106 protein-coding genes, 1 tRNA gene, 2 pseudogenes and 1 riboswitch (2 of these 110 cut by a window edge) are annotated in these 115,343 nt (G+C 53.1%); of the genes and pseudogenes, 56 read left to right on the top strand and 53 right to left on the bottom strand.

Annotated elements, in window-relative coordinates:
- Together hutU and hutH are read left to right on the top strand one after the other, a co-directional pair.
- Positions 1–1,516, top strand: partial view of a urocanate hydratase gene (gene hutU, locus HV041_RS13300; protein ID WP_032942756.1) — the 3' portion only. It extends 170 nt beyond the left edge of the window; the window shows 1,516 of its 1,686 coding nt (coding positions 171–1,686); its start codon lies beyond the left edge, outside the window; it ends in the stop codon at positions 1,514–1,516.
- A gap of 1 nt (position 1,517) precedes the next feature.
- Positions 1,518–3,038 (top strand): histidine ammonia-lyase, encoded by a 1,521-nt coding sequence (hutH, locus tag HV041_RS13295; protein ID WP_121584384.1) that lies wholly within the window; start codon positions 1,518–1,520, stop codon positions 3,036–3,038.
- Between the two features lie 89 nt (positions 3,039–3,127).
- Here hutH and HV041_RS13290 read toward each other — a convergent pair whose 3' ends face one another.
- Together HV041_RS13290 and bioA are read right to left on the bottom strand one after the other, a co-directional pair.
- On the bottom strand, positions 3,128–3,604 hold the full coding sequence (locus HV041_RS13290; RefSeq protein WP_121584385.1) for a kinase inhibitor: 477 nt from the start codon (positions 3,602–3,604) through the stop codon (positions 3,128–3,130).
- A gap of 57 nt (positions 3,605–3,661) precedes the next feature.
- Entirely contained in the window at positions 3,662–4,951 is a 1,290-nt protein-coding gene (gene bioA / locus HV041_RS13285) for an adenosylmethionine--8-amino-7-oxononanoate transaminase (RefSeq protein WP_121584386.1), read from the bottom strand.
- A gap of 76 nt (positions 4,952–5,027) precedes the next feature.
- Here bioA and bioB point away from each other — a divergent pair, with 76 nt between their 5' ends.
- The 4 genes from bioB to bioD are packed head-to-tail and all read left to right on the top strand — an operon-like array spanning position 5,028 to position 8,652.
- A complete protein-coding gene (bioB, locus tag HV041_RS13280; RefSeq protein WP_182294229.1) occupies positions 5,028–6,068 on the top strand; it encodes a biotin synthase BioB in 1,041 nt (346 codons plus the stop codon).
- Positions 6,065–7,222, top strand: a complete 1,158-nt coding sequence (bioF, locus tag HV041_RS13275) for an 8-amino-7-oxononanoate synthase (RefSeq protein ID WP_121584388.1) — start codon at positions 6,065–6,067, stop codon at positions 7,220–7,222. The genes bioB and bioF overlap by 4 nt, the downstream gene beginning before the upstream one ends.
- Positions 7,206–7,991 (top strand): malonyl-ACP O-methyltransferase BioC, encoded by a 786-nt coding sequence (gene bioC, locus HV041_RS13270; RefSeq protein WP_101741871.1) that lies wholly within the window; start codon positions 7,206–7,208, stop codon positions 7,989–7,991. Before bioF ends, bioC begins: the two co-directional genes overlap by 17 nt.
- Complete coding sequence (gene bioD / locus HV041_RS13265) at positions 7,954–8,652, top strand: dethiobiotin synthase (protein ID WP_061067566.1); 699 nt, start codon at positions 7,954–7,956, stop codon at positions 8,650–8,652. Before bioC ends, bioD begins: the two co-directional genes overlap by 38 nt.
- On the opposite strand, the gene HV041_RS13260 is transcribed toward bioD, so the two are convergent.
- Complete coding sequence (locus HV041_RS13260; RefSeq protein WP_061067567.1) at positions 8,618–9,340, bottom strand: ATP-binding cassette domain-containing protein; 723 nt, start codon at positions 9,338–9,340, stop codon at positions 8,618–8,620. The genes bioD and HV041_RS13260 overlap by 35 nt on opposite strands.
- Positions 9,341–10,108: 768 nt before the next feature.
- Here HV041_RS13260 and uvrB point away from each other — a divergent pair.
- Positions 10,109–12,130 (top strand): excinuclease ABC subunit UvrB, encoded by a 2,022-nt coding sequence (gene uvrB / locus HV041_RS13255; RefSeq protein WP_121584389.1) that lies wholly within the window; start codon positions 10,109–10,111, stop codon positions 12,128–12,130.
- Positions 12,131–12,224: 94 nt separating this feature from the next.
- Here uvrB and yvcK read toward each other — a convergent pair whose 3' ends face one another.
- Entirely contained in the window at positions 12,225–13,133 is a 909-nt protein-coding gene (gene yvcK, locus HV041_RS13250; protein WP_061067569.1) for a uridine diphosphate-N-acetylglucosamine-binding protein YvcK, read from the bottom strand.
- Positions 13,134–13,422: 289 nt separating this feature from the next.
- Positions 13,423–13,568: riboswitch (molybdenum cofactor riboswitch) on the top strand.
- On the opposite strand from yvcK, the gene moaA reads away from it, so the two are divergent.
- The 6 genes from moaA (at position 13,556) to HV041_RS13220 (ending at position 17,003) form a co-directional block, all read left to right on the top strand.
- Positions 13,556–14,545, top strand: a complete 990-nt coding sequence (moaA, locus tag HV041_RS13245; protein ID WP_061067570.1) for a GTP 3',8-cyclase MoaA — start codon at positions 13,556–13,558, stop codon at positions 14,543–14,545. It overlaps the preceding riboswitch by 13 nt.
- Before the next feature lie 19 nt (positions 14,546–14,564).
- On the top strand, positions 14,565–15,077 hold the full coding sequence (gene moaB, locus HV041_RS13240) for a molybdenum cofactor biosynthesis protein B (RefSeq protein WP_048212213.1): 513 nt from the start codon (positions 14,565–14,567) through the stop codon (positions 15,075–15,077).
- A 2-nt stretch (positions 15,078–15,079) separates the two neighbouring features.
- Positions 15,080–15,565: a cyclic pyranopterin monophosphate synthase MoaC gene (gene moaC / locus HV041_RS13235; protein WP_003035188.1), complete on the top strand. Its 486-nt coding sequence runs from the start codon at positions 15,080–15,082 to the stop codon at positions 15,563–15,565.
- Positions 15,558–15,803 carry a molybdopterin synthase sulfur carrier subunit gene (gene moaD, locus HV041_RS13230; RefSeq protein ID WP_115643676.1) on the top strand — a complete coding sequence of 82 codons (246 nt, stop codon included), beginning with the start codon at positions 15,558–15,560 and terminating at the stop codon, positions 15,801–15,803. Before moaC ends, moaD begins: the two co-directional genes overlap by 8 nt.
- A gap of 1 nt (position 15,804) precedes the next feature.
- Positions 15,805–16,257 carry a molybdopterin synthase catalytic subunit MoaE gene (moaE, locus tag HV041_RS13225; RefSeq protein ID WP_121584390.1) on the top strand — a complete coding sequence of 151 codons (453 nt, stop codon included), beginning with the start codon at positions 15,805–15,807 and terminating at the stop codon, positions 16,255–16,257.
- A 41-nt stretch (positions 16,258–16,298) separates the two neighbouring features.
- Positions 16,299–17,003, top strand: a complete 705-nt coding sequence (locus tag HV041_RS13220) for a Bax inhibitor-1/YccA family protein (RefSeq protein ID WP_040230421.1) — start codon at positions 16,299–16,301, stop codon at positions 17,001–17,003.
- A 156-nt stretch (positions 17,004–17,159) separates the two neighbouring features.
- Here HV041_RS13220 and clsB read toward each other — a convergent pair whose 3' ends face one another.
- Together clsB and HV041_RS13210 are read right to left on the bottom strand one after the other, a co-directional pair.
- Positions 17,160–18,401, bottom strand: a complete 1,242-nt coding sequence (clsB, locus tag HV041_RS13215) for a cardiolipin synthase ClsB (protein ID WP_121584391.1) — start codon at positions 18,399–18,401, stop codon at positions 17,160–17,162.
- A complete protein-coding gene (locus HV041_RS13210; RefSeq protein ID WP_121584392.1) occupies positions 18,398–19,159 on the bottom strand; it encodes an endonuclease/exonuclease/phosphatase family protein in 762 nt (253 codons plus the stop codon). The genes clsB and HV041_RS13210 overlap by 4 nt, the downstream gene beginning before the upstream one ends.
- Before the next feature lie 189 nt (positions 19,160–19,348).
- Here HV041_RS13210 and HV041_RS13205 point away from each other — a divergent pair, with 189 nt between their 5' ends.
- On the top strand, positions 19,349–19,759 hold the full coding sequence (locus tag HV041_RS13205) for a YbhQ family protein (RefSeq protein ID WP_048212208.1): 411 nt from the start codon (positions 19,349–19,351) through the stop codon (positions 19,757–19,759).
- Here the strand turns inward: HV041_RS13205 and HV041_RS13200 are convergent.
- Genes HV041_RS13200 through cecR form a run of 5 tightly spaced genes read right to left on the bottom strand, consistent with a single transcriptional unit; the run spans position 19,721 to position 25,362 of the window.
- Positions 19,721–20,827 (bottom strand): ABC transporter permease, encoded by a 1,107-nt coding sequence (locus HV041_RS13200; protein WP_121584393.1) that lies wholly within the window; start codon positions 20,825–20,827, stop codon positions 19,721–19,723. The two genes, HV041_RS13205 and HV041_RS13200, sit on opposite strands and share 39 nt — an antisense overlap.
- A 10-nt stretch (positions 20,828–20,837) precedes the next feature.
- Positions 20,838–21,971, bottom strand: coding sequence for an ABC transporter permease (locus HV041_RS13195; RefSeq protein ID WP_182294228.1), 1,134 nt, complete (start codon positions 21,969–21,971; stop codon positions 20,838–20,840).
- A complete protein-coding gene (locus tag HV041_RS13190) occupies positions 21,964–23,700 on the bottom strand; it encodes an ATP-binding cassette domain-containing protein (protein ID WP_121584395.1) in 1,737 nt (578 codons plus the stop codon). The genes HV041_RS13195 and HV041_RS13190 overlap by 8 nt, the downstream gene beginning before the upstream one ends.
- Complete coding sequence (gene hlyD, locus HV041_RS13185; protein ID WP_165712254.1) at positions 23,693–24,688, bottom strand: secretion protein HlyD; 996 nt, start codon at positions 24,686–24,688, stop codon at positions 23,693–23,695. Before hlyD ends, HV041_RS13190 begins: the two co-directional genes overlap by 8 nt.
- Positions 24,685–25,362 carry a transcriptional regulator CecR gene (gene cecR / locus HV041_RS13180; protein WP_003035216.1) on the bottom strand — a complete coding sequence of 226 codons (678 nt, stop codon included), beginning with the start codon at positions 25,360–25,362 and terminating at the stop codon, positions 24,685–24,687. Before cecR ends, hlyD begins: the two co-directional genes overlap by 4 nt.
- Before the next feature lie 219 nt (positions 25,363–25,581).
- On the opposite strand from cecR, the gene rhlE reads away from it, so the two are divergent.
- Complete coding sequence (rhlE, locus tag HV041_RS13175) at positions 25,582–26,931, top strand: ATP-dependent RNA helicase RhlE (RefSeq protein WP_048212203.1); 1,350 nt, start codon at positions 25,582–25,584, stop codon at positions 26,929–26,931.
- A gap of 68 nt (positions 26,932–26,999) precedes the next feature.
- On the opposite strand, the gene HV041_RS13170 is transcribed toward rhlE, so the two are convergent.
- A complete protein-coding gene (locus tag HV041_RS13170; protein ID WP_005123711.1) occupies positions 27,000–27,734 on the bottom strand; it encodes a GntR family transcriptional regulator in 735 nt (244 codons plus the stop codon).
- A 202-nt stretch (positions 27,735–27,936) separates the two neighbouring features.
- On the opposite strand from HV041_RS13170, the gene HV041_RS13165 reads away from it, so the two are divergent.
- The 5 genes from HV041_RS13165 to HV041_RS13145 all read left to right on the top strand — a co-directional run bounded on the left by HV041_RS13165 (position 27,937) and on the right by HV041_RS13145 (position 35,295).
- Positions 27,937–29,289: an adenylosuccinate lyase family protein gene (locus HV041_RS13165; protein ID WP_005123710.1), complete on the top strand. Its 1,353-nt coding sequence runs from the start codon at positions 27,937–27,939 to the stop codon at positions 29,287–29,289.
- A 33-nt stretch (positions 29,290–29,322) separates the two neighbouring features.
- Complete coding sequence (locus HV041_RS13160) at positions 29,323–30,744, top strand: DASS family sodium-coupled anion symporter (protein WP_005123709.1); 1,422 nt, start codon at positions 29,323–29,325, stop codon at positions 30,742–30,744.
- A 154-nt stretch (positions 30,745–30,898) separates the two neighbouring features.
- A complete protein-coding gene (gene dinG / locus HV041_RS13155) occupies positions 30,899–33,049 on the top strand; it encodes an ATP-dependent DNA helicase DinG (RefSeq protein ID WP_005123708.1) in 2,151 nt (716 codons plus the stop codon).
- A gap of 29 nt (positions 33,050–33,078) precedes the next feature.
- A complete protein-coding gene (ybiB, locus tag HV041_RS13150) occupies positions 33,079–34,047 on the top strand; it encodes a DNA-binding protein YbiB (RefSeq protein ID WP_005123707.1) in 969 nt (322 codons plus the stop codon).
- Between the two features lie 162 nt (positions 34,048–34,209).
- Positions 34,210–35,295 (top strand): malate/lactate/ureidoglycolate dehydrogenase, encoded by a 1,086-nt coding sequence (locus HV041_RS13145; RefSeq protein WP_121584397.1) that lies wholly within the window; start codon positions 34,210–34,212, stop codon positions 35,293–35,295.
- Between the two features lie 96 nt (positions 35,296–35,391).
- Here HV041_RS13145 and ybiJ read toward each other — a convergent pair whose 3' ends face one another.
- The 5 genes from ybiJ to mcbA form a co-directional block, all read right to left on the bottom strand.
- Positions 35,392–35,652 carry a DUF1471 family protein YbiJ gene (gene ybiJ, locus HV041_RS13140; RefSeq protein WP_048212199.1) on the bottom strand — a complete coding sequence of 87 codons (261 nt, stop codon included), beginning with the start codon at positions 35,650–35,652 and terminating at the stop codon, positions 35,392–35,394.
- A 301-nt stretch (positions 35,653–35,953) separates the two neighbouring features.
- Positions 35,954–36,220: a DksA/TraR family C4-type zinc finger protein gene (locus HV041_RS13135; protein ID WP_121584398.1), complete on the bottom strand. Its 267-nt coding sequence runs from the start codon at positions 36,218–36,220 to the stop codon at positions 35,954–35,956.
- A 75-nt stretch (positions 36,221–36,295) separates the two neighbouring features.
- Positions 36,296–36,973, bottom strand: a complete 678-nt coding sequence (gene ybiX / locus HV041_RS13130; RefSeq protein WP_121584399.1) for a PKHD-type hydroxylase YbiX — start codon at positions 36,971–36,973, stop codon at positions 36,296–36,298.
- A gap of 43 nt (positions 36,974–37,016) precedes the next feature.
- A complete protein-coding gene (locus tag HV041_RS13125) occupies positions 37,017–39,302 on the bottom strand; it encodes a catecholate siderophore receptor Fiu (protein ID WP_121584400.1) in 2,286 nt (761 codons plus the stop codon).
- Between the two features lie 291 nt (positions 39,303–39,593).
- Positions 39,594–39,854 carry a DUF1471 family periplasmic protein McbA gene (gene mcbA / locus HV041_RS13120; RefSeq protein ID WP_048212195.1) on the bottom strand — a complete coding sequence of 87 codons (261 nt, stop codon included), beginning with the start codon at positions 39,852–39,854 and terminating at the stop codon, positions 39,594–39,596.
- Positions 39,855–40,054: 200 nt separating this feature from the next.
- On the opposite strand from mcbA, the gene rlmF reads away from it, so the two are divergent.
- Positions 40,055–40,981 (top strand): 23S rRNA (adenine(1618)-N(6))-methyltransferase RlmF, encoded by a 927-nt coding sequence (rlmF, locus tag HV041_RS13115; protein ID WP_165712256.1) that lies wholly within the window; start codon positions 40,055–40,057, stop codon positions 40,979–40,981.
- Here the strand turns inward: rlmF and ybiO are convergent.
- The 6 genes from ybiO to rhtA all read right to left on the bottom strand — a co-directional run bounded on the left by ybiO (position 40,978) and on the right by rhtA (position 47,651).
- Positions 40,978–43,215, bottom strand: a complete 2,238-nt coding sequence (gene ybiO / locus HV041_RS13110; protein ID WP_121584401.1) for a mechanosensitive channel protein — start codon at positions 43,213–43,215, stop codon at positions 40,978–40,980. The two genes, rlmF and ybiO, sit on opposite strands and share 4 nt — an antisense overlap.
- Positions 43,216–43,333: 118 nt before the next feature.
- Positions 43,334–44,056 (bottom strand): glutamine ABC transporter ATP-binding protein GlnQ, encoded by a 723-nt coding sequence (gene glnQ / locus HV041_RS13105; protein ID WP_042309588.1) that lies wholly within the window; start codon positions 44,054–44,056, stop codon positions 43,334–43,336.
- Positions 44,053–44,712 (bottom strand): glutamine ABC transporter permease GlnP, encoded by a 660-nt coding sequence (gene glnP, locus HV041_RS13100; RefSeq protein ID WP_005123684.1) that lies wholly within the window; start codon positions 44,710–44,712, stop codon positions 44,053–44,055. Before glnP ends, glnQ begins: the two co-directional genes overlap by 4 nt.
- A 133-nt stretch (positions 44,713–44,845) precedes the next feature.
- A complete protein-coding gene (glnH, locus tag HV041_RS13095) occupies positions 44,846–45,592 on the bottom strand; it encodes a glutamine ABC transporter substrate-binding protein GlnH (RefSeq protein WP_048212192.1) in 747 nt (248 codons plus the stop codon).
- A 364-nt stretch (positions 45,593–45,956) separates the two neighbouring features.
- The gene (gene dps / locus HV041_RS13090) at positions 45,957–46,460 is read right to left on the bottom strand and encodes a DNA starvation/stationary phase protection protein Dps (protein ID WP_005123679.1); all 504 of its coding nucleotides are present in this window, start codon (positions 46,458–46,460) and stop codon (positions 45,957–45,959) included.
- Positions 46,461–46,763: 303 nt separating this feature from the next.
- Positions 46,764–47,651, bottom strand: coding sequence for a threonine/homoserine exporter RhtA (gene rhtA, locus HV041_RS13085; RefSeq protein ID WP_048212191.1), 888 nt, complete (start codon positions 47,649–47,651; stop codon positions 46,764–46,766).
- 411 nt (positions 47,652–48,062) lie between these two features.
- Between rhtA and ompX the strand changes: the two genes are divergently transcribed.
- Positions 48,063–48,578 (top strand): outer membrane protein OmpX, encoded by a 516-nt coding sequence (ompX, locus tag HV041_RS13080; protein WP_048212190.1) that lies wholly within the window; start codon positions 48,063–48,065, stop codon positions 48,576–48,578.
- A gap of 65 nt (positions 48,579–48,643) precedes the next feature.
- Here ompX and HV041_RS13075 read toward each other — a convergent pair whose 3' ends face one another.
- Complete coding sequence (locus HV041_RS13075) at positions 48,644–50,230, bottom strand: phosphoethanolamine transferase (protein WP_061067588.1); 1,587 nt, start codon at positions 50,228–50,230, stop codon at positions 48,644–48,646.
- Between the two features lie 275 nt (positions 50,231–50,505).
- Positions 50,506–50,634, bottom strand: a complete 129-nt coding sequence (mntS, locus tag HV041_RS13070; RefSeq protein WP_061067589.1) for a manganase accumulation protein MntS — start codon at positions 50,632–50,634, stop codon at positions 50,506–50,508.
- Positions 50,635–50,820: 186 nt separating this feature from the next.
- On the opposite strand from mntS, the gene mntR reads away from it, so the two are divergent.
- Both mntR and HV041_RS13060 read left to right on the top strand, forming a co-directional pair.
- Positions 50,821–51,294, top strand: coding sequence for a manganese-binding transcriptional regulator MntR (gene mntR / locus HV041_RS13065; protein WP_003831586.1), 474 nt, complete (start codon positions 50,821–50,823; stop codon positions 51,292–51,294).
- The gene (locus tag HV041_RS13060) at positions 51,291–52,400 is read left to right on the top strand and encodes an anion transporter (RefSeq protein ID WP_048212188.1); all 1,110 of its coding nucleotides are present in this window, start codon (positions 51,291–51,293) and stop codon (positions 52,398–52,400) included. The genes mntR and HV041_RS13060 overlap by 4 nt, the downstream gene beginning before the upstream one ends.
- Before the next feature lie 94 nt (positions 52,401–52,494).
- Here HV041_RS13060 and ldtB read toward each other — a convergent pair whose 3' ends face one another.
- The gene (gene ldtB, locus HV041_RS13055) at positions 52,495–53,415 is read right to left on the bottom strand and encodes a L,D-transpeptidase (protein WP_003035268.1); all 921 of its coding nucleotides are present in this window, start codon (positions 53,413–53,415) and stop codon (positions 52,495–52,497) included.
- Between the two features lie 233 nt (positions 53,416–53,648).
- On the opposite strand from ldtB, the gene HV041_RS13050 reads away from it, so the two are divergent.
- Positions 53,649–55,241 carry an ABC-F family ATPase gene (locus HV041_RS13050; RefSeq protein WP_008784214.1) on the top strand — a complete coding sequence of 531 codons (1,593 nt, stop codon included), beginning with the start codon at positions 53,649–53,651 and terminating at the stop codon, positions 55,239–55,241.
- 101 nt (positions 55,242–55,342) lie between these two features.
- Positions 55,343–56,197: a hypothetical protein gene (locus tag HV041_RS13045; RefSeq protein ID WP_061067591.1), complete on the top strand. Its 855-nt coding sequence runs from the start codon at positions 55,343–55,345 to the stop codon at positions 56,195–56,197.
- A gap of 69 nt (positions 56,198–56,266) precedes the next feature.
- Here the strand turns inward: HV041_RS13045 and HV041_RS13040 are convergent, their stop codons facing one another.
- The 4 genes from HV041_RS13040 to HV041_RS13025 form a co-directional block, all read right to left on the bottom strand.
- Positions 56,267–57,529, bottom strand: a complete 1,263-nt coding sequence (locus tag HV041_RS13040; RefSeq protein WP_121584402.1) for a DUF1479 domain-containing protein — start codon at positions 57,527–57,529, stop codon at positions 56,267–56,269.
- Positions 57,530–57,677: 148 nt separating this feature from the next.
- Entirely contained in the window at positions 57,678–58,493 is an 816-nt protein-coding gene (locus HV041_RS13035) for a Cof-type HAD-IIB family hydrolase (protein ID WP_048212185.1), read from the bottom strand.
- Positions 58,494–58,662: 169 nt separating this feature from the next.
- Positions 58,663–61,095 (bottom strand): glycyl radical protein, encoded by a 2,433-nt coding sequence (locus HV041_RS13030; RefSeq protein ID WP_182294227.1) that lies wholly within the window; start codon positions 61,093–61,095, stop codon positions 58,663–58,665.
- A 5-nt stretch (positions 61,096–61,100) separates the two neighbouring features.
- Entirely contained in the window at positions 61,101–62,000 is a 900-nt protein-coding gene (locus HV041_RS13025; protein WP_121584403.1) for a glycyl-radical enzyme activating protein, read from the bottom strand.
- Between the two features lie 132 nt (positions 62,001–62,132).
- On the opposite strand from HV041_RS13025, the gene fsa reads away from it, so the two are divergent.
- Entirely contained in the window at positions 62,133–62,795 is a 663-nt protein-coding gene (gene fsa, locus HV041_RS13020; protein ID WP_121584404.1) for a fructose-6-phosphate aldolase, read from the top strand.
- A gap of 86 nt (positions 62,796–62,881) precedes the next feature.
- On the opposite strand, the gene moeB is transcribed toward fsa, so the two are convergent.
- Complete coding sequence (gene moeB / locus HV041_RS13015; RefSeq protein ID WP_061067595.1) at positions 62,882–63,631, bottom strand: molybdopterin-synthase adenylyltransferase MoeB; 750 nt, start codon at positions 63,629–63,631, stop codon at positions 62,882–62,884.
- Entirely contained in the window at positions 63,631–64,866 is a 1,236-nt protein-coding gene (gene moeA, locus HV041_RS13010) for a molybdopterin molybdotransferase MoeA (RefSeq protein WP_116361020.1), read from the bottom strand. Before moeA ends, moeB begins: the two co-directional genes overlap by 1 nt.
- Positions 64,867–65,041: 175 nt before the next feature.
- Here moeA and HV041_RS13005 point away from each other — a divergent pair, with 175 nt between their 5' ends.
- The 6 genes from HV041_RS13005 (at position 65,042) to gsiD (ending at position 72,294) form a co-directional block, all read left to right on the top strand.
- Positions 65,042–65,830 (top strand): aminoglycoside adenylyltransferase family protein, encoded by a 789-nt coding sequence (locus HV041_RS13005; RefSeq protein WP_121584405.1) that lies wholly within the window; start codon positions 65,042–65,044, stop codon positions 65,828–65,830.
- A 192-nt stretch (positions 65,831–66,022) separates the two neighbouring features.
- Complete coding sequence (gene iaaA / locus HV041_RS13000) at positions 66,023–66,988, top strand: beta-aspartyl-peptidase (RefSeq protein WP_061067598.1); 966 nt, start codon at positions 66,023–66,025, stop codon at positions 66,986–66,988.
- Positions 66,975–68,846, top strand: a complete 1,872-nt coding sequence (gsiA, locus tag HV041_RS12995; RefSeq protein ID WP_048212177.1) for a glutathione ABC transporter ATP-binding protein GsiA — start codon at positions 66,975–66,977, stop codon at positions 68,844–68,846. Before iaaA ends, gsiA begins: the two co-directional genes overlap by 14 nt.
- Positions 68,847–68,874: 28 nt before the next feature.
- Positions 68,875–70,413, top strand: coding sequence for a glutathione ABC transporter substrate-binding protein GsiB (gene gsiB, locus HV041_RS12990; protein WP_048212176.1), 1,539 nt, complete (start codon positions 68,875–68,877; stop codon positions 70,411–70,413).
- A gap of 46 nt (positions 70,414–70,459) precedes the next feature.
- Complete coding sequence (gene gsiC, locus HV041_RS12985; RefSeq protein ID WP_048212175.1) at positions 70,460–71,380, top strand: glutathione ABC transporter permease GsiC; 921 nt, start codon at positions 70,460–70,462, stop codon at positions 71,378–71,380.
- A 2-nt stretch (positions 71,381–71,382) separates the two neighbouring features.
- The gene (gene gsiD / locus HV041_RS12980; protein ID WP_121584406.1) at positions 71,383–72,294 is read left to right on the top strand and encodes a glutathione ABC transporter permease GsiD; all 912 of its coding nucleotides are present in this window, start codon (positions 71,383–71,385) and stop codon (positions 72,292–72,294) included.
- A 91-nt stretch (positions 72,295–72,385) separates the two neighbouring features.
- Here the strand turns inward: gsiD and rimO are convergent, their stop codons facing one another.
- Positions 72,386–73,711: a 30S ribosomal protein S12 methylthiotransferase RimO gene (gene rimO / locus HV041_RS12975; RefSeq protein WP_048212173.1), complete on the bottom strand. Its 1,326-nt coding sequence runs from the start codon at positions 73,709–73,711 to the stop codon at positions 72,386–72,388.
- Positions 73,712–73,940: 229 nt separating this feature from the next.
- Here rimO and bssR point away from each other — a divergent pair, with 229 nt between their 5' ends.
- Both bssR and HV041_RS12965 read left to right on the top strand, forming a co-directional pair.
- A complete protein-coding gene (gene bssR / locus HV041_RS12970) occupies positions 73,941–74,324 on the top strand; it encodes a biofilm formation regulator BssR (protein WP_005123637.1) in 384 nt (127 codons plus the stop codon).
- 102 nt (positions 74,325–74,426) lie between these two features.
- Positions 74,427–75,524: a PQQ-dependent sugar dehydrogenase gene (locus HV041_RS12965; RefSeq protein WP_121584407.1), complete on the top strand. Its 1,098-nt coding sequence runs from the start codon at positions 74,427–74,429 to the stop codon at positions 75,522–75,524.
- A gap of 5 nt (positions 75,525–75,529) precedes the next feature.
- Here HV041_RS12965 and HV041_RS12960 read toward each other — a convergent pair whose 3' ends face one another.
- A complete protein-coding gene (locus tag HV041_RS12960; RefSeq protein ID WP_048212170.1) occupies positions 75,530–76,156 on the bottom strand; it encodes a glutathione S-transferase family protein in 627 nt (208 codons plus the stop codon).
- 327 nt (positions 76,157–76,483) lie between these two features.
- Here HV041_RS12960 and dacC point away from each other — a divergent pair, with 327 nt between their 5' ends.
- Positions 76,484–77,686: a serine-type D-Ala-D-Ala carboxypeptidase gene (dacC, locus tag HV041_RS12955; RefSeq protein WP_121585473.1), complete on the top strand. Its 1,203-nt coding sequence runs from the start codon at positions 76,484–76,486 to the stop codon at positions 77,684–77,686.
- 48 nt (positions 77,687–77,734) lie between these two features.
- On the opposite strand, the gene deoR is transcribed toward dacC, so the two are convergent.
- Both deoR and ybjG read right to left on the bottom strand, forming a co-directional pair.
- Complete coding sequence (gene deoR / locus HV041_RS12950; protein WP_048212169.1) at positions 77,735–78,493, bottom strand: DNA-binding transcriptional repressor DeoR; 759 nt, start codon at positions 78,491–78,493, stop codon at positions 77,735–77,737.
- A 64-nt stretch (positions 78,494–78,557) separates the two neighbouring features.
- Positions 78,558–79,166, bottom strand: coding sequence for an undecaprenyl-diphosphate phosphatase (gene ybjG, locus HV041_RS12945; protein WP_048212168.1), 609 nt, complete (start codon positions 79,164–79,166; stop codon positions 78,558–78,560).
- Positions 79,167–79,462: 296 nt separating this feature from the next.
- Between ybjG and HV041_RS12940 the strand changes: the two genes are divergently transcribed.
- On the top strand, positions 79,463–80,695 hold the full coding sequence (locus HV041_RS12940) for an MFS transporter (protein ID WP_182294226.1): 1,233 nt from the start codon (positions 79,463–79,465) through the stop codon (positions 80,693–80,695).
- A 26-nt stretch (positions 80,696–80,721) separates the two neighbouring features.
- Here the strand turns inward: HV041_RS12940 and HV041_RS12935 are convergent, their stop codons facing one another.
- The 3 genes from HV041_RS12935 to HV041_RS12925 form a co-directional block, all read right to left on the bottom strand.
- A complete protein-coding gene (locus tag HV041_RS12935) occupies positions 80,722–81,003 on the bottom strand; it encodes a hypothetical protein (RefSeq protein WP_048212166.1) in 282 nt (93 codons plus the stop codon).
- Positions 81,004–81,110: 107 nt separating this feature from the next.
- A complete protein-coding gene (locus HV041_RS12930; protein ID WP_048212165.1) occupies positions 81,111–81,926 on the bottom strand; it encodes a Cof-type HAD-IIB family hydrolase in 816 nt (271 codons plus the stop codon).
- Complete coding sequence (locus HV041_RS12925) at positions 81,926–83,134, bottom strand: MFS transporter (RefSeq protein WP_048212164.1); 1,209 nt, start codon at positions 83,132–83,134, stop codon at positions 81,926–81,928. The genes HV041_RS12930 and HV041_RS12925 overlap by 1 nt, the downstream gene beginning before the upstream one ends.
- Positions 83,135–83,219: 85 nt before the next feature.
- Between HV041_RS12925 and HV041_RS12920 the strand changes: the two genes are divergently transcribed.
- On the top strand, positions 83,220–83,768 hold the full coding sequence (locus HV041_RS12920) for a TetR/AcrR family transcriptional regulator (RefSeq protein WP_121584409.1): 549 nt from the start codon (positions 83,220–83,222) through the stop codon (positions 83,766–83,768).
- Positions 83,769–83,773: 5 nt separating this feature from the next.
- Here the strand turns inward: HV041_RS12920 and HV041_RS12915 are convergent, their stop codons facing one another.
- Positions 83,774–84,688: a LysR family transcriptional regulator gene (locus HV041_RS12915; protein ID WP_121584410.1), complete on the bottom strand. Its 915-nt coding sequence runs from the start codon at positions 84,686–84,688 to the stop codon at positions 83,774–83,776.
- A 102-nt stretch (positions 84,689–84,790) separates the two neighbouring features.
- Between HV041_RS12915 and HV041_RS12910 the strand changes: the two genes are divergently transcribed.
- Entirely contained in the window at positions 84,791–85,705 is a 915-nt protein-coding gene (locus tag HV041_RS12910; RefSeq protein ID WP_121584411.1) for a DMT family transporter, read from the top strand.
- 13 nt (positions 85,706–85,718) lie between these two features.
- Here HV041_RS12910 and HV041_RS12905 read toward each other — a convergent pair whose 3' ends face one another.
- Both HV041_RS12905 and HV041_RS12900 read right to left on the bottom strand, forming a co-directional pair.
- Positions 85,719–86,516, bottom strand: coding sequence for an SDR family oxidoreductase (locus HV041_RS12905; RefSeq protein ID WP_121584412.1), 798 nt, complete (start codon positions 86,514–86,516; stop codon positions 85,719–85,721).
- 266 nt (positions 86,517–86,782) lie between these two features.
- Positions 86,783–88,468: an aspartate:alanine antiporter gene (locus HV041_RS12900; protein ID WP_040233921.1), complete on the bottom strand. Its 1,686-nt coding sequence runs from the start codon at positions 88,466–88,468 to the stop codon at positions 86,783–86,785.
- A 269-nt stretch (positions 88,469–88,737) separates the two neighbouring features.
- Between HV041_RS12900 and HV041_RS12895 the strand changes: the two genes are divergently transcribed.
- On the top strand, positions 88,738–89,118 hold the full coding sequence (locus tag HV041_RS12895; RefSeq protein WP_040233923.1) for an inner membrane protein YbjM: 381 nt from the start codon (positions 88,738–88,740) through the stop codon (positions 89,116–89,118).
- Positions 89,119–89,152: 34 nt separating this feature from the next.
- Here the strand turns inward: HV041_RS12895 and HV041_RS12890 are convergent, their stop codons facing one another.
- Positions 89,153–89,416 carry a GrxA family glutaredoxin gene (locus HV041_RS12890; RefSeq protein WP_005123606.1) on the bottom strand — a complete coding sequence of 88 codons (264 nt, stop codon included), beginning with the start codon at positions 89,414–89,416 and terminating at the stop codon, positions 89,153–89,155.
- A gap of 192 nt (positions 89,417–89,608) precedes the next feature.
- On the opposite strand from HV041_RS12890, the gene HV041_RS12885 reads away from it, so the two are divergent.
- The 10 genes from HV041_RS12885 (at position 89,609) to rlmC (ending at position 98,471) form a co-directional block, all read left to right on the top strand.
- Positions 89,609–89,899: a YbjC family protein gene (locus HV041_RS12885; protein WP_048212159.1), complete on the top strand. Its 291-nt coding sequence runs from the start codon at positions 89,609–89,611 to the stop codon at positions 89,897–89,899.
- On the top strand, positions 89,883–90,605 hold the full coding sequence (nfsA, locus tag HV041_RS12880; RefSeq protein WP_115643653.1) for a nitroreductase NfsA: 723 nt from the start codon (positions 89,883–89,885) through the stop codon (positions 90,603–90,605). Before HV041_RS12885 ends, nfsA begins: the two co-directional genes overlap by 17 nt.
- A gap of 59 nt (positions 90,606–90,664) precedes the next feature.
- Entirely contained in the window at positions 90,665–91,567 is a 903-nt protein-coding gene (rimK, locus tag HV041_RS12875) for a 30S ribosomal protein S6--L-glutamate ligase (RefSeq protein ID WP_048212157.1), read from the top strand.
- A gap of 90 nt (positions 91,568–91,657) precedes the next feature.
- Positions 91,658–92,134 carry a YbjN domain-containing protein gene (locus tag HV041_RS12870; protein ID WP_005123602.1) on the top strand — a complete coding sequence of 159 codons (477 nt, stop codon included), beginning with the start codon at positions 91,658–91,660 and terminating at the stop codon, positions 92,132–92,134.
- Positions 92,135–92,564: 430 nt separating this feature from the next.
- Complete coding sequence (gene potF / locus HV041_RS12865) at positions 92,565–93,677, top strand: spermidine/putrescine ABC transporter substrate-binding protein PotF (protein ID WP_048212156.1); 1,113 nt, start codon at positions 92,565–92,567, stop codon at positions 93,675–93,677.
- A 138-nt stretch (positions 93,678–93,815) separates the two neighbouring features.
- Complete coding sequence (gene potG / locus HV041_RS12860; protein ID WP_003831665.1) at positions 93,816–94,949, top strand: putrescine ABC transporter ATP-binding subunit PotG; 1,134 nt, start codon at positions 93,816–93,818, stop codon at positions 94,947–94,949.
- Between the two features lie 9 nt (positions 94,950–94,958).
- On the top strand, positions 94,959–95,912 hold the full coding sequence (gene potH, locus HV041_RS12855; RefSeq protein WP_121584413.1) for a putrescine ABC transporter permease PotH: 954 nt from the start codon (positions 94,959–94,961) through the stop codon (positions 95,910–95,912).
- Positions 95,909–96,754, top strand: coding sequence for a putrescine ABC transporter permease PotI (gene potI / locus HV041_RS12850; protein WP_048212155.1), 846 nt, complete (start codon positions 95,909–95,911; stop codon positions 96,752–96,754). Before potH ends, potI begins: the two co-directional genes overlap by 4 nt.
- A 59-nt stretch (positions 96,755–96,813) precedes the next feature.
- The gene (locus HV041_RS12845) at positions 96,814–97,302 is read left to right on the top strand and encodes a YbjO family protein (RefSeq protein WP_048212154.1); all 489 of its coding nucleotides are present in this window, start codon (positions 96,814–96,816) and stop codon (positions 97,300–97,302) included.
- 41 nt (positions 97,303–97,343) lie between these two features.
- The gene (gene rlmC, locus HV041_RS12840; RefSeq protein WP_061067607.1) at positions 97,344–98,471 is read left to right on the top strand and encodes a 23S rRNA (uracil(747)-C(5))-methyltransferase RlmC; all 1,128 of its coding nucleotides are present in this window, start codon (positions 97,344–97,346) and stop codon (positions 98,469–98,471) included.
- Between the two features lie 142 nt (positions 98,472–98,613).
- On the opposite strand, the gene HV041_RS12835 is transcribed toward rlmC, so the two are convergent.
- The 3 genes from HV041_RS12835 to HV041_RS12825 all read right to left on the bottom strand — a co-directional run bounded on the left by HV041_RS12835 (position 98,614) and on the right by HV041_RS12825 (position 100,404).
- Positions 98,614–98,701 (bottom strand) — tRNA-Ser (locus tag HV041_RS12835).
- Positions 98,702–98,849: 148 nt separating this feature from the next.
- Positions 98,850–99,527: an isochorismatase family protein gene (locus HV041_RS12830; protein WP_061067608.1), complete on the bottom strand. Its 678-nt coding sequence runs from the start codon at positions 99,525–99,527 to the stop codon at positions 98,850–98,852.
- A gap of 16 nt (positions 99,528–99,543) precedes the next feature.
- Entirely contained in the window at positions 99,544–100,404 is an 861-nt protein-coding gene (locus HV041_RS12825; protein ID WP_061067609.1) for a pirin family protein, read from the bottom strand.
- 108 nt (positions 100,405–100,512) lie between these two features.
- Between HV041_RS12825 and HV041_RS12820 the strand changes: the two genes are divergently transcribed.
- The gene (locus HV041_RS12820; protein ID WP_048212151.1) at positions 100,513–101,424 is read left to right on the top strand and encodes a LysR family transcriptional regulator; all 912 of its coding nucleotides are present in this window, start codon (positions 100,513–100,515) and stop codon (positions 101,422–101,424) included.
- Positions 101,425–101,502: 78 nt separating this feature from the next.
- Here the strand turns inward: HV041_RS12820 and infA are convergent, their stop codons facing one another.
- The 7 genes and pseudogenes from infA to trxB form a co-directional block, all read right to left on the bottom strand.
- Complete coding sequence (gene infA, locus HV041_RS12815; RefSeq protein ID WP_002211347.1) at positions 101,503–101,721, bottom strand: translation initiation factor IF-1; 219 nt, start codon at positions 101,719–101,721, stop codon at positions 101,503–101,505.
- Positions 101,649–101,819 (bottom strand): annotated as a pseudogene (locus HV041_RS25105) (hypothetical protein); the annotation flags it as partial. The pseudogene HV041_RS25105 and the gene infA, both read right to left, overlap by 73 nt.
- A 113-nt stretch (positions 101,820–101,932) precedes the next feature.
- Positions 101,933–102,007: pseudogene (locus HV041_RS25100) on the bottom strand (hypothetical protein); the annotation flags it as partial.
- Entirely contained in the window at positions 102,008–102,712 is a 705-nt protein-coding gene (aat, locus tag HV041_RS12810; protein ID WP_048212150.1) for a leucyl/phenylalanyl-tRNA--protein transferase, read from the bottom strand.
- Between the two features lie 44 nt (positions 102,713–102,756).
- Positions 102,757–104,478: a cysteine/glutathione ABC transporter ATP-binding protein/permease CydC gene (gene cydC / locus HV041_RS12805; protein ID WP_121584414.1), complete on the bottom strand. Its 1,722-nt coding sequence runs from the start codon at positions 104,476–104,478 to the stop codon at positions 102,757–102,759.
- A complete protein-coding gene (gene cydD / locus HV041_RS12800) occupies positions 104,479–106,245 on the bottom strand; it encodes a cysteine/glutathione ABC transporter permease/ATP-binding protein CydD (RefSeq protein WP_121584415.1) in 1,767 nt (588 codons plus the stop codon). It lies immediately after the preceding gene.
- Between the two features lie 114 nt (positions 106,246–106,359).
- Positions 106,360–107,328 (bottom strand): thioredoxin-disulfide reductase, encoded by a 969-nt coding sequence (gene trxB / locus HV041_RS12795; protein ID WP_005123580.1) that lies wholly within the window; start codon positions 107,326–107,328, stop codon positions 106,360–106,362.
- A 618-nt stretch (positions 107,329–107,946) separates the two neighbouring features.
- Between trxB and lrp the strand changes: the two genes are divergently transcribed.
- The 5 genes from lrp to serS all read left to right on the top strand — a co-directional run.
- Entirely contained in the window at positions 107,947–108,441 is a 495-nt protein-coding gene (lrp, locus tag HV041_RS12790) for a leucine-responsive transcriptional regulator Lrp (protein WP_002439523.1), read from the top strand.
- 134 nt (positions 108,442–108,575) lie between these two features.
- A complete protein-coding gene (gene ftsK, locus HV041_RS12785; RefSeq protein ID WP_182294225.1) occupies positions 108,576–112,577 on the top strand; it encodes a DNA translocase FtsK in 4,002 nt (1,333 codons plus the stop codon).
- Between the two features lie 111 nt (positions 112,578–112,688).
- Positions 112,689–113,300, top strand: coding sequence for an outer membrane lipoprotein chaperone LolA (lolA, locus tag HV041_RS12780; protein ID WP_003831898.1), 612 nt, complete (start codon positions 112,689–112,691; stop codon positions 113,298–113,300).
- Positions 113,301–113,310: 10 nt separating this feature from the next.
- Positions 113,311–114,654, top strand: a complete 1,344-nt coding sequence (rarA, locus tag HV041_RS12775) for a replication-associated recombination protein RarA (protein WP_048212145.1) — start codon at positions 113,311–113,313, stop codon at positions 114,652–114,654.
- A gap of 92 nt (positions 114,655–114,746) precedes the next feature.
- Positions 114,747–115,343 carry the start of a serine--tRNA ligase gene (gene serS / locus HV041_RS12770; protein ID WP_003836908.1) on the top strand. Its footprint extends 696 nt past the window's final position, so the window shows 597 of its 1,293 coding nt (coding positions 1–597); the start codon lies at positions 114,747–114,749; its stop codon lies beyond the right edge, outside the window.

The raw sequence follows: 115,343 nt of genomic DNA, 5'->3' as shown, positions 1-115,343 counted from the left end.
CGCACGGGACTGGGAATGCTATGACGCCATCGTCAACGCGCTGACCAAACTGGAGACCGATGAGACGCTGCTGGTCCAGTCCGGAAAACCGGTAGGCGTATTTAAAACTCACGACAACGCACCGCGCGTGCTGATTGCCAACTCCAACCTGGTGCCGCACTGGGCTACCTGGGAACACTTTAATGAACTGGATGCCAAAGGGCTGGCGATGTATGGCCAGATGACCGCCGGGAGCTGGATCTACATCGGCAGTCAGGGCATCGTACAGGGCACTTATGAAACCTTCGTTGAGGCCGGGCGTCAGCATTATCAGGGTAACCTGAGCGGACGCTGGGTTCTGACCGCCGGGCTGGGCGGCATGGGTGGTGCGCAGCCGTTAGCCGCTACGCTTGCGGGCGCATGCTCGCTGAACATTGAATGCCAGCAAAGCCGAATCGATTTCCGTCTGCGTACCCGTTACGTGGACGAGCAGGCGACATCGCTTGACGATGCGCTGGCGCGTATCGACAAATACACTCGCGAGGGTAAAGCGGTCTCCATTGCGCTGTGTGCTAACGCCGCCGACGTTGTGCCGGAACTGGTGAAGCGCGGTGTGCGCCCGGATATGGTCACCGACCAGACCAGCGCCCACGATCCGCTGCATGGTTATCTGCCGTCTGGCTGGAGCTGGGAAGAGTATCAGGCAAAAGCGGTGTCCGATCCGCAGGGCACGGTGCAGGCGGCGAAACGTTCAATGGCAACGCACGTTGAGGCGATGCTGGCGTTTAGCAAAATGGGTGTACCAACGTTTGATTACGGCAACAACATTCGCCAGATGGCCAAAGAGATGGGCGTGGAAAATGCCTTTGATTTCCCCGGCTTCGTACCTGCTTATATTCGACCGTTGTTCTGTCGCGGCATTGGCCCGTTCCGTTGGGTGGCGCTTTCCGGCGATCCGCAGGATATTTATAAAACCGATGCCAAAGTGAAAGAGATCGTGGCTGACGATAAGCATCTGCACCACTGGCTGGATATGGCGCGTGAGCGGATTAATTTCCAGGGTTTACCGGCGCGTATCTGCTGGGTCGGGCTGGAATGGCGGCAAAAGCTGGGGCTGGCGTTTAACGAAATGGTACGTAGCGGTGAAGTGTCCGCGCCGATTGTTATTGGCCGCGATCATCTGGACTCTGGCTCCGTTGCCAGCCCGAACCGCGAAACCGAGGCCATGCGCGACGGTTCAGACGCCGTATCCGACTGGCCACTGTTGAATGCGCTGCTTAATACCGCCAGCGGCGCGACCTGGGTGTCGCTGCACCACGGTGGCGGGGTAGGAATGGGCTTCTCTCAGCATGCCGGGATGGTGATTGTGTGTGATGGTACCGATGAAGCCGCGGCGCGTATCGCCCGGGTCTTACACAACGATCCGGCGACCGGGGTGATGCGTCACGCCGACGCCGGATATGACATTGCGGTGGAATGCGCCGTCGAAGAAGGGCTGAATTTGCCGATGATTGCTGCGACGCAGGAGAAACGCTGATATGAACACCATGACATTAACACCGGGTCATCTGAGCTTTGTGCAACTACGCGACATCTGGCAGCAGCCGGTCAAACTGAGCCTCGATGCTGCCGCGATTGATGCTATCAACGCCAGCGTCGCCTGCGTCAATAATATTGTCGCTGAAGGCCGTACGGCGTATGGCATTAATACCGGCTTTGGCCTGCTGGCCCAGACCCGTATCGCCACGGAAGATTTGCAAAATTTGCAGCGCTCGCTGGTGCTTTCCCATGCGGCAGGTGTCGGCGAGGCGCTGGACGACGCGATGGTGCGTCTGATTATGGTGCTGAAAATCAACAGCCTGGCGCGCGGTTTTTCCGGTATTCGCCTGAGCGTGATTGAAGCGCTGATTGCGCTGGTGAATGCCGAGGTGTATCCACTGATCCCGGCGAAAGGCTCAGTGGGGGCATCGGGTGACCTGGCGCCGCTGGCGCATATGTCTTTGACGCTGCTCGGAGAAGGGAAGGCGCGCTGGCAGGGGGAATGGCTCCCGGCGACCGAAGCGCTGAAAAAGGCCGGGCTGGAGCCGATTACGCTGGAGGCGAAAGAAGGGCTGGCGCTGCTCAACGGAACTCAGGCGTCCACCGCCTTTGCGCTGCGCGGATTAATTGAAGCTCAGGAGCTGTTCGCGTCTGCAACGGTGTGCGGGGCGCTGACCACCGAAGCCGTGCTGGGCTCTCGTCGTCCGTTTGATGCCCGTATTCATGCCGCACGAGGACAGCGTGGGCAGATTGATGCCGCGACGCTGTATCGTCACGTATTGACCGACACCAGCGCGCTTTCGCAGTCGCATCATAACTGTGAGAAAGTGCAGGATCCGTATTCTCTGCGCTGTCAGCCGCAGGTGATGGGGGCGTGTCTGACGCAAATGCGCCAGGCAATGGATGTTCTGCTGGTCGAAGCCAACGCGGTTTCCGACAACCCGCTGGTATTTGCCGAAGAGGGGGATGTCATTTCCGGCGGTAACTTCCATGCTGAACCGGTGGCGATGGCGGCAGATAATCTGGCGCTGGCGATTGCCGAAATCGGCTCGTTATCGGAGCGACGTATTGCGCTGATGATGGATAAACACATGTCGCAACTGCCGCCGTTTTTGGTGAAAAACGGTGGGGTGAACTCCGGCTTTATGATTGCTCAAGTCACGGCTGCCGCGCTGGCGAGCGAGAACAAAGCGCTGGCGCATCCGCATAGCGTGGACAGCCTGCCAACCTCCGCCAACCAGGAAGATCATGTCTCAATGGCGCCAGCGGCGGGCCGCAGACTGTGGGAGATGGCGGCGAATACGCGCGGCGTGATTGCCGTAGAGTGGCTGGCGGCGTGTCAGGGGATTGACCTGCGTGAAGGGTTAACCTCAAGCCCGCTGCTGGAGCAGGCGCGCCAGACGCTACGTGAGCAGGTTGCCCACTATACACAGGACCGTTTTTTTGCCCCGGATATCGAGTGCGCGACCGAACTGTTAGCGCAGGGCGCGTTGCTGCATTTAGTTCCGGAGTTTCTGTAAAAATGCCGGATGGCGCTGGCGCTTATCCGGCCTACAAACCAGCTCGTAGGCCGGATAAAACGCGTTAGCGTTGCCATCCGGCACGGAGGTTAGCTAAACATCGCCGTAATTGAGGCGCTGGCGAGCGAGTGGAAATGGACGTTAAATCCAACCATCGCGCCGCTGGCGTCCTCATCGACATCAATACGCTCCACATCCAGCGCATGAACCGTAAAGATATAGCGATGGGTTTCCCCTTTCGGCGGCGCAGCGCCACCATAACCTGCTTTACCAAAATCCGTGCGTGTTTGCAGCACGCCTTCCGGCAACGCAACCAGCCCCGAGCCGTACCCTTGTGGTAAAACCCGGGTATCTGCAGGCAGGTTAACCACCACCCAGTGCCACCAGCCGGAGCCGGTTGGCGCATCAGGATCGTAACAGGTCACGACAAAGCTTTTAGTCCCAGCGGGCACATCATCCCATGCCAGGTGCGGGGAAATATTATCCCCGTCATATCCCATGCCGTTAAAGACGTGGCGATGAGGAAGCTTTTCGCCATCGCGCAGAGCGTTACTGATTAGTTTCATGCTGACTCCTCTCGTTAGCCAAAAAGTGTAGCCAGAAACCGTAGAGCTTACCGCTGATTAATCGCTAAAAAATGTTGCATTGCGCACAGCCTCGTTGACGGCCTGGGTCAGACGACGCAGTTGTTCGGGCTTGATGATGTACGGCGGCATCAGATAAATGAGCTTACCAAACGGTCTTACCCACACGCCCTGTTCGACAAAGAACTTCTGTAAAGCGGCCATATTCACCGGATGCGTGGTTTCGATGACGCCGATGGCACCAAGCACGCGCACGTCGGCGACCCAACGGGAATCAGCCGCCGGGGCGAGCTCTGCCCGCAGTTGCGCTTCTATGTTCGCTACCTGCGAGCGCCACTCGCCGGTTTCGAGTAACGACAGGCTGGCGGAGGCGACGGCGCAGGCCAGTGGATTGCCCATGAAAGTCGGGCCGTGCATAAAACATCCGGCTTCACCGTTGCTGATGGTTTCCGCGACCTGGCGGGTGGTCAGAGTCGCGGAAAGGGTCATTGTCCCGCCGGTTAACGCTTTGCCAAGGCACAAAATATCCGGGGTGATATCGGCGTGTTCACAGGCAAACATTTTGCCGGTGCGACCAAATCCGGTGGCGATTTCATCGGCAATCAACAGGATACCTTCACGGTCACACATCTTACGGATGCGCTTTAACCACTCAGGATGGTACATGCGCATGCCGCCAGCGCCTTGTACGATTGGTTCAAGGATCACCGCCGCAATTTCGTGGCGATGTGCGGCCATCAGGCGGGCGAACGGTACCATATCCAGTTCGTCCCACTCGCCGCCCATGCGGCTTTGCGGGGCGGGCGCAAACAGGTTCTCCGGCAGATAACCCTTCCACAGACTGTGCATCGAGTTGTCGGGATCGCAGACCGACATTGCGCCGAAAGTATCGCCGTGATAACCGTTACGAAACGTCAGGAAACGCTGACGGGATTCACCTTTGGCCTGCCAGTATTGCAGCGCCATTTTCATCGCAACTTCCACGGCGACCGAACCAGAATCCGCGAGAAAAACGCACTCCAGCGCCTCGGGCGTCATCGCCACCAACTGGCGACACAGCGCAATAGCCGGGGCATGGGTAATGCCGCCAAACATCACGTGCGACATGGCATCAATCTGCGTTTTCATCGCGGCATTCAGCTGCGGGTGATTGTAACCGTGGATTGCCGCCCACCAGGATGACATACCGTCAATCAGCCGCTCACCGTTGGCTAATATCAGTTCACAACCTTCGGCACTGGCCACCGGATAAACCGGTAGCGGGGAGGTCATGGAGGTGTAAGGGTGCCAGATATGGCGTTGGTCAAACGCAAGATCGTCCGTTGTCATAATCGACTTGTAAACCAAATTAAAAAGATTTAGGTTTACGAGTCTACACCAAACTAACAACGAAACGTATACCAATATGGCTCATTCTTCTCGCTGGACAATGTCGCAAGTCACCGAATTATTTGAAAAACCGCTATTGGATCTGTTGTTTGAAGCGCAGCAGGTTCATCGTCAGCATTTCGATCCGCGGCAGGTTCAGGTCAGTACGCTGCTGTCGATTAAGACCGGTGCTTGCCCGGAAGACTGCAAATACTGCCCGCAAAGTTCCCGCTATAAAACCGGACTGGAAACGGAACGTTTGATGGAAGTTGAACAGGTTCTGGACTCTGCACGTAAGGCGAAACAAGCCGGTTCAACGCGGTTTTGCATGGGCGCGGCGTGGAAGAACCCGCACGAACGCGATATGCCGTACCTGGAACAAATGGTTCAGGGCGTGAAAGAACTGGGGCTGGAAGCCTGTATGACGCTGGGCACGCTGGACGAATCTCAGGCCCAGCGCCTGGCCAATGCGGGTCTGGACTACTACAACCACAACCTCGATACCTCGCCGGAGTTCTACGGTAATATCATCACCACCCGTTCGTACCAGGAGCGACTTGATACGCTGGATAAAGTGCGTGAGGCGGGGATTAAAGTCTGCTCTGGCGGTATCGTGGGGTTAGGGGAAACGGTTACCGATCGTGCCGGTTTATTGCTGCAACTGGCGAACCTACCCACACCGCCGGAAAGCATCCCCATTAACATGCTGGTGAAAGTAAAGGGCACGCCGCTGGCCGATAACGACGATGTGGATGCGTTTGATTTTATTCGTACTATCGCTGTCGCGCGCATCATGATGCCGACCTCGTACGTGCGTCTTTCTGCCGGGCGCGAGCAGATGAACGAACAGACCCAGGCAATGTGTTTTATGGCCGGGGCCAACTCGATTTTCTACGGCTGCAAACTGCTCACTACACCCAACCCGAACGAAGACAAAGATCTGCTTTTATTCCGCAAACTCGGTCTGAATCCGCAGCAAACGGCGGTACTGGCGGGTGATAACGAACAGCAGCAACGTCTGGAGCAGACGTTGCGCACCCCGGATACAGACGACTACTACAACGCGGCAACCGTATGACCTGGCAGCAAAAAATTGACGATGCGCTCACTTTGCGTCGTTCTGCTGATGCTCTGCGTCGCCGCTATGCGGTGACACAGGGGGCAGGGCGCTGGTTGTTGGCCGAGGGGCGTCAGTATCTGAATTTTTCCAGTAACGATTATCTGGGGTTGAGTCACCATCCACAGATAGTCTGTGCCTGGCAGCAGGGGGCTGAACGTTTTGGCGTCGGCAGCGGGGGTTCAGGCCATGTTAGCGGCTATTCCATCGCGCATCAGGCGCTGGAAGACGAACTGGCGCAATGGCTGGGTTATTCACGAGCATTGCTGTTCATTTCCGGTTTCGCCGCCAACCAGGCGGTGATCACAGCGTTGATGGGAAAAGATGACCGGATTGTCGCCGACCGCCTCAGCCATGCGTCGTTGCTGGAAGCGGCCAGTCTGAGTCCCGCCGTGTTACGCCGTTTTACCCATAACGACCCGCAACATTTGGCTCGTCTGCTGTCTGCCCCCTGTCCGGGGCAGCAGTTGGTGGTGACCGAAGGCGTGTTCAGCATGGATGGCGACAGCGCACCGCTGGCGGAAATTCACGCTGAGGCGCAACGCCAGAATGCGTGGTTGCTGGTGGATGATGCCCACGGTATAGGCGTTAGCGGTGAGGAAGGGCGCGGCTCATGCTTCCGACAGCAGGTGAAACCTGAGCTGTTAGTGGTGACCTTCGGGAAAGGATTTGGCGTCAGCGGCGCGGCAATCCTGTGTTCAGACAGCGTGGCCGATTATCTGCTGCAGTTTGCCCGTCACCTGATTTACAGCACCAGCATGCCTCCGGCGCAGGCGCAGGCCTTACGCGCCGCGCTGGCGGTGATCCGCAGCCGTGAGGGCGATGAACGCCGGGAAAAACTGGCCATGCTGATCCAACGTTTTCGTGCTGGCCTGGATATTGCGGATTTCACGCTGGCAAACTCAGACAGTGCCATCCAGCCATTGATCGTGGGCGATAACCATAAAGCACTGCAACTGGCGGAGGTTTTACGCGCCCAAGGTTGTTGGGTGACCGCCATCCGGCCTCCTACGGTACCGGTCGGCACCGCCAGATTACGGCTGACGCTGACGCAGGCGCATGAATGCCAGGATATCGACCGCTTGCTGGAGGTGCTGCATGGCGCAGGTCAATAAGCAGGCCATTGCTGCTGCATTTGGACGCGCCGCTTCCCACTATGAACAACATGCCGGGCTACAGTGCCAAAGCGCCGACGCCTTGCTGGCGCTGCTTGGTGAACGGGATTATGCACGGGTACTGGATGCGGGGTGCGGCCCAGGGCGCATGAGTCGCTACTGGCGTGAGCAGGGAAGCGAAGTCAGCGCACTGGATCTTTCTGAACAAATGCTGGCAGAGGCACAGCGGCAAAATGCCGCCCACCACTATCTGCTGGCGGATATTGAAGCCATCCCTCAAAACTCTGCCACTTTTGACCTGGCCTGGAGCAATCTGGCGGTGCAGTGGTGCAGCGATTTACACGGCGCGTTAAGTGAGCTTTGCCGGGTTGTGCGCCCCGGAGGCACGGTGGCGTTTAGTACCCTGGCACACGGCTCGATGCCGGAATTACGCCGGGCGTGGCAAGCGGTAGATGACCGGGAGCACACCAACCGTTTCTTGCCCGTGGAGCAACTTGAAAAGGCTCTGCATGGCTGGGACGTCGAGTATCAGCTTCATCCGGTGACACTGTGGTTTGACGATGCGTTGAGCGCCATGCGCTCGCTCAAAGGGATCGGTGCGACGCATCTCCATGATGGACGCGAACAGCGCGTACTGACCCGTTCACAGCTGCAGCAGTTACAGTTAGCCTGGCCCTCTGTACAGGGAAAATACCCGCTGACGTATCAACTTTTTTTAGGAGTAATTCAACGTGACCAGAACGTATTTTGTCACCGGGACGGACACTGAGGTTGGTAAAACAATTGCCAGCTGTGCGCTCCTGCAGGCCGCGGGGCAATTGGGTTATCGAACGGTCGGCTATAAGCCCGTGGCGTCCGGTAGTGAAATAACGGCTGAGGGTCTGCGTAATAGCGATGCTCTGGCATTACAGCGCAACAGCGCTGTGGCAGTGCACTATACGGCAATCAATCCCTATACCTTTGCCGAACCCACGTCACCGCATATCATCAGCGCTGACGAAGGTCGCCCTATTCAGGCCTCAGTGATGTCTGCGGGGTTACGTAAGCTGGAAGAGCAGGCTGACTGGGTGCTGGTGGAAGGCGCTGGCGGTTGGTTTACGCCGCTTTCACCCACGCTGAGTTTTTCTGACTGGGTACAAACAGAACAACTGCCGGTGATTATGGTGGTTGGCGTCAAGCTTGGCTGCATCAACCATGCCATTCTGACTGCGCAAGCGGTACAACAGGCTGGGTTGACGCTGGCGGGGTGGGTCGCCAATGATGTGACTCCGCCAGGGAAACGCCATGCTGAATATATGGCAACGCTGAAACGCGCGATTCCGGCTCCGCTGCTGGGGGAAATCCCATGGCTGGAGGACGAGCCAGAACGCGCAACGACAGGGCACTATCTCGACCTTAGCGTTTTGCCTCTGGCGCCATCCAGTCGTTAAGAAACGGGTCGCTGAGCTGCGCCAGTTGTCCCTGGGCCACATTGCGTCCGCGATGTAACAGGCAATAGCAATCAGCGACTCGACGAATAAACGGCAGGCTTTGCTCTGCGAGCATTATAGCGATGCCCAACTCCTGGCTTAGCCTCACAATCAGGTTCCCCAGCTTGTGGATATACGCCTGGCCCGTTCCTCGCGTAGGCTCATCGAGGATTAGCAGGCGTGGGCGTGTAACCAGCGCGCTGGCGAGTGCGAGCTGGTGCTGATTATCCTCAGATAAGGCAACCCCTTTGGTCTGACGCAGACTGTACAACTGTGGGAAGAGGCGGTATATATCGCTGCTGTTCATTGTTTCGCTTTCTTCAACCGCCTGGCGCGCAATATGCAGATTTTCCTCGACCGTCAGTTGCGAAAAAATCCGTCTCTGTTGTGAAACGGAGTTAATACCCAGCGCAATGCGATTTGCCGCCGGGATCGGACTCAGATCGCGCGGTGGCGCGCCTGCCTGATGCCAGACCATCGTACCGCTTTCGATAGGCAAATTGCCGATGATGCAATTGGCCAGCGTCGTTTTCCCCATCCCCGGAAGTCCCAGCACACCAGTACACTTGCCGGGCTGCAGGTCGAGATCCACATCCCATAGCGTGTGCTGGTTACCGTAATAGTGATTCACTGCGCGAAGACTCAACATAGGTTTTCTCCATCATGAAGTTATCCGCCCGACAGGCCGGGGAGCAGAAGAAAATTGCAAATCTCTTGCCACAAATGGGAAATGCGCGAAAAACAGCGGGATAGCGTGATCCATCGGCAGCGATGTCTGGTTTTTAACGATCCGGGTTAATTTTGCGCACATTGCCAGTGCCTGGTCGCGTCGGGATGGTGCAGGAAGGTAAATGGTGAAAATGCGAGCAAGATCTCGACAGCCTCCAGGGCTCCGTTGGCTGATAAATATAAAAAAATGGCGATAATTTTTTTTTATCCCACCCGAAAAGAGCAAGTCGGTGTTTTTGCCAGGCGGCAGTCAGCACGGGCTGGAGGCAGTTATCCACTATTCCTGTGGATAACCTTGTGTATTAGAGTTAGAAAACACAATGTAAGCGAGAGAAGACGCGGCCTGCGACTAAATTGATGCGAAAGACGGCTCGAGAGAATAGTTATTGAAATACAGAATGTTAGATAAAAGCAATGGCTGTCGCGGAAGTGTCATGCGTTGCCATAAAACTTTCATCTGCTGTCTTGACAAATGTTAAAAAAGTCATTGGTTTGGGGATAACACATTTTTACTGGTTTTTTATCTCGCCAGCGCCAAAATTTTAGCCTGCTCTGACGGGCATTCTGATGGCGTAACAGAAATATTCTGGTGCGTTACTGTTTTTTTATCCAGTATATTTTACTGGCAAAATATACTACTGCGAGTAAAATTACACACCTGCCCGCCCATTGCTTCAGGTAGCTGCTCATGAGTAAACCGTTCAAACTGAATTCCGCTTTTAAACCCTCTGGCGATCAGCCTGAGGCGATTCGTCGCCTGGAAGAAGGGCTGGAGGATGGTCTGGCGCATCAGACGCTGCTCGGGGTGACGGGGTCGGGGAAAACATTCACTATTGCCAACGTGATTGCGGATTTACAGCGTCCGACGATGGTGCTGGCCCCTAACAAAACCCTCGCAGCCCAGTTGTACGGCGAGATGAAAGAGTTCTTCCCGGATAACGCAGTGGAATATTTCGTCTCCTACTACGACTATTATCAGCCGGAGGCTTATGTCCCGAGCTCTGATACTTTTATCGAGAAAGATGCGTCGGTAAACGAACACATTGAACAGATGCGTTTGTCGGCGACCAAAGCCCTGCTTGAACGGCGGGATGTGGTGGTGGTGGCCTCTGTTTCCGCGATCTATGGTCTGGGCGATCCGGATCTGTATCTGAAGATGATGTTGCATCTGACGGTGGGGATGATTATCGACCAGCGCGCGATCCTGCGCCGGCTTGCTGAACTGCAATACACGCGTAACGATCAGGTATTCCAGCGCGGGACGTTCCGCGTGCGTGGTGAGGTGATCGACATCTTTCCGGCCGAATCTGACGATATCGCGCTGCGTGTTGAACTGTTTGATGAAGAAGTTGAGCGCTTGTCGCTGTTCGACCCGCTAACCGGGCAGGTTGAATCCACTATTTCGCGCTTCACCATTTACCCGAAAACCCACTACGTGACACCGCGCGAACGTATCGTGCAGGCAATGGAAGAAATTAAAGTCGAGCTGGCGGAGCGGCGTAAAGTCCTGCTGGCGAACAACAAACTGGTAGAAGAACAGCGTTTAAGCCAGCGTACGCAGTTCGATCTGGAAATGATGAACGAGCTGGGTTACTGCTCGGGGATTGAAAACTACTCCCGCTATCTGTCCGGGCGCGGCCCTGGCGAGCCGCCGCCGACGCTGTTTGATTACCTGCCTGCCGATGGCCTGCTGGTGGTGGATGAATCCCACGTTACGATTCCGCAAATTGGTGGCATGTACCGTGGCGACCGGGCACGTAAAGAGACCCTGGTCGAATACGGATTCCGTCTGCCGTCGGCGCTGGATAACCGCCCGCTCAAATTTGAAGAATTTGAGGCGTTGGCCCCACAAACCATCTACGTCTCAGCGACGCCGGGCAACTATGAGCTGGAGAAATCCGGTGATGAAGTGGTCGATCAGGTGGTACGACCGACCGGCCTGCTGGATCCGGTCATTGAAGTGCGTCCGGTGGCGACACAGGTTGATGACCTGCTGTCGGAGATCCGCACCCGTGCGGCGATTAACGAACGTGTGTTGGTCACAACGCTCACCAAACGCATGGCGGAGGATCTCACCGAATACCTCGAAGAACATGGCGAGCGGGTGCGCTATCTGCACTCCGACATCGATACCGTGGAACGTATGGAAATCATTCGTGATTTGCGCCTGGGCGAGTTTGACGTGCTGGTTGGTATCAACCTGTTGCGAGAAGGCCTGGACATGCCTGAGGTCTCTCTGGTGGCGATTCTGGATGCGGACAAAGAAGGGTTCCTGCGTTCGGAACGATCGCTTATCCAGACCATAGGTCGAGCGGCGCGTAACATCAACGGTAAAGCGATTCTCTACGGCGATAAAATTACCGCATCGATGGCGAAGGCCATTGGTGAAACCGAACGTCGTCGCGAGAAACAGCAACTGTATAACGAAGAGCACGGTATTACGCCACAGGGGCTGAACAAGAAAGTCGTTGATATTCTGGCGTTGGGGCAGAATATTGCGAAGACCAAAGCGAAAGGTAAAGGGAAGTCGCGTGCCGGGGCGAAATCCGAGGTTGTTGAGCTGGACATGACGCCGAAAGCGCTGCAGCAGAAGATTCACGAGTTAGAAGGTCAGATGATGCAGCATGCCCAGAACCTTGAGTTCGAAGAGGCCGCGACGATCCGCGACCAGTTGCATCAACTGCGCGAGCTGTTTATCGCGGCGTCTTAACGCGTAGCCGGATGGCGGGGTAAACCCTTTATCCGGCCTACAGGGTAGATCGTGTTTGTAGGCCTGATAAGCGCAGCGCATCAGGCAAATACGTTCAACCTAACGCCTGCACCGCTTTCTCCAGCGCGCTATGCAGCAATTGACGGTCATGACGGTAGGGAATATCGCTGGCCTCCAGTTCATCCTGAATCACAATGCGGTCGGTCATGGCCGAAACATCGACTTTTGGTCCGACAATCACCGCATCAATCACCTTCTTACCAACATATTGCTCAATGATGGCCAGCTTATCGGCAAGCGTCAGGCTGGCGGCTGGCAGGCTGAGTTCGCGTCCCAGATTGCCGATATAAACCATTGGTGCCGGTGTGCGACGCAATGCCTGCGCCATTTCGTCAAGCAGCAATAGCGGCATCAGGCTGGTATAAAAACTCCCCGGTCCTATCAGGATCAGGTCCGCTTCCGCGATGGTTTCAATCGCTTCTCGCGTGGCGGGAACTTTAGGTGAGAGCATTAATTCTTGCGGCAGGGTAGTGAGCTGGTCGATATTTACTTCGCCATACACTTCATGTCCCTGATCGTCGAGCGCCATCAGGTCCACCGGTAGTTCTGACATGGGAATTAAATGTGCATCAACTTTTAGCAGGCTACGAATTAAATTGATGGCTTCCAGAGGCCGCACGCTGAGGTGATCGAGCGCCTTTAACATCAGATTTCCGAGGTTATGGCCGGAAAGTTCGCCATTACCGCCAAAACGATACTCAAACATCGCCGATGCGACGCTTGGTTGGGTAATTAACTGGTTGAGGCAGTTCCGCATGTCTCCCCAGGCAATACCGCCTTCTGAACGGCGAATTCGCCCCGTGGAACCGCCGTTATCGGTGGTCGTGACGATGCCCGTCAGGCGTGAACCTAAAGAGGAAAGTGACGACAGAACGCGTCCTAATCCATGCCCTCCGCCGAGAGCGACAACGCGATCCAGATCTGCCAGCGTACGAGTGCGCATAGTTATTCCTGATATCAATTGATCGGCGTTACAGTAACGTAAATAGCGTGTTTTCAGCAATTATCCAGTCGCCATCTGCAGAAAATAATTTTCTGCGATCTACCCCTTTCTGACGACATCCACCTGATAGCAAGATGATGTATATCAATGCAAAACGATGGTTTTTGCTTATTCTGTAGCGAAATTGCACGATCATGCCGCTATATACATATTTATACAGCGAAAGTGTACATGGCAAAAGTGTCATTTACACGCTAGTATCGGCATAACCACAATGTACTCGAAGCATGACGAGTATAAACACTCTAGCCTCTGCACCTGGGTCAAATGATACGGTGCTTTGGCCGTGACGATACGTGAATACGATTGTCACCAGGGCGCAGGAAGAAATGACTTCGCCTCCCGTATTTGGAAAGGTGTACATGGGCTCTCAACTTACCGATGCATTCGCGCGTAAGTTTTACTACTTGCGTTTGTCGATTACCGATGTGTGTAACTTTCGTTGCACTTACTGTCTGCCAGATGGCTATAAGCCAGGTGGTGTGACTAATAACGGCTTTCTGACCGTTGATGAAATTCGCCGCGTCACGCGTGCGTTCGCCAGCCTGGGAACGGAAAAAGTGCGTCTGACAGGTGGCGAACCGTCACTGCGTCGCGATTTTACCGACATTATTGCTGCCGTACGTGAAAACGACGCTATCCGTCAGATTGCGGTAACCACCAATGGTTATCGTCTGGCGCGCGATGCTGCTGCATGGCGCGATGCCGGGCTGACGGCACTCAACGTCAGCGTCGACAGCCTGGATGCCCGTCAGTTTCACGCCATTACCGGGCAGGATAAGTTTCAGCAGGTGATGGCGGGGATTGACGCCGCCTTCGATGCCGGTTTTGAAAAAGTGAAAGTTAACACCGTGCTGATGCGCGACGTAAACCATCATCAGCTGGACACCTTCCTTGCGTGGATCCAACCTCGGCCAATCCAACTGCGTTTTATTGAACTGATGGAAACGGGCGAGGGCAGCTCTCTCTTCCGTAAACACCATATCTCCGGACAGGTACTTCGCGATGAGCTACTGCGTCGCGGCTGGATCCACCAGATCCGACAGCGCAGCGACGGCCCGGCTCAGGTTTTCTGTCATCCTGATTATGTTGGTGAAATTGGTCTGATCATGCCTTATGAGAAAGACTTCTGCGCCACCTGTAATCGTCTGCGCGTTTCCTCTGTTGGCAAGCTTCATCTGTGTTTATTTGGTGAAGGCGGGGTGAACTTGCGTGATTTGCTGACCGACGACACCCAGCAGGCTGCGCTTGAAGAACGTATCTCTGCCGCGTTGCTGGAGAAAAAGCAGACCCATTTCCTGCATCAGAACAATACCGGTATTACGCAAAACTTATCTTACATTGGCGGCTGATCGCTAAAAGGAGTTTCTCATGAGTCAGGTAAGCGCTGAATTTATCCCGACACGCATTGCTATTCTTACTGTTTCCAACCGTCGTGGCGAAGAAGATGACACCTCCGGCCATTATCTGCGCGACTCGGCGCTGGAGGCGGGTCATCAGATTGTTGATAAGGCGATTGTCAAAGAGAACCGCTATGCGATTCGCGCTCAGGTTTCAGCCTGGATTGCCAGTGACGATGTGCAAGTGGTGCTCATTACCGGCGGCACTGGGTTAACCGAAGGGGACCAGGCACCGGAAGCGCTGCTGCCGCTGTTTGACAGAGAAGTTGAAGGGTTTGGCGAAGTCTTCCGTATGCTGTCGTTTGAAGAGATTGGTACCGCGACGCTGCAGTCTCGAGCGGTTGCCGGGGTGGCCAATAAAACGCTGATTTTCGCCATGCCGGGGTCGACCAAAGCGTGTCGTACCGCCTGGGAGAATATCATTGCGCCGCAGCTTGATGCCCGTACGCGTCCGTGTAATTTCCACCCACATTTGAAGAAATAAGTATGTCGCAACTGACTCATATTAACGCCGCTGGCGAAGCGCATATGGTGGATGTCTCCGCCAAAGCGGAAACCGTACGCGAGGCGCGTGCTGAAGCATTCGTGACCATGCGTAGCGAAACGCTGGCGATGATTATCGATGGCAGCCACCATAAGGGTGATGTATTCGCCACGGCGCGTATTGCGGGTATTCAGGCCGCCAAACGTACCTGGGATCTTATCCCGCTGTGCCATCCGCTGATGCTGAGCAAGGTCGAAGTCAATCTTCACGCCGAGCCGGAGCACAATCGCGTACGGATTGAAACGCTGTGTCGCCTGACCGGTAAAACCGGCGTTGAAATGGAAGCGTTAACGGCTGCCTCCGTAGCGGCGTTGACCATTTACGATATGTGCAAAGCGGTGCAAAAGGATATGGTGATTGGTCCGGTGCGTCTGCTGGCAAAAAGCGGCGGCAAGTCCGGAGATTTTAAGGTAGATGCGCATGATTAAGGTTCTCTTCTTTGCTCAGGTACGCGAACTGGTGAACACCGATGCGTTAGAAGTTGCCGCCGAGTTCGCAACGGTAGAAGCGCTGCGCAAGCATCTTGCGGCAAAAAGCGAACGCTGGGCGTTGGCGCTGGAAGACGGCAAGCTGCTGGCGGCGGTAAACCAGACGCTGGTCAGTTTTGATCATCCTCTTAACGCGGGTGATGAAGTCGCTTTCTTCCCGCCGGTAACCGGAGGCTAAAATGGCTGAAACGCGAATTGTTGTTGGCCATGCGCCGATTCGCGTCGGGGATGAGTATCCCTGGCTGGCAGAGCGCGATGAAGACGGCGCGGTAGTCACTTTCACCGGTAAAGTGCGCAATCACAATCTCGGTGACAGCGTTAAGGCGTTAACGCTGGAACACTATCCGGGAATGACCGAAAAAGCGCTGGCGGAAATCGTCGACGAAGCGCGTTCGCGCTGGCCGCTGGGCCGGGTAACGGTGATCCATCGTATTGGCGAACTGTGGCCGGGCGATGAAATTGTTTTTGTCGGTGTGACCAGTGCACATCGTAGTAGCGCGTTTGATGCCGGGCAATTCATTATGGATTACCTGAAAACGCGTGCGCCGTTCTGGAAACGCGAAGCCACGCCAGAAGGTGAACGTTGGGTCGACGCCCGCGACAGCGATAAGCAAGCAGCAAAACGCTGGTAGAGTACAATTGGTTTAGGCACATACTGACTCAGGAGATTGTCATGGACCGATTCCCACGATCCGATTCTATTGTGCAGGCCCGTTCCGGCCTGCAAACCTACATGGCGCAGGTGTACGGCTGGATGACCTGTGGGTTGTTACTGACGGCGTTTATTGCATGGTACGCGGCAAATACGCCCGCGGTGATGATGTTTGTCTTCTCCAGCAAAATCACCTTCTTTGGGCTGATCATTGCACAGCTGGCGCTGGTATTTGTCCTGTCCGGCATGGTGCAAAAGCTCAGTGCTGGAATGGCAACGACGCTGTTTATGCTCTACTCGGCGTTAACCGGTCTGACGCTATCAAGCATTTTCATTGTCTATACCTATTCGTCTATCGCCAGTACCTTTGTGGTCACCGGCGGGATGTTCGGTATCATGAGTTTGTACGGCTACACCACCAAACGCGATCTCAGCGGCTTCGGCAACATGCTGTTTATGGCGTTAATTGGTATCGTTCTGGCCTCGTTGGTTAACTTCTGGCTGAAGAGCGAAGCGCTGATGTGGGCGGTGACCTACATTGGGGTGATCGTGTTTGTCGGCCTGACCGCCTATGACACGCAAAAGCTGAAAAATATCGGTGAGCAAATTGACCTGCGCGACAGTTCCAACCTGCGTAAATACGCCATTCTTGGGGCGTTAACGCTGTATCTGGACTTCATCAACCTGTTCCTGATGCTGCTGCGTATTTTCGGTAATCGTCGTTAATTCTCTGTTGCCGGATGGCGCCACGCTTATCCGGCCTACAGTCTTGTAACGAAAGTAGGCCGGATAAGGCGTTAAGCCGCATCCGGCACTACAGTCACGGTGATTTAGCCATCGCTTCCTCGTTTTTTACCCGCACTTTTTCGTCCAACTTCGCTATCAGGTTTTTCCTCCTGCATCCTCGGTTTGAATGCGATCTTGTGTTTCGATCGCGGGTTGTGCTGGCGGCTCCACTTCAGTCAGGCGCGGAGTGTGTGCCGGTAGCCAACCGACCAGTGCCGGGAAGTGGCGTAAAAAGTGAAATGCTAATACGCTTTTGGTCAGGTTCCACCAGGTGCGTCTGGGTAACATTGATTCATCAACTCGCTGGCAGTCCTGCGCAATAATGGGATTCAGGTTGTCGCGCAGGATCTGATTGAAAGCACGGTCATAAATAATGAGATTGGCTTCCAGATTTAGCGACAGACTGAGCGGGTCAAGATTGCTGGACCCGACGGTAGCCCAGTGATCGTCCATCAGCGCCACTTTGCCATGCAGCGGCTTGCGGTGATATTCGTAGACGTGGACGCCCCCTTTGACCAGATAGTTATACAGCAGCCGGGCGCCCACTTTCACAATGGGTATATCAGGCTCGCCCTGAACGATGAGTTTTACCCGTACGCCGCGTCGTGCTGCTTTACGCAGGGCATGCAACAGACGATAACCGGGGAAGAAATAGGCATTGGCAATAATCACTTCCCGCTTTGCCTGCGCGAGCATTTTCAAATAATGGCGTTCAATATCATCGCGATGTTCCTCGTTATCACGCCAGACGAACAGCGCCTGCGCTTCACCGGGGCGATGATTTTCGACTGCCCGGTGATGCCGTCGCCACCAGCGGCGTACGGCGCTTTGTCCCGGCAGGTTTTCCAGCACGAATGTCAGAATATCAACCACAATCGGACCTTCAACACGCACAGCGTAATCTTGCTTGGCTTCCGGCCCATAGTCAGACATGTGTTCGGCGGAGTAATTAATACCGCCGACGAAGGCGATGCGATCGTCAATGACCACAATTTTGCGATGCATCCGGCGAAACAGATTGGTGCGCATCCCGAACAGGCGTGGGCGCGGATCGTAATAACGGAAAACAATACCCGCCGCGGTTAACTCTTCGACAAAGCTGTCGCTTAGATCCGGTGAGCCGTAGCCGTCCAGCAACACCTCTGCGGCGATCCCGCGGTGTGCGGCAGCGAGCAGTGCGGCATGTAGCTGTTTCCCGACCGCATCTTCAAACCAGATAAAGGTCTCCAGAATGATTTTTTGCTCCGCGTGCTCAATCGCGTGAAATACGGCGGGATAGTACTGATCGCCATTTTCCAGTAGCTGAATTTGATTGCCTTCACGCCAGCCAGTTTTCATACACGAATCTCCGCACTCAGAGGGGCATGATCGGACAAATGTCGCCAGTGACGCAGCGCCAGCGTCGTTGGGGTACTGGCATTCGCGTTTTTCACATAGATCCTGTCCAGACGCAGCAGGGGAAACTGCACCGGAAATGTTCGCGCCGGGCGACCGTGAGCGCGGGTAAAAATCTCGTCAAGGCCGGCCTGGCTCTTCAACGGATAATTTGCCTGTTGTCGCCAGTCGTTAAAATCGCCAGCAACCACCACGGGATCCGCGTTGGGCAGGGCATTGACCCAATTTGCCAGCATGCTGAGCTGTGCCTGGCGATGGGCTTCACGCAAACCGAGGTGGACGCACATCACATGAATCGGGCGGGAAAGCATCGGCGGCACAATGCGACAGTAAAGCACACCGCGTTTTTCACTCGTGCCAACGGATACATCACGGTTTTCATAATGCTCAATGGGGTAGCGCGATAGCACGGCGTTGCCGTGATGCCCCTGTGAATACACGGCATTGCGCCCGTAGGCGAAATCGCGCCACATGGTGTCGGCCAGAAACTCGTAATGGCTGGTATCCGGCCAGTTTTCTATCTGCAGTGAGTGTACGTCGTGAGCGCCCAGCACTTCCTGCAGGCACACAATATCTGCGCCAACTGCCCTGACGGCATCCCGCAGCTCGGGCAAAATAAAGCGTCTGTTAAAGGCGGTGAAACCCTTGTGAGTATTAATGGTGAGCACATTGAATGAAAATCGGTCTGCTGATTCGCTCATGATTCTCCCGTTGGCGTCACTTTCCTGACTCTCTCCATCATCCTTCGGGATGAGGGTTTTGACCGTATCGCGAATTCTGTGGCGAAATAAATAGTGTAGTCGCCGTCACAAAAAGATGCGGTGTTGCGGAATTTTCCGTAAAGTCCGGTACTCTGAATAATTAGTTAAAAATCCTTCAGGAGAAAAGCCATGAGGTGGCAACAACGTGTTCGTGTCGCAACGGGTCTAAGTTGCTGGCAGATTGTGTTGCATTTACTGGTAGTGGCGTTGCTGGTAATGGGCTGGATGAGCGGCAAGCTGGTGCACGTCGGCCTGGGATTATGCGTCGTGTATGGCGTAACGGTTATCTTAATGCTGGCATTGCAACGTCACCATGAACAGCGCTGGCGTGATGTGGCTGACGTGCTGGAAGAGCTGACGACCACGTGGTATTTCGGTGCGGCAATGATCGTACTGTGGTTACTGTCGCGTGTGCTGCAAAACAACGTGCTACTGGCGCTGGCGGGGCTGGCGATCCTTGCCGGACCCGCAGTGGTCTCGCTGTTGGCGAAAGACAAAAAGTTACATCACTTTGCGTCTAAACATCGCATACGCCGCTGAGCCTGTTGTGGCCGCTATCACCAATAGCGGCCACAAACTTCCCCAGACAATCTGCAGACTCGCATCCTTCAGGTAAATCTGTTTTGTGATGTCCGTAAAGTGACGGATCGGGTTTATCCATGTCAGATTCTGCAACCACACAGGCATATTTTCGACCGGAGAGACATATCCGGACAGCAAAATCGCCGGCATCATAAAGACAAAGACGCCGATAAATGCCTGCTGCTGTGTCGCGCACAGTGACGAAATCAGCAAGCCAAATCCCACCAGCGACAGTCCGTAAATCACCATCGTGAAGTAGAACAGCCCCAGTGAACCGGCAAACGGGATGTGATAGGCCCAGATGCCGATTGCCAGTACGATGGTGGCCTGAAAGGTGGCAACAATCAGTGCCGGCACCGCTTTACCGATGAAAATCTGCCAGGTGGTAAGCGGGGAAACCAGCAGTTGATCCAGCGTGCCTTGCTCGCGCTCGCGAGCAACCGAGAGCGAGGTGACGATCATTACGCCGATAGTGGTGATCATGGCGATCAGCGACGGAACCACGAACCATTTGTAATCCAGATTCGGGTTGTACCAGTTACGCACGACCAGCTCGCTGTTGTTTGGTTTCGGCTTGCCGTCCATCAACTCCTGCTGATACGTCTTAACGATCTGCTGCAGATAATTTGCGGCAATCTGCGCGCTGTTGGAGTTGCGCCCATCGAGAATTAGCTGCATGGGGGCCTGCTGGAAAGTATCCAGATTACGCGAGAAGCCTGCCGGGAAGCGCACCAGCAGCAGTGCTTTTTGCGTGTCGATGGTGGGTTGGATTTCCTGTGGGCTTTTTAGCAGCAGAATATGGGTAAAGGCGCTGGCACGGGCAAAACGCTGGGTTAATTCCACCGAATGTTTACCGTTATCTTCGTTATAGATAGCGATAGTGGCGTTAGTGACTTCCAGCGTTGCGGCGAACGGGAACAGAATGACCTGAATCAGTACCGGTAAAATCAAAATGGCCCGCGTCTGCGGTTCACGCAGCAGCGACTGCAGCTCTTTGCGAATTAATGTCCATAAGCGATGAAACATGCCAGTCCCCTTAATCCAGCCGACGTTTAGTTTTAAGCCACGTCAGGCCAATAAACATCACCGCAGAAGCGATTAAAAACAGCACGTTGATAATCAGCACCACCGGAATATTTCCCGCCAGAAACAGGCTTTGCAACGTGCTGACGAAATAGCGTGCGGGAATAATGTAAGTCACCGCGCGGATAATCGCCGGCATGCTGTCTATCTGGAAGATAAATCCCGACAACATAATTGAGGGCAGGAAAGCGGCGTTCAGCGCCACCTGTGCGGCGTTAAACTGGTTGCGGGTGATGGTGGAAATCAGTAAACCCATACCGAGCGTGCTGAGCAGAAACAGGCTGGTAATGAAAAACAGGATCAGCAATGAACCGCGATACGGCACGCCCAGAATAAACACCGACACCAACATACACAGCAGCATCGCCAGCATGCCAAGAAAGTAATAGGGGATAAGCTTACACAGCAGCAACTCCACGCGGGTCACTTCGGTTGACAGCAACGCTTCCATGGTGCCACGTTCCCACTCACGCGCTACCACCAGCGAGGTGAGGATCGCGCCAATGACCGTCATAATGATAGTGACCGCTCCGGGAATAATAAAATGCTGGCTGATGGCCGCCGGGTTAAACCAGTACCGGGTCTGCACATCGATCAGTGGCTCGAACGATTCACCCCGGTCTTCCGCCCGTTGCTTTTGCCAAATCTGCCAGATTCCTTCGACATAACCCTGCACAAAGTTAGCCGTGTTTGGCTCACTGCCGTCGGTGATGACCTGAATGGGCGCTACGTCGTTGGGGCGCGCCATCTGCTGGGCAAAATCCACCGGGATCACCACCAGGCCGCGAATGCGTCCGGCCTGCATTTTCTCAATCAATTCCTGACGGTTATCGCTGATGGTGGCGTCAATATAGGGCGAGCCGGTCATGGTATGGGTAAAGTCCAGCGCCTCTTTACTTTGCTGTTCAAGCAGAATCCCCACCCGCAGCTTGCTGGAGTCGAGGTTGATCCCGTAGCCGAAGATAAACAGCAGCATCAGCGGGATCACGACGGCAATTAGCCAGCTACTGGGATCGCGGACGATCTGGCGTGTTTCTTTCACGCACAACGCCCGCACGCGCCGCCAGGAGAGAGAGTGGCTACTCATGCGTATGCTCCTTATCCCAGTCATTGATTAGCGTAATAAACGCTTGCTCCATGGTCGGGTCCGGCGTGTCGCTGTCGGCAGCCTGAGCTTTCAGGTCGTCTGGTGTTCCGCTGGCAATCAGTTTGCCGCGATACACCAACCCGATGCGATCGCAGTATTCCGCCTCGTCCATAAAGTGGGTGGTCACCATCACCGTGACGCCTTTTTCCACCATGCTGTTGATATGCAACCAGAACTCACGACGGGTGAGGGGATCGACCCCGGAAGTGGGTTCATCAAGGAACAGAATGTCGGGTTCATGCATCAGCGAGCAGGCCAGCGCCAGACGCTGCTTAAACCCCAGCGGCAGTTCGTCGGTGGCGTGGGAAGCGATACTCTTCAGGCCAAATGCCTCGCTCATACGATCGATTTTCTCCTTCTGCGCCCGACCGCGCAGACCGTAGACGCCGGAGAAAAAGCGCAGGTTCTGCTCAACGGTCAGGTTGCCGTACAGGGAGAATTTTTGCGCCATATAGCCCAGATGCTGGCGTGCTTTGCCGGAGCTGACTTTCAGATCCATGTCCAGCACCAGCGCTTTGCCGGAGGTGGGAACCAGCAGGCCGCACATCATTTTAAAGGTGGTGGATTTACCGGCACCGTTGGGCCCTAGCAGGCCAAAAATCTCACCACGTTGTACGGAAAAGTCTACGTGGTCGGTCGCGGCAAAATCGCCAAACTTCTTGGTCAGCGCTTTGGCTTCGATCACCGTTTCGCCAGGCGTGCCTTCCACGGTATGCAGGATAGCGCCCAGTGGCGATTCCGATGTCCCGGCTCCGCCGAGTAAATCGATAAAGGCATCCTCGAAGCGGGGAGTCGTTTCGCTGATGTTAATCTCCGGCATGCCGTCTGCCCGACGAATATCGTCCGCAGTGGCTGCTTTTTTCAGGATTAAGCGTACCGATTTCCCCTGAATCATCCCGTCGCTGACCTGCGGTAGTTTTAATGCCCGCTGCAGCAATCGACGGTTATTTTCCTGCGGACTGCTCATCAGGAAACTGCGGCCCGCCATGGTTTGCGTCAGTCGCGTCGGTTCACCCTGATACAACAGTTCGCCTTCGTTCATCAGCAGTACATCGCGGCACTGCTCTGCTTCATCCAGATACGAGGTGCTCCAGAGGATCAACATGCCATCCCCGGCCAGCTCATGAACCATTTGCCACAGTTCACGACGGGAGATGGGGTCCACACCGACACCCGGCTCATCCAGCAACAATACTTTGGGTTCGCCGACCAGCGTACAGGCCAGCCCGAGCTTCTGTTTCATCCCACCGGAAAGTTTGCCGGCCAGTCGTCCGGTAAATGGCCCCAGCGAGGTAAATTCCAGCAGGCGGGCAAAGGTTTTTTCTCGCGCCTCACCGGTGACGCTACGCAAATCAGCATAGAGATTGAGGTTCTCCATGACGGTTAAATCTTCATACAGGCCAAATTTCTGCGGCATATAGCCCAGTACCGCATGCAGCGCGCTGTCGTCCTTGATAGGGTCAAAGCCAATCACCGCAGCACTTCCGGCATCGGGTTTTAACAATCCCGCCAGCATGCGCATCAACGTGGTTTTCCCCGCGCCGTCCGGCCCGACAAGTCCGGTCACGTAGCCTGCATGTACGGTGCAGTCGAGCGGGGCAACGGCCGGTTTTTCCATTCCGGCAAAGTTTTTAGTCAGCCCTTTGAGCGTAATAACGGCATCATTCATGCCGTGCCTCGTCACTGAATTTGATCGTCACCGGCATTCCCTGACGCAGCGCATCGTCCGCGTCGGTTACGACAATTCGCAGGCGATACGCCAGATCGGTGCGCAGATCAGGGGTCTCGACCGTTTTCGGCGTAAATTCGGCGGTTGGTGACACAAAGCCGATTTTGCCATGATACGGTTTGTCCGGGCGGCCGTCGGTATAGAGCAGGATCTCACGTCCTGGCTGCGCCTGGCTCAGATTGCGTTCGTCAACGTAGGCGCGAACCCAGACCGGACGCGTGAGCGACAGCGTCAGTACCGTACCGCCTGCGCTTAGCATACTGCCGGGTTCGACTGCACGGGTAAGCAGCGTACCGTCAGACGGCGAGGTCAGCGTGGTGTCATGCAAATTAAGCTCTGCCTGTGCCAGCTCAGCCTGAGCTTGTTCGAGCGTGGCTTTCGCCTGCTCGATGTCCTGCACACGATTACCGCTGCGATATTGGCTGAGTTTGTCCTGTGCGGATTTTAACGAGGCTAACGCCTGATCGCGAGATGAACGCGCGTTTTCCAGATCGTTAGCGGAGATGGTGCGGCTTTTCCACAATCCGACCTGTCGATTATAAAAGTTCTGTGCGTAATCATAGGCAGCCTGTGCCTGTTTGACGGCCGCTGCCGCCTGGGCGATCTCTTCAGCGCGATACCCGGCCAGCATCAGATCGTATTGCGCCTGGGCGGCGGCAACATTGGCTTTGGCCTGCATTAATGCGTTTTCATACGGTGCGTGATCCAGTTCGCCCAGCACCTGACCGGCGGTAATCGCATCGCCTTCATCAACCGCCAGCGAGGCCAGTCTGCCGCCGACGCGAAAACTCAGGTTGACGCTACGGATATCGACATTGCCGTACAGCGTCAGGCCATTATCTTGCCGACTTTGATACCACCACGTTCCACCGGCAATCACGGCAACGAGGGCCGCGATAACCAGCCCGAGAACGACAGGTTTTTTCATGACTCCAGACTCCTTTGCGTTAAGCCTTGCAGAATAAGATCGATGTGACAGGTGATCGTTTGATCAATCAGCGCGGTTTTATCTTCATCAAATTGTGACCAACCCGTACGCAACAGAATGGTTTCTTTCCCCAGACGAAAGGCCAGCACCTCGCCGAGGATGGCGTGGGTATGCAGAATCATTTGGGTATCGTTGGCATCGCCGCCGGTATAGGCGGCAATCAGGCGCGTCAGGTGTGTATGCAGCGGATTGATAACCTGGTCGTGCACCAGTTGATAAGCCGCGGTGGGTGAAAGCTGTTCCCGCGAAATAAATTTGCTCAGGTTAACGGTGTCGTCCTGGGTTAACAGCATGATCATATTTTTGCAGGCGCGCAGGATTAATTCGCGCATCGCGCCACGATCCGGCTCTGGCTGAGCGAATAAACGCTCGGCCTCTTCAGCGTGCGGGCGAAACTGCGAGCCGATAAAATCGGCAATCCACTGGGCGCAGGCGAGATATAAATCCTCTTTTGAGCCAAAATAGTAGGTGATAGCCGCAATGTTTTGCCCGGCCTGTGCAGCGATATCGCGCGTGGTGGCGTGCAGACCATACTCGCCGAATTGCGCCAATGCTGCGGCAATGAGCTGGTTCTTCGCCTGTTCACCTTTGGTTGTCATGGTGGGTGTATTCATAGCATGACCTGATCTTAATCAATCGATTGATTAAGATTATGACTGATGTGCAACCTTGTCCAGTCCGGATCGTTATTTTCCTCGCAGGGATAATTTATGCGGCACATCACAAAAACTGCTACACTCCGCCCCTTCATGACATTGTGGTTTTTGTCATCTCTATTGTATGTATCTCCCTGAAAACGACACCGGTAACGGTCAGGGCGGTTCGGAGTTGTTATGTCTTTTGATTCCCTTGGTTTAAACCCTGAAATTTTACGTGCCGTTGCCGAACAGGGTTACCGTGAACCTACCCCTATTCAGCAACAGGCGATCCCTGCCGTGCTGGAAGGCCGCGATCTGATGGCCAGCGCCCAGACCGGTACGGGGAAAACGGCAGGTTTTACCCTGCCGCTGTTGCAGCACCTGATTACCCATCAGCCGCATGGTAAAAGCCGTCGCCCGGTGCGTGCGCTGATCCTCACGCCAACCCGCGAACTGGCTGCTCAAATTGGCGAAAACGTACGTGATTACAGTAAGTATCTGAACATCCGCTCGCTAGTGGTCTTCGGCGGCGTCAGTATTAACCCGCAGATGATGAAGCTGCGCGGTGGTGTGGATGTACTGATTGCCACACCTGGTCGTTTGCTCGATCTGGAACACCAGAATGCGGTGAAACTGGATCAGGTTGAGATCCTGGTACTCGATGAAGCTGATCGCATGCTGGATATGGGCTTTATTCACGACATTCGTCGCGTTCTGGCGAAGCTGCCGGCAAAACGCCAGAACCTGCTGTTCTCAGCAACGTTCTCTGACGATATTAAGTCGCTGGCCGAAAAGCTGCTGCACAACCCGCTGGAAATCGAAGTGGCGCGCCGTAATACCGCCTCAGAGCAGGTGACTCAGCACGTTCATTTCGTGGATAAAAAACGTAAACGTGAGCTGCTGTCACAGATGATTGGTCAGGGCAACTGGCAGCAGGTGCTGGTGTTTACCCGTACCAAACACGGTGCGAACCATCTGGCTGAACAGTTGAATAAAGACGGCATCCGCAGCGCGGCAATCCACGGTAACAAATCTCAGGGAGCGCGTACCCGTGCGCTGGCCGATTTTAAATCCGGGGATATTCGCGTGCTGGTGGCGACCGATATTGCCGCGCGTGGCCTCGATATCGAAGAGTTGCCACACGTGGTGAACTACGAGCTGCCAAACGTCCCGGAAGATTACGTGCACCGTATTGGCCGTACCGGGCGTGCCGCAGCTACCGGCGAAGCGTTGTCTCTGGTGTGCGTCGATGAACACAAGTTGCTGCGTGACATCGAGAAGTTGCTGAAAAAAGAGATCCCGCGTATTGCAACGCCAGGCTACGAGCCGGACCCCTCCATCAAAGCCGAGCCGATCCAGAACGGTCGCCAGCAGCGTGGCGGCGGCGGTGGCGGTCGCGGTCAGGGTGGAGCAGGGCGTGGCCAGCAGCCGCGTCGTCAGGATGGCGGTGCGCCAAAAGCGAAGCCGCGTAGCGGCGAAGGCAAACCGGCAGGTGATAAGCCTCGTCCGCCGCGCCGTCCGCGCAAACCGTCTTCCGCCCAGTAATTCACCTTGCTGTCTGGCAGTATAAACACGCTATCCGGTCTACACAGGGTGTAGGCCGGACAGGTCAATCACTCCCCCGAACTTTGCGATTTCAGCACGATTGAGCAGGTATATCGTCCTGCCGGGTGAATCGAAATCGTCGTCTCAAATACTTTCCCGTCCCTGTCCAGATAACGACGCACAATTCTCATTGCTGGCGAATCAGGCGCTACGTTAAGGATCTTTGCCACCTTTTTGGGCACACCGACAGCCGTAATAGTCTGATGCACCTCATGGCTTTTGATGCCGTAATGCGTTTCGATCAAATCGCTGATTAATGAGTGTGGATCGTCACGGATGTAGGTGCGCAGCTTGGCGTAATCCGTGCTGGCATAGCTGTCCGTCCAGCAGATTGGCGCGTCGGGGTTTTGCGCATCTTCGCGAGTGCTGGCAATGTGCAGCCAGCGGGAACCTGGCGGGCAGCCAATCATCTGGGACAACTCGATGTCTGCCACAATCTCATCGATTTTCTTGATGACGCGCAGATTGTTTTTGGCCAGCAGCAACAGATCCTCAAGATGCGATAGCGGGTGATTGACACCGTTAGTCTTAGGTTCGCAAACGCGAGTTCCCGCGCCTTTACGCCGTGAAATCAGCCCCTGTTCTGTTAATTCCCTTAACGCCTCACGCATGGTGTGGCGGCTGACCTGCCATGTTTCGCACAGTTCCATTTCCGTTGGAAACAGCGAGCCGGGGGCAAAGGTCCCCACCGAAATTTGCTGCGCCAGTTCACGTGCTATTCGCTTGTACAGAGATTCTTTCATCGCGGTTTCATCAAAATATTAGTGATCTTTATCACGAAAATTTGTACGGACTATTCCCTACATTTCTTATGAATACTATAAATGTCCGTACATTCAAATGTACGGACATTTTATTATGTCTGGACATTGTGGCGGCGTTTGAATATCTAACAAACCACCGTAAACACGCATCTTATCACTATCAGATTTTCCAGGGGGATTTATGGCTTCGAATGTACTTGATTCTGTTCTGTTCAGGGATTCTTTCGGCACACCAGCGATGCGCGCGGTGTTTGACGATCGCGAGCTGGTACGCAAATACGTGGAAGTGGAAGTGGCATTAGCCAAAGCCCAGGCACGCTGCGGTGTGATACCCGAGGCTGCGGCGCAGGAAATTGCTGAAAAATGTAATGCCGATACGCTCGATTTTGATTTATTACGCCATGAAACCGAAATCGTGGGTTATCCGATCCTACCGCTGGTGCACCAGATTTCTAAACAGGCTGGCGAGTCCGGCGGCTATGTGCACTGGGGCGCAACCACGCAGGACATCATGGACACCGCGGTAGTTCTGCAAATTCGTGATGCATTCGCGTTAATTGAAACCGATATGGACAAGCTTCGTGCGACGCTGGCCGATCTCTCACGCCGTTACCGTGATACGCCGATGGCCGGGAGAACCCATTTGCAGCAGGCTCTGCCCGTAACCTTTGGTTATAAAACAGCCATCTGGCTGGATATGTTTGAACGTCACGCGGAACGTCTGACTCAGGCGCGTCCTCGTGTATTGGTCGGCGAATTTGCGGGTGCAGCCGGTACGCTGGCATCGCTGGGGGATAAAGGGCTGGCGGTACAAAAAGCGATGATGGAAGAACTTGGGCTGAATGTCCCTACGTCCACATGGCATGTTGCGCGTGATGGTTTTGCCGAAGCGGTGAATCTGTTAGCGGTGATTACCGGGTCGCTGGGCAAGATTGCCTACGACGTAATGCTGCTGGCAGCAAACGAGTTTGGTGAGTTGTATGAGCCGTTTGTTAAAGGGCGCGGCGCCAGCAGTACTATGCCGCAGAAACGCAACCCTATTTCCAGCGAGTTAATGCTGGCCTGTGCCAAAGGCGTTCGCCAACAGGCAGGGCTGATGCTTGATGCAATGGTGCAGGATCTGGAGCGTGCAACCGGGCCGTGGCATGCCGAATGGATTGCTATCCCGGAAAGTTTCGTCCTCAGCGCCGGGGCATTGCATCAGGCTAACTTTATGCTGGCGGGGCTGGTGGTTGATGAAGCGGCGATGAAACGTAACCTCGGCATGACCAACGGACTGATTGTGGCTGAAGCGGTCATGATGGGACTGGCGCCGTATATCGGTCGTCAGGATGCGCATGACGTCGTGTACGACGCCTGTCGTATCGTCAATGAACAAGGGGGACGACTGGCGGATGTGCTGAATGCGATGCCATCTGTCTCGGAACGACTTGACCCGCAGTTGATTGAAGAACTGACCGACCCGGCAAATTACCTTGGAATGGCGCCAGCAATGGTGGATCAGGTATTAGCGAGATATATGTCGCGGAAATGAACGCTCTTGGGCTAACGGAATAAGGATATTTTTATGTCAACGAATTCTGTCGCGGGAAAATCCATTCTGTCGTTCCTGATACCGCTGGCGATAGGCGCGATCGTTTGGTTTTATCCCGTACCTGATGGTCTGACGCCTCAGGCCTGGCATATGTTCGCGATATTTGCCGCGACCATTGCCGCGATCCTTACCCAGCCGCTCCCTTCGGGGGCGGTGATGTTGATTGCACTTTGCGTGGTCATTTTTACCAAAACCTTGCCAGAGGCAAAAGCATTGTCAGGTTTTGCATCCGGTACGGTATGGCTCATTTTCTGTGCCTACGTCTTGTCTCTTGGTTTTGTAACCTCGGGATTGGGGAAACGTATTGCGTATAAAATGTTATCGCTCTTTGGTGGCAGTAGCCTGGGTATCGCTTACTCACTGGGGGTTTCCGATCTGATTATGGCCCCGGCGATGCCATCCGTAACCGCGCGTTCCGGGGGGATTATTTTCCCTATCACTCGTTCCATCAATGATGTCTTGGGTTCCGCACCAGGGGCAACGGGCAAGCGTATCGGCGATTTCTTAACCATGGTGTGCTTCCAGTTTACGCCGATTACCGGGGCAATATTTCTCACCGGGATGGCGGCGAATCCGCTGGTAGCGAGTTTGGCGAAATCGTCATTAGGAATAGAGATAACCTGGGGTGGATGGTTTATTTCCGCAGTGGTCCCTGCGATGGTCTGTTTCTGCCTGATGCCGCTACTGGTCTATAAATTATTGGATCCCGAGCTTAAGCGTACGCCGGAGGCGAAAGCGATGGGCAAACAGGCCCTCGGTGAGCTCGGTTCGATGAGCAGCAACGAGAAAAAGGTCGCGTTTGGTTTTGTGCTGGCGCTGGTTGGTTGGGGTACCAGCTTGATTACGGGATTGTCTGCCACATCTGTCGGGCTGGGGCTGGCAGCTTATCTGTTTGCCTCGGGCGCTGTTAGCTGGAAAAGTTTGCTTAATGACCATGCGGCCTGGGATACGGTGATCTGGTTTAGCGTCATTATTAGTCTGGCGACAGGGCTTGCCGATCTGGGCTTTATTAAATGGATGACCATAAAATTAGGCAGCGGTATTCAGGGTTTTGGCGCGATCGAATCGTTTATTGTGTTGGGGATCCTTTACATTTACGTCCATTATCTCTTCGCTACGGCGACCGGGCATGTCGCTGCACTGTATGCCCCTTTCGCGGCCACGGCGATCGCAGCAGGCGCGCCGCCGATGATGGTGGCTATTTGCTTCGGTATCTTTAGTAACCTGATGTGGGGGAATACCGAGTACGGTGGTGGACCTGGCCCCATTTATTTTGCCCAGGGTTATTTTGAACGTCCGCGCTTTTACAAAATCAACCTCTGCGTGGTGACGGCGAATGTGATTATCATTTTTGTCGTGGGCATGCTGTGGTGGAAGCTGTTGGGATACTATTAAGCGTTAGCGAATTATTGGCCGGACAGGACCCGAACAGCCGTCCGGCCAGGAAAAATGAATTGCGAAGCGCTTTCCAGAATGGGGGAAAAAGGTACATCCAGGGACTGAAATGTGCCACAATAGTGGCTGTTTATACAGTATTTCAGGTTTTCTCATGGCACTAACGGCCGCGTTAAAAGCGCAAATCGCCGCCTGGTATAAGGCGCTTCAGGAACAGATCCCCGACTTTATCCCCCGTGCGCCGCAGCGGCAGATGATTGCTGACGTTGCGAAAACGCTGGCAGGTGAAGAAGGGCGGCATCTGGCGATTGAAGCGCCGACCGGGGTGGGGAAAACCCTGTCGTACCTGATCCCCGGTATTGCCATTGCGCGTGAAGAACAAAAAACGCTGGTGGTCAGTACCGCCAACGTTGCTTTGCAGGATCAGATCTACAGCAAAGACCTGCCGTTGCTGCGTAAAATTATCCCCGATCTGCGTTTTACCGCCGCGTTTGGTCGTGGTCGCTATGTCTGCCCGCGTAATTTAGCGGCGCTGGCCAGTACCGAACCCAATCAGCAGGATCTGCTGGCCTTTCTCGACGATGACCTGACGCCCAACAACCAGGAAGAACAAAAGCGCTGCGCCAGGCTAAAAGGCGATCTCGATAGCTACAAGTGGGACGGGCTGCGCGATCACACGGGTATCGCCATTGATGACGGACTCTGGCAGCGTCTGAGCACCGATAAAGCGAGCTGTCTGAACCGCAACTGCCACTACTATCGTGAATGTCCTTTTTTTGTCGCCCGCCGCGAGATTCAGGAAGCCGAAGTGGTGGTAGCCAATCACGCGTTGGTGATGGCGGCTATGGAAAGCGAAGCTGTTTTGCCAGAGCCGAAAAACCTGCTGCTGGTCCTTGATGAAGGCCATCATTTGCCGGATGTTGCCCGCGATGCGCTGGAGATGAGTGCAGAAATCAGCGCCCCCTGGTATCGGCTCCAACTGGATCTGTTTTGCAAATTAGTCGCGACCTGCATGGAGCAGTTCCGCCCGAAAACCACGCCGCCACTGGCGAACGCCGAGCGGTTGAACGGTCACTGTGAAGAGCTATATGAGCTGATTGCCTCACTTAATAACATCCTCAATCTCTATATGCCCGCTACCCAGGAAGCGGAACACCGCTTTGCAATGGGAGAACTGCCTGGTGAAGTGATGGAGATCTGCCAGCGACTGGCGAAACTGACGGAAATGCTGCGCGGTCTGGCGGAATTGTTTCTCAACGATCTCAGCGAAAAAACCGGCACCCACGATATTGTGCGTCTGCATCGGGTTATTTTACAGATGAACCGGGCGCTGGGCATGTTTGAGGCGCAAAGCAAATTGTGGCGTTTGGCATCGCTCGCGCAGTCATCAGGCGCGCCGGTGAGTAAATGGGCGACGCGTGAGGTGCGTGACGGACAGATCCACGTCTGGTTTCACTGCGTGGGGATCCGCGTGAGCGATCAGCTCGAACGCCTGCTGTGGCGCAGCGTGCCGCATATTATTGTCACTTCTGCCACGCTGCGTTCTCTCAATAGCTTCTCGCGTCTTCAGGAAATGAGCGGGCTGAAAGAAAAGGCCGGAGACCGCTTTGTCGCGCTGGATTCACCGTTTAACCACGTTGAGCAGGGCAAAATCGTTATTCCGCAGATGCGCTACGAACCGTTAATTGAGCACGAAGAGCAGCATATCGCGGAAATGGCCGCTTATTTCCGCGAACAACTGGAAAGTAAAAAGCATCAGGGCATGCTGGTTCTGTTTGCCAGCGGTCGGGCGATGCAGCGTTTTCTTGAGCACGTTACCGATCTGCGCCTGCTGTTGCTGGTACAGGGCGACCAGCCGCGCTATCGTCTGGTGGAGTTACACCGAAAACGGGTAGAAAACGGCGAACGCAGCGTGCTGGTTGGGCTGCAGTCTTTTGCTGAAGGTCTGGATTTGAAAGGCGAGCTGCTGAGCCAGGTGCATATTCACAAAATTGCGTTTCCGCCTATCGACAGTCCGGTAGTGGTCACTGAGGGGGAGTGGCTGAAAAGCCTGAACCGCTACCCTTTTGAGGTGCAAAGCTTACCGGCAGCATCGTTCAATTTGATCCAGCAGGTTGGGCGACTCATTCGTAGCCATGGCTGCTGGGGTGAAGTCGTGATCTACGATAAGCGGTTGTTGACCAAAAACTATGGCAAGCGTTTACTGAATGCGTTACCCATTTTTCCGATAGAGCAACCTGCTGTGCCAGACGTTATAGTAAAACCAAAAGAAAAAACGAAACCTACGCGCCGCCGTCGGCGTTAACGATGCGAGCAACAGGAAAGGAGTTATCGATGGATTACCGCAAAATCATCAAAGAGATTGGGCGAGGTAAAAATCACGCGCGTGACCTGGACCAGGATACTGCTCGCGGACTGTATACCCATATGCTGAATGGCGATGTCCCTGACCTTGAGATGGGCGGCGTGCTGATTGCGTTGCGCATTAAAGGAGAGGGAGAAGCGGAGATGCTGGGCTTTTATGAAGCGATGCAAAACCACACCATTCGCCTGACGCCGCCAGTTGCTAAACCCATGCCCATTGTTATCCCCAGTTACAATGGCGCGCGCAAGCAGGCGAATTTGACGCCGCTATTGGCGATTTTACTGCATAAGCTGGGATTCCCGGTGGTGGTGCATGGCGTCAGCGAGGATCCTACCCGCGTGCTGACAGAAACCATTTTTGAACTGATGGGGATTGCGCCGACGCTGCATGCCGGGCAGGCACAGGCAAAACTGGATGGTCATCAGCCGGTGTTTATCCCGGTAAGCGCGCTGTGCCCTCCGCTGGAAAAACAGCTGGCGATGCGCTGGAGAATGGGGGTGCGCAACAGTGCGCACACGCTGGCTAAATTAGCCACGCCGTTTGCCGAAGACGCCGCGCTGCGTCTTTCCAGCGTGTCACACCCGGAATACGTCTCACGTGTGGCAAAATTCTTCGGCGATATCGGTGGACGTGGCCTGTTGATGCACGGTACCGAAGGCGAGGTGTACGCCAACCCGCAGCGCTGTCCGCAGATAAGCCTGATAGATTCGTCCGGCGTGCGAGTGCTACAGGACCGACAGAGCGAGATGCCTGACGAGCCGGTACCGCTGCCGGTGGCAAAAGACCCGGAAACCACCGCACGCTGGATTGAGCGTTGTCTGGCTGGCAGTGAGCCGGTTCCGGCATCGCTGAAAATCCAGATGGCCTGCTGCCTGGTGGCAACCGGTGAATCCGCGATGCTGGATGAAGGACTTGCTCGCGTCGAGCAAAGTTTCTAATCCATTTGTTGTTCCGGCGGGCCATTTACCAGGCCTGTCGGTTCTCTCTTTTCATCAACGTGAAATTTCTGCACGTTTATTGACCTCCTGAGCGCCGTGGCGCAGCATAGTTTGTTGAATAATAAGAAACACAATCAACACGCGACACAACAGGAGATAACAATGAACAGTGGACATCGCTTCCATGTGCCAACGCTGCACGCCTTTATCCAGGCCGTGTTTCACCAGATGGGAAGCAATAAACAGGAAGCGCAGTTGGTGGCCGATCATCTGATTGCCTCTAACCTCGCCGGTCATGACTCCCACGGCATCGGCATGATCCCAAGCTATATTCGCTCATTCTCGCAGGGACATCTGCAGATCAATCGTCATGCCAAAGTGGTTAAAGATGCGGGGGCGGTGATTACGCTTGATGGCGATAGTGCCTTTGGCCAAGTGGCGGCGCACGAAGCAATCACGCTGGGGATTGAAAAAGCGCGCCAGCACGGTATCGCCGCCGTGGCATTACATAATTCGCATCATATCGGACGTATTGGCTACTGGGCGGAGCAATGTGCGGCGGCAGGTTTTGTCTCAGTGCATTTTGTGAGTGTGGTCGGGATCCCGATGGTCGCACCGTTTCATGGCCGCGATAGTCGTTTTGGCACCAACCCCTTCTGCGTTGTGTTTCCACGTAAAAATGATTTCCCGTTGCTGCTGGACTATGCGACCAGCGCCATCGCTTTTGGCAAAACGCGCGTGGCGTGGCACAAAGGTGAGCCGGTTGCGCCGGGCTGTCTGATTGATGCTCAGGGGGCTCCTACTACCGATCCTGCCGTTATGCAGGAATCGCCATTGGGCTCGCTGCTCACCTTTGCCCAGCATAAAGGCTACGCGCTGGCGGCAATGTGTGAAATCATGGGCGGTGCGCTTTCTGGCGGTAAAACGACCCACGAAGCCAGTTTGCAGAACAGCGCAGACGCCATTATTAACTGCATGACCACGATCATCATTAACCCAACACTATTCGGTGCCCCGGACTGTGACAATCAGGTTTCGGCATTTGCTGAATGGGTCAAAGCGTCGCCGCATGCTGAGGATACGCCTATCCTGTTACCGGGTGAGTGGGAAGTGAATACCCGTGAAGAGCGGCTGGCGCAGGGTATCCCGCTTGATGCCGGAAGTTGGCAAGCGATATGTGAGGCGGCACAGCAAATCGGTATGCCGGATGCGGTATTGCAGGCGTTTCGCCAACGGCTTGAACGTTAGATAAAAAAAGCCCGTCCAGTGGCGGACGGGCAAACAAAGGGTAACAAACAGGGTCAATGAGGGTTGGAGCATTGGGTCGTACAGGAATTCTGTTGGTTATTTGTAGATAACCGCGGTGCCGCTCATTTTGTCGTTGCCGACAGCGGAGGTGATGCTGTAACCACTTGCACCAGCAGCAGCTGCTTTTTCAGCCAGTTTTGCTTCCAGGCCGTCCAGCGTGGTGGCGCCATCAGCAGATACCACACCCATTTTATTCATGCTTTGCGCCTGAGTGGAGGTAACCGGCTCAGCAGCGAAAACACCAAATGACAGGGTAGACAGGGCGATAGCAGCAACAGCAAATTTAATGTTTTTCATGATTTTTCTCTCGCAGGTTTATTCGGTTAGTCGATGTTCTGTTCAGCAGACGTTGTTCTGTCGATGTGAGAAGTATCACGTTTTTTTCGGTGAGAGAAAATCGAATAGAATTGACGACATCAATCAAAAAAATTGAATGACAAATAACTTATTGAATATTAATAAATTCAGAAGAGGGATTTACAGTTCTTGTCATAGCGCTTTACAGAGAAAGTGACAACGGCACATTTTGCTACACCGCGAGTGAAAAAGCGTGCTCGTAAAGGAAATCGTATGCGCTGAAACTTTTGGTAAAGATGAGTCAACGTAGCTGGCTGTCTTTCGAACCTCTGCGATTATATCCTGAAAATGCAGAGTTATGTGAATCTTTATCCTGCTGGCAGGAGATGCACAAACGCACGCCGGGTACCGCTTCACGGCGCGCCTGCGGGATAGGATTGCCACATTCTTCACATTCATGCAGACTTTCCCCCGTCGATAACTCACCGCGGGCGCGGGCAACAGCATCTTCAATCGTATTGTTGATCTGTTCGTTAACAGCGTCGTCATTTGCCCATCCGGATGCCATATGTACCTCCTGTTGATGTCTACAGAATAAGTATAGCGAATGTGATGGGCGAAAAACGACCACGCATCAGCGGTATCAGATTTCAGACCATTCGCGCAGCAGGTTATGGTAGAGATTGAGTAATGACAGGATCTCGCTACTTTCCCCATGACGTGCCTTCAGGGACTGAATGTTTTTATCCAGTTCAAAAAGCATGGCGCGATTTTTGTCATCACGGATCATTGATTGTACCCACATAAAGGATGCCACACGAACGCCATGGGTTACTGGCGTGACGCAATGTAGGCTGCTGGAAGGGTAAAGCACCAGATCGCCTGCCGGAAGTTTCACCGCATGCTGGCCGTAGGTGTCATTGACCAGCAGCTCTCCTCCCGCATAATCGTCGGGATTACTGAGGAATAAGGTGGCGGAAAGGTCTGTGCGCATCCAGCCGTTTTCCGGGTGACTACGCACCGCGCCATCAACGTGAAAACCGTAGGTTTCGTTGTTCTGGTAGCGATTAAACAGCGGTGTGGAGAGCGTTTTCGGTAATGCTGCGGCGAAGAAAAGCGGGCTGTTATTCACCGCGGTTTGTACCGCCTGTTGCAAAATTCCGTAACGCTCACTTTGCGTATCCACCTGCTGGTTGTTTTTTACCTGCGCGCCCTGAGTGCCGGTGGTTGCGCGGCCATCAACCCAGTCGGCAGCGTCCAGTTGTTCGCGAAACCAGGCGACATCCTGCGCCGACAGAACGTCGGGAATGTGGTACATCATCAGTGTTTCTCCTGAAAGTGGGGCTAACGCCCCACGAGATGGATCAGAAATGCATATTGGCGGTGAGCAGGAAGGTTCTTGGCTCGCCCGGATGGTAACGGTATCCACTCTTGTTAATGGAGGATACATAATCGGTGTCGAACAGGTTATAGACGTTCAGCTGGAAATCGAGATTGCGGTTTACGCGATAGCCTAACTTGGCATCCGCAACCCAGTAGCCTTCAGTATAAGATGGCGTACCCACGGCGCCGTCCGAGCCGCGATGCATACTGCCCACGTAACGTGCGCCCGCGCCAACGGAAATATCATCGGTAGCCTGATACTGGCTCCACAGCGTGAAGGCATGTTCCGGCGTATAGGGCAGGGAAGAAGAACCATCCTGAGCAACGTTTTTGCCGCTGTGGATCGTGGCGCGTTGCTGGGTGTATCCCCCAATAACCTGCCATGCGGGAGTGATGTTGCCAGCTACAGAGAGTTCGTAGCCTTCAACGCGTTTCTCCCCGTACTGGGAATATGTTCCGTCGTCGTTCTGCTCTACTTCATTTTCAATATCCGTACGGAAAATCGCGGCGGTTAACAGCAGGCGCTTATCCAGCACCTCCCATTTGGTGCCGATCTCGCTGGTTTTCGCTTTCTGCGGTTTAAAATCGGTCCGGTTGGCGCTGTTACCGCTTCCGCCCTGTGCAAGGGCAAAGTTACTGCCGCCCGGCGGTTGCTGAGAAACGGCATAGTTAATGTAGACATTGCCGTTATCGGTCAGGTGATACAGCGCGCCCGCTTTCCAGTTCACCAGATTGCCTGATTTGGCAGTATCCACGGTCGTAACCGGAGAACCTTTGGCGACGCCTGTCGGACATGCAACTGCACCACGGCCAGAAGCACCGCACGCGGTGGCGCTGTCATACTCGGTACGATAATTATCCAGACGAATACCACCGTTCAGTTCAATATCACGCGTAATTTGCAGAGTATCGAAGGCGTAAATACCGAAGGTATCGGTCTGGCCGTTGGCGTTGGCGCCATTACGGGATAATCCACCAATGTTCACGTTGCTGTTCGGTGAGTAAATATTGACCGGCGGCGGGGTGATCGGGACTACGCCATAGTTGGTTTGCGTTTCGCGCGTCAGCTCCACACCGGTGCTGATGTCATGACCGATGGATCCCGTGTAAAACTTTGAGGTCAGGTTGGTCTGGTTGGTGAGGATTTTGTTGCTGACATCTTTGGTATTCGCGACACGCGACCAGTTCCAGGTGTCAACGCTGCTGGTGGGTTGGGTGATGTTTGACGCACCGCCCATTACCGCCGTCATCAGATAATCCTGCTTAATACGCGACCAGCGGGTGGTGTTGCGAATCGTGGTGCTGTCGCCCAGATCATGTTCAAAACGCATCGTCGCAGTATCGGTCGTCGAATCGTCGTAATCCGAGTTTGTACCGTAGAAATTATGCGTATCCACTTTTCCTGAATGATTCAGTGCAGACGTCCCTGCGGAAGGCGCTGAATATCCCGGCAAGCCGATGGTGGGGACACCGCCATCCGGTGTGTTGTGTTGAGTAACGTGTAGATAGTTCAGATACAGTCGGTTCTCGGTACCTAAGCCAAAAGCGAGAGAGGGGGCCACGCCGTAACGTTCATTCTGCACGTTGTCGCGACCGGCATCATGTGTTTTTTCACCCATCAGGTTTAAGCGTACTGCGGTGGTGTCACCGATGACCTGATTGATATCCAGCGTTCCCCGGCGAAACCAGGCGCTACCGACGCTGGCTGAGGCATCAATACCTGAATCGGTGCGCGGCTGCTTGCTGATCATATTGATGGAGCCAGTGGGGGCACTGCGACCATAGTCGGTACCGGAAGGGCCTTTAATCACTTCAACCTGTTCCGTATTGAAGGTGTCACGCGTGACGCTACCAATATCACGAATACCGTCGATATAAATGCTGTTTGAGGTGTCAGCACCTCGCATATACACCGCATCGCCGGTGGTGGAGTTACCATTTTCACCCGCAAAAAATGCGCCAACACCCGGCACGTTTTTCAACGCATCGGTCAGATTTGTTGCGCCTTGATCCTTAATCACCTGCTCAGATATCACCGTCATGGTGCGGGTGGTATCCGCCACCGGGCGAGAGAATTTAGGGTCGGCAGACTGTGTTGGGGCGTACAACGAAGGTTTGGCCGCTTCAACGACCAACGTATCTTCTTGTTTTTTATCCTGATCGCCTGCGGCGACAGCCTGGGCTACCGGAGACAGGCCAATGCACAGACCGGCAAAAAAAGTCAGTGAATGAAAACTACTGGACGGCAAGTTGCGATTTTTATCCATGTTAATGAATGACTTATTATTTTTGAGTAGAAGGTTTCACTCAAACGAAGGGACATCTCTGTGGACGTTATACCCTGCAGGCCTCGCCTGAATGAAATGCGTAATTGATAATAATTTTGATAAGCATTATCAATAAGTGTGACGTTTTAGCATTCATTACTTCAAAAATAAATACATTTATTTACATTGAATTCAAAATTCCAACATGGCGGTTACAGTTCATGCAGGGGATTTCAGAAAGAAAGGACAGCAAACTGCATTCAGGGCGAATGCAGTTGAGCTGAGTGAGAGTTACTTATAAATAGTTGCTGTACCGTACATCTGATTTTTACCGCCAGCGGAATTAACCACAAAACCTTTCGCGCCTTGCTCTTTGGCTTTTTCTGCCAGCTTACCTTCGAGGTCATCCAGGCTTGATGCTCCGCTCACGGAAATCGTACCGGAGGCTTGTAGTGGACCGTTGGCAGGACTGGCATTGGGCTGGGCAGCAAAAGTCGCAAATGTCATGCCGGTAAGTATGGTAGCGGCAAGGAATGTGAGGCATTTCTTCATGATGATATCCTCTGAGAAACAACAGATCGTGCCTGATAAGTTTAGGTCGTCATTGCAGGGCATTTGCCGCAAAAAATCGACCAACAACAGGCTATTTTTTGAACGATGCAATTCGTATAAAAAATGAAATTTCCCTGCTGTGTATGTTTACCCCGTGGCGTTATGCGGGTATCTTACGCCGCTGTTAAAAGGAGAATGCTATGCCCCCCCAGAAACCGGGATTACATCCACGCAACCGCCACAATGGCCGTTATGATCTTGCGACGTTATGCCAGGTTACCCCCGAGCTGACGCAATTTCTCACCCTCACGCCCGGCGGCGAGCAGAGTGTTGATTTCGCCAATCCGCAGGCAGTTAAGGCGCTCAATAAAGCACTGCTGGCGCATTATTATGCGGTGGCAAACTGGGATATCCCGGAAGGTTTTCTTTGCCCACCGGTTCCGGGTCGTGCGGACTACATTCACCATCTGGCCGACCTGTTGGGTGAAACCACCGGAACCATCCCTGCAAATGCGAGCATCCTGGATATAGGCGTAGGGGCAAACTGTATTTATCCGCTGATCGGCGTGCATGAATACGGCTGGCGATTCACGGGCAGTGAGAGCAGTAGCGAAGCGTTTACCAGTGCTCAGGCGATCATAAACGGCAATCCGGGGTTAACCCGTGCTATTCGTCTGCGTCGCCAGAAAGATGCGACGGCAATCTTCAACGGTATCATTCACAAGAATGAGCAGTATGAAGCCACATTGTGTAACCCGCCATTCCATGATTCTGCGGCCTCAGCCCGCGCAGGAAGCGAGCGCAAACGCCGCAATCTGGGCCAGGACAAAGATGATGCGCTGAACTTTGGCGGACAGCAGCAGGAGCTGTGGTGTGAAGGGGGGGAAGTGGCGTTCATCAAAAAAATGATCGCCGAAAGCCAGGCCTTTGGTCGCCAGGTAATGTGGTTCACCACGCTGGTTTCGCGCGGCGAGAATTTGCCTCCGCTATATCACGCGTTAACCGATGCGGGCGCGGTGAAAGTGGTTAAAAAAGAGATGGCCCAGGGGCAAAAGCAGAGTCGCTTTATTGCCTGGACCTTTATGGATAACGATCAGCGTCGTCGTTTTATGGCGCGTCAACGCTAAAGCGTGGGCTCGGCTGGCGGCAGCGGTTCGCTTGCCGCAGGGGTTGGGCCATGCACCGGTGCAGGCAAGACCTGATACGTCTGTACCGGCGCGCGTACGTTGGCCAGATCGAAGTATTTTTTCACCTGGCTGTCGAGCGCAAAACGTACCGTCCACTGCTTCAGCGGCAAGGTGGTAAACGAAACCCGCAGCGTGAAGGCCGTATTGGTTAACCCCACAATCCCGGCAAACGACGGCTCGCCAATGATAAGCCCGCGGATATCTTCTTTTTCCATCACCGCAGCAACCGCGTCTTTCAATGCCTGATTCGCTTTATCCGCATCCTCATGGCGGTCTACATCGTAATTGGCGACGACCGATCCAATGCCACGCACAAAATTGGCGAAGGTCGTTATCGATGACCACGGGATGATATGGTACGCCCCGGTGTCCTGACGCACGCCCACTGAGCGGATGGACATCCGTTCTACCGTACCGGTGAGTGGACCGATGGTCACCAGATCGCCGGTGTTCATGCCATTCTCGAACTGAATAAAGATCCCGGTAATAATATCTTTTACCAACGTTTGTGAGCCGAAAGAGATAGCCAGCCCCAACGCTCCGGCACCAGCCAGTAAAGGGGCGATATTGACGCCAATTTCGGACAGTACAATCATGATAGTGATCGTGCTGATGATCACCGCCAGTGCGTTGCGAAACAGCGTCAGCAGGGTGCGAGTACGCGCGCTGGGTAACGGGCGACCATGAATATCGGAAGCCAGACGATTTTCAATCAGGCTGGCGAGGATCGTCCAGCCGATGGCGGAGAAGAATAAAATCAGCGCGATACGGATCAGGATATCCACCGTTTTTTCGCCTGCGCCGTAATGCAGCCAGTTCCAGAAGTCGAACAGTCCCCAGGCGTTGAGTAGCAGCATGACCGCGACGCACACTGTCAGGATCCTGGCCACGCTTAACGCCGTTGACAGCCAGCCATTTAGCCGCTTTTGTAATTCCGGATAGCTGCGCTGCGTGTGCGGCGACAGGGTAATGGTTTTGGCAATCCAGCGGGATAACATGCCGGATACAAAGGCGGCTATCCCGATGATCACCAGGCTGCGCAGCGTGGCGCCCATCATGAATTTCAGGCTGTTGCCTGGATCAAACAGCGAGAAGAAAAACAGCACAATGAAGTAGGCGCTGGCCAGCCAATGCCATATCAGCGCAAAAGCACGGATAAACAGGCTAAAGAAAGCTAAAGAGCGTGCGGCAAGATTCTGTAAGTGCTGGGTAATCTCATTCTTGTTTCTGAAAATCAGGTACAGCGCCCACAGCGTGATGCACAGCATGATGATGACGTTTGCCATCGCGCCGACCTGCACATTAACCTGATTCGAAATAATGGGTACGGCAACGATAAGCCCGTAGCCAATCAGGCTGCTCAATGAACTCAAACGGCGATTCCAGTAGCGTGCGCCTGCATCCTGAATGTTAAACGGGCGCAGCTCGGCCACCGCCGGGCAAAATATCAGGCGCAAAATGGCCTTGAAGAATTCAATCAGGGCGAAGGCATTGAGAAACAGGCTTTGCTGAAAGGCGATGGTGCGACTGCCGGCGTTCATTTTGTCGCTCAGTATCTGCCCGACAAACAAGGTGAGCGCCAGTAGAAGCAAATCGATAACGAATGCGCCAACGATCATCGCCGGAAGCTGGAGCCAGTTGCTGCGCTCACGGTTTTTGCGTCGTGCCCATTGTCCCATTTTGCGATACAGCGGCAGCGCGCACAGGCGAACCAGCCAGAAAAAACCGAACACTGACACCGCCAGCATTAAAAAATGCGTCAGGGCATTGGTGAATGTTTGCGGGTTAAAGATCTTATGCGGGGCATCGGTAATATTGCGATAAAGCTGGGCAAAGCGGCTGGAGAGGGCTTCACCGTAGTGGCGGGTGACATCCGTGACGTTTTCCAGTACCGTTTTTTCTTCCGTTAACGTGGGCGGGACAATGGTCGGCACCGGCTCGGCAGGAGGGGCAGTGGCCACTTTGCGTAACTGGCCGATCAGCTCCTGACGCGAGGCGTCATTTTCCAGCACATCGGCCAGGGCGCCGTAAGCCGCCTTTTTCTGTTCAATATCCGGCTCTTTCGCCGGTGTGGTTTGCGCGTTGGTTGACGTTGGCGTGGTGACGCCAGGAATCGTCACCGCCTGGGTCGGAAGACTCAACAGACAAACAATGATGAACAGGATCCCGCGCATCACTCCTCCCATGAGAAAATAAATTCAAAAGGATAAGTATAGATGTCAGGGCGGGAGAGAATTGAAATGAGAGGATTCTGGTGAAAAACCTCCCTTCGGGCGAAGGGAGGCAGGGCTATCAGGAAACGTGCTGCAAGAATTCCTGTAAGCGTTGGCTGGGCGGATTTTCAATCAGGGCCTGCGGATTACCGTCCTCGGCAATACGTCCCTTATCAATGAAAATCAGGCGTGAAGCCACTTTTTCGGCAAAACCGATTTCGTGGGTCACAATCACCATGGTCATTCCTTCTTCCGCCAGATCCTGCATAACTTTCAGAACTTCGTGGCGCAGTTCCGGATCCAGCGCTGAGGTTGGCTCATCAAACAGCATCATTTTCGGCTTCACCGCCAGCGCACGGGCGATAGCCACACGCTGTTGTTGACCGCCGGACAGCTCAGAAGGGTAGTGATGGGCGCGCTCGGCCAGACCCACTTTCGCCAGCAGTTCTTTCGCCAGTTTCTCGGCCTGTTCTTTATTTGCCCCGCGTACGCGCTGCGGCCCAAACATGACGTTTTCCAGCGCCGTCAGATGCGGGAACAGGTAGAACTGCTGAAACACCATCCCGGCTTCCTGGCGGATTAACCGCTCGTCTACCTTCGGATCGTTCACTTTCAGGCCGTCAACAATCAGGTCACCGGAGGTAATTTCTTCCAGCTTGTTAATGCAGCGCAGCAGGGTAGATTTACCGGAGCCAGATGGCCCGATAATCACCACGACTTCACCTTGTTTAATATTCAGATCGATGTTGTGTAGCACCTGGGTTGGACCAAAGTGCTTAGAAACGTTTTTAAATTCAATCACAGGATTTTCATCCTTCTTTCCAGACGACGCAGAATGAAGCTCAGCACCAGCGTAATGATCAGATAGAACACTGCAACGGCGCTCCAGATTTCCAGGGCGCGGAAGTTACCAGCAATGATTTCCTGACCCTGACGCGTCAGTTCAGCGACGCCAATGACGATAAACAGCGAGGTATCTTTGATGCTGATGATCCACTGGTTGCCCAGCGGTGGCAGCATACGACGCAGCGCGAGAGGTAAAATTACGTGGCGGATGGTCTCCGTGCGTGAAAGTCCAAGCGCCAGGCCAGCCTCGCTGAATCCTTTGTGGATTGAGAGTACCGCGCCACGCGTGATTTCCGCGATATAGGCACCGGAGTTAATCATGATGGTGACAACAGCGGCGCTGAAGGGGTCAATACGCAAATCGTTAAACGCCATTGGCAGGGCGAAGTAGATAAACATCACCTGTACAACGATTGGCGTACCGCGGATGACTTCGATAAACACCAGCGCTACGTGGTTGGCTATCCAACCGCCGAAAGTACGCGCAAAACCTGCTGCAAGCCCGATAATCAGACCGCCAGCCAGACCGAGGATTGAAATCCACAGGGTCATTTTGGCGCCTTCTATCAAAAGCGGGATGGCGGGCCAGATGGCACTCCAGTCAAACTGCATATGTCGTTCCTGTTACCGTGGTGAAAAGAGTCAATTGCCCGTTTTACCGGATGTACTTATCCGGCCTACAGGTCTCAAAAATGCTGGCGTAGACCCGGCAAGCATCACGCTACCGGGCCTGTGCTGTAGATTATTATTTAGGTTCAGTACCGAACCATTTTTTGTAGATTTCGTTGTAAGTACCGTTCTCTTTCAGCGTTTTCAGCGCGCCGTTCACTTTCTCACGCAGTTCATCGCTGCCTTTCGGGAAGGCGATACCGTACTGCTGGGCTTCCAGGGAATCACCTACAGCTTTGAACTGACCGTTGCCCGCAGTCTTGATGAAATACAGAATGTTTGGTGTATCGTGCAGTACGGCGTCTGCGCGGTTGGTACCCAGTTCCATATACGCGTTATCGATGTTCGGGAACTGACGCAGGTCTTTAGTTTTGATGTTCGCTTTTGCGTAATCAACGGAACCGGTGCCGCCCTTCACTGCGACGACTTTACCGTCCAGATCTTTTACGCTTTTCACATCGTTATTGTTCGCTTTGACCATCACTAACAGGCCGCTTTTGTAGTAGCCGTCAGAGAAGTCGATGGCTTTTTTACGCTCTTCGGTAATAGTGATACCTGCCAGCGCCAAATCGACGTTTTTGGTTTGCAGAGCCGGGATGATGCCGCTGAAATCCATTGGTTTCAGTTCATAATCCAGCTTTAGTTCTTTGGCGACGGCAGCCCACAGATCCACATCAAAACCAACGTATTTGTCACCCTGTTTGAATTCAAAGGGAACAAAGGCGGTGTCGGTTGCGACAACCAGTTTCTTATCTGCGGCATGGGAGGACACCGCAAAAGCCAGGGTAAGTGCAGCCAGTGAAACTTTTAATACAGACTTCATAGGATTTCCTTTTATATCCACGGGGCGATCCCCTGCGAGAACATATGGCTTAATGAAAGAATCGTGCCAATTTTGCAACTCATTGTTTTAACAAGAGGGCGTCTCATTTTGTTGCACAATAAGTAGGGCAAAGCGGGCTGTTTGCACCGTTTCAGGGCACTCATTTGGTGCATGACGGGCGCGGTGCAAACGGTATGACTATTTAGCGTAAAAATTGTTGATAAAACAATCTTTCGTTAACGATTGTGTGAGGTGATTATTACAAATAATTTACTTTGGAGTGACGAATGATCAATGTTGTGCACCATAGAAGTGCAAAACCCCCGCAAATGCGAGGGTAATATAGGTATTTCTTATATGTCTGTTATTCGATGTTCGCTTCGATAAACCACAAGAATTTGTCGAGGTCACGGGAGGCCGCAGTGAAGATATCTGCTGTATCCTCATCTTTTGCTTCACTTATCGCTTTACGTACGCTGTTAGCAACCACGGCATAACGTTCGGCCAGCTCTTTTAAGTGGTCCTGTACGTTATGGATATCCAGCGGGTAGCTTTTCAGTGGCGTTTTGCTGTTAATAACCTGCGTTGTCCCCAGCGCCACACCGCCTAACTGTACGGCACGCTCAGCCATGGTATCGAGGTGATCGGTCAGTGCTGTCCGGAAACCATCCAGCATTTCATGTACGGCAATGAAGTTTGCGCCGCGCATATTCCAGTGTGCCTGTTTGGTGATCAATGACAGGTCGATGAATTGGATCACCTGCTGATTCAGCAGTTCAACGGTCGCTTTTTTATCGCTGTCGGTTACATCGTTACGGGTATAAAGGAGGGCTGATGCTTTTGTTTTTACCAGTTTTGCAGTACTCATAATCTCATATCCTCTTGATGTTTACGTCCCAAATCTTCAACGAGGATAAGTATAGCGCTAATTTCAGTTTTATTTTTCTGGTGTTGCCTATTGCTTTAATAGCGAGGCGAATGAAAATATAAAATATCGATATAAATCAATGTAATAAATTATTTTAGCACAGCGTATTGTTATTATTGTGTTAATGCTATGCCTCAGCATAAATAGCGTGCTTCAACAGGGAGGTAGAGGGCGATAATAATAGTGGGGATAGATAACAAGATATTCTGCATGATTATGCAAACCATGCAGAATATTGGCAGGTTAATTCACGTCAATTTGCTTAATTTGCGGGTCCTTACGGATGGTGAGCGTAGAGCCCATGGACGCAGCAATAATCGCTCCCAGAGCCAGCGTCTGGATAAACGTCAGCGTTTCCCCGAGGAAAATCATTCCAGACACTGCAGCCAGTGCAGGCTCCATGCTCATCAGTGTCCCAAAGGTACGTGTAGGCAGTCGCGTTAATGCGATCATTTCCAGCGAATAGGGGAGCGCAGTAGAGAGGACTGCTACCGCTAAGCCCAACGGGAGAATAGACCAGTGCCACAGCGCATCGCCTGCCTGAATGACGCCAATCGGCACGAAAACCAGCGCTGCGATTAATGAGCCAACTGCGACCGTTGCCGGGCCATGCTCTTCGCCTGCGCGTTGCCCGGTAAGAATATAGATAGCCCAACAGGCGCCAGCACCTAATGCCAGCGCGGCACCGGTTAAATCAACGTGAGAAACATCCTGACCTAACGGTAGCAGGAACCACAGTCCGAGCACGGCCAGCGCAACCCAGATAAAATCCACCGGGCGGCGGGAGGAAAACAACGCTACCGCGAGCGGCCCGGTAAATTCCAGCGCTACGGCAATACCCAGCGGTACAGTCTGAATTGACAGGTAAAAGAGATAGTTCATCCCACCCAGAGACAAACCATAAAACAGCAGGGGAAGACGTTGCTCTTTGGCAAAACGTAAACGCCAGGGTTTAAAGAAGGCGATAAGGATGAGCGTTCCCAGTGCGAGGCGCAGGGCGGTAACGCCTGGCGCACCGACGAGAGGGAACAGCGATTTCGCCAGCGATGCACCGCTTTGAATCGAGGACATAGCTATCAGCAAAACCAAAATAGGCAACCAGACTGGCGCTTTACGTGACGACCCCGGCATCCTTTCTCCTGTCAAATGATGGTTACACACCTTGCCCCGCGGGACGCCGCAGATTTGCTGCGATGCGCGTGAGTATGTGTATAGAAAAGTAAAACAGCGAGTGTAATGGAAATACGCTCGGCTGGTTGAGTATTCGTTGAAAAAAAAATTACTGAGATCCGTACAATGGCATGAAAACGATGGATTAATAATCTGCGCGATTAGGAATTATCTGGATGAATGTGCCGTGTTGTGCGCGCAATAATGGCATAAATCATTAGAAAAGTGATGTTAATTGAAAGAGATAGCGGGTTTATGAAACGTTCTGTTACATGAAAAGCTTCGTTAGACATCGCGAATCGCAAAGAGTTTCCCATCGGTTTTTGGTATATTTAAAACTTAAGATTTACTTGAAGCACATTTGAGGTGGTTATGAAAAAAATTGCATGTCTTTCAGCACTGGCCGCTGTTCTGGCTTTCTCCGCAGGTACCGCTGTAGCTGCTACTTCTACCGTTACTGGTGGTTACGCTCAGAGCGATGCTCAGGGCGCAGCGAACAAAATGAACGGTTTCAACCTGAAGTATCGTTACGAGCAGGACAACAGCCCGCTGGGCGTGATCGGTTCCTTCACTTACACTGAAAAAGATCGTACCGACTCGTTTGGCGATTACAACAAAACCCAATACTACGGCATCACTGCAGGTCCGGCTTACCGTCTGAATGACTGGGCAAGCGTCTACGGTGTTGTAGGTGTTGGCTACGGTAAATTCCAGGATGCAGCAACGCCTGCTGACAAACACGACACCAGCGACTACGGTTTCTCTTACGGTGCCGGTGTGCAGTTCAACCCGATCGAAAACGTTGCTCTGGACTTCTCTTACGAGCAGAGCCGTATTCGTAGCGTTGACGTAGGTACCTGGATCGCGGGTGTTGGTTACCGCTTCTAATCACTTCGGTGATATAAAAAATCCGCCTCCAGGGGCGGATTTTTTTTGCCTGCAATTATGAGCTGTTAACGAGATTTGGTCTCGAAGATATCAGTGCCCAAATGGTTGTAGTCCACCTTCTGCAATTTAAAGTTGGTGATATACACTGGCCCGGCTTTTTTCTCAGAGATAAAGCGGTAGCTGTTGATAATTTCCTTCGCGCTGATCCCCGTCCACTGTGAGAAAAAACTCAGGAAATCATTGGCGGATCGACGGGCCTTAATCACCCGATGCGCTTTATCATCGCTGGACAGTACCATAAAGGGCACCTGGAAGTTCTGTTGGAACTGGTCGTCATGCGCCAGGTACTGCACCTCTTTTCCGCGCTCTTTAAAGGCGAGGCCATGATCGGAGAAATAGACCATCGAGAAGCTACTGCCGCTGTTACGCAACTGCTCGTAAAGCTGGCGCAGCAGGTCATCCGTCTGCGTCATGGTGTACAGGTAACAGGAGGTCTCCTTGGACTGGACGAAAGTCTCATATTTTCCTTGTGTACGGTCGCAGGCCTGCGGGTGAGAACCCATTAAATGCAGCACAATCAGTTGCGGCTGGGTGCGTTCGGTGGCCAGCACCTGGGCGGTCATTTTCAACAGCGCTTCGTCACGGGTGTTTTTGTCCGCTTCGAAATCACCGTTTTTCAGGAACTGAACTTCATCTGCTCGCTTCGCAATGCTGGCGATTGCCGTATCGTATTCACCGATCTGTCCCTGATTGGAAAACCACCACGTCTGGAACCCAGCGCGGTTGGCCAGCGTGACAAAGTTATCCTGGAACTGAGGCTTATTATCGACGACCCGGTTTAGCGTTAAGCCGAGCGATTTTTGCGTAGAACCGCTGGCGGCAATGTAATCAGCAAAAATGTAGCCATTAACGGTGCTGGAAAACGGCGTGTTATCCCAGTGACCGCCAAACGCGCCTAACGCATCACGACGGGCGCTTTCACCGATCACCACAACATAGGTGTGATACTTCGGCTTCACGGCGGTGACTGTCCAGCTGTCTTTGACGCTCGACAGCTTCGCCATACGCTCTTGCTCATCAAGCACTTCGTTGTTATTGACGATAACGTCCTTGGCAAAGCGGAAAACCGGGTAACCGGTATCTTTTAACTTGAAAACGCCGCCCCATGCCAGGTTTTGTACCGGAGTAACAAAGAATGCAACGATGCTGAACAGCAAGCACAGGCTGTCGTACTTGTTCCAGCGACGTTTCTGCTCGTCTTTTTTACGCCGTACGGCGATAACGCCGAGCGCAAAAATAAACACGCCAACCAGGTAGTTGTACCAGGGGAAGATGGTCAGGATTTCGGTCGACTCTTCCATGTTGGTCGAGTGCAGCGCTAACAACGTATTAAAGTTTGGCGAGCCGTAAGCCTGGCCAAACGGAAAATACATTGCCGCAATCAACGAACAGACGCCAATCAGTGCTTTTTGCGCGCGCGGCGCAGTACGCCACAACAGCATCAATACACAGGTAAAGGCAACGCTATAAAGAAGGCTTAGTGGGTAGCCCAGCGCGAGGTTGATCAGCAAAGACTGTAAAAAGTAAAAGCCAGTCCACGGACTAATCGCCCGGCTGCGAGCAATGATTGAATCTTTGAGGGTTAAATTCATATGCCACTGTTGCAAAAACGCCATGTGCTACCCCTGGCGCAAAGGGTCATGCCTGCCTGAGAGAGCGAGAAGAGGGAATGGGTCCGCATCCGCGAGCCGCAATATATGCAGGGCTGCGAAAAGATAGAGTGTGTGCAAGAGAAGGTCAACTACTACAAAGAAATTGTTTTGAGAGGGCAACTGCAAAACAGACAAAAAGAAGGGTTATTCGGACGAAACCTATCACCGTAATCAGGTTACGGCAAAGAAATGAAGCGGCGTACCGCGACGCCGCATTATTTTGCTGAGGATTTATCCTGCTCTGGTTTGCCGTTAATCATGTCACACAGCATAGAGATCAGCATCAACCGTACTTTAAAGGGAGAGTGGCTAAACACGCGTATACACCTCTTAAATTCATTCATATAAACCTCCTGACTTCACGATCCCATCAGTCCTTGAGGGATGTCTTTATTATATACAGATATAGCACAGGCTATATTATATGGCTATTGCTAAAACGTTAATTTTTTGTGCCCACGCAACTCTGGTTTACAATGAGCGTTCTCTAATCAGATGCCGTTAACGCGTCACAGTAACGAGGAAGCAGAATGAGTCGTCGCGCAGGTATGCCAACAACAAAAAAAGTGACGCAATTGGTGAATGTCGAAGAACACGTTGAAGGATTTCGTCAGGTCCGGGAGGCGCATCGCCGTGAGCTGATTGATGACTACGTAGAGCTGATTTCCGATCTCATTATCGAGGTGGGTGAAGCACGCCAGGTAGATATGGCCGCGCGGCTTGGGGTTTCCCAGCCGACGGTTGCCAAAATGCTTAAGCGCCTTGCCTCCGTTGGGTTGATTGAAATGATCCCCTGGCGGGGCGTGTTTTTAACCGCAGAAGGTGAGCGATTAGCTCAGGAGAGTCGGGAGCGTCATCAGATTGTGGAGAATTTCCTGTTGATGTTAGGTATCAGCCCGGAAATTGCCCGTCGCGACGCGGAAGGAATGGAGCATCACGTCAGTAAGGAAACGCTGGAGGCTTTTAGCCGGTTTACGCAACAGCAAGGAACAGGCTCTGAATGAGTTTCCCTTTGCTACGTGCCTTACAGCGCGATCGCTTTTTCCAACTGTTAATCATTGTTGGGGTTGCACTGAGCCTTTTCACGCCATTTGCGCCCCGGCTGTGGCCGGGAGCCATTGACTGGCACACGATTATTACGCTTAGCGGTCTGATGTTACTGACCAAAGGCGTCGAGCTCAGCGGCTATTTTGATGTGTTAGGGCGCAAGATGACTCGCCGCTTCAACACAGAACGCCAACTGGCGATATTTATGGTGCTGGCGGCGGCGCTGCTGTCGACGTTTCTGACCAATGATGTGGCGCTGTTTATTGTTGTTCCGCTGACGATCACCCTGAAAAAATTGTGTGCTATTCCGGTGAATCGCCTGATTATCTTTGAGGCGCTGGCGGTTAACGCCGGATCGTTGCTCACGCCAATAGGTAACCCGCAAAACATTCTGATGTGGGGGCGTTCTGGCTTGTCATTTGCTGCGTTTACCTCGCAAATGGCGCCGCTTGCCGGGACCATGATGCTGACGCTGGTGGTGCTGTGCTGGTTCAGTTTCCCGAATAAAGCATTGCATTATCACACCGGTACGTCCGCGCCTGACTGGCAACCGCGTCTGGTGTGGAGCTGTCTGGCGTTGTATATCATCTTCCTGACGGCACTGGAGTTAAAACAAGAGCTGTGGGGCCTGGCGATCGTCGCCGCGGGGTTCATGGTACTGGCTCGCCGTGTGATCCTCAGCGTTGACTGGACGTTGCTGTTAGTGTTTATGGCGATGTTTATTGATGTGCATTTGCTGACGCAGTTGCCGGTGTTACACGGAATAACCAGTCAGATTGGCACGCTTTCAGCACCGGGGCTGTGGTTGACGGCAATCGGCTTGTCGCAGTTTATCAGTAACGTTCCCAGCACGATTTTGTTGCTCAACTATGTTCCGCCGACGCTATTGTTGGCCTGGGCAGTTAATATCGGAGGGTTTGGCCTGTTGCCGGGGTCGCTGGCGAATCTGATTGCTTTACGCATGGCAAATGACCGACGCATCTGGTGGCGTTTTCATCTGTATTCGGTGCCGATGCTGATATGGGCGGCGCTGGTGGGATATGGCTTGCTGTTGATGATGTAATTGATGTGGTGTGCCGGATGGCGGCTGGCGCCTAATCCGGCCTACAGTGCTGGTAGGCCCGATAAGCGTAGCGCCATCGGGCATGTATAGCCGATTAGTTCAGACGAACCGGCATACCAGAACGGTTCTGTACCGCCTGCTCAACGACGGCCTGATCAACGTCAGACTGACCGGTGATGCTGGTAATGCTCTTATTCAGCGTAATTGGTACGATTTCCCCGCCTTCAAACTGTGCTTCAGTAGTAGACAGTGGGTTATGTACCTCGATGTAACGGCTGCCGTCTGGTTCGGTAGTGGCTTTTACCGGCTCATCGATAAACTGGACGCGAGTACCGACCGGCACATTTTCAAACAGGAACTTGATGTCATCGTTACGCAGACGCACGCAGCCGTGGCTGACGCGTAAGCCGACGCCGAAGTTAGCATTGGTGCCGTGGATGGCGTACAGGCGACCGATATACAGCGCGTACAGACCCATCGGGTTATCCGGACCTGCCGGAACAACGGCTGGCAGCGGTTCGCCCGCAGCGCGGTATTCCGCATGCATTTTCGCGGTTGGCGTCCAGGTTGGACCCGCTTTCTTACGTTCAACTTTGGTGGTCCAGTTGATAGGGGTGTCTTTACCTAACTGGCCGATACCGATAGGCAGAACGATGACGGTGTTAGTACCTTTCGGGTAGTAGTACAGACGCATTTCGGCGCTGTTAATCACAATACCTTCATGCACGGTATCCGGCAGGATCAACTGCTGAGGAATGTTCAGCACGGTGCCGCCTTTCGGCAGGAAGGTATCCACGCCCGGGTTAGCTTCCAGCATGTTAGACAGACCCATCTGATACTCCGCCGCAAAATATTCCAGCGGTTGGGTGTTGCCTTCAGGAATCGTGATGACCTGGTTCTGGCCAATCAAACGGCTGCCATCGGTAGGCAGCGGGTACGTGACGGCAGAAGCGGTGTTACAAAAACCAACTATTGCGAGTGCCGCCGCGAAAAGCGTTGTTAATTTCATATTCATGTTCATGTATGCGAGATTCAGTGCCAGGCAGGCTAGTGGGTTGAGATTTATGTAGTGTTGGGCAGGCATTATATGTGCATTCTGAGCAACAAGGAATTCGGATGTGTACTAAATCACATTTTTTTCCTTTTGCTTTCACTTTATCTGTGCTGCATGAACGGCGCGATCTTATTGCAGAGTTATGGCATAATAAGCGGTTTGTCACATATTTCTTTCTCTTTCAGGATACGCCAGTGTTAGTTTCCAGCAACGTCACTATGCAGTTCGGCAGTAAGCCGCTGTTTGAAAATATTTCCGTCAAATTTGGCGGCGGCAATCGTTACGGCCTGATTGGCGCGAACGGTAGCGGTAAATCCACCTTTATGAAAATTCTCGGCGGCGACCTCGAACCGACGCTGGGCAACGTTTCCCTCGATCCGAATGAGCGCATCGGTAAGCTGCGTCAGGATCAATTCGCCTTTGAAGAGTTCACTGTTCTCGACACAGTAATTATGGGGCACGCTGAACTGTGGGAAGTGAAGCAGGAGCGCGACCGTATCTACGCTCTGGCCGAGATGAGCGAAGAAGACGGCTATAAAGTGGCTGACCTTGAAGTTCAGTACGGCGAAATGGACGGCTACTCTGCGGAAGCGCGTGCGGGTGAACTGCTGCTGGGCGTCGGTATTCCGGTAGAGCAGCATTACGGCCCGATGAGCGAAGTCGCGCCCGGCTGGAAACTGCGTGTGCTTCTGGCACAGGCGCTGTTCTCTAACCCGGACATTCTGCTGCTCGACGAACCAACCAACAACCTGGATATCGACACCATCCGCTGGCTGGAGCAGACGCTGAACGAGCGTGACAGCACCATGATCATCATTTCGCACGATCGTCACTTCCTGAACATGGTCTGCACGCACATGGCGGATCTGGACTACGGCGAACTGCGTGTTTATCCGGGTAACTACGACGAATACATGACGGCGGCAACCCAGGCGCGTGAACGTCTGCTGGCCGATAACGCCAAGAAGAAAGCACAGATTGCCGATCTGCAATCCTTCGTCAGCCGCTTTAGCGCCAACGCATCTAAATCTCGTCAGGCGACCTCTCGTGCGCGCCAGATTGATAAGATCAAGCTCGATGAAGTGAAAGCCTCCAGCCGTCAGAACCCGTTCATCCGTTTCGAGCAGGATAAGAAACTGTTCCGTAACGCGCTGGAAGTGGAAGCGCTGGCGAAAGGTTTTGATGAAGGCCCGCTGTTTAAAAACTTCAACCTGCTGCTGGAAGTGGGGGAGAAGGTTGCCATCATTGGTGCCAACGGCGTGGGTAAATCCACCATGCTGAAAACGTTGGTTGGCGATTTGCAGCCGGACAACGGTACCGTTAAGTGGTCTGAAAACGCCCAGGTTGGTTACTACGCGCAGGATCACGAATACGAGTTTGAAAACGATCTGACCGTTTTCGAATGGATGAGCCAGTGGAAACAAGAAGGCGATGATGAGCAGGTTGTGCGCAGCTTCCTCGGTCGTCTGCTGTTCAGCCAGGACGATATCAAGAAGCCTGCAAAAGTGCTCTCCGGTGGTGAAAAAGGACGCATGCTGTTCGGTAAGCTGATGATGCAGAAACCGAATATTCTGGTGATGGATGAACCAACCAACCACCTGGATATGGAATCTATCGAGTCGCTGAACATGGCGCTGGAAATGTACCAGGGCACGCTGATCTTTGTTTCTCACGACCGTGAGTTCGTCAGTTCCCTGGCAACCCGCGTGATTGAAATTACGCCGGAACGCGTGATCGACTTCACCGGCAACTACGAAGATTACCTGCGGAGTAAAGGCGTCGAATAAGTCTCTCTCCCCGCACTTTTCTGAAAAAAAGTTCTACTGATTAATCTTAGCCACAATTGTGGCTAAGATACTTTCCATAACGACCTACGCAAGGAAAGAAAATGAGTCAGATGGAACCACTCTCTTTAGCCAATCTTAAATTAAACTTACTAAATTTAAACAACAGCAACGAGCATCCTTTCATTTTACGTGAAGATGGTGATGATATTGTTGCATCCTGGAATATCGAAGATGCTGAGTGGATAGATTATTTCAGTCAATACGGATTGCAAAAACAATATGAGTTAAGACTGTTTTTCAATGAAAGCAAAAAGCAAATTACTTATCGTGAAAAAACGACCGATGTGGAGTGGGATGCAGATTTGGGTGGGTTCAGATTAAGCAAATCTGTCCAAATAGGGAAACGCCTTGAGTTTTCTGCTGGGGGATCCTGGGGTAAAAAAGAAGATGGTAGCTTCGGTAAAATTGATGGCTATAAATTTGTATCAACGGAAATTACCGATCCTATTTTTGATATTGTTCGTGATGCGGGATGGCAGGTTCGTGGTCTGTTAGCAGACAAGAAGAAAAGGAAGTTTGTTATTGCGGGAGCGGTGATTGCCGCACTGATTATTTTTATCGGCCTTGGCACTTTCCTTTTTTCCACGATGGGTGATTTGAAGGATGCTGCGCGAACAGAGATAGATTTGCTCCGTGATGGAAAATATATTCAGGCTTATCAGGCAAGCTCTTCTTCTTTGCAAAGAAAAATGAACAGCGAGGATTTTAAGCTTGTAACCGAGTCTGTTCATTTTGATGATATTAGTGAATACAGTTTCGATAGTTTCAATGTAGTAAATGATGTTGGTTCTTTGTCTGGAAGCGTAGAGTTTAAAAACGGAGAGTCTGGCGAGATTAACGTTACTATGCTCAAAGAAAAGGATAAATGGAAACTGGCAGCAATTTCAGTAGAATAAAAAAATACCCGGTTTTTATCATATAATGAAGAAAACCGGACTATTTTAAAAGCGATGAAAGGGGAAGGATTATTCCATCCCCAGCGCGCGTTTACCGTGGATATTCAAATCCTCCAGCGTGAAGCGTCCTTCCCAGTTCGTTTCATAATCCTCGCGCGGGAAATCACCCGGCGACGCGCCTTTTTCCAGCGCGGCTTTCACTTTGTGAGCATAGGCCAGATTCTTTTCGCACATCGGTGCGGCAGGGATGTACATCACGTTGCCCCAACCCTGTTGATTTTCTACCGGCGCGACGGCGTGAATGACATCACAATGCCACCACACTGAGTCTCCGGCTTCCAGCTGTGGAATGCTGGTTAGCGCTTCAATCAGCAGCGGATGCCATTGCGCGGAAATCGGCAGGACTCTGCCGGGCGCGACGCCGCACAGTTCATCTTCCGGCACATCGTTAAGCAATGGGCGTAACAGCACATATGCCATCGCTTCTGGAATAGGGACCACGTGCAACAATCCCTGACCTGGCAGCATATCGGACAGTGCTGTCCAACCCTGGAAGGTACGGAACACTGAACATTTGGTGGTGTTATCCACCGTGTACTCTTCTACTTCGGTGCGATGCGCAGCCTGCCATGGATCGTAATCGTCCAGTTTACCATTGAAAACATGAGCAAATACCCGCTGATACGCAGGCAGCAGCCAGCGTTCCAGCGCGCCGGAATCCGTGTGCGCGCCCAGCCCTTTGGAGGTGGTTCCCGGCGGACGGCGGCGTATACGGTCAGGGTAGATAACGCTGACATCCGGGTTAAACCATTGTTTACCTTCGCTTGAAAATGTCCAAAGACGATTGAGGAACGACTGTGCATTGGCCATTTCTTCACTCTGGCGGGCCTGCATCTGCGCCTGGGACCAGTAAATGGGGTAGATTTCAGGTCGCGATGCGCTCAGGGTGCCGAAGAAGTTATCGCCTGGCCCTTTGTAGACGTCATCAAAATGGTTGCGATCCAGGTAATCAAGCATCGACTGATCCCATGCCAGCGCCTGTTCGCGGGGGAAATGCCCCTTAATGACCGCGCATCCGCGACGCTTAATTTCTTCACGCTGCTCTGCACTCACGCGACCCGCTTTGATATCCGTATAGGACAACACCGGCCATACCGGGGAGCCTTGCGCTTTGAGGGCGTTGATTTCCGCCACGCGGGTGGCAATGGCATCGCTCAGCTGATTGAAGACCAACTGAACATCCCCAAGCTGTACCCGCAGTTGCTGTTTCATCTGACGGATTGCCGCTTTGTGATCGGCGGGCAATGTGTCGCTGGTAAAAGTAAAAGCCATAACCACCTCGCATAACTTTCATTTGAAACTTATCTAGCTTACAAGTGCAATATAAGTTAAAAATAAGTTAATGCAAGTTTAAAAACTTGATGGTGTGCACGGAATGCAAAAACGGTGAGAACCGGAGCAGGTACTCCGGTTGGCAGGATCAGGCGTTAAAAGGCGAAGTGTTATCCAGCACCGCCTGAATCACGTTCAGCGCGCCTTGATGGTTATTATCGTCGGTCTGATAGCGGGCAATAAATTTGATGTTCTCGGCTGCATTAGCCATGGCGAAAGAGTAGTGCGCCATTTTCAACATTTCCGCGTCGTTGCCGCTGTCGCCAATGGCGACCACGTTTTGTGGTGACAGGTTCCAGCGTTTTAACAGACGGCTGATCCCGTTGGCTTTATGTAAGCCGGGAATGATCAGGTCGATAAACCCAAAGCCGCTGGTGACGGGCTTCATAATGCCGTCGAGAGCAGAATGAAGGTGATCGATAACTAATGGGATCTGTTGGTCAGGTAAATTCAGCGAGAACTTGAACAGCACATCGTCGATATCCTGGTAATCCTTGACGGGTTTCAGGCGATGGTAGTGTTTTGCCATCAACGCGACAAAGGACTCTGGGGCATTTTCGCTCACGTAGGCGCTTTGCAGTCCACAGGCCACAAAGTTGAGCTGCTTATCTTTGAGCAGTTCGCCAATGACAATGCGGGATTCGTGGCGGGTCAGCTCGCCGTGAAACAGTTGCTTACCATGTTCGAATACCAATGCTCCATTTTCGGCAACAAAGGAGATCTCATTTTTCAGCTCGGGGAAGAAGGAGATAAGCTGGTAGTACTGATTGCCGCTGGCCACGACAAATTCAATGTCTCTTTTTTTCAGTTCCTGGTACTGCGCCATAAAGCGTTCGCGATCGTATTGCTTGGCGTCGTCGAGAAACGTTCCGTCCATATCGGTGACGATAACGTTGATGGTCATATATGCTCCTGGCTTATAACTGCAACCAGAAACATTCTAATAACAATGTGACCTGTAGCACAAATTTAATTTCGAATGAAAGTAAAAGGCCGGGTGGCAGCTTCGCCTTACCCGGCTAAAGGGAGAGTATGTAGGCCCGGTAAGCACAGTGCCACCGGGCGGGAGGGGGTTACAGCATATGTTCAGTGCGCGCGATGATATCGTCCTGCGCATCCGGAGACAGCGCGGTGAAGAAGGCGGAATAACCCGCGACACGCACCACCAGGTCACGGTACTGATCCGGGTGTTTTTTGGCTTCCAGCAGCGTTTCACGAGAAACGATGTTGTACTGAATATGCCAGCCTTTGTGCTCTTCAAAGAAGGTACGCAGCAGAATCATCAGCTTCTGTTTATCAGACTCATTTTCCAGCGTAGCCGGGTTCAGCTTCTGGTTTAACAGTACGCCGCCGAGGATTGAGCCGGTAGGCAGTTTACCTACAGAGCCAATTACCGCCGTTGGACCGAGATGGTCCGTACCGGAGGCCGGGCTGGCGCCTTCTGCCAGCGGAGTATGCGCTTTACGGCCATCCGGCGTTGCCATGGTTGCCGCGCCAAATGGTACGTTTGCGGAGATAGACGAGGTCCCGGCATAGTAGTTGCCGCCAACCGGACCACGGCCGTAACGCGGGTTGTGATACTGCTTAAGTTCGTCAATGTAGGTCTGATAAGCGCGAGCCAGCAGCGTATCAACGCTATCGTCATCGTTGCCGTACTTTGGCGCGCCGTTGATCAGGCGTTGACGCAACTGCTCGTGGGTCAGACCATCAAAATCATCAGCCAGCGCGGCGGCCAGTTGTTGTTGACCGATAGCGCCCTGTTCAAAGACCAGTTTCTTCACTGCTGCCAGGCTGTTGCCGAGGTTGGCGATACCCACCTGCAGACCGGATACCCAGTCATACTTCGCGCCACCTTGCTTAATGCTCTTCGCGCGCTCAATACAATCATCTACCAGCGCAGAGCACAGAATATCGTGTACGTTTTCTTCCAGCATGGTGTCGACGACATACTCTATTTCGATGGATTTGCGCGTGTAGTAGCGGATCTGCGTATCCCAGGCCTCCATCACTTCATCGAAATTATTAAAGTTGCCGACTGAAAGCGCTTTTTCCTGCGGCAGGAATACTTTGCCGCTGGTGGCATCGCGTCCGCCTTCCAGCGCCGCCAGCATCACGCGGGCAAAGTTAATAAAGCTCATGCCGGTGCAACGGTAGCCCCATTTCCCGCCAACAGCGGTTTCGATGCAACCAATAGCTGCGTAGTCATAGGCGTCCTGCGGTTCAATGCCCAGCTTAATGAATTCCGGAATGACGATTTCATCGTTGTTAAAGGCTGGCATCCCGAAGCCGCAGCGGATCACCTGCACGCAGGCATCCAGGAAGTCATTACTCATCCCCGCATGATAACGCACGCTGAGGTTCGGCTGGGTAGAGCGCAGTCGGCCACAGGATTCCAGAATGGCATAGGAGAGCGGGTTGACGGCATCTATCGCCTGACCGTTGACCAGGTTCTGGCCACCGATGGTCACGTTCTGATACAGCGGGCTGCCTGCTGAGGCTTTCGAGTGGGAGCCAGAGCGAATTTTGTTTACTTCCAGCAATTTCAGCCAGCAGCTGTGCAACAGCTCAATGGCGTGCTCACGATCGAGACTCTGGTTTAGTTCTACGTCACGACGGTAGAACGGATAGAGGTACTGATCCATGCGGCCAAACGATACGGAGTGACCGTTCGATTCAATTTGCAGGATCAGCTGGATGAAGTAGCACAACTGCAGCGCCTGCCAGAACGTTTTTGGCGGCTCATGGGCGATGACATCGCAGTTTTCCGCCATGGTCAGCAGTTCATCACGGCGGCTGGCGCGCGTTTCTGTGGACGCCATTTTACGCGCCAGCGCGGCAAAGCGCTCAATGTGCAGGCTGACGGCCTCCAGCACGATATCAATCGCTTTCAGGAACTGATCGCCATGGAGGTCTTCCAGACAAGTCAGATTAATGCGGGAACGACGTTCATCGACTTTGTGGCGCAGACCGTCGAGACCTTTTTCCAGCAGCAGCGGGAAGTTCACCGCCAGGTGTGCGTCGCCGGAGGTCATATTACCTTCAGCTTTGATAATGCCGGTTTCCAGCAGCCCTTTTTGTTCGTCGGTAAACATGCCGTAGCAGCGGTCCTGTACGGTCTGACCGCGCCACCATGGGCACACCTCATGCAATACGCGCTTGTTCTCTTCGCTAACCGCGAAGCCTGCACCGGGCCTGTCGGCGAGATCATCGATCTCTTTTTCAATCCAGGAGACGGTGTATTCCGGGAAGATTGGCGCGGCGCGTACTTCGCTTGCCTGGTTACCGATGATCAACTCGTCATGCTTGATCCAGATAGTGCGTTCCGCCAGGTGATGAGCCAGTGCCAGCGCACGGCGTACCGGGATGGGTTTATCCAGATGCTGTTGGTACATCTCGGTATAGTGCTGGGCGCGCTCGGTACAAACCGGCGGTTTCACGATGTGGATCAGGGCCGTTTTATGCGCTTTGGTACGATCGCTGAGTGTGTCCAGTTTCAGAGTAGTCATGGCGATTATCCTCGTAGGGTCGCGGTTAAACCTTTAAGGCTGGCGTACTGCTGGGCAAATTTGAGCAGCGCAGGCGCATCAAGCGGTTTATCCGGGGCGTTGTAGGGTTGATTGAGTAAATTGTACTTGTTGATGCCCAGCGTGTGGTAGGGCAAAAAATGGATCTCTCCGACGTGGAGTTCGTCGGCGGCAAAATCGGTAATGGCCTGAATAGCTGCTTCGTCAGCGTTGAATCCCTGAATCAGCGGGACGCGGATAATTATTTTTTTACCGGCGGCGGCCAGTTTTTTCAGGTTTTCCAGCACGCGAGAGGCGCTGCCATCGGTCCACTGTTTAAACGGCGCGTCGGCGACATGCTTTAAATCGGCCAGGAACAGATCAACGTAGGGTAATGACGGCTCAATATACTTCCAGGGAACATGCAAACAGGTTTCTACTGCCGTATGAATGCCTGCTTCGTGGCTGGCCTGGAACAATTCAGCCGCCAGCTCTGGCTGCATAAACGGTTCGCCGCCGGAAAGCGTGAGTCCCCCTCCGCTGCGGTCGTAAAACGGTTTATCCCGCAATACGGTCGTCATGATGTCATCCACGCTTTTTACCTCTCCGCAGACGGTCAGCGCTTGGGTAGGGCAGCAGTGGGTCAGCGCCGTCAGAGCATCATCGGTCAGTTTTTCGCGATGAATTAGCAACCCGCTCAGTGCCCGCTCAATCACCTCCGGTGCCGCCTGAGCACAAAGATCGCAACCATCAAGGCACAGACGTGCGTCATAGAGCAGATCCCGCGTCCGGGCGCGGCTTTCCGGATTCTGGCACCACCGACAACCCAGTGAGCATCCCTTAAGGAACACCACGGTGCGGATACCTGGACCATCATGCGTGGAATAGCGCTGGATATTGAAAATCATAAGCGGCCTCTTTTCTTTCGTATAAAGATTAAATTACTTTCGAATGAAAGTTATATTGACGTGCGTCAACTAACCGCGAGGTTTCGCCGTGCTACCTTTTATTCATGCTAATTATTCGTTTGAGGAAAGGTGATGGAACTCTATTTAGATACGTCTGATGTTGCCGCGGTAAAAGCGCTGGCGCGTGTTTTTCCGTTGGCAGGGGTGACCACTAACCCTAGCATTGTGGCGGCAGGTAAGCAGACGCTGGACGTGTTGCTGCCGCAACTGCAGGACGCGATGGGCGGGCAGGGCCGCCTGTTTGCACAGGTAATGGCGACCACCGCCGAAGGGATGGTCAGCGATGCGCGTAAGCTGCGGGCAATCATCGCGGATATCGTCGTGAAAGTGCCGGTCACGGCAGAGGGTCTGGCAGCAATTAAATTGCTGAAAGAAGAGGGCATCCCGACGCTGGGGACCGCGGTTTACGGTGCTGCTCAGGGGCTTTTAGCTGCGCTGGCTGGCGCCGAATATGTTGCGCCATACGTTAACCGCGTGGACGCTCAGGGGGGCGACGGCATTCAGACGGTGACCGATCTGCAGGCCTTATTGAAAATGCATGCCCCGCACGCCAAAGTGCTGGCAGCCAGTTTCAAAACGCCGCGTCAGGCGCTGGATTGCCTGCTGCTCGGCTGTGAGTCCATCACGCTGCCGCTGGATGTCGCTCAGCAGATGATTAGCTCTCCAGCCGTTGATGCTGCCGTGGCGAAGTTTGAGCACGACTGGCAGAGCGCATTTGGTCGCACGTCGATCTGATGCTGTTGCTGGGTGGCGCTAACGCTTACCCGGCCTACGTTCGAGCCGTTGTAGGTCGGGTAAGGCGAAGCCGCCACCCGACTTTTTTACCGACTACAAACCTCGCACCCCGGATTACGCATCAGCTTCATTTCGCGAAACTGGCAGGTCATGGCGTCGTACATGACGATTTTTCCAGACGCCGGTTTACCATAGCTTGCCAGCAGCTTAATGGCTTCCATCGCCTGTAACGATCCGATCACGCCGATTAGCGGGGCCATCACGCCTGCCTCGACGCAGGTCAGGGCGTTTTCACCGAACAGACGGCTCAGGCAACGGTAGCAGGGCTCGCCTTCCTGATACGTAAAGACGGTAATTTGCCCTTCCATGCGAATTGCCGCACCGGAAACCAGCGGAACCCCGGCGGCAAAGCATCCTGCATTCAGCTGATTGCGGATGCTGACGTTATCCGTACAGTCCAGCACCAAATCGTGTTCGGCGATAAGCGAGTGAATCTCGCTCTCGTCCAGCAGCGCATTCACTGGCGTAATGGCGATATAGGGGTTGATTCGCGCCAGGGCGTCGCGGGCGGAGAGCACTTTCGGCTGTCCAACGGTCGCATCGCTGTGCAGCGTCTGGCGCTGGAGATTCGACACGGATACCGTGTCAAAGTCGAGCAGGGTTAAATGTCCGATGCCCGCGCCCGCCAGATACTGAGTTGCCGCGCATCCCAGCCCTCCCAGACCAACGACCAGTACCCGCGCCTCCTTGAGCGCTTCCTGACCTTCGAAATCGAAGCCGCGCAGAATGATTTGCCGGTTATAGCGCATCATCTCCTGGTCGCTGAGTTCTGCCATTACAGGCCTCCAAACAGTGCGTTAAACGGCTCGACCTCAACCCATTCTCCGGCTTCGACGTTACCACGGTCGCGTTCCAGCACGATAAAACAGTTGCCCAGGCTAAAGGAGCTAAAAATATGCGAGCCCTGATGTCCGGTAGTGGTGACTTCCAGTTCGCCTTCTGCGGTACGCTGTAATACACCGCGCTGAAAATCCAGACGGCCAGGTGTTTTCTTCAGACGTGATGCGCTGCGCACGCGCTGGCGTGGCGGCAGTCCGCAGGCGGTGTTACCGCTGAGTTTCGCCAGTAGCGGTTGGACCAGTTGATAAAAGGTGAGGGCCGCTGACACCGGGTTACCCGGCAGGCCGCAAAACCAGCTGTTGCTCAGTTTGCCAAAGGCGAACGGTTTACCGGGTTTGATGGCCAATTTCCAGAAGGCAATTTCTCCCAGTTCTTCCAGAATGGTTTTGGTGTAATCCGCTTCGCCAACAGAAACACCACCGGAACTGATAACGACGTCGGCCTGGCTGTCGGCTTCGATAAACGCGGCGCGCAGCGCGTTGGGATCGTCACGAATAATCCCTAAGTTGATCACCTCGCAGCCCAACTGCTGCAGCATCAGATGTACGGTCAGACGGTTAGTATCATAAATCTGTCCGTCGCCCAGCGGCTGACCCGGCAGTTGCAGTTCATCACCGGTGGAGAACAACGCCACGCGGACTTTGCGCACGACGGGGACATCGGCAATACCGAGCGAAGCCAGCACGGGAAGCTCGGCGGTGGTCAGGCGAGTCCCGGCGGGAAATACCACCGCGCCGTTGGCAATATCTTCACCGCGCAGACGAATATTTTGTCCGCTGCGGACGTCGGCGGTAAAACGAATACCATCGTCAGTTTGTTCCGTTTGTTCCTGCATCACTACCGCTTCGCAACCGACAGGAACCGGGGCACCGGTCATAATACGGATGCAGGTTCCCGCAGGCCACTCGCCATGGAAAGGCTGACCGGCAAAGGCTTTACCTGCAACGGAGAGCGGCTGGCCGGATTGCAGATCAGCCAAACGCACCGCATAACCATCCATTGCCGAGTTATCGAATCCAGGGACATCAATCGGGGAGACGATGTCGGTCGCCAGAATACGACCAAAGCATTGAACCAGGGGCAGCGTTTCGACGGCGGTGAGTGGGGTAATACGCGAAAGCATCTGAGAGAGAGCCGTTTCAAGCGGCATCAGTCCGGCGGTAAATTCCATGTGAAGACTCCTGCGGGGCAAAATCGAATCCGGTTATTATGTCAGAAAATGGACGCGGACAGTATGCCACCTCAGGCTTAGGATCGGATCTGATAACGGTTTTCTGCCAGAGGATAGCGCGACAGGAAAAATGCCGTATAAACTCAATGTTTCTGCTTTTTTCCCTGGGGGCTAAATGACTCATAATATCCCGGACGCCATTCGACGCCAGGTGGATGCCGCCAGTGCGCTCATCCGCCAGATTTTTGAGGGGAATCTCGTTGCCATTCATTTGTATGGATCTGCTGTTGAAGGGGGATTAAAACCCCAAAGCGACATCGATTTACTGGTTACCATCAGGCAACCGCTGGATATGCAGCAAAGAAAAAAATTGATGCAGGATTTGCTGGCTATTTCTGCGCCTCCCGGCGTCTGCGTGCGGTATCGTGCGCTGGAAGTGACCGTTGTACTGTTCTCGCAGATTGTACCGTGGCGATTTCCACCGGCGAGAGAGATGCAGTTTGGTGAATGGTTGCGTGAAGATATCTGCGCTGGTGTGTATGAACCGGCGCAGGTGGATCCCGACCTTTCCATTCTGCTGACCCAGGCCCGGCGTGCCAGCGTACCGTTGTTCGGTGAACCCGCTGAGAGATTATTCAATGTCATCCCTTTTAGCGATATCGTACAAACATTTCGACATATCCTTGATATGTGGCAGAAACCGGCCGATTTAGAAGGGGACGAGCGGAATATTATCCTTGCTCTGGCACGCATCTGGTATAGCGTGGTTACGGGCAATATTGTCGCTAAAGATGAGGCTGCGTACTGGCTGATACCGCAATTGCCCACTGAACATGCCGCCACGTTGCAGGCTGCGCGTGCGGAATATCTGGGGTTAACCAAACAGAACTGGGCCGCATGTATGCCGTCTGTTGAACGCTTTGTGTTTTATGCAAAAAAACAGATTACCGATCGGTTGAATTAATTTATTCAATAACGTCGGGGAATCTCCTGTTTGTTGAACACTGCTGCATGACCTGATGCGAAGAAGTGTGAGGGGCGGGCCTTTACCTTTACATGACGTCTGCATCTTTCTATATTCAAAAATCGAATCAATAACTCACAGAAATTCTGATATTTATAACCCCGTTACCTGCCACCTTAATGGATGAAAAAAATGGGCAAAGCAGTCATTGCAATTCACGGCGGCGCTGGGGCAATAACCCGCGCAGAGCTAAGCCAGGAGCAGGAGTTGCGTTATATACAGGCGCTGTCAGATATCGTTGAAACCGGTCAACGTATGCTAGAAGCGGGCCGAAGCGCACTGGATGTTGTCACTGAGGCTGTGCGCCTACTGGAAGAGTGCCCTCTGTTTAACGCCGGAATTGGTGCTGTGTATACCCGTGATGAAACCCATGAACTGGATGCCTGCGTCATGGATGGTAATACCCTGCAAGCGGGTGCTGTCGCCGGAGTCAGTCATCTGCGCAACCCGATCCTCGCGGCGCGCCTGGTGATGGAACACAGCCCCCACGTCATGATGATTGGTGAAGGGGCAGAAAATTTTGCCATTGCCCAGGGTATGGAGCGCGTTTCGGCGGATATTTTCTCGACGCCAGAACGCTATGCACAGCTGCTGGCGGCGCAAGCAGCGGGTGAAACGGTGCTGGATCACAGTGCGACCCCGCTGGATGAAAACAATAAAATGGGTACCGTGGGTGCGGTTGCGCTGGATATGTTTGGCAATCTGGCGGCAGCAACATCGACTGGCGGGATGACCAACAAATTACCGGGTCGGGTGGGGGATAGTCCGCTGGTCGGCGCAGGCTGTTATGCCAATAACGCAAGTGTGGCCGTCTCCTGCACCGGAACAGGTGAAGTTTTTATTCGCGCGCTGGCGGCCTATGACATTGCGGCATTGATGGATTATGGCGGCCTGAGTTTATCAGAGGCGTGTGAACGCGTGGTGATGGAAAAATTACCGGCGCTGGGCGGCAGCGGTGGATTAATTGCTATCGATCATGAAGGGAATGTGGCTTTGCCGTTTAACAGCGAAGGCATGTACCGCGCCTGGGGATACGCAGGCGACACGCCCACCACTGGTATTTATCGGGAAAAAGGAGATACCGTTGCCACACAGTGATGAGCTTGATGCCCGTGATGTGCTGTCCGTCAGCAACCTGAATATTGCCTTTGAACAGGAGCAGCAACGCGTTAGCGCTGTGCGCAATCTGTCATTTCGCCTGAAGCGTGGCGAAACGCTGGCGATTGTTGGCGAATCCGGTTCCGGAAAATCGGTAACGGCCTTGTCGCTGATGCGTCTGATTGAACAGGCGGGCGGCGAGGTAAGCTGTGATGCGATGCTGCTACGGCGGCGTAATCGGCAGGTGATTGAACTCGGCGAGCAGAGCGCAGCCCAGATGCGCCATGTGCGTGGCGCGGATATCGCGATGATCTTCCAGGAGCCTATGACATCGCTTAACCCGGTGTTTACCGTCGGCGAGCAAATTGCCGAGTCTATCCGCTTGCACCAGGGTGCCAGTCACGAAGAGGCGATGGTAGAAGCGAAGCGAATGCTCGATCAGGTGCGTATCCCTGAGGCGAAGGCGATTTTATCGCGCTATCCGCACCAGCTTTCCGGCGGCATGCGCCAGCGTGTGATGATTGCCATGGCGCTGTCGTGTCGCCCTGCGGTGTTGATTGCCGATGAGCCGACCACCGCGCTGGACGTCACGATTCAGGCACAGATCCTGCAACTGATAAAAGTGCTGCAGCAAGAGATGTCGATGGGCGTTATTTTTATCACCCACGATATGGGCGTGGTGGCAGATATCGCTGACCGGGTGCTGGTGATGTACCAGGGTGAAGCGGTCGAAACGGGCAGCGTTGAGCAGATTTTTCATGCTCCGCAGCATCCTTACACTCAAGCGCTGTTGGCAGCAGTGCCGCAACTTGGGGAGATGCGCGGGCATGACCTTCCGCGACGCTTCCCGCTTATTTCTCTGCACGATCCTCATCATGTTGAACCTCAAACCGAGCAGGACACGGTAGTTGAGGGAGAGCCGATTCTGCGGGTTCGCAACTTGGTGACACGTTTTCCCCTGCGTAGCGGCATCCTTAATCGCGTGACCCGCGAGGTGCATGCGGTGGAAAACGTCAGTTTTGATCTCTGGCCCGGCGAAACGCTTTCACTGGTAGGCGAGTCGGGGTGTGGTAAATCAACGACCGGGCGGGCATTGTTGCGTCTGGTGGAGTCCCAGCGCGGGGAGATTTTCTTCAAGGGACAACGCATTGATACCCTGGCCGCCAGCAAGTTGCAGCCGCTGCGTCGGGATATCCAGTTTATCTTCCAGGACCCTTATGCGTCGCTCGACCCCCGACAGACGGTGGGATATTCCATCTTAGAGCCACTGCGGGTGCACGGTTTGTTGCAAGGCGATGCGGCGACAAAACGGGTCGCATGGTTGCTCGAGCGTGTCGGGTTGCTACCTGAGCACGCCTGGCGCTATCCGCACGAATTTTCCGGTGGTCAGCGTCAGCGTATCTGTATAGCCCGGGCGTTGGCGCTCAATCCTAAAGTGATTATTGCCGATGAGTCCGTCTCGGCACTGGATGTCTCGATTCGCGGGCAAATTATTAATCTGTTGCTCGACCTACAGCGGGAAATGGGTATTGCGTACCTGTTTATTTCCCACGATATGGCGGTGGTGGAGCGTATTAGTCACCGCGTGGCGGTGATGTACCTGGGGCAGATTGTTGAGATCGGCACCCGACGGGCGGTGTTTGAAAATCCACAGCATCCCTACACGCGAAAACTTATGGCGGCAGTCCCGGTTGCCGATCCATCGCATCAAAGACCACAGCGCGTGCTGTTGTCGGATGATATCCCCAGTAATATCCGCAAACGCGGTGAAGAGATCCCCCCGGTTTCACTACAGTTAGTGGAACCGGGGCATTACGTTGCGCGCGTGCCAGCGGAAAGTGCGCTTTCGCGTTTATGACAGGCAGGCAGGGTTTAAGGAGAATAACATGACAAAAATTGTTGCTCGGAAATGGCTGGTTGCTGTGGGAGTGGCCTCTGCGCTGGCCGCATCGCCTGGCTGGGCCGCCAAAGATGTGGTGGTTGCTGTAGGGTCTAATTTCACCACGCTTGACCCCTATGACGCGAACGACACGTTGTCGCAGGCGGTAGCGAAGTCGTTTTATCAGGGGCTGTTCGGCCTTGATAAAGAGATGAAGCTGAAAAATGTGTTGGCGGAAAGCTATACCGTTTCTGATGATGGCCTGACGTACACCGTTAAACTGCGACAGGGCGTGAAGTTTCAGGATGGGACTGACTTCAATGCGGCTGCGGTAAAAGCCAACCTTGATCGCGCCAGTAATCCGGAAAATCACCTTAAACGCTATAACCTGTATAAGAATATCGATAAAACCGAGGTGGTTGATCCTGCTACGGTGAAGATTACGCTGAAGCAGCCATTCTCTGCCTTTATCAATATTCTGGCGCATCCGGCTACGGCGATGATATCTCCGGCTGCGCTGGAGAAATACGGCAAGGAGATTGGTTTCCATCCTGTCGGCACCGGGCCATATCAGCTTGATACCTGGAATCAGACGGATTTTGTGAAGGTTAAGAAGTTCGCGGGTTACTGGCAGCAAGGGTTGCCAAAGCTGGATACGATTACCTGGCGTCCGGTAACGGACAACAACACGCGTGCGGCAATGCTGCAAACCGGGGAAGCGCAGTTTGCTTTCCCTATTCCGTACGAGCAGGCGGCGTTACTGGCGAAGAATAAAAACCTGGAACTGGTCGCCAGCCCGTCTATTATGCAGCGTTATATCAGCATGAACGTCACGCAAAAACCGTTCGATAATCCGAAGGTGCGCGAGGCGTTGAATTATGCCATCAACCGTCAGGCGCTGGTGAAAGTGGCTTTTGCCGGTTACGCCACGCCGGCAACGGGCGTTCTTCCGCCATCAATAGCCTATGCGCAAAGCTACACGCCGTGGCCTTACGATCCGGCAAAAGCACGCCAATTGCTGAAAGAAGCGGGTTATCCCAACGGCTTTACCACCACGCTGTGGTCATCCCATAACCACAGCACCGCGCAGAAAGTGCTGCAATTTACCCAGCAGCAACTGGCGCAGGTGGGCGTGAAGGCTCAGGTGACGGCGATGGATGCCGGGCAGCGGGCGGCGGAAGTCGAGGGTAAGGCGCAGAAAGAAAGCGGGGTACGGATGTTCTACACCGGCTGGTCGGCGTCTACAGGCGAAGCGGACTGGGCGTTGTCGCCGCTGTTTGCGTCACAGAACTGGCCGCCAACCTTGTTTAATACCGCGTTCTACAGCAATAAGCAGGTGGACAGTGATTTAGCGGCGGCCTTGCAAACCAACGATCCGGCGCAGAAAGCGAAGCTGTACAAGGACGCGCAGGATATCATCTGGAAAGAGTCGCCGTGGATCCCGCTGGTGGTGGAGAAACTGATCTCGGCGCACAGTACGAATTTGACCGGATTCTGGATCATGCCCGACACCGGGTTTAGTTTTGATGACGCGGATTTGAAATAAGCTATTCATTCGGCCCTGCATTGACGGGGCCGGCGAAGGGAGTCTGATGCTCAACTATGTTTTCAAGCGCCTGCTGGGGTTGATTCCGACGCTGTTAATTGTGGCGGTGCTGGTATTTTTATTTGTTCACCTGCTACCCGGCGATCCGGCGCGGCTGATTGCCGGACCGGAAGCCGACGCCGAGGTGATTGAACTGGTGCGTACGCAGTTGGGTCTGGACCAGCCGCTGCATATTCAGTTCTGGCATTACATGACCAACGTGTTGCAAGGTGACTTCGGGACCTCGATGGTTTCTCGTCGTCCGGTTTCAGAAGAGATAGCCAGTCGTTTTATGCCGTCGCTATGGCTGACGATCGCCAGTATGGCGTGGGCGGTTTTGTTTGGTATGACGGCGGGGATCATTGCCGCCGTTTGGCGCAACCGCTGGCCTGACAGGTTGAGTATGACGCTGGCAGTAACCGGGATCTCTTTCCCGGCCTTTGCGCTTGGCATGCTGCTCATGCAGATATTCTCCGTTGAGCTTGGCTGGTTGCCCACCGTTGGCGCTGACACCTGGCTGCACTATATCCTTCCGTCAATTACGCTGGGTGCGGCGGTGGCCGCGGTGTTAGCCCGGTTTACTCGCGCATCGTTCGTCGATGTGCTCAGTGAAGACTATATGCGTACCGCGCGGGCCAAAGGGGTGAGTGAAACCTGGGTGGTATTAAAACATGGCTTGCGTAATGCGATGATCCCGGTGGTCACCATGATGGGGTTGCAGTTTGGCTTTTTGTTGGGCGGTTCTATTGTGGTTGAGAAGGTGTTCAACTGGCCTGGTCTTGGGCGATTGTTGGTCGACTCAGTTGAAATGCGCGACTACCCGGTGATCCAGGCCGAGGTGCTGTTGTTTTCTCTGGAGTTTATTCTTATCAACTTAGTGGTGGATGTGCTTTACGCCGCCATTAACCCGGCTATCAGGTACAAGTAAGGATGCGATTTTTTAACTGGCGCCGACAGGCGATTTTGAATGCAATGCCCCTTGTTAAGCCAGAGCAGATACGCACGCCGTGGCATGAGTTCTGGCGTCGTTTTCGCCGCCAGCGCATGGCGATGATTGCGGGTGTATTTGTCCTGGCCCTGATCGCGGTGGCGATTTTTGCTCGCTGGTTGACGCCATTTGATGCCGAGAACTACTTCGATTATGACCGACTGAATGATGGTCCCTCGATGCTGCACTGGTTTGGCGTTGACTCGCTTGGGCGGGATATTTTTAGCCGCGTACTGGTTGGCGCACAAATTTCTCTGGCGGCCGGGGTCTTTGCCGTCTTTATTGGCGCGGCGATTGGCACGGTACTGGGTCTGCTGGCTGGATATTACGAAGGCTGGTGGGATCGGCTGATTATGCGTGTCTGTGATGTGCTGTTTGCCTTTCCAGGGATTTTGCTGGCAATAGCAGTGGTCGCCGTGCTGGGCAGCGGCATTGCGAACGTGATTATTGCGGTTGCGGTGTTTTCCATTCCGGCTTTTGCGCGACTGGTTCGTGGCAATACGTTGGTTCTCAAGCAACAAACATTTATTGAGTCAGCACGCAGCATTGGTGCCAGTGACGCGACCATCATTTTTAACCATATCCTGCCGGGGACGGTTTCATCGATCGTGGTCTTTTTTACTATGCGAATCGGCACGTCGATTATCTCTGCCGCGAGCCTGTCCTTCCTCGGTTTAGGGGCACAGCCGCCGACGCCAGAATGGGGGGCCATGCTCAATGAAGCGCGGGCTGATATGGTGATCGCGCCGCACGTGGCGATTTTCCCGGCGGTGGCGATATTCCTGACCGTGCTGGCGTTTAACCTGCTGGGGGATGGGTTGCGCGACGCGCTGGATCCGAAGATCAAAGGATAATACAAGGCCTGATAAGACGCGCTGGCGTCGTCATCAGGCGTTGCCGGATGCGGCGTAACGCCTTATCCGGCCTACGGTTGAGTTACGCTTATTAAACGCGAGTGCCCCACAGATCGTATTCATCTGCGTTTTCGACTTTCACGCGGAGGATATCGCCAGGCTTCACGTTGGTTTCGCCATTCAGGTACACCGCACCGTCGATTTCAGGGGCATCAGCCATACTTCGACCAATCGCGCCTTCTTCGTCAACTTCGTCCACGATGACCAGAATTTCGCGGCCCACTTTCTCCTGCAAACGTTCAGCAGAGATCTGCTGCTGCAGCTGCATAAAGCGGTTCCAGCGTTCTTCTTTTACCTCTTCCGGGATTTGATCTGGCAGATCGTTGGCTCCTGCACCTTCTACCGGGCTGTATTTAAAGCAGCCGACGCGGTCCAGACGCGCTTCTTTCAGGAAATCGAGCAGCATCTGGAAGTCTTCTTCGGTTTCGCCCGGGAAGCCAACAATAAACGTTGAACGCAGGGTCAGTTCAGGGCAGATTTCACGCCACTGTTTAATACGTGCCAGCTGTCGGTCCACAGAGCCTGGGCGTTTCATCAGTTTAAGAATTCGCGGGCTTGCATGCTGTAACGGGATGTCCAGATACGGCAGGATTTTCCCTTCCGCCATCAGCGGGATCACATCATCAACGTGCGGGTACGGGTAGACGTAATGCAGACGGGTCCAGATCCCCAGTTTTGACAACTGTTCGCACAGGTCAACCATGCTGGTTTTAACGGGCTCGCCGTTATGGAAACCGGTACGATGCTTCACATCCACACCGTAAGCAGAAGTATCCTGGGAGATCACCAGAATCTCTTTCACGCCCGCATCGACCAGACGTTTAGCCTCGCTGAGAACATCGCCAATCGGACGGCTCACCAGATCGCCACGCATCGACGGAATAATGCAGAACGTACAGCGGTGGTTACAGCCTTCAGAAATCTTCAGATAAGCATAATGGCGCGGCGTTAGCTTGACGCCCTGTTCAGGAACCAGGCTCAGGAAAGGATTATGCTTTGGTTTGGGAACATAGTGGTGAACGTGCTCCAGAACCTGTTCGTAGCTGTGCGGTCCGGTAATTTCCAGTACCTTCGGGTGGACCTCACGGATCTGATCGACTTTCGCGCCCAGACAGCCAGTGACGATCACCTTGCCGTTTTCGTTCAGCGCTTCGCCAATGGCTTCCAGTGACTCCTGAACTGCGCTGTCGATAAAGCCGCAGGTGTTAACGATGACCATATCCGCGTCGTCGTAGCTTGGTACGACATCATAGCCTTCGGTACGAAGTTCGGTCAGGATGCGTTCAGAATCGACAAGGTTTTTCGGGCAGCCGAGGGAGACAAAGCCGATTTTCGGCTGGTGGGTTACATTGCTCATAGCGTAAAAAGTGTTCAGTTATTGGAATATTCAGGGCAGGGATTCTACAGAGTTCTGAACAAAAATTGTATCGCAATCTCATACCATCAGCGGCCTGCCCGGCGCGGAATTAAAGATTATTTGTAAATTATGTTAATTTTAGGTGATGGATTGATCCTGAACACGACTTTGTTCAAAAATTAACCATACTATTAAGTCGCACCATAGTTGGAAAGAGGAGGAACAAAGTATGGTTGTTGACAGACTGAGAACCGATCTTCTCAACAAATTGATAAACGCCCGTATCGAACTTGCCGCTTATCTGCTGTTGAGAAAGGCGAAAGGCTACATGTCAGTCAGCGAGAGCGATCGTCTGCGTGATAATTTTTTTGCACTGAATCGCGAATTGCACGAGCAATCACAGCTTCACGGTATGCATCTTGATCAGGAAGAGTGGAATGCCTTTCATCGTGCTGAAGGGGCGTTAGCCGCCGCCGCTGTTTGTCTTATGAGTGGACACCATGATTGTCCAACGTTTATCGCCGTTAACGCAGAGAAACTGGCAAACTGCCTGACAACGCTGACGCTGAGTATCCAGAGCCTGGAATCTTACCCAACGCTGGAACACGTCTGAATCAGGGGGAGGGCGCTCCCCCTTTTCGTTAAGATTATGTAAATATGACGAGATAATTCCCCTTGCTGGCTACGCTTTATGCAGAGCCATTAAGGAGGTGTTATGCGTCGACTCTTGCTCTGTGCTATCTCCCTTGCGCTATTTTCCACTTATGCCGCCGCGGTAAAGGTGGAAGTGCTGCAAACCAAACTCGATCACCCGTGGTCACTGGCTTTTTTACCCGATAATCGCGGTATGCTCATTACGCTTAAAGGCGGCCAGCTTCGACTCTGGCAGCCTGGGAAGGGGCTTTCCGACCCGCTGACCGGCGTACCCAAAGTCTGGGCGAATGGTCAGGGGGGACTGCTTGATGTGGTGTTAGCTCCGGACTTTGAACGATCCCGCCGGGTGTGGCTAAGCTTCGCTGAAGCCGATCGCGAAGGCAAAGCGGGCACCGCGGTAGGCTACGGGCGATTGAGTGACGATCTCAAACACCTGCAAGGATTTCAGACCGTTTTTCGCCAACAGCCAAAGCTCTCTACCGGAAACCATTTTGGTGGACGTCTGGTGTTTGATGGCAACGGCTATCTGTTTATTGGCCTTGGTGAGAATAACCAACGTTCAACAGCTCAGGATCTGGATAAGTTGCAGGGGAAGGTCGTACGGCTGACCGACGAGGGAAAAATTCCGCCGGATAATCCGTTTGTGAGTAAGACGGGAGCGCGGGCAGAGATTTGGTCGTATGGCATCCGCAACCCGCAGGGGATGGCGATGAACCCCTGGAGCGATACGCTGTGGCTCAATGAGCATGGCCCACGCGGTGGCGATGAAATCAATATCCCGGAGAAAGGGAAAAACTACGGCTGGCCGCTCGCGACCTGGGGCGTTAACTACAGTGGTTTCAACATCCCCGAAGCAAAAGGCTCAATTGTGGCGGGCACCGAGCAGCCTATCTTTTACTGGGAAAAATCACCTGCTGTCAGTGGGATGGCCTTTTATAATCACGATACGTTCCCACAGTGGAGACACAAACTGTTTATTGGTGCGCTGAAAGAACAGGGGGTGATTGTGTTAAGCGTGAAAGGTAATACAGTGACGGAAGACGGGCGTATTTTGCATGACAGAGGGCAGCGAATCCGCGATGTGCGCGTCGGACCAGACGGTTATTTGTATGTATTAACCGACGAGTCCGACGGGGAATTGCTGAAAGTGAGTCCCTGATAGGATTAGCTGACCGGGATCATCACGACTTTCTGGAATGCCGGGCGCTCGGTGAGCTGTTGATACCAACGTTCCAGGTGAGGGCGTGGCGTCCAGCTCAGGCCGACATTAAACAGGTTATAGATGAACGGTGCGACGGCGATGTCCGCAGTGCCAAATTCAGCGCCAGAAAACCACGCCCGGTCGGCCAGCGCGTTGTCGAGAATGGCAAACAGGTTATCGCAGACCTTCGCACCGGCCTCGATGGCTGCCTGATCGCGTTGATCGGCAGGGGTTCTGACCAGACCAAATAAGATAACCCGATGTGCAGGGCTCAGCGTCTGGTTAGCCCAGTCCATCCATTTTTCACCCTCGGCACGTTTCGCCGGAGCGTCAACCCACAGTCGTTTTTGCCCGTACTGGGCCGCCAGGTAGCGGACAATGGTATTGGATTCCCACAGCAATACGTCTGTTTCGTCATCGCGTAGCAGTGGAACCAGTCCGTTAGGGTTCATCGCCAGATAGTCTGCGTCATGATTTACGCCATGCTGTCCCCCAGCCAGAATTTGGCTATACGGCAGTTCCAGTTCTTCGAGTGTCCACAATACTTTTTTTACGTTGGTCGAATTATTGCGACCCCACAGTGTAATCATAGTAACCCCGCAAATTAATTGAGCAGCTTTATGGCTGCATTCTCTATCTGACTCGCTCACATGGTGGGGTAAACCTAATATTTACGCAACAAGGCGCAAAAAAATCGTGATGAGAGCAGCGCAGCGCGGCGTTATTGCATAAACTTTAAAAACTTTACCAACTTACGGTTTCTTTAAGCTCGTTAGTGCGTTATTACTCACCGCACTTATTTTACACGTCATCCATCAGAACTTTTCTGTATGGTTGGCTGAGGCAACTTGGCCGGTTTTGTGTAAACACGGTGTGGTATGACGTGGTTTTTTGGAATGGATACTCGGGTGGCATTTATGACGCAATACTTCTCTTCCCTACGCAGCCTTGCTGCAGGTTCAGCACTCTTAATCCTTTTGGCGCCGACCGTACAGGCGGCGGAACAACCAACGGCCCCGCCGAGCGTTGACGCACGTGCGTGGATCTTAATGGATTACGCCAGCGGCAAAGTGCTGGCGGAAGGTAATGCCGATGAGAAACTGGATCCCGCCAGTCTGACCAAGATTATGACCAGCTATGTGGTCGGTCAGGCGCTAAAAGCCGGGAAAATTAATCTGAATGACATGGTTACCGTCGGGAAAGATGCCTGGGCGACCGGGAATCCGGCCCTGCGCGGCTCTTCGGTGATGTTCCTCAAGCCTGGCGATCAGGTTGCGGTGTCCGATCTGAACAAAGGCGTGATCATTCAGTCTGGTAATGACGCCTGTATTGCGCTCGCTGATTATGTTGCCGGCAGCCAGGAATCGTTTATCGGTTTGATGAACGGCTATGCGCAAAAACTGGGATTGACCAACACGACTTTCCAGACAGTACATGGTCTGGATGCAGCAGGGCAGTTCAGTACCGCGCGTGATATGGCATTGTTGGGTAAAGCGTTAATCCACGATGTGCCGGAAGAGTACGCCATCCATAAAGAGAAAGAGTTTACCTTTAATAAAATTCGCCAGCCTAACCGTAACCGCCTGCTGTGGAGTACCAACCTGAATGTGGATGGTATGAAAACGGGCACCACGGCGGGAGCCGGTTATAACCTGGTTGCATCCGCGACACAGGGCGATATGCGTTTGATCTCCGTGGTGCTGGGGGCAAAAACCGATCGTATTCGCTTTAATGAATCCGAAAAGTTGCTGACATGGGGTTTCCGCTTCTTTGAAACCGTTACGCCGATTAAACCGGACGCCACCTTTGTTACCAAACGAGTCTGGTTTGGCGATAAGAGTGAAGTCAATCTGGGCGCTGGGGAAGGTGGGTCTGTGACCATTCCGCGCGGTCAGCTGAAAAACCTGAAGGCGAGCTTTACCCTGACAGAGCCACAACTGACCGCGCCACTGAAGAAGGGCCAGGTTGTGGGGACAATCGACTTCCAGTTGAACGGAAAATCTATTGAACAGCGTCCGTTGATGGTGATGGAAGCGGTGGACGAGGGGGGATTCTTTAGCCGGATGTGGGACTTCGTTATGATGAAATTCCACCAGTGGTTTGGTGGCTGGTTCTCTTAATCGCTGATGCCGGATGACGATATGAAAGCACCGTCATCCGGCACAAATTTAGTACATCAATTTGATATGCTGCGCTTTGGCATACTCGACAAACGCATCATCCGGGCGGTTATCGCTGATGATGGTATCAAAGCGTTTTAATTCGCCCATCCTCGCGGGACGCACTTTCCCAAACTTGCTGTGATCAACCACCAGAACATGGTACTGCGCCATCGACATCGCCCAGTGTTTAACCGGTAATTCCTCAAGGTTAAAACAGGTTGCGCCTTTATCGATATGCACGCCGGCTGCGGAATAAAAAGCGATATCCGGGCAGACGTTATTCAGGGTTTCCTGGAAATCGAGTGGCTTGAAAATAGCATTACTGGCATGGAATTCGCCGCCACATAAAATGACGCGGCACTGTGGTTTCTCCTGTAACACCAGAAACGTATTCAGTGAATAGCAGATTGCGGTGAACGGTAATTCATTATCGATCGCTTCAATGATCCACGGCGTTGTTGTTCCGCAGTCGAAGAAAACGGTCTGATGCGCCTGGACGAGGCTGGCTGCCTGTTGCGCAGCCCGGCGTTTTTCATCAACCAGGCGGGATTTTTGATCGCTGATTAAATAGTGGCTGGCGCTACGGGGTTCCAGAACAATATAGCCCCCAAGCAGTACGACCGGGGCCGTGTTATTATTCAGATCGCGACGAATGGTCATTTCTGATACACCCAGCAGTGTCGCGGCTTCTTTAAGGTGTAATTTATCGCTGCGTTTTAGCGCCTGCAGTAATTGACCAATACGCTCGTCGCGTCGAGTTTCCATAGTTCCCCTGGAGAGTAGAATACGTGCTCAGTTTCGCGCTTAATACTACTCTCTTTACCGTGGGTTAGTCACGTACCCAGCCTTTACGAATAGGCAGGGCAAAACAGGTGCGATAGCAGGTCTGCAAACCGTGGTACAGGGTTGTGCCGAATCGTTGCCAGATCATCTGGGCGCTCAGGCATCCGATCAGACCTGCCAGTAACCCCCCCAGCATATCCAGCGGCCAGTGTACGCCGAGGTAAACACGCGACCAGGCAATCGCCACGGCGACGACCATCAACAGTGCTCCGGACCACAGGCGGTGCCAGAACAGGAAGGCCAACGCGAAGGTAAAGATAACCGTACCGTGGTCGCTCGGGAAAGAGTCATCTGCAGCATGGTGCAGGAAGTTGTAGCCGATATGATTGACGAATGGCCGGTCGTGAGGGAATAAATGTCCCATGATCCATGAAATGGTCAAGCCGACTGCCAGCGCAATCGCCATTTTTATGACCAACTGGCGCTGGATGGTCACGCGGTTTTGCGGCCCCCAAAGCCAGAGAATGATCGCCAGTAGCGGTACGATGCTAATCAGATCTTTGGCAATAAAAATGGCGAGCGAGATCGTCCATTGCGCAGAGTCCGGCGTGGCGTTAATCAGGTAAAAAAGCGAGTTGTTCAGATTTTCCAGCATAACATCCAGACTCAATGTAATCGTTAAAAAGGCCCATATTGGGGATCATAAAATTGCTTTCAGGCGATAAAAAGCGGTCTTGTCCTATTTGTCTGTTAACTGACTCTTTTTAAGACAATTAATGAGGCTTATTGAGCATGATAGCGGTCTCAACTTAAATTAACCTTAAAACAAAAAGCTATCGTGCAATTGAGTGTAAAAATGTGCGCATTTTGCTTTCAAATCACATAATTCACTATCACCAGTAAGGCGCATTTATTACACTTTGCGCGTTTTTTCATTTGTTAAGAGATTGCATGCAGAACCGTTTATCTTCAGGCGCCCGCTTGGGGCGTCAGGCATTACTTTTCCCTCTCTGTCTGGTGCTTTACGAATTCTCTACATATATCGGTAACGATATGATCCAACCCGGAATGTTGGCGGTGGTGGAGCAATATCAGGCCGGTTTAGATTGGGTTCCAACGTCCATGACCGCTTATCTGGCAGGCGGCATGTTTTTACAGTGGTTGTTAGGGCCGCTGTCGGACCGTGTTGGTCGTCGTCCGGTGATGTTAACCGGGGTGGTTTGGTTCATTGTGACCTGCCTAGCAACGCTGTTTGCACAAAATATTGAGCAATTTACTTTCCTGCGTTTTTTACAAGGGATTAGCCTGTGCTTTATTGGCGCGGTAGGTTACGCCGCAATTCAGGAGTCCTTTGAAGAAGCGGTGTGCATTAAAATCACTGCGCTAATGGCAAACGTAGCATTGATTGCACCGCTTTTGGGACCGTTGGTTGGGGCCGCCTGGGTACATGTCCTTCCGTGGGAAGGCATGTTTGTCCTGTTTGCCGCGCTGGCTGCAATTGCCTTTTTTGGCCTGCAGCGCGCGATGCCGGAAACGGCTACCCGTCTGGGCGAGAAGCTTTCTATCAAAGAGTTGGGCAAAGATTATAAGCTGGTGCTAAAGAATGTGCGTTTTGTCGCAGGCGCACTGGCATTGGGCTTTGTCAGTCTGCCATTGCTGGCGTGGATTGCGCAGTCCCCGATCATTATTATCAGTGGCGAACATCTCAGCAGCTACGAATATGGCCTGCTGCAGGTGCCGATTTTTGGTGCACTGATTGCAGGTAACCTGGTGCTGGCGCGTCTGACATCCCGCCGCACGGTGCGCTCGCTGATCATCATGGGGGGCTGGCCAATCTCCGTGGGATTGATCATTGCCGCCGCGGCCACGGTTGTTTCTTCTCATGCGTATCTGTGGATGACGGCAGGTTTAAGTTTTTATGCATTTGGCATTGGTGTGGCGAATGCCGGGTTGGTGCGCCTGACGCTGTTTGCCAGTGAAATGAGCAAAGGGACAGTTTCAGCTGCAATGGGTATGCTGCAAATGCTGATATTTACCGTTGGTATTGAGCTGAGCAAACATGCTTATCTGCTGGGTGGAAACGGCTTGTTCAGTCTGTTTAATCTGGCCAGCGGTGTGCTGTGGCTGATTCTGATGGTTATCTTTCTGAAAGATAAGCGGGTAGGGAATTCCCGGGATGGTTAAAGCCCGGTTTCCGGGCTTTGCAATCATTAGTGATGGTCATCAATCTGATGCTCAATGACCATCCCTTCACCTACGCTGGCAACATGACGCGCATACGGATGTGCGCGGTAAACAGGGGCTGGAGTGGCTGCCGGAGCAACATAAACCGTTTGCGGGGCAGTAGCGACACTGACCGCCTGCGGAACATTGACGGAAGAAGGAACAACTACTACTTTGTATCCGCTTGGTACATCAACGGTAACATTCTGTGCAAATGCTGTTCCTGCAAATCCCAGCAACACTGTTGCCATCAGTACACTTTTCTTCATAATCTGCTCACCTGAAATATTCACTGGAAGTAATAATCCAGTGGGTTAATTTGAGGCGGATTATGAATAGATCATGCCATCATTTTGTTGCCGTCTGTGCTGAGGCGTTAATGTGTAAACGGTGCTTCATTGTTTAACACGCGGTCGATAATATCCAGCACGCCCTCTTCGTTATTCGAACCCGCGCGATATTTCGCCGCCTGGATAACCGGCTCATGGGCGTTGGCCATTGCAAAACTAAATCCTGCCTGGCGCAGCATCTCGATATCATTTCCGCCATCGCCAAACACGACAACCTCATCGTTGGTAATATTCCAGCGTTGTTGCAGCAGGCGTAGGCCGTTGGCTTTATGAACACCCGGAATAATTAAATCGATACTGCCGTATCCGGTATGCACTGGTACCATAATGTCGCCAATCGCCTCATGAAGATCGGCCTGCACCTGGGGAATGCGATCGTCGGAGATATTCAGGCCAAATTTGAAGAATACATCGTTGATATTGTCGAAGTTATCGACAAATTCAAGACGGTGATAATACATGGCAGAGATGGATTTATGCTCATCGCTGTACTGCTTCAGGGTGTAGGCGCTGTTTTTACCACAGGCGATAATATCAACGTCTGCACGGGTCAGCAGATATTCTACGATGGTCTGGAAATCGTCTTTTGCCAGTTCACCGTTAAAAATATCTTCCCCTTCGCTGACCACCCAGCCACCGTTTTCCGCCACAAATGAGATTTCATTGGCCAGTTCGGGAAAAAAAGAGATCAACTGGTAATACTGATTGCCGCTGGCGACTACAAAGCGGATCCCTTGTGCTTTCATTTGACGGTACTGCGCCATAAACCGCTCGCGGTTATAGGTCTTTTGGTCACTTAAAAACGTACCGTCCATGTCTACTGCAATTAACTTGATACCCATTAGCCGTTCTCCATCACAGTGGTATTTTTGACATCCGGTTTAGCCACAGCCTTCGCTACGATGGCTGCGACAAGCACCAGCGCCAGCACAACCAACATGGCGCTGCGCAGGCCATAGTGTTCACCCAAATAGCCCAGCAGCGGCGGACCGACCAGGAATGCCAGATAGCCAGTAGTCGCAACAACGCTCACGCGGGTTGGCGCATCAGGGCCGGTATCGCTGGCGGCTGAAATGGTCAGCGGGAAGCCGAGAGAAGCCCCTAGCCCCCAAAGGATCACCGAGACACCTGCCACCCATGAGCTGTCGACAAAAATGATCAGGCTGATACCGAGCGCACCCATCAGTGCACTGGCGCGTACTACTGCCACACGGCTGTAGCGGTCGATGAACCAGCCACCGGTGAAGCGCCCGACGGTCATACCGAGCGTAAAGCCGGCATAAATCAGCGATCCGGATGTCGGGCTAAATCCATGTCCATCAACCATCAGTAATGGAAGCCAGTCGTTGGCGGAACCTTCGGCAAATGCCATTGCGAGCACCACGACGCCAATCAGCAGCAACTGCATATCGCGATAGAATGGCAACCCTTTTTCAACGGCGTGCGAACCGTCAGTAGCATTCTTACCTGTGCCGTCGGGGATAGCCTTAATAGCGATAAAAATAGGGGTAATAGCCACCATCGCCGCCAGCAGAATATGTGCTGTCGCGGGGACGCTGACGGCGGTAAGTACCATGCCAACACCTGCGCCAGCCAGCGTTCCAAGGCTGTAGAAACCATGCATCATCGGCAGAACAGTTTTGTTCATTTCACGCTCAACCGCTGCACCTTCGACGTTGATAGCCACTTCTGCCGCGCCAAAACTGGCGCCAAACACGCACAGACCAAACGCAAACAGCCAGGCGGAATGCAACCATAATGCGAGGCTGAGAATTGTCATTCCCAGAACCGCGCATGACATGGTGGCGCGGATGACGTTGCGTGTGCCAAATCGTTTCACCAGCCAGGCCGAACAAAGAATGCCACTCATCGAACCAATTGAGAGTCCAAACAGCACCGCACCCATTTCGGCGGTAGAGATGGAGAGAATATCTCTGATGGCAGGGGTACGCGTTGCCCAGGAGGCCATTAATAATCCTGGTAAAAAGAAGAACGTGAACAGCGCCCAGGTGCGACGTCTTAAGGCCTTGCGTGATGAGATGCCAGTCATGAATTCGAGCCAAAGAAAAGAGGGAAGAAGACAACATTAGCAAGGTTGTGTACATTTGTACACAAATGCAAGAAGAGGTAAGGCAGTGCGACGCGCGAACGACCCACAACGACGGGATAAAATAGTCCAGGCCACGCTGGATGCGGTTATAATCCATGGTGTTCATGGGGTTACACACCGGAAAATCGCCATGATTGCCGAGGTGCCGCTGGGCTCAATGACCTATTACTTTTCGGGAATAGATGAGCTTTTAATGGAGGCATTCGAGCGTTTTACTGACACCATGTCTGTGCAATATCAGGCATTTTTTGCCGGTGTTGAAAATGCGCCACAGGCCTGTCATGCGATTACCGATATGATCTATAGCTCTCAGGTCACAACGCCTGACAACATGGAGCTTATGTATCAGTTATATGCCTTCGCCAGCCGTAAACCGGCGCTAAAAACAGTGATGCAAAACTGGATGCTACGCAGCCAACAAACGCTTGAGCAGTGGTTCGAGCCGGTTACGGCGCGGGCGCTGGATGCATTTATTGAAGGGATGACGCTGCATTTTGTCACAGATAAAAAACCGCTCTCGCGGGAAGGTATTCTGGTGATGGTGGAGCGTATTGCCGGATTACCTCAGAGATGAAATCATCAAAATGGTTTGTCGAGGCGGGTAACGGCCTGACGTAAAAAATCAATGACTTTCATCGCCTCTGGCGTCAACGGCCGGGCGGCTTTTTTTACCGTCCCGACATCCATATAAGTAATAAAATCATCAATCGTTCTGTGCATGACGCGCAGACCATCCAGTGACCACGGGCGATACACCAGGTCGGATAAAATGGTTATTCCTCTGCCTTTTGCAACCAGGCTTCTTATTGCTTCAAAAGAGTTGCTGCGAAAACTGATATTGGGCGTATAGCCACGCTGCTGCCAGTAATCGATGATTACGTCAGGGTACTTATCGGTTTCCAGCAGTAAAAATGGTAGCTTTTCGACGTCTATTAAACGGATCGATGCCCGACTCTGTAGCGGATGCCCAATAGACGTCCACAGGCGGCGCAGTGAACGAATGAATGTTTCGATCTCAAGGTCGTTATCATGGCTGATATTTGAGGTCAGAAGCAGGCAAAAATCGACCTTTTGTTCCCGTAGCGCCTGTACCAGTTCCGGTGCAGTAGCTTCATAAAATACGATCTCCAGCAAAGGGAAACGTCGTTCAAGATCGTTGAGTATATCCGGGATGAGATAGGCTGAGAGCGTTTCGGCAATGCCTATGCGCACCGTGCCGGTGAGAATTTCACTCCTGTCATGCAGGGCGTCAACAGCCGAGTGGCTACTGTTGATGATGTTGCAGGCATGTGCCAGAAAGCGCTCGCCCTCGGCGGTGAGCTTCACGCCTTTGGGGTAACGTACAAATAGCTGCACGTCTAATGATTCTTCCAGATTCCGCATGGCAATGGTCATTGATGACTGAGAAATATGGCAGCGCGCAGCAGCTTTGGAAATTTGTAATGTTTCTGCAAGTGCGATGTAAAACTCAAGTTGCCTTAGCGTGAATTTCATAGTTTTAATCTATGCAGATGGATAAAAACGTTATATTAGCATTCATTCTCACGCCGCCGTAGCCTTGTGGTCATACCGTACAACTGACAATAAGGCGCAAATATGCCCTATCTTTTACTCAGTCTGGCTGCCTGTTTTTGGGGCGGCAACTATGTGGTCGGCCATATATTGGTTGCCGAAGTTAATCCCATCGTTTTATCAGCAGCACGCTGGGTATTTACCGCATTGCTATTGATGGCGCTTTATTTCCGACAGATCGCCATGCAGTGGCCAGCGATGAAAAAATCCTTTGGTACTATCGTCTTCCTCGCGCTTTGTGGTCAGGTTCTTTTCCCCTTAACGTTATATATCGGCCTGCAATATACAACCTCGCTCAATGCCGCGATTTATATGTCCACCACACCGGCACTCGTTCTGTTAATCAATAAGTTCTTTTTTAAAGAGCGGATTTCTGCGCGAAATATAGCAGGTGTGCTCCTGAGTACCGTTGGTGTTATCTGGCTGGTGTCGCAAGGCGGGTTGATGCACGCACAGGTATTGGAACATCTCAATCGGGGCGATGTCTGGACCATGGGGTCAGCGCTGAGTTGGGCTGTTTATTGTGCCTTTCTACGCGTTAAACCGTGTGAGGTGAAGGGAAACGCATTTGTTGCCGTGAGCGCGTTGTTAGGTGCGATTGTACTTATTCCGGTACTGGCCCTGGTGTTGATACGCAATGGTATGCCGGGCTGGAATAGCTATGCAAATACAGGCGTTATTACTGGGCTGGCATACCTTGTTATTTTTCCTTCCTGGCTGTCATATCTGTTATGGAACAAAGGGATTAGCGCCATTGGCGCAACGCGCGGAGAGATCTATTCACACTTGATTCCACTGAGTGGCGGATTATTTAGCGTGATGTTTATGCACGTCACTCTGCATTCATATCATCTGGTGAGCGCGTTGGTTATTATGTGTGGCATAGCATTGTGTTCCCGCACGAGTGCAAAAAAAAGCTCGCAGCAGCGCACGGCGTGAAAGAGCGGGTAAATTAGCTTACGGTTGCGCCCCCGGTAATATTTACCACCGTAGCGGTCATTGCTCCGGCATGGTCTGAAGCCAGAAAGGCTGTAGCCTCAGCGATTTGTGCAAGCGTAGGCAGGCGTCCGAGCATGGTGCCTTGCGCCGCGCCCGCTAACCATTGATCGACGGTTAAACCCATTGATTGCGCTTTAGCGGTGAAAATCTCCCCGGTATAGGAACCGGCCGCTACCGCGTCCACAATCGCATGTGAGCGCACGCCGACGACTCGAACATTTGCCGGTCCCAGTTCGCTGGCGAGCGCTTTAATAAAAGCCTCTGTTCCCGCACAGCCGACGATGTGCCCCAAATGCCCAGGCATTGCCATCGGGGCCGCGGGCGCGACAACGGTGAGAATGACGCCCGCTCGATTGCCGCCCATGTGCGGCGTTACGGATTTTGCGATATTGAACTGCGCCGAGAGGAAAGGAGTGATACCGCTCATAAATTCAGAGAGGGCTAATGCCTCGATGCGCTTGCCCTGTTCATGCATAAAGCCGGTCGCGTTAACCACCACATCAATTCCACCGATTCGCTGTACCAGGCGGGTAACTTGTGTTGAGGTGTCGTGCTCGTCGAGCACATCGGTGATAAACGTATCGACAGTGCCACCCGCCATTCGCAGGCGACTGGCTGCCCAATCAAGCTTTTCCTGACGGCGTGCGCCCAGGTACACATGGGCACCTTCGCGCGCCATGGTCTGCGCAACCGCACTACCAATAGCCCCGCTGCCGCCGAAGATCACCGCGACTTTGCCTGCGAGTAACATAGCAACCCCCATCACCATTTAGCACCGAGTAAAAGTATGTGCCATAACCGGCATGCTGCAAATTTGGGGAGGAATTTCGGGGGAGGAGGGAGGGAGTTAAAATCCAGGCAACAAAAAACCCATCAACCTTGAACCAAAACGGCGGGGTTGATGGGCTCCACAAATTGGGGACATCAAAGAAAAGCAGTGGCAATAGTTATGACTGACGCCTTTAAGAAAAGTTCTGCTTACCTGCAAAAAATTTTCATTAAAAGCAAAAAACAGCTCTAACCGATGCCAGGCCAGATGATGACGATGAGTGTCCCCGCCAGCGTCAACAGAACGTTAGCAATCGCGTATGTGCCCGCATAGCCTAAAGCAGGAATGTTGCTGCGCGCGGTATCGCTGATGATTTCCATTGCTGGCGCACAGGTACGCGCCCCCATCATCGCCCCGAACAGCAGGGCCCGGTTCATGCGCAATACATAAGCTCCAAACAAGAAACAGATGATCACTGGAACCAGGCTGACAATCAGACCCGAAATCAGCATCTGGCCACCCACTGCGCCGAGGCCATTACCAATGCCGCTACCTGCGCTTAAACCGACACCAGCCATAAAGACCATCAGGCCAAACTCTTTGACCATGTTCAGCGCACCTTGAGGAATGTAGCCAAACGTTGGATGGTTAGCACGCAGGAAGCCCAGCATGATCCCGGCGAACAACAGTCCAGCCGCATTTCCAATGCCAAAGCTGAAATTACTGAACTGGAAAGTGATCATCCCGATCATCAGGCCGATGATAAAGAATGCGCAGAAAGCAAGCAGATCGGTGACCTGGCTGTGAATGGAAATAAAGCCGATACGATCGGCAATGGTTTTCACACGGCGCGCATCGCCACTGACCTGTAATACATCGCCTTTATTAAGTACGACGTTGTCGTCAATGGGCATTTCGATCTGGCTGCGGATCACGCGGTTCAGGAAGCAGCCATGGTCAGTCAGCTTCAACTGGGCCAGACGACGACCTACGGCATTGTGGTTTTTCACCACAATCTCTTCGGTGACGATACGCATATCGAGCAGATCGCGATCGAACACCTCTTTACCGTTACGGAAGCTGGGGTCGAGGCGAGCATGTGCATCCGGATAGCCCACTAAGGCAATTTCATCGCCCATTTGCAGCACTGCGTCACCGTCCGGGTTGGCCAGAATACCGTTGCGGCGGATACGTTCAATATAACAACCGGTCTGGCGGTAGATGCCCAGCTCGCGCAGATTTTTCCCGTCAGCCCATGCAACCAGCTCTGGGCCTACACGGTAGGCGCGGATCACCGGTAGATAAACCTTACGGTTGGCGTCAGTGTCCAGCCCGCGCTCACGCGCAATTTGTTGGGCGCTGGTTTGCAGATCCTGATGCTGCAGTTTTGGCAGATAGCGCGCACCCACAATCAGACTGACCAACCCAATTAAATAGGTGAGGGCGTAACCCAGACTCAGGTTATCAAGGGCGGTGGATAGCTGTGTACCTTCCATCCCTGAATGGCGCAACGTATCGCCCGCGCCGACCAGAACGGGCGTAGACGTCATTGAACCAGCCAACATGCCTGCCGTCAGGCCAATATCCCAGCCAAATAGCTTACCCAGTCCCAGGGCGATCAGCAGCGCGCTACCGACCATCACCAGTGCAAGCATCAGGTAATTTTTCCCATCCCGAAAAAAAATCGAAAAAAAGTTGGGACCGGCTTCCACCCCGACACAAAAAATAAACAGCATAAAGCCAAGATTTAATGCGTCAGTGTTAATACTAAAGTGCTGCTGACCTAATAATAGGGAGACCACTAAAACGCCAATGGAATTACCGAGTTGGACTGAACCCAGGCGTAATTTACCCAGACACAGGCCCAGAGCCAGGACCACAAATAATAACAGGATGTAATTCCCATTTAACAAATCTGCGACGTTTATATTCACGGAGGCTAACTTCTTGTTTACTAGTAAGCTATTGAAAGAAATGGCAATTTACGCTAATGTTTTTGCCAGATATTAAGGGGCGACAGCATCGTACACAGCCCCAAATAATGCAGCACGACAATATATGCGGCTAGTTTAATCTCATTACGTATCAACGGCTATAAGAATCGTGTGGGTGTGTTTTTGGCATGGAATGCCGAGTAACTTTATCTGACTGGACGCCTGCGGGCGAAAAGAGTGTTCGATAGAGAAGATGTCAGGAGGAACGATTGAAACATAAGCAAAGTTGGGCGGGTGCGATCTGCTGCTTTGTGCTCTTTATTGTAGTGTGTCTTTCATTAACGCTGAATATGAAAGGCGCATTTAGAGCGGCTGGGCATCCTGAGGTCGGGTTATTGTTTTTTATACTGCCTGGCGCTGTGGCAAGCTTTTTCTCCCACCGTCGCGAGGTGCTCAAACCCCTTCTTGGTGCAATACTGGCAGCGCCGTGCTGCTTGTTACTGATGCGGTTCGTTTTTATGCCGACGCGTTCACTGTGGCAAGAGCTGGCATGGCTGTTCAGTGCAGTGTTTTGGTGTGCGCTTGGGGCATTGTGTTTTTTATTTATCAGTAGCTTATTCAACCAGCGTCAGCGGCGGAAAAAAAACTGATTACGCCCTCCAGCGGAGGGCGTAGAAACAGCTATCAGGCGAACAGATTCATATTCTCTTTTGCCCACGCTTCAAAATCCGTGCAGCCGCCGATGTGTTGTTGATCAACGAAAATCTGCGGAACGGTCTCAACTGGCTTTCCTACCGTTTTTTCCAGATCTGCTTTAGTAATACCTTCGGCATGGATATCAATGTAGCGGAAGTTAAAATCGTCATGCTCATTGCTTAATTTTTCTGCTAATTCTTTTGCGCGCACGCAATACGGGCACCCTGGGCGACCAAAAATAACGGCAAACATCTCTATCTCCTCGAACTTATCAGGCCGGATGGCGAATGTTGTTATGATGCCGCGATTTGTGACGGATGGAAAGCAGGTTCAGCCTGTTGCTTTGATATCCTTAGTCTATGCCTTCGTTTTTCAATCCGCATTTTTGTTAAACATGGGCTGTCGGAACGTTTTACACTAAGCGCCATTTATCGGGAGGCACCTATGCGCACAGTGGGCGTGTTACCCAAAAGCGTATTGATTCTGGAAATCATCGGGATGGTTTTGTTATCGCTGGCGCTGCTGTCGCTTAACGATTATCTCACCTTACCCGCACCGCTGAACGGGCCATTGGCCTGTGTGGTAATGATATTTCTGGGTGTACTGTTAATGCTTCCCGCCGCGGTGGTGTTGATGTTGCGCATTGCGCAACTGTTGGCACCGCAGCTGATGTCGCGTGCTCCCGACGCTTCTTCCCATTCAGCCAGAGAAAAAAAAGATGACGCCAACCATTGATTTACTTCGCAGCCACCGTTCCATTCGCCATTTCACCGATGAAAGTATTTCGGACGCACAGCGTGAGGCGATCATTGCTGCCGCTCAAGGGACATCAAGTTCAAGTTTTTTGCAGTGCACGACGATAATTCGTATTACCGATCAAAGTCTGCGGGAGTCCCTGGTGACCTTATCCGGCGGACAAAAACATGTCGCACAGGCCGCCGAGTTCTGGGTTTTTTGCGCCGATTTTAATCGCCATTTGCAGATTTGCCCCGATGCGCAACTGGGGCTGGCTGAGCAACTGTTGCTTGGCGTGGTTGATACGGCGATGATGGCGCAAAATGCGCTGACAGCGGCTGAATCGCTGGGACTTGGCGGTGTGTTCATTGGCGGTCTGCGCAACAATATTGAGCCGGTAACGGAATTACTGACGCTGCCGAAGCATGTTTTGCCACTGTTTGGTCTGTGTCTCGGCTGGCCTGCGGATAACCCGGACATCAAGCCCCGGCTGCCAGCAACACTGGTGGTGCATGAAAACCATTACCAGCCGCTCGATCAGGATATTTTGTCGCAATATGATGAACAGCTTGCGCAATACTATCTGACCCGTGGCAGCAACACGCGTCGCGATACCTGGAGCGATCACATTCGCCGCACCATCATTAAAGAAAGCCGTCCCTTTATCCTGGAATATTTACATAAACAGGGGTGGGCGACGCGCTAAAGCGTTTAACCCGGTGTATGATACGCCAGCTTTTACCAGGTCTTTTAGAGAGGTGCAGGGTGAAAATTGCCATTTTGTCCCGGGATGGAACGCTCTATTCTTGCAAACGCCTGCGTGAAGCAGCGATGCAACGCGGTCACCTGGTAGAAATTATCGATCCCCTTTCTTGCTATATGAACATTAGCCCGGCAGCGTCTTCTATCCATTATAAAGGCCGCCAGCTTCCCCATTTTGACGCGGTCATTCCAAGAATTGGCTCAGCTATTACCTTCTACGGTACGGCGGCATTACGTCAGTTTGAGATGCTGGGTAGCTATCCGCTGAATGAGTCAGTAGCGATTACCCGCGCACGCGATAAGCTGCGCTCGTTACAACTGTTGGCGCGACAGGGAATTGACCTGCCCATTACCGGAATAGCCCACTCGCCGGATGATACCAGCGATATGATTGATATGGTCGGCGGTGCGCCGCTGGTGGTGAAGCTGGTGGAGGGGACTCAAGGGATCGGTGTGGTATTGGCCGAAACGCGCCAGGCCGCAGAGAGCGTAGTGGATGCATTTCGTGGTCTGAATGCCCATATTCTGGTCCAGGAATATATCGAAGAGGCGAAGGGGCGAGATATTCGCTGTTTCGTTGTGGGTGATGAGGTGGTCGCGGCTATTGAGCGGCGGGCCAAAGAGGGCGATTTTCGTTCTAATTTGCATCGCGGCGGAGTTGCCACGATTGCCAATATCACGCTGCAGGAAAGGGACATTGCGCTTAAAGCTGCCCGCACGATGGGGCTTGATGTTGCTGGCGTCGATATCCTGCGTGCAGAACGCGGACCGCTGGTTATGGAGGTCAACGCCTCTCCAGGGCTGGAAGGCGTGGAGAAAACCACAGGGATAGATATTGCTGCGCGAATGATCCAGTGGATCGAGCGTCATGCTACTCCTGAATTTTGTCTTAAAATCGGCGGCTAAACGCAATATCGATAGCGATCGTGGTATGACACGGTCTTTTTGCGTAAGCTGTGCCGGTAATTTTTTCATCAATAGAGGTCGCACATTATTATGACATCACTGGTCGTTCCCACTCTGGATACGTTGCGTCAATGGCTCGACGACCTGGGCATGAGTTTTTTTGAATGTGATACCTGTCAGGCGCTGCATCTACCGCACATGCAGAACTTCGATGGCATTTTTGATGCAAAAATTGATCTGGTGGATAACGTCATTCTATTTTCCGCGATGGCGGAAGTCAGACCTTCAGCGCTGCTGCCGCTGGCCGCCGATCTATCCGCTATCAATGCCAGCTCACTGACGGTAAAAGCCTTTCTGGATATGCAGGATGATAATCTGCCAAAACTGGTGGTTTGCCAGTCTTTATCCGTGATGCCGGGTGTGACGTTTGAACAGTTTGAATGTTTTGTGCGTCAGAGCGAAGAACAGATATCGATGGTGATCCTTGAAGCGGGGGCACATCAATTGTTGTTTAATGCCGAAGAAGACGGGCAAAACGGCAATGCAGAGGTTCATTTCCTCCATTAATCGTTCCTGATTTTGGGTAGTTATAGCGCAGCCGCTGCCAGAGCGGTTGCGTATTTCACGTTTTTATTCTGCATTTAACCTTTTCTTAAAGAATTATTCACTTCGGTTCCGCCTCTTCCGCTTTACGTCATAGACAAAAACTGCATAAAAAATTGATAAAAGACGTTTTTTTATCTGGGCTATATCCTCGAATCCTGGCTAAAGTTATTCTTGCAAGGCTTGTAAACGCCACCGTTCAATTTGCCTATTATGAGCTATCTGTAGCTGTATGCATGTTGAATAAGTCAGCGGATATCAGCGAGCAATAGCGGCGGGGAGAGAGACCTCTCTTTCATTGATGCCGCATGAAATAATATGCACGTTTCTTGCATATCATTAGAGTGTGACTTTTTTGTTCGTTTGTTAACGAACTTTCAGAAGGAAAGAGATTATGACCGCCTTAAATAAAAAATGGTTATCAGGCCTGGTTGCAGGTGCTCTGATGGCCATCTCTGCCGGCACGCTCGCTGCTGAACAAAAAACACTGCATATTTATAACTGGTCTGACTATATTGCTCCGGACACGGTGGCTAATTTTGAGAAAGAGACCGGTATTAAAGTCATTTATGATGTATTTGACTCCAATGAGGTGTTGGAAGGTAAGCTCATGGCTGGCAGCACCGGTTTTGACCTCGTTGTCCCGTCAGCCAGTTTCCTCGAACGGCAACTGACCGCGGGCGTTTTCCAGCCCCTGGACAAGAGCAAACTGCCAGGCTGGAAAAACCTCGATCCTGAACTGCTGAAACTGGTGGGTAAACACGATCCAGACAATAAGTTTGCTATGCCGTATATGTGGGCAACCACCGGTATTGGCTACAACGTAGATAAAGTTAAAGCGGTGCTGGGTGCGGATGCGCCGGTTAACAGCTGGGATTTGATCCTCAAACCGGAGAATCTGGAAAAACTCAAAAGCTGCGGTGTCTCTTTCCTCGATGCGCCTGAAGAAGTGTTTGCTACTGTGCTGAACTATTTGGGTAAAGATCCAAACAGTACCAAAGCGGATGATTACACCGGGCCGGCAACCGATTTGTTGTTGAAACTGCGTCCGAATATCCGTTATTTCCACTCCTCGCAATACATTAACGATCTGGCAAATGGAGATACCTGTGTAGCGATTGGCTGGGCAGGGGATGTATGGCAGGCGGCAAACCGTGCGAAAGAAGCGAAAAATGGCGTCAATATTTCCTTCTCGATTCCCAAAGAGGGGGCGATGGCGTTCTTTGATGTGTTCGCGATGCCTGCAGATGCGAAAAACAAAGACGAAGCCTACCAGTTCCTTAATTACCTGCTGCGCCCTGATGTGATTGCGCATATTTCCGACCACGTGTTCTACGCCAATGCGAACAAAGAAGCGACGGCTCTGGTTAGCCCGGAAGTTCGTGATAACCCGGGTATTTACCCGCCTGCGGACGTGCGCGCCAAACTGTTCACACTGAAAGTACAGGATCCGAAGATCGATCGTGTACGCACCCGTGCCTGGACGAAGGTGAAAAGCGGGAAATAACCCGATGTTCGGGACATGACCCGGCGGTGCTTGTGCCTGCCGGGGATGTCGCGATCCCGAACACACAAAACCCGGCAATACGCACCAATAAGGTGCGTTATTTGCACTGTTTCTTTATTTATGCCGGAGAGCACTTGAGTGAATGATGCAACCCCACGCCCACAAGCGAAAATCCGCAAGGCGCTGACCCCGCTGCTTGAAATTCGCAACCTGACGAAGTCATTTGACGGTCAGCACGCCGTCGATGACGTCAATCTCACTATCTACAAAGGCGAAATATTTGCCCTGCTGGGTGCGTCCGGTTGTGGTAAATCAACCCTGTTGCGCATGCTGGCGGGGTTTGAACTGCCGACTACCGGGCAAATCATGCTTGATGGCGTCGATTTAGCGCATGTCCCGCCTTATCTGCGTCCAATTAATATGATGTTTCAGTCCTACGCCTTGTTTCCGCATATGACTGTCGAGCAGAACATTGCCTTTGGTCTCAAGCAGGACAAACTGCCGAAGGCTGAAATCGCCAGTCGGGTGAATGAGATGCTGGGACTCGTGCATATGCAGGAGTTCGCCAAACGTAAGCCGCATCAGCTTTCAGGCGGTCAACGTCAACGCGTGGCACTGGCCCGGAGCCTGGCCAAACGCCCTAAGCTGCTGTTACTGGATGAACCAATGGGGGCGCTGGATAAAAAACTCCGAGACCGCATGCAACTGGAGGTAGTGGATATCCTGGAACGCGTCGGTGTGACCTGCGTGATGGTGACGCACGATCAGGAAGAAGCCATGACGATGGCGGGTCGTATTGCGATCATGAATCGCGGGAAATTTGTCCAGATTGGCGAGCCGGAAGAGATCTACGAGCATCCGACCACGCGTTACAGCGCAGAGTTTATCGGTTCGGTAAACGTTTTTGAGGGACTGCTGAAAGAACGTCAGGAAGATGGTCTGGTGATTGAGTCTCCAGGACTGGTGCATCCGCTGAAAGTGGACGCCGATGCTTCTGTTGTCGATAACGTCCCGGTGTATGTTGCGCTGCGTCCGGAAAAAATCATGCTCTGCGAAGCGCCTCCGCCAGAGGGTTATAACTTCGCGGTAGGCGAAGTGGTGCACATTGCCTATCTGGGTGATTTGTCGGTGTACCACGTACGTTTGAAAAGCGGTCAGATGTTGAGCGCCCAGCTACAAAATGAGCATCGTTATCGTAAAGGGTTACCAACCTGGGGTGACGAAGTCCGTTTATGTTGGGATGCGGACAGCTGTGTGGTGTTGACGGTTTAAGGAGCGAAGATGAGTACACTTGAACCAGTGGCACGCGTGGATAACGCGGGGCGATTCAGGCTGTTTATGTCGCGGCTGCAAATGAAGCACGGGCGCAAGCTGGTGATCGCGCTGCCGTATGTGTGGCTGCTGCTCCTTTTTCTGCTGCCTTTTCTGATCGTCTTCAAAATCAGTTTGGCTGAAATGGCGCGCGCTATTCCACCCTATACCGACCTCGTTTCATGGGCCGACGATCAGTTATCCATCACGCTCAACTTAGGCAACTTCCTGCAACTGACGGACGATCCGCTCTATTTCGATGCCTACCTGCAATCGTTACAGGTGGCGGGAATTTCGACAATCTGTTGTCTGCTGCTGGGATACCCGCTGGCATGGGCCGTCGCACACAGTAAACCCTCAACGCGTAATATTCTGCTGTTGCTGGTGATCCTACCGTCCTGGACCTCATTTTTAATTCGCGTGTATGCCTGGATGGGGATCCTGAAAAACAACGGCGTCCTGAACAACTTTCTGATGTGGCTGGGCGTTATCGATCAGCCATTGACGATCCTGCATACCAACCTGGCGGTTTATATTGGCATTGTTTATGCCTATTTGCCCTTTATGGTGCTGCCGATTTATACCGCACTGACGCGCATTGACTATTCGCTGGTGGAAGCTGCGCTGGATTTAGGTGCCCGACCATTAAAAACCTTCTTTAGCGTGATCGTGCCGTTGACCAAAGGCGGGATTATCGCTGGCTCAATGCTGGTGTTTATCCCGGCGGTAGGGGAATTTGTTATTCCGGAACTGCTTGGGGGGCCGGACAGCATTATGATCGGCCGCGTACTATGGCAGGAGTTTTTCAATAACCGTGACTGGCCGGTGGCGTCTGCGGTTGCCATCATCATGTTGCTGTTACTGATTGTGCCAATCATGTGGTTCCATAAGTATCAGCAGAAAAGCGTGGGGGAACACGGATGAATAACTTACCGGTTGTCCGCTCGCCGTGGCGGATCTTTATCCTGGTCGTGGGGTTTACGTTTCTGTACGCCCCCATGCTGATGTTAGTTATCTATTCGTTTAACAGCTCCAAGCTGGTGACGGTGTGGGCGGGGTGGTCAACACGCTGGTACGGTGAACTTTTCCACGATACTGCAATGATGAGTGCCGTCGGCATGAGTTTAACGATTGCTGCCTGTGCTGCGACGATGGCGGCGATCCTCGGCACCATAGCTGCCGTGGTGATGGTGCGTTTTGGCCGTTTTCGTGGTTCGAATGGTTTTGCCTTTATGATCACCGCACCGCTGGTTATGCCGGATGTCATTACCGGTTTGTCGCTGCTGCTCCTGTTTGTGGCGCTGGCGCACGCCATTGGCTGGCCAGCGGATCGCGGTATGTTGACCATCTGGCTGGCGCACGTCACCTTCTGTACGGCGTATGTAGCGGTGGTGATTTCCTCACGTTTGCGCGAACTGGATCACTCCATTGAGGAAGCGGCGATGGATCTCGGCGCGACGCCGCTGAAGGTCTTTTTCGTCATTACGCTGCCGATGATTATGCCGGCGGTCATTTCCGGTTGGTTACTGGCCTTTACGCTATCGCTGGATGATTTGGTTATCGCCAGCTTTGTCTCTGGTCCTGGGGCCACAACGTTACCGATGTTGGTGTTCTCCAGCGTACGTATGGGGGTTAACCCGGAGATCAACGCACTGGCGACGCTGATCCTTGGCGTGGTAGGAATTATCGGATTTATCGCGTGGTATCTGATGGCGCGAACAGAAAAACAACGGATACGCGATATCCAACGTGCAAGACGCGGCTGAAAAAACTAAAATCTGCCAATCTGTCTATACGGCGCAGCTGTGGTGGTTGCGCCGTTTTCATGGAAGACGACGCGTTGGGATTTTTTAAGAAATCATCCACATCACATGCCCGCTTAAACGTCCCTGCTTTGGTGCAGGTGGCGGCGCTGGCTATCATTATGATCCGCTGTCTCGATCTGTTGATGATTTTTAATACGCTTGGGTTTCGTGGAACCAGTGAGTTTATTCATCGCAGTGTGCAGACCTGGAATTTGACGCTGGTATTTCTGGGCAGTCTGGTGCTGCTGTTTATCGAAATTTTCTGCGCATTTTCGCTGGTCAAAGGACGGAGCTGGGCCCGCTGGATCTATCTGCTGACCCAGATTATCGCCAGCGTCTATTTGTGGGCAGCTTCGCTGGGCTACGGATATCCGGAACTGTTCAGTATTGCGGGGGAGTCCAGACGCGAAATCCTGCATACGCTGGTGATGCAAAAATTGCCGGATATGCTGGTGTTGCTACTGCTTTTTGTTCCTGCGTCCAGCAGGCGGTTCTTCCGCTTGCAATAACGTGTATAATTTTGGCCCCCGGTTAATTTGTAGGTTTTTGTATGCAGTGCGCACTTTATGACGCCGAACGCTGTCGCTCCTGTCAGTGGATAGCACAGCCTGTCGCCGATCAACTCTTCGCCAAAACAGCCGATTTGCAAAATCTGCTGGCCGATTATCCGGTCGGAGAATGGTGCGCGCCGGTCAGCGGCCCGGAAAGCGCTTTTCGTAATAAAGCTAAAATGGTGGTTAGCGGCAGCGTGGAGAAACCGCTGTTGGGCATGCTGCATCGTGACGGTACGCCGGAGGATTTGTGCGACTGCCCGCTTTATCCTGAGTCTTTTGCGCCCGTGTTTGCCACACTCAAACCGTTTATCGCCCGCGCGGGGCTGACGCCCTATAACGTGGCGCGTAAACGCGGGGAGCTGAAGTATCTGCTGTTAACGGAAAGCCAGTTTGATGGCAGTATAATGCTGCGTTTTGTCCTGCGTTCCGACGCGAAACTGGCACAACTGCGCGCGGCGCTACCGTGGCTGCAGGCACAGTTACCGCAGTTAAAAGTCATTAGCGTCAATATCCAGCCTGTGCATATGGCGATTATGGAAGGGGAGACAGAAATCTTCCTGACCGAACAGCAGGCACTGGCCGAACGTTTTAACGACGTACCGTTGTGGATACGCCCGCAGAGTTTCTTCCAGACCAACCCGGTAGTGGCGGGGCAGCTATATGCCACGGCGCGCGACTGGGTACGCCAGCTTCCGGTTAATCACATGTGGGATCTGTTTTGCGGCGTCGGGGGTTTTGGTCTGCATTGCGCCACGCCGCAGATGAAACTGACAGGGATTGAAATTGCGCCAGAGGCGATTACCTGCGCGAAACAGTCTGCGCAGGAGCTTGGGTTACAGAACCTGCATTTTCAGGCGCTGGACTCAACTCAGTTTGCTACCGCTCAGGGCGAAGTACCGGACCTGGTGTTGGTGAATCCACCGCGTCGGGGAATTGGCAAACCGCTGTGTGATTTTCTTTCCCACATGGCACCGCGTTTTATTATTTATTCCAGCTGTAATGCGCAAACCATGGCGAAGGATATTCGTGAGTTGCCAGGGTATCGCATTGAACGCGTCCAGCTTTTCGATATGTTTCCGCACACAGCACACTACGAAGTGTTGACGCTGCTTACTCGGCGATAAATGGCATGCCTGATGGCGCTTTGCTTATCAGGCCTACAGGTTGTTCGTCATTCGTAGGCCGGATAAGGTGCTTGCACCGCATCCGGCAAATGCAATATGCAAAAAAAAAGCCCGTACTTGCGTACGAGCTCTTTCTCGAATATGGCGGTGAGGCGGGGATTCGAACCCCGGATACGTTGCCGTATACACACTTTCCAGGCGTGCTCCTTCAGCCACTCGGACACCTCACCATATTGTATTGCTGCCTGACCACATGGGGGGCAACGGGGCGCTACTATAGGGAGTTGCGCTAAAACGGTCAAGCAGAATTTACATGTTCATATTCGTTTGGTCACGCAATGTACATATTCCCCACCCGGACAGGCGTGGGGGAGAGGATTAGCGCTGAGAGTCCAGTTTTTCACCGTTGGTGACGACTTCCTGGGCTTTGCTGTAGCTCTCAATCAGCAACTGATATGCCGGGAATACTTTCGTGTACACTTCTGCCCACTCTGCTGCATCTTCACGGTTCCATGTTCCCTGCAGTTCAGAAGCAACGGCGGCGGTATCCATCGGAACTACGCCAGCCTGAACGACACGTGCCAGGGTAATTTCCTGCGCCATTTTGCTGTAAGTACCGGAAGCGTCGATCACTGCGAAAACTTTGTAGCCTTCCGCAACCGCGCTGATGGCTGGGAAAGCCATGCAAACACTGGTGATGGTACCGGCGATAATCAGCGTCTTACGACCTGTTGCTTTGACCGCTTTCACGAAGTCTTCGTTATCCCAGGCGTTGATTTCGCCTTTACGCGCCACGTATTGAGCATGAGGCGCATTGGCGTGGATCTCAGGGATCAACGGGCCGTTCGGTCCCTGCGGTACTGATGCGGTGGTAATCACCGGCATCTTCGCCAGGGAGGCCATTTTAGCCAGCGCGGCAGCACGTGCTCGCAGTTCTGGCATTGGCATATCGCCTACGGTTTGGAAAAGTCCGCTCTGGTGATCGATAAGCAGCATAACGGAATCATTTACATCGATGACCGGGCGTGAACCATTAAAGTTTGCAGGGCTGGACATAGTATTCTCCTTTGATTCAGATTTGGCCAAAGCGGCCGGAGTTAAAATCGCGTACGGCTTCTGCGATCTCTTGTTTCGTGTTCATGACAAACGGACCGTAACCCACAATCGGCTCATTCAACGGTTCGCCTGACAACAGCAATACGCTGGCATCGCTACTGGCTTCAATATGCAATGTTTTACCCTGCTGGCTTAACACCACCAGCTGTGCCTCGCTGACGGGCGTGGTGCCGTTTACGGTAATGTTGCCTTTCAGTACGACCAGCGCGGTGCTCCATCCTTCCGGCTGAGACAGCGTGAACTGATGATTACGCTGCAGACGCATATCCCAGACATTCAGCGGCGAAAAGGTATGTGCCGGACCTTTTGTCTCCTGATAGCTGCCCGCAATGACACGGAGAGTGCCGGCGTCATCTGGCAGCGCGACAGTAGGGATAACATCACTACTAATGCCCTGATATCCGGGTACGGCCATTTTGTCTTTCGCTGGTAGGTTGACCCAAAGTTGCACCATTTCCAGCTCGCCACCCTTCCGGGTAAATTCCGGAGAATGGAATTCTTCGTGTAAAATACCTGCACCTGCAGTCATCCATTGCACGTCGCCAGGGCCGATAATCCCACCGCGACCGGTTGAGTCACGATGTTCAACTTCACCGCTGTAAACGATGGTCACCGTTTCGAAACCACGGTGAGGGTGTTCGCCCACGCCACGTTTTTCATTACCTGGGGTGAAGGTATGTGGCCCGGCGTAATCCAGCAGCAGGAACGGACTTAATTGTTCAGCATGAGACTGGTAAGAGAACATCGAGCGAACCGGGAATCCATCGCCAACCCAGTGTGGGCGAGGTGCGGTGTAGACGCCTGTTACTTGTTTCATATGTGTCTCCTCAGTGGCGTTATCTTGATGTGAATAAGCTTATATTCATGACAGAGAACTGAGTAGTAGCTAAAATAGCCTTCACAGTCTCATAAATAGGACAATAAGATGACTAAGCCGGATCTCAATGATTTCGCGTGGTTTGTTCACGTAGTTGAAGAAGGAGGATTCGCTGCGGCCGGTCGGGCACTCGATGAACCGAAATCAAAGCTGAGCCGCCGAATTGCACAACTGGAGGAGAGGCTGGGGGTGCGATTGATTCAGCGAACCACCCGGCAGTTTAATGTTACTGAAGTTGGGCAAACGTTCTACGAACACTGTAAGGCAATGCTGGTGGAAGCGCAGGCAGCGCAGGATGCCATTGCTGCGCTACAGGTTGAACCGCGTGGAATTGTGAAGCTGACGTGCCCGGTTACGTTGCTGCACGTGCATATCGGACCCATGCTTGCCCGTTTTATGGCGCGTTACCCTGATGTATCTGTGCAACTCGAGGCCACGAACCGCCGTGTTGACGTCGTTGGAGAAGGTCTGGACGTGGCGATTCGTGTCAGGCCTCGACCATTTGAAGATAGCGACCTGGTGATGCGGGTGCTGGCGGACAGGGGGCATCGTTTGTATGCCAGTCCGCAGCTAATCGAGAAAATGGGCGCGCTACATTCTCCGGCTGAATTGACTCGCTGGCCGGGGCTGAGCCTGGCCTCGGGTAAACATGTGCATCGTTGGGAGCTATTTGGCCCGCAGGAAGCTCGTGCGGAGGTACATTTCACGCCACGAATGATCACCACCGATATGCTGGCGCTACGTGAAGCTGCCGTTGCCGGTGTGGGAGTTGTGCAACTTCCGCAGTTGATGGTAAAAGATCAATTAGCCGCAGGCGAGCTGGTGGCATTACTCGACGGTTGGGAACCAAAGCGAGAGATCATTCACGCGGTTTTTCCATCGCGTAGGGGGTTATTGCCGTCGGTTCGTGCATTGGTGGATTTCCTCACGGAAGAATATGCACGAATGATCGAGGATTAAATACGTAATATCAGTCCACAAAAAAGGCCGGTTAAACCGACCTTTTATTATCTGGACGCCATTCGGGCGTTAAAACAATCAGCGACTACGGAAGACAATGCGGCCTTTGCTCAGGTCGTACGGGGTTAGTTCAACAGTCACTTTGTCGCCCGTCAGGATGCGGATATAGTTTTTACGCATTTTACCGGAGATGTGTGCAGTAACCACGTGACCGTTTTCTAACTCTACGCGGAACATGGTATTAGGTAACGTATCGAGAACGGTACCCTGCATTTCAATATTGTCTTCTTTGGCCATCTAATCCTCTGGGGTATCACTACCGTAATTTGAACCGGCAAGATAATGCCGAAGTTCTTTTAATAAGTAAAGATTTGTGCGTTTAAAACGCAGCAAATCGGGTTTGGCGCATTACTCTAACCGCACACAACAAAGCCGCACTAAAAGCGCAACGTGTAAGGGAACGATGAGATAAACGATAGGCGTTGCCTGACGCGAACTGTTCCTTAACGGCGGCGGGGTAATGGGCTAAACCGACTCTGCGGCACCAATTATAACACCCCGACAAAAAATGTGCCGAAAACATTCACTCCTGAGGCGAAAATAACGTCCTGGGCACCCAGAAGTGGCTCGGTAGGCGCTGCTGGCGTAGCCTGCTTAAATGTTCAAGGTAGTCCCTGCGCGGAGTCTCAATGGCTCCCAGCGACGCGGTATGGGTATTTAACACCTGACAATCAATTAATTTTCCGCCCTGACGGATAAATTCAGCGCAAAAAACAAGCAGTGCGGTTTTGGAGGCATTTTCCTGGCGACTGAACATCGATTCACCGCAAAAAAGGGTACCTTGCGCAACGCCGTACATCCCGCCGACTAATTCATTTTGCCGCCATACTTCAATAGAGTGCGCATGTCCAAGTTCATGCAGCCGATGATAGGCATCCACGACATCATGCGTTATCCAGGTGCCTTCTTCCCGGTCGTTTGCACATCCTTCAATGACCTGACCAAACGCGTAATTGAGCGTCACGCGATAAGGCGAATTTTTATGAAAGCGCTTCATGCTGCGACTTATGTGAAATTTATCAGGCCAGAGAATGGCGCGTGGGTCGGGCGACCACCAGAGGATAGGGTCGCCAGGAGAAAACCACGGGAAAATACCGCGCTGGTAGGCCATTAGCAGGCGGGCAGGGCTGAGATCGCCCCCCAGCGCCAACAAACCGTTAGGCTCGCGTAAAGCGCCTTCCGGTGAGGGGAAGGCGATAGAATGGCGGGACAGTTGCACCAGGCGCATGACAGCAAAACTCCACTACGCGAGTTGGATCGTTCAATAATAGCTTACAGACGTTGCTTAAACTGGCAATAACGCCCCTGCCTGGCTAACAGATCTGCGTGATTACCTTGCTCAATTATGCGTCCGTTGTCCATCACTATTATTTGATTAAATCGCGACAGTCCGCGCAGGCGATGTGTGACCATAAGTACGGTTTTGTTGCGCATCACATCGTTAATCAATTCAAGCATTTGGCTTTCCGTTGTCGCATCCAGACCTTCAGTAGGTTCATCCAGAAGCATCAGCGGCGCATCGTGCAGCAAAGCTCGCGCGATAGCCAAACGGCGTAGCTCTCCGCCTGAAAGCTGACGACCGCCTTCACCCAGCCAGGCATTGAGACCATCACCTTCAAGCAGTTTTTCCAGACCGACACGGCACAGCATCCCGGATAGCGCTTCATCGCTGGCGTGTGGCGCAGCCAGTAGCAGGTTATCGCGCAATGTCGCACTGAACAGATGCACTCGCTGTGGTACGACGCTGATGCATTGGCGCAATGCGGCTTCGTTCAGCGTTGAAATCGGACGATCGTTAATCAGGATTTCGCCGTGTTGTGGATCCCATGCACGGGTCAATAATTGCAGTAACGTTGATTTCCCACAGCCTGTCCGACCCAGAATCGCAATGTGTTCACCAGGTTTAGCGAGCAAAGAAAGGGTGTCCAGAGCTTTTTGTGTTTGCCCTGGATAGCTGAAAGACACCTCACGCAATGTCAGAGTAATCTGTTGCGAAACGGTAGCTTCCGTATCCGGGAAGGTGACTTCTGGTTGTTGTTCTGTCAGTTCGGTAATACGTAGTGCTGAAGCAATCACCTGGCCGAGATGCTGAAATGCGCCGGTAACAGGGGCCAGCGCTTCGAAAGCAGCCAGCGCGCAGAACACAAACAACGCTATCAGTGCGCCTGGTTGAGTGTTTCCGCCTACGCCACCTGAAGCCATCCATAACATCATCACCACAGCCAGAGCGCCAATCAGCAGCATGACAGCCTGAGATAAGGCCGTTAATTCGGACTGACGACGCTGGGCTTCATGCCATTGCAGCTCGGTGGCTTCCATTTGAGCGCGGTAGCGTTCACTGGCGCCAAAAATGGTCAGCTCAGCCTGACCCTGTAACCAGGAGGTCAACTGCTGGCGATATTGCCCGCGCAGATGCGTCAGGTTCTGCCCGGTGCTTTTACCCGCCTGGTAAAACAACGGAGGCAAGATAAACAGAGTCAGCAGCATAATACCGCCAAGGGTGATGGCGAGCGTGAGATCGAGAACGCTCAACCCTAGCGTGACTACTACAATAACGACAAACGCGCCAACCAGCGGGGAGAGCACGCGTAAATAGAGATGATCGAGCGTGTCGACATCCGCCACAACGCGGTTGAGCAGTTCGCCCTGGCCGTATCGGGCGAGCCCGGCAGGGGAGAGCGGCAGCAATTTGCTGAAGGTGTAAATACGCAGATGCTGCAATACACGAAACGTCGCGTCGTGACTGACCAGTCGTTCGAAATAACGACCTGCGGTTCGGGTAATTGCCGCCCCGCGAACGCCAGCCGCCGGAAGCATGTAGTTAAAACTGTAAATCCCGGTGACACCGACAACGGCCGAAGCAGACAGGAACCAGCCTGAAAGCGTCAGTAAACCAATGCTTGCCAATAATGTAACGATCGCCAGAACGATCCCCAGTGTTAACATCCATTTATGACGTTTATACAGCGTCAGATAGGGTAGCAAAGCGCGCATTTAGATGTCCTCCTGACGGTGAGCCAGTAATGTCGCAAAAGCCCCGCTGGCTGCGCTAAGTTGCGCGTAGGTACCTTGTTCGACAATCTGACCGTCTTGCATGACCCAGATAGCGTCCCAGTCGGCAAGATCTTCCAACTGGTGCGTAACCATCAGCGTGGTCTGGCGGCGCGATGCCGCATTCAACGCCTGCATCACACGTTGTTCGCTGTGAGCATCAAGACTGGCTGCGGGTTCGTCGAGCAGCAGTAACTGACACGGGTTGAGTAAGGCACGGGCAACGGCAACACGCTGCGCTTGCCCGACAGAAAGTCGGCCTGCCTGGTCGCCCACAGGGGTATCCACACCCTGAGGAAGCAGCGGTAAAAACTCACTGACCCAGGCGCTATCAAGCGCGGCCTGTAGCTGTTCTTCGCTGGCATCAGGGCATGCCAGTAGCACATTTTCGCGCAATGTAGCAGCCGGAAGCTGCGGGTTTTGCCCGACCCATGAGAGTTGTTTACGCCAGGCATCAGGCGACAAGTCACGAAGTTCAAAGCCATTAATACGCAACGAGCCCTGATACGAGAGAAAACCGGACAGGACATTCAGCAACGAGGTCTTACCGGAACCACTACGCCCAACCAGCACCGCGCGCTGGCCTGCGGGTAGGGAGAAGTTAAGCGGACCAGCCAGGACTTTGCCTTCGGGTGAGGTGATGATCAGATCTTCGGCTTCAATTGAAACCGCGTCTTTGGTTGCCAGCTCAATATCGCCACGCTCAGGATGCGCGAGCGGGGTTTCCATGAATGTTTTCAGGCTGTCGGCAGCGCCTACCGCTTGCGCCTTGGCATGGTAAAACGTCCCCAGATCGCGCAGCGGCTGGAAAAATTCCGGTGCCAGAATCAGCGCCAGGAAACCTGCCGCCAGCGTGACGCCGGTTCCGTAGTGGCCGAAATCAAGCTCGCCGAGATAAGAAAAACCGAAGTACACGGCTACCAGGGCAATAGAGAGCGAAGTGAAAAACTCCAGCACGCCCGAAGACAGGAATGCCAGGCGAAGCACTTCCATCGTGCGCTGACGGAAATCCTGCGATGCAGCCCGGATGCTTTCCGTCTCCGCTTCGCCGCGACCAAAAATTCTCAGTGTTTCCATGCCGCGCAAGCGATCGAGGAAATGACCGCTGAGTCGGGCAAGTGCCTGAAAGTTACGCCGGTTGGCATCGGCAGCGCCCATACCGACCATTGCCATAAACAGAGGGATCAGTGGTGCGGTTCCCAGCAGGATAAGGGCTGCAACCCAGTTTGACGGGAAAACGGCAGCCACAATCAATAACGGGACGCATACCGCAAGCGCCATTTGCGGCAAATAACGCGCATAGTAGTCATGCATATCGTCAATCTGTTCCAGAATCAGCGTGGCCCAGCTTCCGGCAGGCTTCCCCTGTATCCATGCTGGCCCCGCCTGTTGCAGACGGTCCAGAACCTGGCGACGAATCTCAAAACGAATATGTTGACCCGCGTGAAACCCTATTCGCTCACGTAACCAGACAACCCACGCCCGCAGGATAAAAATCAAGACCAGCACGACGAAAGGGAACAGCAGCGCTTCACGGGGAATATTTTCCATGATCATGTGCTGCAGAATCCGAGCCATGAGCCAGGCCTGAGCGACAATTAACAGGCCACTCACGAACCCCAACAGGCGTGAAATATTCAGCCAGCGTTGAGAAATGACACTTTGCTGTTTTAACCAGCGGGTAAGCTCTTTTTGACGGGTTTTATTCATTGCACGCTTAGCAGGTGAGTTATTGGAATTTTTGGGCAGGACAATGTTACAACGGGGCAAAAATAAAGGCGACTTATAGTCGCCTTTTTTACTTTTGTTACTGATTTGTAAAAACTATTTGCAGGCGTCCGCCAGACCGTCGAGATAACGTTCAGCGTCAAGGGCGGCCATACAACCTGTGCCAGCTGAGGTAATCGCCTGACGATAAATATGGTCCATCACGTCACCGGCAGCGAACACACCAGGAATGCTGGTTTGTGTCGCATTGCCGTGAATACCGGACTGAACTTTGATATAGCCGTTTTCCAGTTCAAGTTGACCATCGAAAATAGCCGTGTTCGGGCTGTGGCCGATGGCGACAAACAATCCGGCGACATCGAGAGATTCAACGTTGTCAGTATTTTGCGTATCGCGCAGACGCAATCCGGTTACACCCATTTGATCGCCAGTCACTTCTTCCAGTGTGCGATGCGTGTGCAGCACGATGTTGCCGTTTTCAACTTTATCCATCAAACGTTTGATGAGGATTTTCTCAGCACGGAAACTGTCGCGGCGGTGAATCAAGTGAACTTCGGAGGCGATATTCGCCAGGTACAACGCTTCTTCCACAGCGGTGTTGCCGCCGCCGATCACCGCAACTTTTTGGTTACGATAGAAGAAACCGTCGCAGGTTGCGCAGGCGGAGACGCCGCGGCCTTTAAAGGCTTCTTCTGAAGGTAAGCCCAGATAGCGTGCTGAAGCACCAGTGGCGATGATCAGTGCGTCACAGGTGTACTCGCCACTGTCTCCGGTGAGACGGAAAGGACGGTTTTGCAGATCTACCTTGCTGATGTGATCGAAGATGATCTCCGTTTCAAATTTCGTTGCGTGCTCGTGCATGCGCTCCATCAGCAGCGGGCCAGTGAGATCGTTTGGATCGCCAGGCCAGTTCTCCACTTCTGTTGTCGTGGTCAACTGACCACCTTTTTCCATACCGGTAATCAGCACCGGCTGCAGGTTTGCACGCGCAGCGTAGACGGCGGCGGTATAGCCCGCAGGGCCTGAACCCAGAATAAGAAGTTTACTGTGTTTGGTCGTGCCCATGAGATCCCCATAGTTGTTGGTAGGCAATGGGCAGGATTGTAGGGAATTTGCAGTCGTAAAAAAAGAGTATGGCGATTTTGTTAACAATATGTGTAATAGCGGAAACCGATGATGGGCAAAATTGAGGGTAATGCGCCTCTCTAATTTATTCGAGTTGGGGGCCCGCGTGAAGCCAACGCACAGGTGACGTGAACTATGACGGAGATATAATGATTTCTACTTAAAATCGGTCAGTTATAAGGTGATAAAATGACGATTTTCCATCACTCCCAATGAATAACTGGCATGTTGTACTAAAAATCGATGTTTTGCTTTGACAATCACCTGCTGTTTTGCGAAAACATTCAAGGAAGAAAAAAACTGTGTCATGTATATGCTGCATAATCATGCATGTAGATACCATGTTTACCGGGTTAGTGAAATCTACGCATGGTGTGGACAGATGCCATTCGTGATGTCGATAGCCGCCGACAGGCAACGGTCTTCTCACCATAAACCCAGGCATTGCGCACCGTAAATCCCTCTGGGTTGCGGTTTATTGTGATGGGTAGCGACTCTGAACAGTGATGTTAATAGAGTCAGGCAGGAGTAGGGAAGGAATACAGAGAGACAATAATAATGGTAGATAGTAAGAAGCGCCCTGGCAAAGATCTCGACCGTATCGATCGTAACATTCTTAATGAGCTGCAAAAGGATGGGCGTATTTCTAACGTCGAGCTTTCAAAACGAGTGGGACTTTCTCCAACGCCCTGCCTTGAGCGTGTGCGTCGGTTGGAAAGACAGGGTTTTATTCAGGGCTATACAGCGCTGTTGAACCCGCATTATCTGGATGCATCACTTCTGGTTTTTGTTGAGATTACTCTGAATCGTGGCGCCCCGGATGTGTTTGAGCAATTTAACTCTGCAGTACAAAAACTTGAAGAAATTCAAGAGTGTCATTTGGTTTCCGGTGATTTCGACTATCTGCTGAAAACACGCGTACCGGATATGTCGGCATACCGTAAGCTGCTGGGGGAAACCCTGCTGCGTCTGCCTGGCGTGAATGACACACGTACTTACGTGGTAATGGAAGAAGTCAAACAGAGCAATCGTCTGGTAATTAAGACGCGCTAACACGGAACAGGTGCAAAATCGACGCAGTTTGATTACACTCCTGTTAATCCATACAGCAACAGTGCCGGGGTAACCCGGTGCTGTTGTCCGTTTTAGCATCGGGCAGGAAAAGCCTGAAACCTGGAGAGCCGTTTTTGAGCCAGGAATACACTGAAGACAAAGACGTCACATTGACGAAGTTAAGCAGCGGGCGCCGACTTCTGGAAGCGTTGCTGATTCTTATTGCCCTTTTTGCCGTCTGGTTGATGGCAGCATTACTCAGCTTTAACCCTTCGGACCCCAGTTGGTCGCAAACCGCATGGCACGAGCCTATCCATAATCTGGGCGGAATACCCGGAGCATGGCTGGCGGATACGCTGTTCTTCATTTTTGGTGTCATGGCTTACACTATCCCCGTGATAATCGTCGGTGGCTGCTGGTTTGCCTGGCGACATCAGGCCAGCGACGAATACGTCGATTACTTCGCCGTATCGCTGCGTATTATTGGCGTTCTGGCGCTGATCCTCACCTCTTGCGGGCTTGCCGCAATCAATGCCGATGACATCTGGTATTTTGCCTCTGGCGGCGTTATTGGCAGCCTGCTCAGTACTACGCTGCAACCCCTGCTGCACAGCAGTGGCGGTACGCTTGCGCTGTTATGTATCTGGGCCGCGGGTTTAACGCTGTTTACTGGCTGGTCATGGGTGAGCATTGCCGAAAAACTGGGTGGCTGGTTACTGAATATTCTGACTTTTGCCAGCAATCGTACTCGTCGCGATGATACCTGGGTCGATGACGAAGAATATGAAGATGATGAAGAGTCGGTCGACGCCGTTGATGGCACCCCACATGAATCTCGACGGGCACGTATTCTGCGCGGAGCGTTAGCGCGCCGTAAACGGCTGGCAGAGAAGTTCACCAATCCACTTGGGCGTCACACTGATGCCGCGCTGTTCTCCGGCAAGCGCATGGATGATGAAGACGAAATTGAATACAGCGCGCGTGGCGTTGTAGCCGATCCTGACGATGTGTTGTTCTCAGGCAATCGTGCCACATTGCCTGAATACGATGAATTCGACCCGCTATTAAACGGCCATTCAGTGACTGAGCCGGTCACCGCGGCGGCGGCCGCCACTGCCACTGCGACAACTCAGGCCTGGAGTGCGCCAGTCGACCCGCTGTTGCAACCTGCGTCAGTACCGGGAACCGTTTTAGAGCAACCCACTCCTGCTGTGGCATGGCAATCCGCACCGGCTCCGCAAACCGGTGAAGCGGTTATCGCGCCAGCGCCGGAAGGTTACCCACAGCCCGTTCAGTACGCGCAGCCGCCGGTTCAGCCTTATGAACCCTGGCAGCAACCTGCCCCGGTTGAACCGCAGATGCCATATTCTGTACCGCCAGTTGCCGAAGCTGGCTATGAACAGCCGACGATGCCGCAACCGGCAATGCCGTGGCAAGCACCTGAGCCAGTGGTGGAGCCCGCCTGGCAACCAGAACCGGTTTACCAGCAGAGTACGCCGCTTGAACCGCAGCCTGTCTATCAGCAAGACACCGTGCAGCAACAACCCGTGGTTCATCAGCAGCCCGTGGTGGAACAGCCGTCGGTTGCCGAGCCTGAGCCTGTCGTTGAAGAGGTGAAGCCAGCACGTCCACCGCTCTACTATTTTGAAGAAGTGGAAGAAAAACGCGCGCGTGAGCGTGAGCAGCTAGCTGCCTGGTATCAGCCGATTCCAGAACCCGTGCAAGAGCCTGAGCGGGTGAAACCCGCTGCACCGTCTATGCCAACAGCATCCATACCTCCCGTTGAGTCTGTTGCTGCCGTTGCGCCGCTGGCCGCAGGCGTAAAAAGTGCCGCTTTGGGAGCGGGAGCCGCTGCCGCAGCGCCTGTCTTTAGCCTTGCGGGTGGCGGTGCGCCGCGTCCGCAGGTGAAAGAGGGAATTGGCCCTCAACTGCCGCGCCCTAATCGTGTGCGTGTCCCGACACGCCGTGAGTTGGCTTCATATGGCATTAAGTTGCCGTCACAACGTATGGCGGAAGAGAAAGCGCGCGAAGAGCAGCTTGATTCGGACGCGCAATACAGTGACGATGAAATTGATGCAATGCAGCAGGATGAGCTGGCGCGTCAGTTTGCCCAGTCGCAGCAGCACCGCTATGGCGAAGAGTATCAGGATGATACCAATCACACTGATGACGAAGATTCAGCCGCAGAAGCGGAACTGGCGCGTCAGTTCGCTTCTTCCCAACAGCAACGTTATTCCGGCGCACAGCCTGCCGGGGCGAATCCATTCTCGCTTGATGATTTTGAATTCTCACCAATGAAAGCGTTAGTGGATGAGGGGCCGCATGAGCCGCTGTTTACCCCCAGCGTGATGCCGGAACCTACGCCACAGTATCAACAGCCTGTCGCACCGCAGCAGCATTACCAGCAGCCGCCGCAGCCTGTTGCACCGCAGCAGCATTATCAGCAGCCGCCGCAGCCTGTTGCACCGCAGCAGCATTATCAGCAGCCGCCGCAGCCTGTCGCACCGCAGCAGCATTATCAGCAGCCGCCGCAGCCTGTTGCACCGCAGCATCATTATCAGCAGCCACCGCAGCCTGTCACACCGCCGCCGCAGGAAAGCCTGATCCATCCGTTATTGATGCGTAATGGCGACAGCCGCCCTGTACAGCGTCCGACGACACTGCTGCCATCGCTGGATCTGCTCACCCCACCACCGGCGGAAGTTGAGCCAATAGATACATTCGCGCTGGAGCAAATGGCGCGTCTGGTGGAAGCGCGTCTGGCTGATTTCCGTATTAAAGCCGATGTGGTGAACTACTCGCCCGGACCGGTGATTACCCGTTTTGAGCTAAATCTGGCACCGGGTGTTAAAGCTGCGCGTATTTCTAACCTTTCCCGAGACCTGGCGCGCTCGCTATCAACCGCAGCAGTTCGTGTAGTGGAGGTTATTCCAGGTAAACCGTATGTCGGACTGGAGTTACCGAACAAAAAACGCCAGACCGTCTATCTGCGTGAAGTACTGGATAACGCGAAATTCCGTGATAATCCGTCACCGCTTACTGTCGTTCTCGGCAAGGACATTGCTGGTGAACCTGTGACTGCCGATTTGGCCAAGATGCCGCATCTGTTGGTGGCAGGTACCACGGGGTCGGGTAAATCTGTTGGGGTCAACGCCATGATCCTCAGCATGCTCTACAAGGCGCAGCCGGAAGATGTTCGCTTTATCATGATCGACCCGAAAATGCTCGAGCTGTCGGTTTATGAAGGTATCCCGCATCTGCTGACTGAAGTCGTTACGGATATGAAAGACGCAGCCAATGCCTTGCGCTGGAGCGTTAATGAAATGGAACGCCGCTATAAGCTGATGTCAGCGCTGGGAGTGCGTAACCTTGCGGGCTACAACGAGAAGATTGCGGAAGCAGATCGTATGGGACGTCCAATCCCGGATCCGTACTGGAAACCAGGCGATAGCATGGATGTCACCCATCCGGTGCTGAAAAAAGAGCCGTATATTGTGGTTCTGGTCGATGAATTTGCTGACCTGATGATGACTGTCGGTAAAAAAGTGGAAGAACTGATTGCCCGTCTGGCGCAAAAAGCGCGTGCGGCAGGTATCCACCTGGTGCTGGCAACCCAGCGTCCGTCGGTTGACGTTATCACTGGGCTTATCAAAGCAAATATCCCGACGCGTATAGCGTTTACTGTGTCGAGTAAGATTGACTCTCGTACCATTCTTGATCAGGGGGGGGCTGAATCCCTGCTAGGCATGGGTGATATGCTCTATTCTGCGCCAAACTCAACGATTCCAGTGCGTGTACATGGTGCTTTTGTGCGCGATGAGGAAGTTCACGCGGTCGTGCAGGACTGGAAAGCGCGTGGTCGTCCACAGTACGTGGAAGGCATCACCTCAGACACCGAGAGTGAAGGTGGTGGTGGTGGTTTTGACGGTGGGGAAGAGCTGGATCCGCTGTTCGATCAGGCGGTGAATTTTGTTACCCAGAAGCGCAAAGCCTCCATCTCAGGCGTCCAGCGCCAGTTCCGCATTGGCTATAACCGTGCGGCGCGCATCATTGAACAGATGGAAGCGCAGGGAATTGTCAGTGAGCAGGGACATAATGGCAATCGTGAAGTGCTGGCTCCACCGCCCTTTGATTGATTGCAAAGTTAAGTAATTCAGTATTTTCTACTTTCCTCATGCTGATTTTTGGCCTGAAATGGATAGCAGAAGGAGCTCCCCGTTGGGAGTGACGTATTTTGAGGAATAACGATGAAAAGAATCGCAATCACCTGTGCATTACTGTCGAGCTTTGTGGTGAGCAGCGTTTGGGCTGACGCCGCCAGCGACCTGAAAAGCCGTCTGGATAAAGTCAGCAGCTTCCACGCCAGTTTTACCCAGAAGGTAACGGATGGTAGCGGCGCAGCGGTGCAGGAAGGCCAGGGTGATTTATGGGTTAAACGTCCGAATCTGTTTAACTGGCATATGACACAGCCTGACGAAAGCATCCTGGTTTCCGATGGGAAAACGCTGTGGTTCTTTAACCCGTTTGTTGAACAGGCGACGGCGACCTGGCTGAAAGACGCCACGGGCAATACGCCGTTCATGCTGATCGCGCGTAACCAGGCCAGCGACTGGCAGCAGTACAACATTAAGCAAAACGGCGATGATTTCGTGCTGACACCTAAAACCAGCAGCGGTAACCTGAAGCAGTTTACGATCAATGTTGGGCGTGACGGGACGATCCACCAGTTTAGCGCCGTTGAACAAGACGATCAGCGCAGCAGCTATCAGCTGAAATCTCAGCAGAATGGTGCGATCGAACCTTCCAAATTCACCTTTACCCCGCCGCAAGGTGTAACGGTTGACGATCAACGTAAGTAGAGGCGTGTGAGTGAGCAATCTGTCGCTCGACTTTTCTGATAATACTTTTCAGCCACTGGCCGCGCGTATGCGGCCAGAAAATTTAGCGCAGTATATCGGCCAGCAGCATCTGCTGGCTGCGGGCAAACCTTTGCCACGTGCTATTGAGGCCGGGCACCTGCACTCCATGATTTTATGGGGGCCGCCGGGGACGGGCAAAACCACGCTTGCCGAAGTGATTGCCCGTTACGCCAACGCCGATGTTGAACGTATTTCGGCGGTTACGTCTGGTGTAAAAGAAATTCGTGAAGCGATTGAGCGTGCGCGTCAGAACCGTAACGCTGGCCGGCGTACGATCCTGTTTGTGGACGAAGTTCACCGTTTTAATAAAAGCCAACAGGATGCGTTTTTACCGCATATTGAAGACGGTACCATCACGTTTATTGGCGCGACCACTGAAAACCCCTCGTTTGAGCTGAACTCGGCGCTGCTGTCACGCGCACGCGTTTACTTACTGAAATCATTAACCACCGACGATATTGAACAGGTGCTGGACCAGGCGATGTCAGACAAAGCGCGGGGTTACGGCGGCCAGGATATCGTACTGCCGCCGGAGACGCGTCGGGCGATTGCCGAACTGGTTAATGGTGATGCGCGCCGGGCGCTGAATACGCTGGAAATGATGGCCGATATGGCCGAAGTTGATGATTCCGGCAAGCGCGTATTGAAAGCAGAGTTGCTCACTGAAATTGCTGGTGAACGCAGCGCGCGTTTCGATAATAAAGGCGATCGTTTTTACGATCTCATCTCCGCATTACACAAGTCAGTTCGCGGAAGCGCTCCGGATGCGGCGCTTTATTGGTATGCGCGTATCATCACCGCTGGCGGCGATCCGCTGTACGTTGCCCGTCGTTGTCTGGCGATTGCCTCTGAAGATGTAGGCAATGCCGATCCTCGCGCCATGCAGGTGGCGATTTCCGCATGGGATTGCTTTACCCGCGTGGGGCCAGCGGAAGGTGAACGCGCGATTGCTCAGGCGATTGTTTATCTGGCCTGTGCGCCGAAGAGTAATGCGGTTTACACCGCCTTTAAAGCCGCGCTGGCTGATGCCCGGGAACGTCCGGATTACGACGTGCCTGTCCACCTGCGTAATGCGCCGACGAAGCTGATGAAAGAGATGGGCTACGGTCAGGAATATCGTTACGCTCATGATGAGCCAAATGCCTATGCTGCCGGAGAAGAGTACTTCCCGCAGGAAATGGCGCAAACGCGCTATTATCACCCGACAAACAGAGGTCTTGAAGGCAAGATTGGCGAAAAGCTCGCCTGGCTCGCCGGACAGGATCAAAATAGCCCTATAAAACGCTACCGTTAGTGTTATCGTTGCGGTAATGTTGTCGATGTATCCCTGTGACCGCAGGCTGTGGTCACTTTCTCCTATTTTAATTCGATAAGCACAGGATAAGCATGCTCGATCCCAATCTGCTGCGTAATGAGCCAGACGCAGTCGCAGAAAAACTGGCAAGCCGGGGCTTTAAGCTGGATGTAGATAAGCTGCGCGCTCTTGAAGAGCGTCGTAAAGTTCTGCAGGTACAAACTGAAAACCTGCAGGCAGAGCGTAACTCTCGATCGAAATCCATCGGCCAGGCAAAAGCGCGCGGGGAAGATATCGAGTCTTTACGTCTGGAAGTGAACAAACTGGGCGAAGAGCTGGATGCCGCGAAAGCTGAACTTGATACCTTACAGGCCGAGATCCGCGATATTGCGCTGACCATTCCTAACCTGCCAGCGGACGAAGTTCCGGTGGGTAAAGATGAAAATGACAACGTTGAAGTCAGCCGCTGGGGTACACCGCGCGAGTTCGATTTCGAAGTGCGCGATCACGTTACCTTGGGTGAAATGCACACGGGTCTTGATTTCGCCGCTGCGGTTAAACTGACCGGCTCTCGTTTTGTTGTCATGAAAGGGCAGATCGCGCGTATGCACCGTGCGCTGTCTCAGTTTATGCTGGATCTGCACACTGAGCAGCATGGTTACAGCGAAAACTACGTCCCGTATCTGGTT

Origin of the sequence: Citrobacter sp. RHBSTW-00029, assembly GCF_014104295.1 — a bacterium.
GTDB lineage: Bacteria > Pseudomonadota > Gammaproteobacteria > Enterobacterales > Enterobacteriaceae > Citrobacter > Citrobacter youngae.
The sequence above is the reverse complement of the archived record's forward strand: the minus strand, read 5'-3'. Positions and strand labels throughout refer to the sequence as shown.

Coding starts and splice junctions, on each gene's coding strand:
- HV041_RS13260 (WP_061067567.1), bottom strand. CDS start 9,340: ATGTTGAGTCTTCGCGCAGTGAATCACTATTACGGTAACCAGCACACG.
- potI (WP_048212155.1), top strand. CDS start 95,909: ATGAATAACTTACCGGTTGTCCGCTCGCCGTGGCGGATCTTTATCCTG.
- HV041_RS13290 (WP_121584385.1), bottom strand. CDS start 3,604: ATGAAACTAATCAGTAACGCTCTGCGCGATGGCGAAAAGCTTCCTCAT.
- HV041_RS13160 (WP_005123709.1), top strand. CDS start 29,323: ATGTCAACGAATTCTGTCGCGGGAAAATCCATTCTGTCGTTCCTGATA.
- potF (WP_048212156.1), top strand. CDS start 92,565: ATGACCGCCTTAAATAAAAAATGGTTATCAGGCCTGGTTGCAGGTGCT.
- HV041_RS13135 (WP_121584398.1), bottom strand. CDS start 36,220: ATGGCATCCGGATGGGCAAATGACGACGCTGTTAACGAACAGATCAAC.
- aat (WP_048212150.1), bottom strand. CDS start 102,712: ATGCGCCTGGTGCAACTGTCCCGCCATTCTATCGCCTTCCCCTCACCG.
- HV041_RS13170 (WP_005123711.1), bottom strand. CDS start 27,734: ATGAAAGAATCTCTGTACAAGCGAATAGCACGTGAACTGGCGCAGCAA.
- uvrB (WP_121584389.1), top strand. CDS start 10,109: ATGAGTAAACCGTTCAAACTGAATTCCGCTTTTAAACCCTCTGGCGAT.
- gsiB (WP_048212176.1), top strand. CDS start 68,875: ATGACAAAAATTGTTGCTCGGAAATGGCTGGTTGCTGTGGGAGTGGCC.
- HV041_RS12845 (WP_048212154.1), top strand. CDS start 96,814: ATGGAAGACGACGCGTTGGGATTTTTTAAGAAATCATCCACATCACAT.
- bioB (WP_182294229.1), top strand. CDS start 5,028: ATGGCTCATTCTTCTCGCTGGACAATGTCGCAAGTCACCGAATTATTT.
- ybjG (WP_048212168.1), bottom strand. CDS start 79,166: ATGCTGGAAAATCTGAACAACTCGCTTTTTTACCTGATTAACGCCACG.
- HV041_RS13205 (WP_048212208.1), top strand. CDS start 19,349: ATGAGGTGGCAACAACGTGTTCGTGTCGCAACGGGTCTAAGTTGCTGG.
- cydD (WP_121584415.1), bottom strand. CDS start 106,245: ATGAATAAAACCCGTCAAAAAGAGCTTACCCGCTGGTTAAAACAGCAA.
- HV041_RS13040 (WP_121584402.1), bottom strand. CDS start 57,529: ATGGCTTTTACTTTTACCAGCGACACATTGCCCGCCGATCACAAAGCG.
- clsB (WP_121584391.1), bottom strand. CDS start 18,401: ATGAAAACTGGCTGGCGTGAAGGCAATCAAATTCAGCTACTGGAAAAT.
- bioA (WP_121584386.1), bottom strand. CDS start 4,951: ATGACAACGGACGATCTTGCGTTTGACCAACGCCATATCTGGCACCCT.
- ybiO (WP_121584401.1), bottom strand. CDS start 43,215: ATGCGCGGGATCCTGTTCATCATTGTTTGTCTGTTGAGTCTTCCGACC.
- mntR (WP_003831586.1), top strand. CDS start 50,821: ATGAGTCGTCGCGCAGGTATGCCAACAACAAAAAAAGTGACGCAATTG.
- infA (WP_002211347.1), bottom strand. CDS start 101,721: ATGGCCAAAGAAGACAATATTGAAATGCAGGGTACCGTTCTCGATACG.
- yvcK (WP_061067569.1), bottom strand. CDS start 13,133: ATGCGCACTCGTACGCTGGCAGATCTGGATCGCGTTGTCGCTCTCGGC.
- rhlE (WP_048212203.1), top strand. CDS start 25,582: ATGTCTTTTGATTCCCTTGGTTTAAACCCTGAAATTTTACGTGCCGTT.
- HV041_RS13210 (WP_121584392.1), bottom strand. CDS start 19,159: ATGAGCGAATCAGCAGACCGATTTTCATTCAATGTGCTCACCATTAAT.
- HV041_RS12885 (WP_048212159.1), top strand. CDS start 89,609: ATGCGCACAGTGGGCGTGTTACCCAAAAGCGTATTGATTCTGGAAATC.
- HV041_RS13035 (WP_048212185.1), bottom strand. CDS start 58,493: ATGACCATCAACGTTATCGTCACCGATATGGACGGAACGTTTCTCGAC.
- deoR (WP_048212169.1), bottom strand. CDS start 78,493: ATGGAAACTCGACGCGACGAGCGTATTGGTCAATTACTGCAGGCGCTA.
- moaE (WP_121584390.1), top strand. CDS start 15,805: ATGGCTGAAACGCGAATTGTTGTTGGCCATGCGCCGATTCGCGTCGGG.
- HV041_RS12890 (WP_005123606.1), bottom strand. CDS start 89,416: ATGTTTGCCGTTATTTTTGGTCGCCCAGGGTGCCCGTATTGCGTGCGC.
- hlyD (WP_165712254.1), bottom strand. CDS start 24,688: ATGAAAAAACCTGTCGTTCTCGGGCTGGTTATCGCGGCCCTCGTTGCC.
- bioF (WP_121584388.1), top strand. CDS start 6,065: ATGACCTGGCAGCAAAAAATTGACGATGCGCTCACTTTGCGTCGTTCT.
- rimO (WP_048212173.1), bottom strand. CDS start 73,711: ATGAGCAATGTAACCCACCAGCCGAAAATCGGCTTTGTCTCCCTCGGC.
- hutH (WP_121584384.1), top strand. CDS start 1,518: ATGAACACCATGACATTAACACCGGGTCATCTGAGCTTTGTGCAACTA.
- glnP (WP_005123684.1), bottom strand. CDS start 44,712: ATGCAGTTTGACTGGAGTGCCATCTGGCCCGCCATCCCGCTTTTGATA.
- trxB (WP_005123580.1), bottom strand. CDS start 107,328: ATGGGCACGACCAAACACAGTAAACTTCTTATTCTGGGTTCAGGCCCT.
- dinG (WP_005123708.1), top strand. CDS start 30,899: ATGGCACTAACGGCCGCGTTAAAAGCGCAAATCGCCGCCTGGTATAAG.
- HV041_RS12830 (WP_061067608.1), bottom strand. CDS start 99,527: ATGTCCAGCCCTGCAAACTTTAATGGTTCACGCCCGGTCATCGATGTA.
- HV041_RS12965 (WP_121584407.1), top strand. CDS start 74,427: ATGCGTCGACTCTTGCTCTGTGCTATCTCCCTTGCGCTATTTTCCACT.
- mntS (WP_061067589.1), bottom strand. CDS start 50,634: ATGAATGAATTTAAGAGGTGTATACGCGTGTTTAGCCACTCTCCCTTT.
- mcbA (WP_048212195.1), bottom strand. CDS start 39,854: ATGAAGAAATGCCTCACATTCCTTGCCGCTACCATACTTACCGGCATG.
- HV041_RS12915 (WP_121584410.1), bottom strand. CDS start 84,688: ATGAAATTCACGCTAAGGCAACTTGAGTTTTACATCGCACTTGCAGAA.
- bioC (WP_101741871.1), top strand. CDS start 7,206: ATGGCGCAGGTCAATAAGCAGGCCATTGCTGCTGCATTTGGACGCGCC.
- lrp (WP_002439523.1), top strand. CDS start 107,947: ATGGTAGATAGTAAGAAGCGCCCTGGCAAAGATCTCGACCGTATCGAT.
- nfsA (WP_115643653.1), top strand. CDS start 89,883: ATGACGCCAACCATTGATTTACTTCGCAGCCACCGTTCCATTCGCCAT.
- HV041_RS13060 (WP_048212188.1), top strand. CDS start 51,291: ATGAGTTTCCCTTTGCTACGTGCCTTACAGCGCGATCGCTTTTTCCAA.
- HV041_RS13005 (WP_121584405.1), top strand. CDS start 65,042: ATGACTCATAATATCCCGGACGCCATTCGACGCCAGGTGGATGCCGCC.
- HV041_RS13165 (WP_005123710.1), top strand. CDS start 27,937: ATGGCTTCGAATGTACTTGATTCTGTTCTGTTCAGGGATTCTTTCGGC.
- rlmF (WP_165712256.1), top strand. CDS start 40,055: ATGCCCCCCCAGAAACCGGGATTACATCCACGCAACCGCCACAATGGC.
- ybiB (WP_005123707.1), top strand. CDS start 33,079: ATGGATTACCGCAAAATCATCAAAGAGATTGGGCGAGGTAAAAATCAC.
- cecR (WP_003035216.1), bottom strand. CDS start 25,362: ATGAATACACCCACCATGACAACCAAAGGTGAACAGGCGAAGAACCAG.
- ompX (WP_048212190.1), top strand. CDS start 48,063: ATGAAAAAAATTGCATGTCTTTCAGCACTGGCCGCTGTTCTGGCTTTC.
- HV041_RS12940 (WP_182294226.1), top strand. CDS start 79,463: ATGCAGAACCGTTTATCTTCAGGCGCCCGCTTGGGGCGTCAGGCATTA.
- dacC (WP_121585473.1), top strand. CDS start 76,484: ATGACGCAATACTTCTCTTCCCTACGCAGCCTTGCTGCAGGTTCAGCA.
- HV041_RS12960 (WP_048212170.1), bottom strand. CDS start 76,156: ATGATTACACTGTGGGGTCGCAATAATTCGACCAACGTAAAAAAAGTA.
- ldtB (WP_003035268.1), bottom strand. CDS start 53,415: ATGAATATGAAATTAACAACGCTTTTCGCGGCGGCACTCGCAATAGTT.
- lolA (WP_003831898.1), top strand. CDS start 112,689: ATGAAAAGAATCGCAATCACCTGTGCATTACTGTCGAGCTTTGTGGTG.
- HV041_RS13195 (WP_182294228.1), bottom strand. CDS start 21,971: ATGAGTAGCCACTCTCTCTCCTGGCGGCGCGTGCGGGCGTTGTGCGTG.
- HV041_RS13125 (WP_121584400.1), bottom strand. CDS start 39,302: ATGGATAAAAATCGCAACTTGCCGTCCAGTAGTTTTCATTCACTGACT.
- HV041_RS13030 (WP_182294227.1), bottom strand. CDS start 61,095: ATGACTACTCTGAAACTGGACACACTCAGCGATCGTACCAAAGCGCAT.
- HV041_RS12825 (WP_061067609.1), bottom strand. CDS start 100,404: ATGAAACAAGTAACAGGCGTCTACACCGCACCTCGCCCACACTGGGTT.
- moaD (WP_115643676.1), top strand. CDS start 15,558: ATGATTAAGGTTCTCTTCTTTGCTCAGGTACGCGAACTGGTGAACACC.
- moaC (WP_003035188.1), top strand. CDS start 15,080: ATGTCGCAACTGACTCATATTAACGCCGCTGGCGAAGCGCATATGGTG.
- HV041_RS13200 (WP_121584393.1), bottom strand. CDS start 20,827: ATGTTTCATCGCTTATGGACATTAATTCGCAAAGAGCTGCAGTCGCTG.
- iaaA (WP_061067598.1), top strand. CDS start 66,023: ATGGGCAAAGCAGTCATTGCAATTCACGGCGGCGCTGGGGCAATAACC.
- rhtA (WP_048212191.1), bottom strand. CDS start 47,651: ATGCCGGGGTCGTCACGTAAAGCGCCAGTCTGGTTGCCTATTTTGGTT.
- gsiD (WP_121584406.1), top strand. CDS start 71,383: ATGCGATTTTTTAACTGGCGCCGACAGGCGATTTTGAATGCAATGCCC.
- ybiX (WP_121584399.1), bottom strand. CDS start 36,973: ATGATGTACCACATTCCCGACGTTCTGTCGGCGCAGGATGTCGCCTGG.
- HV041_RS12930 (WP_048212165.1), bottom strand. CDS start 81,926: ATGGGTATCAAGTTAATTGCAGTAGACATGGACGGTACGTTTTTAAGT.
- rlmC (WP_061067607.1), top strand. CDS start 97,344: ATGCAGTGCGCACTTTATGACGCCGAACGCTGTCGCTCCTGTCAGTGG.
- HV041_RS13145 (WP_121584397.1), top strand. CDS start 34,210: ATGAACAGTGGACATCGCTTCCATGTGCCAACGCTGCACGCCTTTATC.
- HV041_RS12935 (WP_048212166.1), bottom strand. CDS start 81,003: ATGAAGAAAAGTGTACTGATGGCAACAGTGTTGCTGGGATTTGCAGGA.
- moaA (WP_061067570.1), top strand. CDS start 13,556: ATGGGCTCTCAACTTACCGATGCATTCGCGCGTAAGTTTTACTACTTG.
- HV041_RS12925 (WP_048212164.1), bottom strand. CDS start 83,134: ATGACTGGCATCTCATCACGCAAGGCCTTAAGACGTCGCACCTGGGCG.
- HV041_RS13220 (WP_040230421.1), top strand. CDS start 16,299: ATGGACCGATTCCCACGATCCGATTCTATTGTGCAGGCCCGTTCCGGC.
- potH (WP_121584413.1), top strand. CDS start 94,959: ATGAGTACACTTGAACCAGTGGCACGCGTGGATAACGCGGGGCGATTC.
- HV041_RS12910 (WP_121584411.1), top strand. CDS start 84,791: ATGCCCTATCTTTTACTCAGTCTGGCTGCCTGTTTTTGGGGCGGCAAC.
- HV041_RS13025 (WP_121584403.1), bottom strand. CDS start 62,000: ATGATTTTCAATATCCAGCGCTATTCCACGCATGATGGTCCAGGTATC.
- fsa (WP_121584404.1), top strand. CDS start 62,133: ATGGAACTCTATTTAGATACGTCTGATGTTGCCGCGGTAAAAGCGCTG.
- moeA (WP_116361020.1), bottom strand. CDS start 64,866: ATGGAATTTACCGCCGGACTGATGCCGCTTGAAACGGCTCTCTCTCAG.
- HV041_RS12905 (WP_121584412.1), bottom strand. CDS start 86,516: ATGTTACTCGCAGGCAAAGTCGCGGTGATCTTCGGCGGCAGCGGGGCT.
- bssR (WP_005123637.1), top strand. CDS start 73,941: ATGGTTGTTGACAGACTGAGAACCGATCTTCTCAACAAATTGATAAAC.
- glnH (WP_048212192.1), bottom strand. CDS start 45,592: ATGAAGTCTGTATTAAAAGTTTCACTGGCTGCACTTACCCTGGCTTTT.
- HV041_RS13190 (WP_121584395.1), bottom strand. CDS start 23,700: ATGAATGATGCCGTTATTACGCTCAAAGGGCTGACTAAAAACTTTGCC.
- moeB (WP_061067595.1), bottom strand. CDS start 63,631: ATGGCAGAACTCAGCGACCAGGAGATGATGCGCTATAACCGGCAAATC.
- cydC (WP_121584414.1), bottom strand. CDS start 104,478: ATGCGCGCTTTGCTACCCTATCTGACGCTGTATAAACGTCATAAATGG.
- ybiJ (WP_048212199.1), bottom strand. CDS start 35,652: ATGAAAAACATTAAATTTGCTGTTGCTGCTATCGCCCTGTCTACCCTG.
- HV041_RS13075 (WP_061067588.1), bottom strand. CDS start 50,230: ATGAATTTAACCCTCAAAGATTCAATCATTGCTCGCAGCCGGGCGATT.
- HV041_RS12870 (WP_005123602.1), top strand. CDS start 91,658: ATGACATCACTGGTCGTTCCCACTCTGGATACGTTGCGTCAATGGCTC.
- dps (WP_005123679.1), bottom strand. CDS start 46,460: ATGAGTACTGCAAAACTGGTAAAAACAAAAGCATCAGCCCTCCTTTAT.
- HV041_RS13045 (WP_061067591.1), top strand. CDS start 55,343: ATGAGTCAGATGGAACCACTCTCTTTAGCCAATCTTAAATTAAACTTA.
- moaB (WP_048212213.1), top strand. CDS start 14,565: ATGAGTCAGGTAAGCGCTGAATTTATCCCGACACGCATTGCTATTCTT.
- gsiC (WP_048212175.1), top strand. CDS start 70,460: ATGCTCAACTATGTTTTCAAGCGCCTGCTGGGGTTGATTCCGACGCTG.
- HV041_RS12820 (WP_048212151.1), top strand. CDS start 100,513: ATGACTAAGCCGGATCTCAATGATTTCGCGTGGTTTGTTCACGTAGTT.